109 protein-coding genes and 1 riboswitch (2 of these 110 only partly in view) are annotated in these 115,343 nt (G+C 28.0%); of the genes, 89 read left to right on the forward strand and 20 right to left on the reverse strand.

Going from position 1 to position 115,343, the window contains the following annotated elements; all coding sequences use genetic code 11:
• Nucleotides 1-1,141, forward strand: partial view of a glycosyltransferase family 39 protein gene (locus tag ACQPUW_RS03375; protein ID WP_430836092.1) — the 3' portion only. It extends 311 nt beyond the left edge of the window; 1,141 of the gene's 1,452 nt are visible here — the last part of the coding sequence; its start codon lies beyond the left edge, outside the window; the stop codon is at nt 1,139-1,141.
• Nucleotides 1,142-1,320: 179 nt separating this feature from the next.
• Complete coding sequence (gene tlp / locus ACQPUW_RS03380) at nt 1,321-1,548, forward strand: small acid-soluble spore protein Tlp (RefSeq protein WP_430836093.1); 228 nt, start codon at nt 1,321-1,323, stop codon at nt 1,546-1,548.
• Between the two features lie 96 nt (nt 1,549-1,644).
• Here tlp and ACQPUW_RS03385 read toward each other — a convergent pair whose 3' ends face one another.
• Nucleotides 1,645-2,784: an NAD/NADP octopine/nopaline dehydrogenase family protein gene (locus ACQPUW_RS03385; RefSeq protein ID WP_430836094.1), complete on the reverse strand. Its 1,140-nt coding sequence runs from the start codon at nt 2,782-2,784 to the stop codon at nt 1,645-1,647.
• A 468-nt stretch (nt 2,785-3,252) separates the two neighbouring features.
• Here ACQPUW_RS03385 and ACQPUW_RS03390 point away from each other — a divergent pair, with 468 nt between their 5' ends.
• The 4 genes from ACQPUW_RS03390 (at nt 3,253) to ACQPUW_RS03405 (ending at nt 6,807) form a co-directional block, all read left to right on the forward strand.
• Complete coding sequence (locus ACQPUW_RS03390) at nt 3,253-3,882, forward strand: hypothetical protein (protein WP_430836095.1); 630 nt, start codon at nt 3,253-3,255, stop codon at nt 3,880-3,882.
• A 447-nt stretch (nt 3,883-4,329) separates the two neighbouring features.
• Nucleotides 4,330-4,755, forward strand: a complete 426-nt coding sequence (locus ACQPUW_RS03395) for a hypothetical protein (protein ID WP_430836096.1) — start codon at nt 4,330-4,332, stop codon at nt 4,753-4,755.
• 198 nt (nt 4,756-4,953) lie between these two features.
• Nucleotides 4,954-6,117, forward strand: a complete 1,164-nt coding sequence (locus ACQPUW_RS03400; protein WP_430836097.1) for a class I SAM-dependent methyltransferase — start codon at nt 4,954-4,956, stop codon at nt 6,115-6,117.
• Nucleotides 6,118-6,234: 117 nt separating this feature from the next.
• Nucleotides 6,235-6,807, forward strand: a complete 573-nt coding sequence (locus ACQPUW_RS03405; RefSeq protein ID WP_430836098.1) for a hypothetical protein — start codon at nt 6,235-6,237, stop codon at nt 6,805-6,807.
• Between the two features lie 215 nt (nt 6,808-7,022).
• Here the strand turns inward: ACQPUW_RS03405 and ACQPUW_RS03410 are convergent, their stop codons facing one another.
• Nucleotides 7,023-7,487 (reverse strand): hypothetical protein, encoded by a 465-nt coding sequence (locus ACQPUW_RS03410; protein WP_430836099.1) that lies wholly within the window; start codon nt 7,485-7,487, stop codon nt 7,023-7,025.
• A gap of 361 nt (nt 7,488-7,848) precedes the next feature.
• Here ACQPUW_RS03410 and ACQPUW_RS03415 point away from each other — a divergent pair, with 361 nt between their 5' ends.
• The 34 genes from ACQPUW_RS03415 to ACQPUW_RS03580 all read left to right on the forward strand — a co-directional run bounded on the left by ACQPUW_RS03415 (nt 7,849) and on the right by ACQPUW_RS03580 (nt 45,895).
• The gene (locus ACQPUW_RS03415; protein ID WP_430836100.1) at nt 7,849-9,939 is read left to right on the forward strand and encodes an HPr family phosphocarrier protein; all 2,091 of its coding nucleotides are present in this window, start codon (nt 7,849-7,851) and stop codon (nt 9,937-9,939) included.
• Between the two features lie 220 nt (nt 9,940-10,159).
• Nucleotides 10,160-11,158 carry a dihydroxyacetone kinase subunit DhaK gene (gene dhaK, locus ACQPUW_RS03420; RefSeq protein ID WP_430836101.1) on the forward strand — a complete coding sequence of 333 codons (999 nt, stop codon included), beginning with the start codon at nt 10,160-10,162 and terminating at the stop codon, nt 11,156-11,158.
• Nucleotides 11,159-11,191: 33 nt separating this feature from the next.
• The gene (gene dhaL, locus ACQPUW_RS03425) at nt 11,192-11,818 is read left to right on the forward strand and encodes a dihydroxyacetone kinase subunit DhaL (protein WP_430837269.1); all 627 of its coding nucleotides are present in this window, start codon (nt 11,192-11,194) and stop codon (nt 11,816-11,818) included.
• Nucleotides 11,819-11,847: 29 nt separating this feature from the next.
• Nucleotides 11,848-12,240, forward strand: coding sequence for a dihydroxyacetone kinase phosphoryl donor subunit DhaM (gene dhaM / locus ACQPUW_RS03430; protein WP_430836102.1), 393 nt, complete (start codon nt 11,848-11,850; stop codon nt 12,238-12,240).
• 235 nt (nt 12,241-12,475) lie between these two features.
• On the forward strand, nt 12,476-14,644 hold the full coding sequence (locus ACQPUW_RS03435) for a HelD family protein (RefSeq protein WP_430836103.1): 2,169 nt from the start codon (nt 12,476-12,478) through the stop codon (nt 14,642-14,644).
• A gap of 143 nt (nt 14,645-14,787) precedes the next feature.
• Nucleotides 14,788-16,008, forward strand: a complete 1,221-nt coding sequence (locus tag ACQPUW_RS03440) for a S41 family peptidase (RefSeq protein ID WP_430836104.1) — start codon at nt 14,788-14,790, stop codon at nt 16,006-16,008.
• Between the two features lie 166 nt (nt 16,009-16,174).
• Entirely contained in the window at nt 16,175-17,011 is an 837-nt protein-coding gene (locus ACQPUW_RS03445; protein ID WP_430836105.1) for a deoxyribonuclease IV, read from the forward strand.
• A 412-nt stretch (nt 17,012-17,423) separates the two neighbouring features.
• Nucleotides 17,424-18,569, forward strand: coding sequence for a 1-propanol dehydrogenase PduQ (locus tag ACQPUW_RS03450; protein ID WP_430836106.1), 1,146 nt, complete (start codon nt 17,424-17,426; stop codon nt 18,567-18,569).
• Between the two features lie 186 nt (nt 18,570-18,755).
• Nucleotides 18,756-19,580, forward strand: a complete 825-nt coding sequence (locus tag ACQPUW_RS03455; RefSeq protein ID WP_430836107.1) for a MerR family transcriptional regulator — start codon at nt 18,756-18,758, stop codon at nt 19,578-19,580.
• A 448-nt stretch (nt 19,581-20,028) separates the two neighbouring features.
• Entirely contained in the window at nt 20,029-21,081 is a 1,053-nt protein-coding gene (locus ACQPUW_RS03460; protein WP_430837270.1) for a hypothetical protein, read from the forward strand.
• Nucleotides 21,082-21,086: 5 nt separating this feature from the next.
• A complete protein-coding gene (locus tag ACQPUW_RS03465; RefSeq protein WP_430836108.1) occupies nt 21,087-21,353 on the forward strand; it encodes a hypothetical protein in 267 nt (88 codons plus the stop codon).
• A gap of 21 nt (nt 21,354-21,374) precedes the next feature.
• Nucleotides 21,375-21,671, forward strand: coding sequence for a BMC domain-containing protein (locus ACQPUW_RS03470; protein ID WP_204594494.1), 297 nt, complete (start codon nt 21,375-21,377; stop codon nt 21,669-21,671).
• Nucleotides 21,672-21,687: 16 nt separating this feature from the next.
• Nucleotides 21,688-21,987: a BMC domain-containing protein gene (locus ACQPUW_RS03475; RefSeq protein ID WP_204594495.1), complete on the forward strand. Its 300-nt coding sequence runs from the start codon at nt 21,688-21,690 to the stop codon at nt 21,985-21,987.
• 27 nt (nt 21,988-22,014) lie between these two features.
• Nucleotides 22,015-23,502, forward strand: a complete 1,488-nt coding sequence (locus tag ACQPUW_RS03480) for an aldehyde dehydrogenase family protein (protein WP_430836109.1) — start codon at nt 22,015-22,017, stop codon at nt 23,500-23,502.
• 20 nt (nt 23,503-23,522) lie between these two features.
• The gene (gene cutC, locus ACQPUW_RS03485) at nt 23,523-26,069 is read left to right on the forward strand and encodes a choline trimethylamine-lyase (protein ID WP_430836110.1); all 2,547 of its coding nucleotides are present in this window, start codon (nt 23,523-23,525) and stop codon (nt 26,067-26,069) included.
• A gap of 66 nt (nt 26,070-26,135) precedes the next feature.
• Nucleotides 26,136-27,089: a choline TMA-lyase-activating enzyme gene (cutD, locus tag ACQPUW_RS03490; RefSeq protein WP_430836111.1), complete on the forward strand. Its 954-nt coding sequence runs from the start codon at nt 26,136-26,138 to the stop codon at nt 27,087-27,089.
• Between the two features lie 17 nt (nt 27,090-27,106).
• Complete coding sequence (locus ACQPUW_RS03495) at nt 27,107-27,460, forward strand: BMC domain-containing protein (protein ID WP_221859120.1); 354 nt, start codon at nt 27,107-27,109, stop codon at nt 27,458-27,460.
• Complete coding sequence (locus ACQPUW_RS03500; RefSeq protein WP_430836112.1) at nt 27,457-27,891, forward strand: EutP/PduV family microcompartment system protein; 435 nt, start codon at nt 27,457-27,459, stop codon at nt 27,889-27,891. Before ACQPUW_RS03495 ends, ACQPUW_RS03500 begins: the two co-directional genes overlap by 4 nt.
• Nucleotides 27,892-27,907: 16 nt before the next feature.
• Nucleotides 27,908-28,537, forward strand: a complete 630-nt coding sequence (locus ACQPUW_RS03505; RefSeq protein WP_430836113.1) for a cobalamin adenosyltransferase — start codon at nt 27,908-27,910, stop codon at nt 28,535-28,537.
• On the forward strand, nt 28,530-29,375 hold the full coding sequence (gene eutJ, locus ACQPUW_RS03510) for an ethanolamine utilization protein EutJ (protein ID WP_430836114.1): 846 nt from the start codon (nt 28,530-28,532) through the stop codon (nt 29,373-29,375). Before ACQPUW_RS03505 ends, eutJ begins: the two co-directional genes overlap by 8 nt.
• Before the next feature lie 16 nt (nt 29,376-29,391).
• Nucleotides 29,392-29,685 (forward strand): BMC domain-containing protein, encoded by a 294-nt coding sequence (locus ACQPUW_RS03515; protein ID WP_430833780.1) that lies wholly within the window; start codon nt 29,392-29,394, stop codon nt 29,683-29,685.
• A 5-nt stretch (nt 29,686-29,690) separates the two neighbouring features.
• Nucleotides 29,691-29,957 carry a EutN/CcmL family microcompartment protein gene (locus ACQPUW_RS03520; protein WP_430836115.1) on the forward strand — a complete coding sequence of 89 codons (267 nt, stop codon included), beginning with the start codon at nt 29,691-29,693 and terminating at the stop codon, nt 29,955-29,957.
• 100 nt (nt 29,958-30,057) lie between these two features.
• Nucleotides 30,058-30,717 (forward strand): cupin domain-containing protein, encoded by a 660-nt coding sequence (locus ACQPUW_RS03525; RefSeq protein ID WP_430836116.1) that lies wholly within the window; start codon nt 30,058-30,060, stop codon nt 30,715-30,717.
• Nucleotides 30,718-30,740: 23 nt separating this feature from the next.
• Nucleotides 30,741-31,427 carry a BMC domain-containing protein gene (locus tag ACQPUW_RS03530; protein ID WP_430836117.1) on the forward strand — a complete coding sequence of 229 codons (687 nt, stop codon included), beginning with the start codon at nt 30,741-30,743 and terminating at the stop codon, nt 31,425-31,427.
• Nucleotides 31,428-31,453: 26 nt separating this feature from the next.
• On the forward strand, nt 31,454-33,049 hold the full coding sequence (locus ACQPUW_RS03535; protein ID WP_430836118.1) for an acetaldehyde dehydrogenase (acetylating): 1,596 nt from the start codon (nt 31,454-31,456) through the stop codon (nt 33,047-33,049).
• A gap of 8 nt (nt 33,050-33,057) precedes the next feature.
• Nucleotides 33,058-33,717, forward strand: coding sequence for a phosphate propanoyltransferase (locus tag ACQPUW_RS03540; protein ID WP_430836119.1), 660 nt, complete (start codon nt 33,058-33,060; stop codon nt 33,715-33,717).
• A gap of 76 nt (nt 33,718-33,793) precedes the next feature.
• Complete coding sequence (eutM, locus tag ACQPUW_RS03545) at nt 33,794-34,081, forward strand: ethanolamine utilization microcompartment protein EutM (RefSeq protein WP_430836120.1); 288 nt, start codon at nt 33,794-33,796, stop codon at nt 34,079-34,081.
• 232 nt (nt 34,082-34,313) lie between these two features.
• A complete protein-coding gene (locus ACQPUW_RS03550) occupies nt 34,314-35,072 on the forward strand; it encodes a helix-turn-helix domain-containing protein (protein WP_430836121.1) in 759 nt (252 codons plus the stop codon).
• Nucleotides 35,073-35,153: 81 nt separating this feature from the next.
• Entirely contained in the window at nt 35,154-35,537 is a 384-nt protein-coding gene (locus ACQPUW_RS03555; protein WP_430836122.1) for a VOC family protein, read from the forward strand.
• Between the two features lie 284 nt (nt 35,538-35,821).
• Nucleotides 35,822-41,158: a glycoside hydrolase domain-containing protein gene (locus ACQPUW_RS03560; RefSeq protein WP_430836123.1), complete on the forward strand. Its 5,337-nt coding sequence runs from the start codon at nt 35,822-35,824 to the stop codon at nt 41,156-41,158.
• A 198-nt stretch (nt 41,159-41,356) separates the two neighbouring features.
• On the forward strand, nt 41,357-42,028 hold the full coding sequence (locus tag ACQPUW_RS03565) for a response regulator transcription factor (RefSeq protein WP_430836124.1): 672 nt from the start codon (nt 41,357-41,359) through the stop codon (nt 42,026-42,028).
• Nucleotides 42,025-43,038: an ATP-binding protein gene (locus tag ACQPUW_RS03570; protein ID WP_430836125.1), complete on the forward strand. Its 1,014-nt coding sequence runs from the start codon at nt 42,025-42,027 to the stop codon at nt 43,036-43,038. Before ACQPUW_RS03565 ends, ACQPUW_RS03570 begins: the two co-directional genes overlap by 4 nt.
• Nucleotides 43,039-43,149: 111 nt before the next feature.
• Nucleotides 43,150-43,920: an ABC transporter ATP-binding protein gene (locus tag ACQPUW_RS03575; protein ID WP_430835118.1), complete on the forward strand. Its 771-nt coding sequence runs from the start codon at nt 43,150-43,152 to the stop codon at nt 43,918-43,920.
• Nucleotides 43,910-45,895, forward strand: coding sequence for an ABC transporter permease (locus ACQPUW_RS03580; protein ID WP_430836126.1), 1,986 nt, complete (start codon nt 43,910-43,912; stop codon nt 45,893-45,895). Before ACQPUW_RS03575 ends, ACQPUW_RS03580 begins: the two co-directional genes overlap by 11 nt.
• A gap of 33 nt (nt 45,896-45,928) precedes the next feature.
• Here ACQPUW_RS03580 and ACQPUW_RS03585 read toward each other — a convergent pair whose 3' ends face one another.
• Both ACQPUW_RS03585 and ACQPUW_RS03590 read right to left on the reverse strand, forming a co-directional pair.
• Entirely contained in the window at nt 45,929-47,032 is a 1,104-nt protein-coding gene (locus tag ACQPUW_RS03585) for an amidase domain-containing protein (protein WP_430836127.1), read from the reverse strand.
• Nucleotides 47,033-47,063: 31 nt separating this feature from the next.
• The gene (locus tag ACQPUW_RS03590) at nt 47,064-47,975 is read right to left on the reverse strand and encodes a M15 family metallopeptidase (protein WP_430836128.1); all 912 of its coding nucleotides are present in this window, start codon (nt 47,973-47,975) and stop codon (nt 47,064-47,066) included.
• A 209-nt stretch (nt 47,976-48,184) separates the two neighbouring features.
• Here ACQPUW_RS03590 and ACQPUW_RS03595 point away from each other — a divergent pair, with 209 nt between their 5' ends.
• A complete protein-coding gene (locus ACQPUW_RS03595; protein WP_430836129.1) occupies nt 48,185-48,529 on the forward strand; it encodes a hypothetical protein in 345 nt (114 codons plus the stop codon).
• Between the two features lie 56 nt (nt 48,530-48,585).
• On the opposite strand, the gene ACQPUW_RS03600 is transcribed toward ACQPUW_RS03595, so the two are convergent.
• Nucleotides 48,586-50,037: a cation:proton antiporter gene (locus ACQPUW_RS03600; RefSeq protein WP_430836130.1), complete on the reverse strand. Its 1,452-nt coding sequence runs from the start codon at nt 50,035-50,037 to the stop codon at nt 48,586-48,588.
• A gap of 277 nt (nt 50,038-50,314) precedes the next feature.
• Between ACQPUW_RS03600 and ACQPUW_RS03605 the strand changes: the two genes are divergently transcribed.
• From ACQPUW_RS03605 to ACQPUW_RS03620, 4 genes are all read left to right on the forward strand, one after another.
• Nucleotides 50,315-50,884 carry an isochorismatase family protein gene (locus tag ACQPUW_RS03605; RefSeq protein WP_430836131.1) on the forward strand — a complete coding sequence of 190 codons (570 nt, stop codon included), beginning with the start codon at nt 50,315-50,317 and terminating at the stop codon, nt 50,882-50,884.
• A gap of 101 nt (nt 50,885-50,985) precedes the next feature.
• On the forward strand, nt 50,986-51,603 hold the full coding sequence (locus ACQPUW_RS03610; RefSeq protein ID WP_430836132.1) for an NUDIX hydrolase: 618 nt from the start codon (nt 50,986-50,988) through the stop codon (nt 51,601-51,603).
• Nucleotides 51,604-51,867: 264 nt separating this feature from the next.
• On the forward strand, nt 51,868-52,221 hold the full coding sequence (locus ACQPUW_RS03615) for a YxeA family protein (RefSeq protein WP_430836133.1): 354 nt from the start codon (nt 51,868-51,870) through the stop codon (nt 52,219-52,221).
• A gap of 314 nt (nt 52,222-52,535) precedes the next feature.
• The gene (locus tag ACQPUW_RS03620; RefSeq protein ID WP_430837271.1) at nt 52,536-54,266 is read left to right on the forward strand and encodes an oleate hydratase; all 1,731 of its coding nucleotides are present in this window, start codon (nt 52,536-52,538) and stop codon (nt 54,264-54,266) included.
• An 81-nt stretch (nt 54,267-54,347) separates the two neighbouring features.
• On the opposite strand, the gene ACQPUW_RS03625 is transcribed toward ACQPUW_RS03620, so the two are convergent.
• A complete protein-coding gene (locus ACQPUW_RS03625; protein ID WP_430836134.1) occupies nt 54,348-55,385 on the reverse strand; it encodes a DUF4179 domain-containing protein in 1,038 nt (345 codons plus the stop codon).
• A 2-nt stretch (nt 55,386-55,387) separates the two neighbouring features.
• Nucleotides 55,388-55,945 (reverse strand): sigma-70 family RNA polymerase sigma factor, encoded by a 558-nt coding sequence (locus tag ACQPUW_RS03630; protein WP_430836135.1) that lies wholly within the window; start codon nt 55,943-55,945, stop codon nt 55,388-55,390.
• Between the two features lie 204 nt (nt 55,946-56,149).
• Between ACQPUW_RS03630 and ACQPUW_RS03635 the strand changes: the two genes are divergently transcribed.
• The 3 genes from ACQPUW_RS03635 (at nt 56,150) to ACQPUW_RS03645 (ending at nt 57,297) form a co-directional block, all read left to right on the forward strand.
• Nucleotides 56,150-56,473, forward strand: coding sequence for a DUF1904 family protein (locus ACQPUW_RS03635; protein WP_430836136.1), 324 nt, complete (start codon nt 56,150-56,152; stop codon nt 56,471-56,473).
• A gap of 133 nt (nt 56,474-56,606) precedes the next feature.
• Nucleotides 56,607-57,035, forward strand: a complete 429-nt coding sequence (locus ACQPUW_RS03640; protein ID WP_430837272.1) for a peroxiredoxin — start codon at nt 56,607-56,609, stop codon at nt 57,033-57,035.
• Between the two features lie 79 nt (nt 57,036-57,114).
• Nucleotides 57,115-57,297 (forward strand): hypothetical protein, encoded by a 183-nt coding sequence (locus ACQPUW_RS03645; protein ID WP_430836137.1) that lies wholly within the window; start codon nt 57,115-57,117, stop codon nt 57,295-57,297.
• A 130-nt stretch (nt 57,298-57,427) separates the two neighbouring features.
• Here the strand turns inward: ACQPUW_RS03645 and ACQPUW_RS03650 are convergent, their stop codons facing one another.
• Both ACQPUW_RS03650 and ACQPUW_RS03655 read right to left on the reverse strand, forming a co-directional pair.
• On the reverse strand, nt 57,428-60,280 hold the full coding sequence (locus ACQPUW_RS03650; RefSeq protein WP_430836138.1) for an endo-beta-N-acetylglucosaminidase: 2,853 nt from the start codon (nt 60,278-60,280) through the stop codon (nt 57,428-57,430).
• A gap of 212 nt (nt 60,281-60,492) precedes the next feature.
• On the reverse strand, nt 60,493-60,915 hold the full coding sequence (locus ACQPUW_RS03655) for a hypothetical protein (protein WP_430836139.1): 423 nt from the start codon (nt 60,913-60,915) through the stop codon (nt 60,493-60,495).
• A gap of 370 nt (nt 60,916-61,285) precedes the next feature.
• Here ACQPUW_RS03655 and ACQPUW_RS03660 point away from each other — a divergent pair, with 370 nt between their 5' ends.
• From ACQPUW_RS03660 to ACQPUW_RS03670, 3 genes are all read left to right on the forward strand, one after another.
• Nucleotides 61,286-63,913 (forward strand): SH3 domain-containing protein, encoded by a 2,628-nt coding sequence (locus ACQPUW_RS03660; protein ID WP_430836140.1) that lies wholly within the window; start codon nt 61,286-61,288, stop codon nt 63,911-63,913.
• A 26-nt stretch (nt 63,914-63,939) separates the two neighbouring features.
• Nucleotides 63,940-64,497, forward strand: a complete 558-nt coding sequence (locus ACQPUW_RS03665) for a hypothetical protein (protein WP_430836141.1) — start codon at nt 63,940-63,942, stop codon at nt 64,495-64,497.
• A 328-nt stretch (nt 64,498-64,825) separates the two neighbouring features.
• Nucleotides 64,826-65,350 (forward strand): 2'-5' RNA ligase family protein, encoded by a 525-nt coding sequence (locus ACQPUW_RS03670; RefSeq protein ID WP_430836142.1) that lies wholly within the window; start codon nt 64,826-64,828, stop codon nt 65,348-65,350.
• A 69-nt stretch (nt 65,351-65,419) separates the two neighbouring features.
• Here the strand turns inward: ACQPUW_RS03670 and ACQPUW_RS03675 are convergent, their stop codons facing one another.
• A complete protein-coding gene (locus tag ACQPUW_RS03675) occupies nt 65,420-65,623 on the reverse strand; it encodes a heavy-metal-associated domain-containing protein (RefSeq protein ID WP_430836143.1) in 204 nt (67 codons plus the stop codon).
• A gap of 191 nt (nt 65,624-65,814) precedes the next feature.
• Here ACQPUW_RS03675 and ACQPUW_RS03680 point away from each other — a divergent pair, with 191 nt between their 5' ends.
• From ACQPUW_RS03680 to ACQPUW_RS03735, 12 genes are all read left to right on the forward strand, one after another.
• A complete protein-coding gene (locus tag ACQPUW_RS03680) occupies nt 65,815-66,378 on the forward strand; it encodes a sugar O-acetyltransferase (RefSeq protein WP_430836144.1) in 564 nt (187 codons plus the stop codon).
• Between the two features lie 169 nt (nt 66,379-66,547).
• Entirely contained in the window at nt 66,548-67,594 is a 1,047-nt protein-coding gene (locus ACQPUW_RS03685) for an ArsR/SmtB family transcription factor (RefSeq protein ID WP_430836145.1), read from the forward strand.
• Between the two features lie 20 nt (nt 67,595-67,614).
• Nucleotides 67,615-69,297, forward strand: coding sequence for an ABC transporter ATP-binding protein (locus ACQPUW_RS03690; protein ID WP_430836146.1), 1,683 nt, complete (start codon nt 67,615-67,617; stop codon nt 69,295-69,297).
• A gap of 133 nt (nt 69,298-69,430) precedes the next feature.
• Nucleotides 69,431-69,943 (forward strand): hypothetical protein, encoded by a 513-nt coding sequence (locus tag ACQPUW_RS03695; protein ID WP_430836147.1) that lies wholly within the window; start codon nt 69,431-69,433, stop codon nt 69,941-69,943.
• Between the two features lie 12 nt (nt 69,944-69,955).
• A complete protein-coding gene (locus ACQPUW_RS03700; protein ID WP_430836148.1) occupies nt 69,956-70,630 on the forward strand; it encodes a cytochrome c biogenesis CcdA family protein in 675 nt (224 codons plus the stop codon).
• A gap of 15 nt (nt 70,631-70,645) precedes the next feature.
• On the forward strand, nt 70,646-71,245 hold the full coding sequence (locus tag ACQPUW_RS03705) for a TlpA family protein disulfide reductase (RefSeq protein ID WP_430836149.1): 600 nt from the start codon (nt 70,646-70,648) through the stop codon (nt 71,243-71,245).
• An 87-nt stretch (nt 71,246-71,332) separates the two neighbouring features.
• Complete coding sequence (locus tag ACQPUW_RS03710) at nt 71,333-72,016, forward strand: response regulator (RefSeq protein WP_430836150.1); 684 nt, start codon at nt 71,333-71,335, stop codon at nt 72,014-72,016.
• Between the two features lie 5 nt (nt 72,017-72,021).
• Nucleotides 72,022-73,407, forward strand: a complete 1,386-nt coding sequence (locus ACQPUW_RS03715) for a sensor histidine kinase (protein ID WP_430836151.1) — start codon at nt 72,022-72,024, stop codon at nt 73,405-73,407.
• A gap of 272 nt (nt 73,408-73,679) precedes the next feature.
• Nucleotides 73,680-75,476 (forward strand): ABC transporter ATP-binding protein, encoded by a 1,797-nt coding sequence (locus ACQPUW_RS03720; RefSeq protein ID WP_430836152.1) that lies wholly within the window; start codon nt 73,680-73,682, stop codon nt 75,474-75,476.
• Nucleotides 75,473-77,296 (forward strand): ABC transporter ATP-binding protein, encoded by a 1,824-nt coding sequence (locus ACQPUW_RS03725; protein WP_430836153.1) that lies wholly within the window; start codon nt 75,473-75,475, stop codon nt 77,294-77,296. Before ACQPUW_RS03720 ends, ACQPUW_RS03725 begins: the two co-directional genes overlap by 4 nt.
• 847 nt (nt 77,297-78,143) lie before the next feature.
• Nucleotides 78,144-78,923, forward strand: coding sequence for a histidinol-phosphatase (locus ACQPUW_RS03730; protein ID WP_430836154.1), 780 nt, complete (start codon nt 78,144-78,146; stop codon nt 78,921-78,923).
• Between the two features lie 306 nt (nt 78,924-79,229).
• A complete protein-coding gene (locus ACQPUW_RS03735; protein WP_430836155.1) occupies nt 79,230-80,855 on the forward strand; it encodes a Mur ligase family protein in 1,626 nt (541 codons plus the stop codon).
• Nucleotides 80,856-80,914: 59 nt separating this feature from the next.
• Here the strand turns inward: ACQPUW_RS03735 and ACQPUW_RS03740 are convergent, their stop codons facing one another.
• Entirely contained in the window at nt 80,915-81,805 is an 891-nt protein-coding gene (locus ACQPUW_RS03740) for an SDR family oxidoreductase (RefSeq protein ID WP_430836156.1), read from the reverse strand.
• 126 nt (nt 81,806-81,931) lie between these two features.
• On the opposite strand from ACQPUW_RS03740, the gene ACQPUW_RS03745 reads away from it, so the two are divergent.
• From ACQPUW_RS03745 to ACQPUW_RS03770, 6 genes are all read left to right on the forward strand, one after another.
• Nucleotides 81,932-83,371, forward strand: a complete 1,440-nt coding sequence (locus ACQPUW_RS03745; protein ID WP_430836157.1) for an FAD-dependent oxidoreductase — start codon at nt 81,932-81,934, stop codon at nt 83,369-83,371.
• On the forward strand, nt 83,364-84,251 hold the full coding sequence (locus ACQPUW_RS03750) for a tocopherol cyclase family protein (protein ID WP_430836158.1): 888 nt from the start codon (nt 83,364-83,366) through the stop codon (nt 84,249-84,251). The genes ACQPUW_RS03745 and ACQPUW_RS03750 overlap by 8 nt, the downstream gene beginning before the upstream one ends.
• A 202-nt stretch (nt 84,252-84,453) precedes the next feature.
• A complete protein-coding gene (locus ACQPUW_RS03755; RefSeq protein ID WP_430836159.1) occupies nt 84,454-85,143 on the forward strand; it encodes a DUF975 family protein in 690 nt (229 codons plus the stop codon).
• Between the two features lie 58 nt (nt 85,144-85,201).
• Nucleotides 85,202-85,699: a hypothetical protein gene (locus ACQPUW_RS03760; RefSeq protein WP_430836160.1), complete on the forward strand. Its 498-nt coding sequence runs from the start codon at nt 85,202-85,204 to the stop codon at nt 85,697-85,699.
• Nucleotides 85,700-85,836: 137 nt separating this feature from the next.
• Nucleotides 85,837-86,223 carry a hypothetical protein gene (locus ACQPUW_RS03765; RefSeq protein ID WP_430836161.1) on the forward strand — a complete coding sequence of 129 codons (387 nt, stop codon included), beginning with the start codon at nt 85,837-85,839 and terminating at the stop codon, nt 86,221-86,223.
• Nucleotides 86,224-86,423: 200 nt separating this feature from the next.
• A complete protein-coding gene (locus ACQPUW_RS03770) occupies nt 86,424-87,314 on the forward strand; it encodes a radical SAM/SPASM domain-containing protein (RefSeq protein WP_430836162.1) in 891 nt (296 codons plus the stop codon).
• Between the two features lie 82 nt (nt 87,315-87,396).
• Here ACQPUW_RS03770 and ACQPUW_RS03775 read toward each other — a convergent pair whose 3' ends face one another.
• A complete protein-coding gene (locus ACQPUW_RS03775; protein ID WP_430836163.1) occupies nt 87,397-87,606 on the reverse strand; it encodes a hypothetical protein in 210 nt (69 codons plus the stop codon).
• Nucleotides 87,607-87,993: 387 nt separating this feature from the next.
• On the opposite strand from ACQPUW_RS03775, the gene ACQPUW_RS03780 reads away from it, so the two are divergent.
• Entirely contained in the window at nt 87,994-88,470 is a 477-nt protein-coding gene (locus ACQPUW_RS03780; RefSeq protein WP_430836164.1) for a GNAT family N-acetyltransferase, read from the forward strand.
• 59 nt (nt 88,471-88,529) lie between these two features.
• Here the strand turns inward: ACQPUW_RS03780 and ACQPUW_RS03785 are convergent, their stop codons facing one another.
• On the reverse strand, nt 88,530-88,685 hold the full coding sequence (locus tag ACQPUW_RS03785) for a hypothetical protein (RefSeq protein WP_430836165.1): 156 nt from the start codon (nt 88,683-88,685) through the stop codon (nt 88,530-88,532).
• A 184-nt stretch (nt 88,686-88,869) separates the two neighbouring features.
• Here ACQPUW_RS03785 and ACQPUW_RS03790 point away from each other — a divergent pair, with 184 nt between their 5' ends.
• Both ACQPUW_RS03790 and ACQPUW_RS03795 read left to right on the forward strand, forming a co-directional pair.
• On the forward strand, nt 88,870-89,664 hold the full coding sequence (locus ACQPUW_RS03790) for a GNAT family N-acetyltransferase (RefSeq protein WP_430836166.1): 795 nt from the start codon (nt 88,870-88,872) through the stop codon (nt 89,662-89,664).
• 105 nt (nt 89,665-89,769) lie between these two features.
• Nucleotides 89,770-89,928, forward strand: coding sequence for a hypothetical protein (locus ACQPUW_RS03795; protein ID WP_430836167.1), 159 nt, complete (start codon nt 89,770-89,772; stop codon nt 89,926-89,928).
• A 39-nt stretch (nt 89,929-89,967) separates the two neighbouring features.
• On the opposite strand, the gene ACQPUW_RS03800 is transcribed toward ACQPUW_RS03795, so the two are convergent.
• The 5 genes from ACQPUW_RS03800 to ACQPUW_RS03820 all read right to left on the reverse strand — a co-directional run bounded on the left by ACQPUW_RS03800 (nt 89,968) and on the right by ACQPUW_RS03820 (nt 94,754).
• On the reverse strand, nt 89,968-91,338 hold the full coding sequence (locus ACQPUW_RS03800; protein WP_430836168.1) for a HAMP domain-containing sensor histidine kinase: 1,371 nt from the start codon (nt 91,336-91,338) through the stop codon (nt 89,968-89,970).
• A 3-nt stretch (nt 91,339-91,341) separates the two neighbouring features.
• Nucleotides 91,342-92,013 carry a response regulator transcription factor gene (locus tag ACQPUW_RS03805; protein ID WP_430836169.1) on the reverse strand — a complete coding sequence of 224 codons (672 nt, stop codon included), beginning with the start codon at nt 92,011-92,013 and terminating at the stop codon, nt 91,342-91,344.
• Between the two features lie 154 nt (nt 92,014-92,167).
• Entirely contained in the window at nt 92,168-93,355 is a 1,188-nt protein-coding gene (locus tag ACQPUW_RS03810; protein WP_430836170.1) for an ABC transporter permease, read from the reverse strand.
• A 4-nt stretch (nt 93,356-93,359) separates the two neighbouring features.
• Nucleotides 93,360-94,043, reverse strand: coding sequence for an ABC transporter ATP-binding protein (locus tag ACQPUW_RS03815; protein ID WP_430836171.1), 684 nt, complete (start codon nt 94,041-94,043; stop codon nt 93,360-93,362).
• A gap of 21 nt (nt 94,044-94,064) precedes the next feature.
• Nucleotides 94,065-94,754: an efflux RND transporter periplasmic adaptor subunit gene (locus ACQPUW_RS03820; protein ID WP_430836172.1), complete on the reverse strand. Its 690-nt coding sequence runs from the start codon at nt 94,752-94,754 to the stop codon at nt 94,065-94,067.
• Between the two features lie 261 nt (nt 94,755-95,015).
• Here ACQPUW_RS03820 and ACQPUW_RS03825 point away from each other — a divergent pair, with 261 nt between their 5' ends.
• The 11 genes from ACQPUW_RS03825 (at nt 95,016) to ACQPUW_RS03875 (ending at nt 105,343) form a co-directional block, all read left to right on the forward strand.
• Complete coding sequence (locus ACQPUW_RS03825) at nt 95,016-95,162, forward strand: hypothetical protein (RefSeq protein WP_430836173.1); 147 nt, start codon at nt 95,016-95,018, stop codon at nt 95,160-95,162.
• Nucleotides 95,163-95,484: 322 nt separating this feature from the next.
• Complete coding sequence (locus ACQPUW_RS03830) at nt 95,485-96,354, forward strand: methionyl aminopeptidase (protein ID WP_430836174.1); 870 nt, start codon at nt 95,485-95,487, stop codon at nt 96,352-96,354.
• 537 nt (nt 96,355-96,891) lie between these two features.
• Nucleotides 96,892-97,737: a DegV family protein gene (locus ACQPUW_RS03835; RefSeq protein WP_430836175.1), complete on the forward strand. Its 846-nt coding sequence runs from the start codon at nt 96,892-96,894 to the stop codon at nt 97,735-97,737.
• A gap of 188 nt (nt 97,738-97,925) precedes the next feature.
• Complete coding sequence (locus ACQPUW_RS03840) at nt 97,926-98,729, forward strand: putative ABC transporter permease (RefSeq protein ID WP_430836176.1); 804 nt, start codon at nt 97,926-97,928, stop codon at nt 98,727-98,729.
• A 65-nt stretch (nt 98,730-98,794) separates the two neighbouring features.
• On the forward strand, nt 98,795-99,580 hold the full coding sequence (locus ACQPUW_RS03845; RefSeq protein WP_430836177.1) for a putative ABC transporter permease: 786 nt from the start codon (nt 98,795-98,797) through the stop codon (nt 99,578-99,580).
• Nucleotides 99,581-99,657: 77 nt separating this feature from the next.
• Nucleotides 99,658-100,311, forward strand: a complete 654-nt coding sequence (gene trmB, locus ACQPUW_RS03850; RefSeq protein ID WP_430836178.1) for a tRNA (guanosine(46)-N7)-methyltransferase TrmB — start codon at nt 99,658-99,660, stop codon at nt 100,309-100,311.
• A gap of 323 nt (nt 100,312-100,634) precedes the next feature.
• Nucleotides 100,635-100,808: riboswitch (Lysine riboswitch) on the forward strand.
• A 107-nt stretch (nt 100,809-100,915) separates the two neighbouring features.
• Entirely contained in the window at nt 100,916-102,406 is a 1,491-nt protein-coding gene (locus ACQPUW_RS03855) for an amino acid permease (protein ID WP_430836179.1), read from the forward strand.
• 133 nt (nt 102,407-102,539) lie between these two features.
• Nucleotides 102,540-103,256 (forward strand): purine-nucleoside phosphorylase, encoded by a 717-nt coding sequence (gene deoD, locus ACQPUW_RS03860; protein ID WP_430836181.1) that lies wholly within the window; start codon nt 102,540-102,542, stop codon nt 103,254-103,256.
• 123 nt (nt 103,257-103,379) lie between these two features.
• Nucleotides 103,380-103,859, forward strand: coding sequence for a thioredoxin family protein (locus tag ACQPUW_RS03865; protein WP_430836182.1), 480 nt, complete (start codon nt 103,380-103,382; stop codon nt 103,857-103,859).
• 74 nt (nt 103,860-103,933) lie between these two features.
• Entirely contained in the window at nt 103,934-104,548 is a 615-nt protein-coding gene (locus tag ACQPUW_RS03870; RefSeq protein WP_430836183.1) for a hypothetical protein, read from the forward strand.
• Nucleotides 104,549-104,875: 327 nt separating this feature from the next.
• Nucleotides 104,876-105,343, forward strand: coding sequence for a hypothetical protein (locus tag ACQPUW_RS03875; protein WP_430836184.1), 468 nt, complete (start codon nt 104,876-104,878; stop codon nt 105,341-105,343).
• Between the two features lie 39 nt (nt 105,344-105,382).
• Here the strand turns inward: ACQPUW_RS03875 and ACQPUW_RS03880 are convergent, their stop codons facing one another.
• The gene (locus ACQPUW_RS03880; RefSeq protein ID WP_430836185.1) at nt 105,383-107,116 is read right to left on the reverse strand and encodes an FUSC family protein; all 1,734 of its coding nucleotides are present in this window, start codon (nt 107,114-107,116) and stop codon (nt 105,383-105,385) included.
• Between the two features lie 324 nt (nt 107,117-107,440).
• On the opposite strand from ACQPUW_RS03880, the gene ACQPUW_RS03885 reads away from it, so the two are divergent.
• The 4 genes from ACQPUW_RS03885 to ACQPUW_RS03900 all read left to right on the forward strand — a co-directional run bounded on the left by ACQPUW_RS03885 (nt 107,441) and on the right by ACQPUW_RS03900 (nt 112,182).
• On the forward strand, nt 107,441-108,544 hold the full coding sequence (locus ACQPUW_RS03885) for a BMP family ABC transporter substrate-binding protein (protein ID WP_430836186.1): 1,104 nt from the start codon (nt 107,441-107,443) through the stop codon (nt 108,542-108,544).
• 75 nt (nt 108,545-108,619) lie between these two features.
• Nucleotides 108,620-110,149 carry an ABC transporter ATP-binding protein gene (locus tag ACQPUW_RS03890; protein ID WP_430836187.1) on the forward strand — a complete coding sequence of 510 codons (1,530 nt, stop codon included), beginning with the start codon at nt 108,620-108,622 and terminating at the stop codon, nt 110,147-110,149.
• Complete coding sequence (locus ACQPUW_RS03895) at nt 110,139-111,230, forward strand: ABC transporter permease (protein WP_430836188.1); 1,092 nt, start codon at nt 110,139-110,141, stop codon at nt 111,228-111,230. The genes ACQPUW_RS03890 and ACQPUW_RS03895 overlap by 11 nt, the downstream gene beginning before the upstream one ends.
• A gap of 1 nt (nt 111,231) precedes the next feature.
• Nucleotides 111,232-112,182, forward strand: a complete 951-nt coding sequence (locus ACQPUW_RS03900; protein ID WP_430836189.1) for an ABC transporter permease — start codon at nt 111,232-111,234, stop codon at nt 112,180-112,182.
• A 298-nt stretch (nt 112,183-112,480) separates the two neighbouring features.
• On the opposite strand, the gene ACQPUW_RS03905 is transcribed toward ACQPUW_RS03900, so the two are convergent.
• Nucleotides 112,481-113,071, reverse strand: a complete 591-nt coding sequence (locus tag ACQPUW_RS03905) for a hypothetical protein (RefSeq protein WP_430836190.1) — start codon at nt 113,069-113,071, stop codon at nt 112,481-112,483.
• 143 nt (nt 113,072-113,214) lie between these two features.
• On the opposite strand from ACQPUW_RS03905, the gene ACQPUW_RS03910 reads away from it, so the two are divergent.
• Nucleotides 113,215-115,164, forward strand: coding sequence for a GTP-binding protein (locus tag ACQPUW_RS03910; RefSeq protein ID WP_430836191.1), 1,950 nt, complete (start codon nt 113,215-113,217; stop codon nt 115,162-115,164).
• Nucleotides 115,165-115,202: 38 nt separating this feature from the next.
• Nucleotides 115,203-115,343, forward strand: the 5' end (the start) of a protein-coding gene (locus ACQPUW_RS03915) for a flavodoxin family protein (RefSeq protein ID WP_430836192.1). The gene runs 594 nt beyond the window's last position; 141 of the gene's 735 nt are visible here — the first part of the coding sequence; the start codon lies at nt 115,203-115,205; its stop codon lies beyond the right edge, outside the window.

The raw sequence follows: 115,343 nt of genomic DNA on the forward strand, positions 1-115,343 counted from the left end.
TGAAATGTATAAGGGTGCTCAGAATATGTTAAATGGGCAGACTGAAATTATAAAAAATAGTGAGTATTTTAACACTTGGGTATATCAGTTAGGATTTACATTTTTTCAATTTAACATAATTAAGTTGTTTGGTGATTCTATTATTGTTTTAAAAATTACAAGTGCCATAATATCAGCATGTATTCCACTTGTAATTTATTTAATTTGTAAATCACTAAGAAATTCTAAGACTGCTAGAATACCTGCTTTAATATATTGTTTTTATATTACAAGTATAACTATGACTTCAGTTTTAACTAATCAGCATCTATCAACACTATTAATTTATTTTGGTCTTTACATATTAATAAGTAAAGAAAAGAAGATTTTAAGTTTAATATTTTCAGGAGTAATAATATCAATAGGAAATATTATAAGGCCAGAAGGAATAATTGTTATAATTGCAATAGTATTATTTTTATTGTTTAAGGATTTTGAAAATATAAAAACACCTAAGGTATTTATGATTAATAATATAGGAAGACCATTAATAATAGTACTTGTTTATTTATTGACTAGTACTATTGTATCTATAGGATTTAAACAACTTGGATATACTGATTATTCATTATCTAATAGAGAGCCTTATTGGAAATTTGTAGTTGGATTAAATCCAAAACATGGTGGACTTTGGAATTCTGAAGATGGAGATTTAGTAAATAGATATCCATTGGGAGAAGAGAGAGATAATTATGAAAAGGAACTTGTATTAGATAGACTTAAGGATAAAGATAGTATGCTTAACTTATTTAAACAAAAGTTTAGTTATATGTGGGCAAAAAATGATTGGGGAAGTATTGCTTTTTCATTAAATTATGAAGGTGCATCAGAAGAGCTTGGAAAGTCACTTTTAAAAATAGAAAAGATACAGTTTGTTGGAATAATTGTTTTGGCATTTTTATCAGTACTATTAAGCATAATAAGGAAGGTTAAGTTTAGTTATTACCATCTTTTTATGATAATTTTAATTGGATATGTACTTGCACATTTAATAGTGGAAGTTCAGACAAGGTATAGGTATTTTATAATACCAACTATGGTTATATTATCTATAGAGATATTTTCATATATAGATATCAGATTAAAAAAGAAGCATTTTTAAGATGCTTCTTTTTTAAATTTTTCATATTTTAATATTCTTAAATATACAAATTTTAATAAAAGATGGAATGCATAAGAACTTTATTTATACAGAAAATATAAAAGAAGTTTTGGTTGTCTACAAAGGCTAAAAACTTTAATCTTATGATAATTAAATTTAATCAAAGGAGGAATTAAGATATGAAAAACAAGCCAGATGATAGAAGAGACAATGTAGATAGAATACAATGTAACATAAGTGACACTATAAGAAATATTCATCGTGCTGAAGAAATGATTGAAAAAACAGATGATGAAAATACAAAAAGAGAATTAAGTGAAAAAAATGAGAGAAGAGAACAGTCACTTGATGCCTTAAGAAGAGAAATTAAGGACGAAGCAATTGATAAAGAAAATGGATATAAGTAATTTAATAATTAAAATTATTAGTATATAAATAATATGGTTTAAAATACTACCTATTATAGAAACATATATAGGTAGTATATATAATTATAAGATAAATTATTTAAAGTTTTTATAGTATTTAATTAAATCAGATTTTGTTTTAATTCCTTTGTTTTGAGGAATAATAAGCTCATTCATATCTTTGCCAATAAGCTTAGAGTCTATTAAATATTCTTTAGATAGTAAATTTTGAGCCCAATAGATTACCTTATCTATAGTAGGCGTATCTATTACACAAATCTCTGCAAAAGCTTTTATTATACATAATCCAAATTGAATATCTTCTATAAAGTATCTGGAGTTTAGATCAGGTATATAATTTCCAGAAGCATCATTTGCCATTGGAGTTCTGATTCCTTTAAATCCAGTTGTAGTTCTAATTTTATTAGTTAATTCTTCTGTACTAGATGTTTTAAATATTAACTTTATTTTCTCAAAGTCATCTCTATTAAAATCATTAAATTCATTTAATGAATCTAATATTTCTTCTAATTCATTATCAAGTTTTAATAGAGTATCAGAAGCTAAATTACCCCATTCTTCATAAAAGTAAGGGTTCCTATCATAAACTACTCCATCTTTATAATCTTTAAAAAGCTCATAAAGCCTTGAAGGATGCATAGTAGGATTTGATGGAGATAATGTTATTGCTAAATAATTATCTAATGGGGAGCAATCAATATCTATTAAATTATCAATTGTCTTACAAACATTATCTGAATACTTATATGGTATTACACTAAGCTTCATAAGTTCATTTTTTTGTTTTAAATGAACGCATTCACCGTAAGATTCTAACCTTGTTACAGAAGGAACTGTTTGACTTCCAAAGAATACACACTCCTTTTTTAATAGATTATCTATAAAAAATTCCTTACCACCCAAGCCTGGTATAGCCCCTATTACAGTTCCTTTCTTAGCGTATCTACTTATTTCTTTTAGTGTTTTTTCAATCATGAAAGATGGGTGTGTTATTAAAATATAGTCACAATTACAAACAACTTCCTCTAAATTAGATGTGATACAGTGTAATTTTACATTGTAATATGAATTTTTTTCTTCATCAACTAAAACTAAAGATTCTTTAAATGACTGAGGCTTGGATGTATGTATCCAAACTTTACAGTTTTCCTTTGTTGACACATATGCAGCAAGATAAGTACCAATATTACCTGCACCTATTATTCCAATATTCATATTTTACCTCCTAGTCTTAAATTATAAATTCTATTAAGTGTATGAAATTTCAATTAACACTTTTTGTTAACATAATACAAATTAAATATTTAAAATAAATTAACAACGTAATTAGGTATTATATTATATTCATTCATAAATAATAAATTTTTATATTTTTTATAAAATATTTTTTATTTATGGAAATACTATTATAGGAAAAAGAGTAGCTATATATAAAAGATTATTAAATAGTTAATATGAAACAAAAAATTTAGAAATTTTGGTTATTTTTATCTAAGTTAAAGGTATTAGGAATTTATTTTAGCAATTTATAATAGCTTTGAAATTTATTTTAGCAATTTAATTATTTAAATAAGTTAATTAAAGAAAGTAATAAAAGATTAAAAGTTTAAAAATCAAATTTAAGAGTATACTAATTTTAAATATTATAATAAAATTTAATGTTTAAAATGGGAGGAATATATTATGAAAAAATCTATGTTAGTATTAGCGATAGGATTAATTGGGTCAGCATTATTAGTTGGTTGCGGTGGAGATAAAAAAGATACATCAAGCAATAAAAACAATAGCCAAACAGAACAAGCCAAAGAAAATAATACCCCAAAGGAAGTATATAAGAGCGGATTTTATGAAGTAGGTAAAGATCTACCAGCTGGTGAGTATTTAATAATGAGAGATAAATTAGATAAGCAAGCAGAAACTTCAGTTGCAGTAACAAAAGATAGCAAAAAAGAAGATGAGATATTTGATGAAAGCATGATGGGAAATATTTATGTAATTTTACAAGATGGACAATATATTGAAGTACAAAATGGAGATATTTATCCAGTAGATAAAGCACCATCTAATACTCCAGAGGATAAAGTATATAAAGATGGTATGTACAAGGTAGGAAAAGATATAAAAGCTGGAACATATGATGTTAAAGCTATAAAGAATAACGGATCTGATGATGGATCTATAGAAATTACTAAAGATAGCAGCCATAGTGATAAGAGCGTAATATCAAAGAAAGAATTTAAAGACACTGAAAAGGTAACATTAAAAGATGGTGAATATATAACATTAGATGATGCAGAAATTACTGTTAAATAATGTATTATGGATTTAAAAGCAGTTACCTATTATACTACTTATAGTATAATAGGTAACTGCTTTATTGTATTAGAAAAAGTAATATCATATTTTACATAATAATTTTAGTAATTTTATAAATAAAAGAGATTTAAAATTTATTTTATGTTATAAATTAGTTCATAAAAATATAGTAAGATTTACAGATAATAATACATGAGGGCCTGTAAAATATAGTATATATAAATAAGTTTATATTAAAGAGAAGATTAGATAAAATGTTATTTTACTTATATTATAAAAAGTTTTAAAACATTTGTTATTATGATTTAATAAAAGTCTTTTATATGATAAAAATTTGTTGTAAAATTAAATAAGATAAGTTATAAGTATTTACATAGAAATTTTAATTTGGACTTATTTAATAAATAATATCAACGTCATGATAAATGAAAAGAGGGAACAAATATGAATAATGAAATAAATACTGATTTATTTGCTAAAGACCTTACTGCATTAATGGAAGAACTTAATGTTGTAAAGAAGATAAGTAAATTTGGAGAAGATTATGATGATGTAAGAAAATCAATCGATAATCCAAGAGATAAGGAAATGTTTAGATTATCTGAGTATGTTACTATATCTGAATTAGTAAGTAAGAAGCTTGAAATACCTGCAGTTAAGGTATTTGAATGCATGAATAAATTATTCCGTACTTTCACTGCAAACCAAGAAAGAATATTCAAAACATTAACAGCAGATAGTGAAACAAGAACATTATTGATAGAAGATTTAATAGGCGACAAAAATATAGAAGAAGTTTATGTATCTATACAAGATGAACCAAGCTTTATCGAATTATGCGACGCTTTAAGAAACGTTTATAAAGCTTAATACATATACAAGATATTAAATATAATATCTGTAGAGAAAGACCTTAACAGAGATGTTAAGGCTTTTTTAGTATATAAAAATAAATATAATTTTATCTTTGTGATAAAATAGAAATATGTTAATTTGCTATATGTAATATTAGTATTGTATTATTGTGTAGAATATTAATTTTTTAAATAAATAATAAGGTGTGGAGATATGGAAGATTTAAAGAGAGCAATTAGTGAAATTACAAAAGAAGATATAATAAAAGTAGTTATTAGCAATAAAATGAACAAGGACGTTCAATATAATAAAATATCATTTGTATTAAAAGAAAATAATGAAAAACAATATTATCAAGTAGAGAAATATACTGATAAGCAAGTATTTCATGAAAATATTAATATAGATGAATTAGAAGAAAAATTCTTAGAATTTGTAGGCGGAAACTATAAGCAGTTAGCTGCTTGGGCAAATGAGTGTACATTTGATTTAAAGATTTCTAAAAAAGGTAAAGTATTTTTAAGTAAGAAGAAAAGTGATAATGCAAAGCTAGCTAAAAAAGGACATAATAAAGAGAAAAATTACATACTTAAAGAGGGTATGATTATAGAACCTCTTATAGATTTAGGAGTTTTTACAAAGGAAGGTAAAGTAGTTAATTCAAAGTATGATAAGTATAAGCAAATAAATAGATTTGTAGAAATAATTGATGATGAAATTAAGAAAAATGATTATAAAGAACTTACAATCCTAGATTTTGGATGTGGTAAGTCTTATTTAACATTTGTTTTATACTATTACTTTGTAAAGATTAAGAACATAAATGTAAAAATGATAGGATTAGATCTTAAAGAAGATGTAATAAAGAAGTGTAATGAGATAGCTAAAAGATACAATTATGAAAACTTACATTTCGAGCTTGGAGATATTAATGGATTTAAATATAATAATAAAGTTGATATGGTAATTACATTACATGCTTGTGATACAGCTACTGATTATGCTTTATATAATGCAATAAAGTGGAATAGTAAAATGATATTCTCTGTTCCTTGTTGCCAACATGAATTTAATCATCAAATGGAAGCAGAATCATTATCAATACTTACTAAGTATGGAATAGTGCAAGAGAGAGTCGCAGCTCTTATGACAGATTCAGTTAGAGCTAATCTTTTAGAATGTGTAGGATATAAAACACAACTTTTAGAATTTATAGATATAGCACATTCCCCTAAGAATATATTAATTAGAGCATCAAAATCTAATATATCTAAAGGCAAGAAAGAGAAAGCTTTAAATGAAGTTAAGGACTTAATGAATCAATTTAACTTTAATCCAACATTATATAATTTATTAAAGGAAGATAAGTTTATTTAATGATTAATTTAAGAAAAAAATGTAATAAATTTATATGGATATTTTAAAGGTATTGAATAAGTAATAATAATTATGATATAATAATTATTATTAAGAAACAAAGCGAGGGAGAATTTAATGAAGGATAAAATAACTTTAGTATATGAAAATGGTGAATACACTGTATCTATAAATGATAAATTAATAAGTATAAATAAGCATATGGATAATGCAATTGAAAGATTTACTCAGGTAATAACTGATAATGAAATAATAAAAGCAACACCTTGGGAAGATATGATGAAAGACTTAGAAGGTATAAAAGACTCAAGATTAGAAATAAATAGTGAATATCAAACTTTAACTTTTGAAAATATGAAGTACTTCTATAGAACAGGTAAAGTGTTCAATATGAAGAATGGACAAATGCAACAATTACTTGGAGGATATCACTTATTCTCATTTGTTGTTAGAATGGTTGAAGGTGGATACATTAAAGACTATTTAGAAATATTAGATTTCTGTAAGGACGTATTAGAATATAAGGTTACTTACAGAACTTCAGAAACAAGTATTACAGTTGCAAGCCCTGCATTTAATTACGGATCAGCAGAGTATAACTTTGTTAGCGGAAAGATTAATAAGGGTGCTACTATAGAAAAGGCAAGCTTTAACACTTACAAAGAATATGTATTAAATACTTTAGGATAATAGAAAAATATTATATCTAAAAAACTGCTCAATTAAAATTTGAGCAGTTTTTTTCATACTTAGAAGTTATTTTATATTATTAAGTTCTAATATCACTATATTGTTTACATTAATATTTCTGTTATTGTTGCTTTTATGAATATAACAGAACTTGCACTAATTACTATGTTTATGGCAACCACACCACGGATTTAACATTGTCATATGCTTTGTTTCTAAAATCTTGATTTATCATAGTTGTAAGGGATACTTGTACCCACAACTACATCTTCAATCTTTTCAATAATTAGCCAGTCATCCATGTTCCCTTGATGGTCGAAGTCTAGTGGTTCGATTTCTTTTACATCAGAAAACTCGATTAGACAAAGACATTTTTTATGCCAACGTGTTTTTTGTTTTTCAGAAAGATTTAATTTAGGCTGATTTTCCTCTAATATTTTTGTTATTTCATCCTCTGAAAGTTTCACATAATTTTGAACATTACTGACAGTAGCAGAAGCAGTAATCTTAGCACTTCCTTTTTCCATAAAGTAAAGAGTTTCTCCATTAAAAACACGGCTATGAGGTATTTTTCTTCCTGCTGCACCTCTTACAATCATTGGTTTTGTACCTGATAATATTCTATCTAGAACCTTCTCGCCTTTTTTACCAGTATTATCGCAATAGATCAAATGTACCACTACGCATTACCCCTCTCATTAAAATCTTGTTTATCTACAAGTTAAATAAAAATTTAATTCATAAAAAATATAATTATTTATTAGTCTATATATTGTATTATATATAATTTATGGATAATAAATCCAGAAGGTATTTCATAATAAGTATATTTATACAAATATACTTTCTCTTTTTTATGAATATTTACAGTTATTTATCTTGAAATTACTAAGATTTATATTATAGCCCCTTTTTCAAAAACTAATCAATTAGCAATATTCATTTAAAATAAAGGTTAATATTTAAATAAAATATAAAAAATTGATATAATATTTATATAGAATTAAACAAATATATAAGTTTTAAAAAGTAGGGGATAAAATGAAAGAGAGAGTTGTAAAGATAAAACCGCAAAAAGGTCTTCATGCAAGAATTATAGCTATGCTTGTCCATAAAGCAAATGAATTAAATAAGAAGTATGATACAAAATTATTTATAAAGTATAAAGATAGAAAAAGTATATCAGCAACAAGTCTTATGCCATTAATATTATTAAAAGTAAAAAAGGGAGAAAATATAATAATAGAAGCTGATGGTGGAAATGAGGAAAAAGCTTTATATGAGCTGGAAGAGTTTTTAAATAGTGACTTTCATATAGATGATGAAGAGCAAAAACAAATAGATAATATAATAGAAGATAACAATATAACATGGGAGCAAGTTATTAAAAGTACAGCAAATGGAGTAGTTGTTGTAGATGAAAGCGGAAATATAATTATGACTAATTCTTCAGCTGATAAGATACTAGGTATTAATTATAGCGATGTAGTTGGAAAGGAGATTTCAGAGGTACTGCCAAAATCTTTTATACCGATTGTATTAAAAGAAAAGAAAGCAAAGCTTGGTATAAAGCAATTACATAATGATAAAATAATATTTAACAATATAACTCCAATAATTATAGAAGGAAAATTAAAAGGTGTAGTATCAGTATTTGAGGATATTTCAAACTTAGAAAAGATAAAATCGGAGCTTTATGAAGTGGAAGAACTTAAAGAAAGACTTCAACTTATTTTAGAAAATGTAAATGATGGAATTTGCTTTGTAAATAAAGAAGGAATAATAACTTATGTAAATAAGAACTATTCTAATTTGTTTAATGAAGGTGAAGAAAATATATTAGGAAAGAACATAAAAGATTTACCAGGAAATGAAGCTAAAGTAGATGCTTTAAAGAGTGGAAAAGGTATAGCTAATCATATCGATAGAAGAAAAGAAGAGTCTACATTAATTGAAAACGTAAACCCAATAATAATAGATAATAAAGTAAGGGGCGCTGTTTCGGTAGTGAAAGAGCTTTCTGAGGTTCAAGTTTTGTGGCAGATGTTAAATGAATTATCTGATAAAGAAAATTATTTAGAAGAGGAGCTATTAAGAACTAAGGATAATGAGGATTTTCATAAATTTATAGGTAAAAGTGGAAAGACTATAGATGTTTTAGCTATAGCTAAGAAGGCTGCTAGAGGAAATGCCACAGTTTTAATTAGAGGAGAAAGTGGTACAGGGAAAGAGATTATAGCAGAAGGAATTCATTTTTCATCTAATAATGCTAAAGGACCATTCGTAAGAGTAAATTGTGCAGCTATACCATCAAATCTTCTAGAGAGTGAATTATTTGGACATGAAAAAGGATCATTTACAGGTGCTATAAAAAGAAAGCTTGGAAAATTTGAACTTGCAAATAACGGAACAATTTTCTTAGATGAAATTGGTGAGATGGAAAAGAATATGCAAGCAAAGATTTTAAGAGTGCTTCAAGAAAAAGAATTTACTAGAGTTGGTGGAGATGAAGTAATTAAAATAAATGTTAGAATTATAACTGCAACTCATAGAAATTTAGAGGAAATGGTTAGTGATGGAGAATTTAGAGAAGATTTATATTACAGATTAAATGTTATACCAATACATATTCCTCCCTTAAGAAAGAGAAAACAAGATTTAGCATTTTTAATAGGGCATTTTATAGAAAAAATAAGTAAGGAGATAAATAAAAGAATAACTGGAGTTAATAATGAAGCTATGGAAGCCTTTTTAAATTATTCATGGCCTGGAAATGTTAGAGAACTTGAGAATATTTTAGAAAGAGTAATAACACTTACTGATAAAAATTATATAGATTATGAAGATTTACCTCTGTACCTAAAAAGCACAAAAGAATCTGAGAGAAAAGATGACAAATTTAAAGAAGTAAGTAGAATAAGTAATGATTATATAGAAGAGCTAATATTAGAAAGTGATGATGTTTTGCCTATGAAAGAGTATGAGAAGTTAATAATAGAAAAAGCATTAAAAAAATATGGGAGTTTTAATGCTGCTGGAAAAGTATTAGGTTTAACTCATAAAACAGTAGCAGCAAAAGCAAGACAGTATGGAATAGAAAAAAGAATTGGTTGGGAAAAAGTATCAAGGTAAAAAATATCATATTGATACTTTTTACCAACGAAAATGAATTTTAAGAAAGAGATGTATATAAAGGCATCTCTTTTTTATTTCTTTAAAAGCCTTAAGGAACAAGGCGGTTAAGAGATATTAACTGAACATATTTTAAATAATTGTAGTTTTGGCATAATAAATGCTATTACTATAGGCATAAAGATAAAAGAGAATAACTATAAAGGAGAGTTTTATAATTATGAAGAAGTTAATAAATAATCCAGATAATGTTTTAGAAGATATGTTACAAGGAATGCTTTATGCACATGCTGATTACTTAAAGAGAGTTGAGGGATTTGATGTATTAGTAAGAAAGAATTCTAAAAGTGAAGGGAAAGTTGCTTTAGTAAGTGGTGGTGGAAGTGGACATGAACCAGCACATGCAGGGTATGTAGGAGAAGGAATGTTAGATGCAGCTGTATGTGGAGCTGTATTTACATCACCAACTCCAGATCAGGTATATGAATCTATAAAAGCAGTAGATAATGGATCAGGAGTACTTCTTATAATAAAAAATTATACTGGAGATATAATGAATTTTGAGATGGCACAAGATATGGCTGATATGGAAGGAATAAATGTTAAAGCTGTTGTTGTAAATGATGATGTGGCAGTAGAAGATAGCCTTTATACAGCTGGAAGAAGAGGGATTGCAGGTACAGTTTTTGTTCATAAGATTGCAGGGGCTAAGGCAGAAGAGGGAGCATCATTAGAAGAAGTTAAGAATGTAGCAGATAAAGTAATTAAAAATGTTAGAAGTATGGGAATGGCATTAACATCATGTATAGTTCCAGCAGCAGGAAAAGCTAACTTTACATTAGCAGAAGATGAAATTGAAATAGGAATGGGGATACATGGAGAGCCAGGAACTCATAGAGAAAAGATTTCTACAGCAGATAATATAGCAGAACAGTTAGTAAATAAAATATTAAATGATATTACTATAGAAAATGGTGATGAAGTTGCAGTTATGGTAAATGGACTTTCAGGAACACCACTTATGGAACTTTATATAGTAAATAAAAAGGTTCAAGAAATGTTAGAAGAAAAAGGTATAAAGGTTCATAAAACTTTTGTTGGAGAATATATGACTTCACTAGAAATGGCAGGTTGTTCAGTATCAATATTAAAACTTGATGATGAACTTAAAGGGTTATTAGATGCAAAGGCTGATACACCAGCATTTAAAGTATTTTAATGTAATTAAATTTAATTAGTTATTTATGGAGGAATAAAAATGGATGGAAAAAGAGTTATAGAAGTAATAAATAAAATAAATGTAAAAATAGATGATAATAAAGAGTACCTTACAGAACTTGATGCAGCTATAGGTGATGGTGATCATGGATTAAATATGAGCAAAGGTTTCAATGCAGTTGTTTGCAAATTAAAGGATGATAATGAAGAGAATATAGGAAATATATTAAAAAAAGCAGGAATGGCTTTAGTATCAAATGTAGGTGGAGCATCAGGACCACTTTATGGAACAGCTTTCATGAAGGGGGCTATGGAGGTCAGTGGTAAGAGTGATATTAATATAAATGACTTCTTAAATATATTAAAAGCAGGACTTGAAGGAATAAAGCAAAGAGGTAAAGCTGTTTATGGAGAAAAGACAATGATAGATGCATTAGAACCTGCCATAAAAGCTATGGAAGAATCAATAAATAATGGAGATGACCCAAAAACAGTCCTTAAAAAGGGGAAAGATGCCGCAGAAGAAGGAGTTAACTATACAAAAACAATAAAAGCAACAAAAGGTAGAGCTAGTTATTTAGGAGACAGAAGTATAGGGCATCAAGATGCCGGAGCTACATCTTGTCTTTATATATTAGAAACTATATATGAAGAAGTCTAAAGAAAAGATGATAAAGGAGACGTATAGATATGGTAGGAATAGTTGTAATATCACATAGTGAAAAAATAGCAGAAGGATTAGTAGAAATGGCTCTTCAAATGGCACCAAATGCTCCAATTATAGCAGCTGGTGGAACAAATGATGGCAGAATTGGTACAGATATAGAAAAAATATCTGAAGCTATAAAAAGTGTTTACTCAAAGGATGGAGTAGCAATTCTTTTTGATCTTGGAAGTGCATATATGAATGCAGAGATGGCAATAGATTTCTTAGAAGATGATATAGATAAAGAAAAAATAGAAATTATAGATTCTGCTCTTGTAGAAGGCGTAATTACAGCTTCAGTTGAAAGTAGTATTGGATCAAGTATAGAGAGTATAAAGGAAGCATTAAATCCATTATGTTTAAATAAGATGCCTTGATATAAAAAATAAGATTTAGAAGTGTTGAAGTAAATAAGTTTTATGTAAATACATTTATGATAATAGAATAATTAAGTATATAATAATACCTTATTTTAATAAAAACTGTTTAATTAAATTAAACAGTTTTTATTATTTATTCAGAAAGTTGCAGGATTAAATTCATTATAAGGCTTGACATATTTCATTATACAATTTAAAATTTAATGACGTTTATATAAGGGAGAATTTAAATATGCTAATAGGTAAAGAACATTTAGATGAAGAAAATTACTTAAGATTAACACAAAAAACAATAGAAGAATTACTAAGTAAATACACTGATTTAAGTGAAATACAAGACAAAGAAATAGTAAAGCACAGAAAATTTCTTTGGGATAATAGAAGTGAATTAGACGAGATTGAGATAAATGATAATTGTAGCCAAGTAGCACTACAAGAGAAGATGCATTCAAGAAAAGTAAATAGAATAAGAACTTTAGAAAGACAGCTTAATTCACCTTATTTTGCTAGATTAGATTTTAGGGAAGATGGAGAAGCTGCAGAAAGCTTTTATATAGGATTATCTAGTGTTGAAGATGAAGAGAATTTTGAGTTTCTAGTTTTTGATTGGCGTTCACCAGTTTCAGCAATGTTTTATGACTTTGAAATTGGACCAGCTTTTTATGAAGCACCAGCTAGAAAGGTAACTGGAACAATTGAATTTAATAGACAGTTTAATATAAAAAATGGTGAAATAGTATTTATGCATAACTCAAATGAATCATTATGTGATGAAGCATTAGGTTCAATGCTTGGAGGAAATGCTACTGATAAGATGAAAAATATAGTAGCGACTATCCAAAAAGAGCAGAATGATATTATTAGAAATGATGATAGTAAAGTTCTATTTATACAAGGGGCAGCTGGTTCTGGTAAGACTTCAATAGCACTGCATAGAGCTGCGTATATTCTATATAAGCACAGAAAAGAGCTTAAAGCAGATAATATTTTAATATTCAGTCCAAATGAAGTATTCGCAGACTATATATCTGATGTTTTACCTGAACTTGGTGAGACTAATATACTTCAAACTACTTTTGAAATATATTCAAAGACATTCCTACCATCTAATTATATATATGAAAGCAAGAATGAACACTTAGACTATATCTACTCACAAAGTGATGAGGATGAAGAATTTAAATTAAGAACTATTGGAATGGAATATAAAAATACTACAGAATTTATGGAAGTATTAAATAAATTCATTAGAGATATTCCAAGATTATTAATTAAAGTTAAACCTATAGTTATTGATGGAAAACAAATTTTAAACAGAAAAGCTGTAGAGAATACATTCTTAAGAAGATTTGAAAATATCCCATTTTTAAATAGAATAAAGGTTATAAAAGAAAGTATATTCTCTCAAGTTGAAACTAAATATTTAGCAAATAATGATGATTTTGAGTATGTAGACGATAAAAAACAATTTTATGATTATTGCAAAGAACAAGTTGAACTTCAAATAGATGAAATGATAAGCACATTAAACAATGTAGCTATATATAAGATGCTTTGGGAAAATATATCTAGATATACAAGTAAAGATGTAGGTGATATTAAAGAGCTTACATTAAAATATATAAGTTATGGAGAAGTAAAATATGAAGATATAACTCCAATTATATATATAAGAGCAGCTATGGAAGGCTTTAGAAGTTACAGCCAAGTAAAACATATACTTATTGATGAAGCACAAGATTATAGTCCATTATTCTATGAGGTAATAAAACAATCATTTAAAGATGCTTCAATTACAATTATGGGAGACCTTAATCAAAGAATAGATAAGCATTCTAATGTTAAAGATAAAGACGGGATAATAAATATATTCAATAATGTAAAGAAGGCAATTTTAACTAAGAGTTATCGTTCAACATTTAATATAACAAGCTTTACTAAGGAACTATTAGATACTCATGAGCCTATTGAAGCTATTGAAAGAAAGGGTGAAAATCCTAAAATTCATGTAGTAAAGAGTGAACTAGAGAGTAAGATATCAGGTATTATAAATGAAATGACAGACAAGGGATATAAGTCAATAGCTGTTATTTGCAAGAATAAATCCAAATCAGAAGAAATTTATAATAGACTTAAAGAAGTAAATGCTTCTATAAATTTAATCGATGATGATAAGGCTGAATTTAAGATAGGAGTTAATGTTATACCATCTTATTTAGCTAAGGGGTTAGAATTCGATGGAGTTATTGTTGCTGATGGTGAAAATTATTTTGGAGAAAATGATAATAATTTATTCTATACAGTTTGTACAAGAGCATTACATGAATTACATGTATTAGCAAATAAAGATATAGCTGATATTTTACCTAAGGACAAGAGTTTATATACATTAGTTAAGTAACAAAAGCTATAAATTAATAAGATTAAATATGTAAAGCAACTAGCAGATTAATATGCTAGTTGCTTTTGTATTTGAAAAAGAATATATTAAATATCAACTTGAAATATATGGTAAAATATAATTTGGGGAGAAGGGAGAGATTTATGAAAAAGAAATTAATTGGAAGTATCTTAGTTATACTAATTATTTGTATAACTATATTTGTAGTTATTGGAGGTAGAAAGGATTTATCAAAAAGCCAAATGATGGAGGATTTTAATTATTTATTTGATTCCATAATAGATAATTATCCATATTTAGATGTTAATAAAAGAGTCAATGGAGTAGATTTTGAAAAAAATAAAGATGAGTATAAAGATATGATAAAAGAATGTGAAAGTGACGAAGACTTTGAAACAGCTATAAAAACTATTGTAAAAGATTTAAATAATTCACATTCGTATATATTGAATAAGGAAATACTAGAGCAATTTAGAAATATATATAATAAAGTACCAACAGGATCGTGGTATGAGTTAAATAGAAAAGTTTTAAATAATAAAAAGGCTTTAAGAAGATATGGATTAAGTAGAGAAGTAAAAGAATTAGAAAAAGAAGATAGTGTGTTTTATGAAAAACTAAGCTTTAAAGATATAATTAATGGAGAAATAGGGTATATAGAAATACCATTAATGAATAATAGCTCATATATTGAAAATGATAAAGTAGCTATATTAGAGTATTTAGAAGAGGTTAAAGATTATGGTGCATTAGTAGTAGATATTAGAGGTAATAGAGGTGGAGATTCAAGATATTGGAATTACATTTTTAGCAATATAGTTAGTAGAGATTATCATACTGATTATTATTCCTTTTATAAAGATGGTGAATTAATAAGTGAATTTCTAAATTATAATAAAAATGTTAGCATTCCAATAGAAAAGCTAGACACAAGCAACCTTAAAAAATTACCACCAGAAGTTACTAGAGATTTTAAAAGTTACCTTAAGCATCAAGATTCTGTTGAAAAGGTGAATTCATCAATAAATTTTAAAGGAAAAATATATTTACTTGTTGATGATAAAGTATTTTCATCAGCAGAAGCTTTAGCTGTATTTACTAAAAGTACAGGTATGGCAACATTAATTGGAGAAAAAACTAAAGGTGACGGTATTGGAAGTGATCCTATGTTAATGATGTTACCTAATAGTGGTTTAGTATTTAATTTCACTAAAGAGATGGGAACTACAAGTGATGGAACATGTAATGAAGAGCATAAGACAGATCCAGATATAATAGTAAATAAGCCTAAGAAAACTGGAGATTTTAAAACAGATGAATGCATTAAAAAAGTCCTTGAGTTAGAAGGTAGAAATAATATATAAGATAAAATTTTTTATTAAAAGATTATTTAAATCAAAAAAGTAATTTAAATTATTAAATAATATAAATTATTCGTTGCAAAAGGATATTAGTTTATAGTATTATTTTATATATGGAATAAAGCAGAGATTAAAACTTATGGTTTTGATATAAATGGAGGATAAACGAATGTTAAATATAGGATGTCACTTATCAACAACTAAAGGATTTGAAAATATGGGAAAAGAAGCACTTGGAATTGGTGCTAATACATTTCAATTTTTCACACGTAATCCTAGAGGTGGAAAAGCTAAGAAAATAGATGAAAAAGATGTTGCAGGACTTTTGGAGATAGCAAAGAATAATGAATTTGCTACAATATTAGCACATGCACCATATACATTAAATGCTTGTTCAGGAGATGAAAGAACTAGAGAGTTTGCATTAGAGATGATGGCTGATGATTTAGTTAGAATGGAGTATTTACCAAATAGCTTATATAATTTCCATCCAGGAAGCCATGTTAAGCAAGGGGTAGAAGTTGGAATAGATTATATTGTAAATATGCTAAATAAAGTTATTAAGCCAGAACAAACAACAACTGTATTATTAGAAACTATGGCTGGAAAAGGTACAGAAGTTGGTAGATCCTTTGAAGAAATTGCAGAAATAATTAATAGAGTTGAATTAAAAGATCACATGGGTGTATGTCTTGATACATGTCACGTTTATGATGCTGGATACGATATTGTTAATGATTTAGATGGAGTTTTAGAGGAATTCGATAGAATAATTGGATTAGATAGGCTACGTGCAATCCATTTAAATGATAGTAAGAATCCTTTTGGAAGTCATAAAGATAGACATGAAAAGATTGGTGAAGGTAATATTGGACTTGAAGCTATTAAGAGAATAATAAATCATCCTAAGTTACGTCATTTACCATTTTTCCTTGAAACACCTAATGAACTTGAAGGCTATAAAAATGAGATAGAATTACTAAGAAGTGTTTATAGTGAAGTATAATTTTACTTTTAAATGTAGAGTTATATAAATTTGAAAAGTTATTAAGTAGATTCAATTAATAAAAGATAGAAAATAAATTTATTATATACAAAGCAGCTGATTGATTAATCTGTACCATCTGTTAAGGATGGTTAAAAAAGTCTAGGCAACGGTAAGAAGATGATTTCTGTATTGAACAGGAGTCATCTTTTTTTAATTCCAACAGTTAAAAATTGATTTACTTTAAAATAATCACAATATATGGGGAATAAAACTCGATTCTATCGGTTATATTTTATTTTTTTAGGTGAATTTTTATTATTTTATTTTATATTGATAAAAAAAGTGATACAATGTAAATATGAACACGTTGGAAACGTATACTTTAAAATCTTATTTTTATCTTTTAATTAATAAGAAGGAGAAGATAAAAATGAAAGAATTTAGTTTAAAAACTAAAATATATTTTGGAGAAGGAGCTTTAAATAAATTAAGTGAAATCTCAAATAAAAATGTACTGATTATATGCGATAAGTTTATGGAAGAGAGTAAAACAGCAGAAAAGATCTCAAATAAATTAAATAATTGTAGAATTTCTATTTTCAGCGATATAGTTCCAGATCCTAGCGTTCAAATAGTTGCGCTAGGAGTTCAAAAACTTAAAGATTTAAATGCGGATATAATCATTGCTCTAGGCGGAGGCTCATCAATAGACGGAGCTAAAGCTATTCGTGAATACTACAATAATCTATTTAAAGAGGATTCAAAAACGATAGAATTTTACGCCATACCAACTACAAGTGGTACAGGCTCAGAAGTTACAGAATATGCAGTAATAACTAACAAAGAAGAAAATTTAAAATATGCATTAACTGATAAATCACTTCTACCTGATGTTGCTATTTTAGATGCAGAGCTTACTAAAACAGTTCCTAAATCTATAACGGCAGATACTGGTATGGATGTAATAACTCACGCTATTGAAGCCTATGTTTCAAAAAATTCTAATGATTTCTCAGACGCTTTAGCAGAAAAAGCATTATGTTTAGCCTTTAATAATTTAACATTAGCTTATAATGAACCAGGAAATATAGTTTCTAGAGAAAAACTTCATAATGCATCTTGCCTTGCAGGTATGGCATTTAATGCTTCAGGACTTGGAATAACTCATAGCTTAGCACATGCTATAGGAGGTAAGCTTCATATACCTCATGGAAAAGCCAACGCTATAATACTTCCTTATGTTATGGAGTTTAATGCTAATATTGATAATAATTCATATATACAAGAATATGATTTAGTTGCATTAAAATATCAAAGACTTGCAAAAATTTTAGATATAAACTCATGCAGCACTATTATAGGAGTTAATAACTTAATAAGAAATATAATTAAGTTAAAAAGGGATTTATCTATTCCTAAGAATTTAATAGATCTTGGAGTAGATATCAAGTTAGTTAATGATTTTAGAGAAGAAATAATAGATGCAGCGTTAAAAGATGTATGTACTAGTTCAAACCCTAGGGAAGTTTCTAGAAAAGATTTAGAAATATTATTAGATAAAGTAATTGGAATTTAAAATAAAGAGGTTAAGCAACTATATGCTTAACCTCTATTTTTACATATTTTTTTATATTTAAAAATTATTAACATAATTATTTTAAATAAGTATTGTATATATATTGAATTACCAATATGATAAGGATATATTAACAATAGTTAACAATCTTAACTATAGGTTAACAAAAGGTAAGGGGGATAAGATATGAAGAATGAAATGTATTATATTGGGAAAGTGGAGAAGATTTGCAAGATAAGTAAAAAAACATTAAGGTATTACGATAAACTCGGCGTTTTATCACCTGATGCTGTACAGAATGAAAACGGATACAGATATTATAGTAAAGGCAATATGCTGTCTATTCCAGTAATAAAGTACTATAAGCAAAGTGGTTTTAAACTTGAAGAAATTAAAAATCTAATTTGTGAATCTAAATGTACTGAAATTGAGGAGAATTTCCGAGAGAAAATTAAAGAACTTGAAGAAGCTGAGAGAAATATAAATTTAAAAAAGCAATCTATAAGGGATTGGCATTCTTTAGTTAAAGAAGCAAAGATGGTTATCGATAATAATTTAAATGAAGTATCAGCTAAATATCTAAATAAGATTGATATGTTATATCTAGATCAAGAGTTTAATTACGATTATATGGATTCAATAATAAATATTGATTTTACTAACTATATCGAAAGTATTGAAAATGCAATTACAGGACCGGTTATAATACAATTTCCATCTTACGAAGAAAAGATTAAAGGAACTTGCAAAACTATGAGAATAATTCAGCAAGGTCTTATAAAATGTGAAAAAGAAAAAACCATAGAGTTTGGAGGAAACTTAGTAGCATCATGTTATCATATAGGTTCTCATGATAATATTAATGAGACTTATAAAAAAATAAAAGATTGGATAAAACTACATAATTATAAATGTGAAGGTGAATGTTACGAAAGATACGTAGTAGATTATTGGACAAGCAAAGATAGTAGAAATTTTGTCACAGAAGTTATGATAAAAATAAAAAATTAGATTAAATTTAAAGGTTATATAAAAAAGGTTACCCTTAGGTACAAGGTTTTTTATATAACCTTTTTTTATATTTTAGTTCATAATTCTCAGAAATTTGAAAAAATATGATTAAAAACTATAAAAAAGAGCAGTTTTTTATAAAAAATAACATTTATAAAAAGACAAAACTTAGTATTGACCTTTAAGTTAGGGGGAGGGCTTATAATTAAATCGAAGAGAACAAAGATAAAAATAAGAAGTATACAAAATATTCCAATGAAAAATAATTTTATAAGCACAATTACACTTTAAAAGTAAACGTTTAAAAGTAAAATGATTGCTAAAATTTTAACGAAGCAATCAGCTTATTTATAAATCAATTAAACGGGAGGAGTCCTTATTTATGACGGAGATATCAGTAGGAGTTAATTCTAAAAGTAATGCTAGCGATAAAAGAGCTAGCAAAGCTATGGAATTGAAAGAAAAAATGAAAAGCAATTTCTTTAAAAAGGGAGTTGCAATAGCACTATTTTCAGGTGTTGCGTACGGACTTTATACAGCATTCTTAACAATGGGAATGAGCAAAGGAGTTTGGGCAGATTGGTATGGAGCAAACACAGCTGGACTTTCAGCATTTGTTGTAGTTTATTTACTTGCTGCACTTGGAAATGCAATTAATGATACGTGTAGTGCTTTTTGGGCAATTGGGAATTCATTAGTACAAGGTAAATTCAAAGATTTTATAAGATGTTTAAATTCTAAACCAGGAAGAATAATCATAGGAGCAGCACTTTTAGGGGGACCAGTTGCAGGAACAGCTTACGTTATAGCTCTTCAAATGGCGGGTCCAATCATAGTTCCAATATCAGCTCTTTGTCCTGCAATAGCAGCGATACTTGGAAAAATACTTTATAAGCAAGAAATTACAAAACGTATGGCAGTAGGAATTGTAATATGCGTATTTGCTAGTTTCTTAATAGGAAGTACAGGTTTTTCAGGAGGAGTTTCAGGAACTGTATTTTTAGGAATTTTTATAGCAGTTATAGCAGCTTTAGGCTGGGGATTTGAAGGATGTGTTGCTGGATATGCTTCAACAATGGTTGATCCACAAATCGGAATTTGTATCCGTCAATTAACATCAGGAATAGCGAACCTTTTCATAGTAGTGCCTATAATGGGACTTTTAGCTGGAGGGTTAGAGATTTCTAAAAACTTAGTTATTCAAGCATTCACTAGCGGACCTGCAATGATATGGTTTGTATTAAGTGGATTATTAACATTCTTAACTTTCATGTCTTGGTATAAAGGAAACAGTATGTGTGGTGCTGGACTTGGAACTGCTTGTAATGGTACATACTCATTCTTCGGACCATTTTTCTGTTACTTAATTCTTGGTGTTATCTCAGGAATTGAAGGATGGTCATTACCAGCAGTAGCTTGGATAGGAGCAATAATAATGATGCTTGGAATATTAACTATAGCTACAAATCCTTTAGATTTTTTCAGAAAGAAGGAGGCGTAAAATTTATGAAACCTTTAAATTACGCTATATTAAAGCATTTCACAAAAGTAGGAGAAGCTTCAGCATCAGATGTAATGGAAGCTTTAAAAAAAGATTATTCAAGCTTTAAAACATTTACTAAAGCGGCTATAATAGATGCCTTATTAACAGCAGAAGCTAACGGATTAATCGAAGAAACTAGAGTTGATTTAGATCACAATGAAGAGCTTATTATCTTTTATTATGCAAATGAAGAGAGCAAAGCTACAATCAATAATTATATAAGAGATTAATTTAAAATGGAGGTATTTCAGATGAAATATTATGGTGATGAAGCTTTAGGGCTTGTAGAAACAATAGGTTTAGTTCCTGCACTTGAAGCAGCAGATAAAATGCTTAAAGCTGCAAATGTTGAATTAGTTTCATACGAAAATATAGGTTCAACTCTTGTTACTATAATGGTTAAAGGTGATGTCGCTGCTGTAAAGTCTGCTGTAGAAGTTGGAGCAGAAGCTGCAGGGGCTATAGGAAAACTTACAGCAAAAAATGTTATGCCAAGACCAATTAGAGAAGTTGGAAAAATAGTATCAGTTCATGATATCGATGAATAGAAAGGAAATGGTTAATATGATTAGACGTGAAGCAATAGGATTAATTGAAACGTTTGGACTAGTTTTCGCTCTAGAAGCAGCAGATGCTATGTGCAAAGCAGCAGACGTTGAATTAGTCGGTTATGAAAACGTGGCATCTGGTTATATTTCAGTTATAGTAACAGGAGATGTTGGAGCTTGCACAGCTGCTGTAGATGCAGGTGTTAGAGCTGTAGAAGAGATGGAAGATGGAAATCTTTATAGTTCAGTAGTTATAGCAAGACCTCATAATGATCTTCAAAAAATAATAGATAAGTATGCTATAGAAGCACTTTAATAGAGTTTTAGAAAAGGGGAGAAGAGAATGAATATTATAGATAATGATTTGCTCTCCATGCAAGAAGCTAGAATACTTGTTGAAAATGCAAGAGAGGCTCAAAGAAGTTTAGCTACATTTCCACAAGAAAAGTTAGATGAGATAGTAAACCGCATGCTTGAAGTGATTAAAGAGTATGATAGTGAATTAGCGAGATTAGCTTTTGAAGAGACAGATTCGGGAAAAGTAGAAGATAAATTAATAAAAGATAAGTTTGTAGTTTTTTATCTTAAGAAAAAACTAGATGGGATGAAATGTGTAGGCGTAATAGGAAAAGATGAAAAAAATAAAACTACTGACATCGGAGTACCTATTGGTGTAATTACAGCCTTCTGCCCTATGACTAGCCCAGTTTCAACTATAATTTATAATGCTGTAATAGCAGTTAAATCAGGAAATGCAATAGTATTTGCACTTCATCCTAAAGCGAAAAATGTCATGAAGAGAACTTTAGACATTTTAATAAGAGCAGCTGAAGGGTATGGGCTTCCAGAAGGAGCTATCTCTTATCTTAGTACAGTATCAGATAGTGGATCTTTAGAACTTATGAAGCATAGAGATACTTCATTAGTTATGAACACAGGTGTACAGGAATTATTGAAAGTTTCAGATAAATGTGGAAAACCAGTTATTTACGGTGGGACAGGCAATGGACCTGCATTCATAGAGAGAACTGCTGATATTAAAAAGGCAGTTAAAGATATTATAGATAGTAAAAGTTTTGACTTTGGAGTGGTCTCAGGTGCAGAACAATCGATAGTTGTAGATAGTCCTATTGCAAATGAAGTAAAAAATGAGCTTATTAAAAATGGAGCTTACTTTATGAGCGAAGACGAATCTAAGGCTCTTGGAAAAATTCTTTTTGATAAGTATGGAAATTTTGAAAAAGAGTTTATTGGAAAATCACCAGAATTTTTAGGGAAAAGAGCTGGGTTTAATGTTGCACCTAATGTAAAGGTTTTAATATCAAGTCAAAAGTTTGTATCTTTAGATAATCCTCATTCGAGAGAAAAGCTTTGCCCAATACTTTCATTCTATGTGGAAGATGATTGGATGCATGCTTGTGAGAAATGTATAGAGTTACTATTAAGTGAAAGGCAAGGGCACACTCTTATAATTCACTCAAATGATGATGATGTAATTAAACAGTTTGCACTAAAAAAACCAGTTGGAAGAATCTTAGTAAATACTTCAGGAGTATTTGGAAGTATGGGTGCTACAACAAATCTTTTCCCATCAATGACACTTGGTAGCGGATCTATTGGAAAAGGAATGACTTCTGATAACGTATCACCAATGAACTTAGTATATATAAGAAAAGTTGGATATGAAGTAAGAGATAAAGATGAGTTTTTAAATTCTATAGGCATGGATAGAGAGGTTAATAAGGTTATAGATGAAGGTTTAGATAGTTCTTCAGATAATATGAAGCTTCTTAAAAATGTTTTAACTCAAATATTAAAAGAAACTAATTAAAAAGAGAAGGAGTAGATAAAATGGATATTCGTGAATTTTCAAATAAATTTATAGAAGCCACTAAAAATATGTCAGAAGATGAGCGTCAAGCATTATTAAAAATGTTTGAAAGCGTTTCAGGTGAAATAAAAAAAGATGATGAACCTGTAAAAGTTGAATGTGTAGTTTCTTCAAATGATGGCAAAGTTCCAGAAGGAATCACAGAACGTTTAGCAAAACTTAAAGAAAATTATTTAAAACAAGTTCCATCAATAACAACACATAGAGCAAGAGCTATAACTGAAATAGCTAAGCAAAATCCAGGAACACCAAAATCAATATTAAGAGGTAAATGTTTCAAACATTGTTGTGAAACTGCACCACTTGTAATTCAAGATCATGAGCTTATAGTTGGAGCTCCAAATGGTGCACCAAGAGCTGGAGCTTTTTCTCCAGATATAGCTTGGAGATGGATGGTAGATGAGATTGATACTATAGGTGAAAGAGCACAAGACCCATTCTATATTTCAGAAGAAGATAAGAAATTCATGAGAGAAGAACTATTCCCATTCTGGCAAGGTAAATCAGTAGATGAATACTGTGAAGACCAATATAGAGAAGCAGGAGTTTGGGAACTTTCAGGAGAATCATTCGTTTCTGATTGCTCATACCATGCAATAAATGGTGGAGGAGATTCAAACCCAGGATATGATGTTATCTTAATGAAAAAAGGTATGGTTGACGTAGTTAAAGAAGCAGAAGAAAAGCTAAAAGAACTTAACTATGCAAATCCAGAAGATATAGAAAAAATCTACTTCTACAAATCACTAATTGATACTGCAGAAGGTGTAATGATTTATGCAAAACGTATGTCAGATTACGCAAGAGAATTAGCTGAAAAAGAGACAGATCCTAAGAGAAAAGCTGAATTATTTAAAATTTCAGAAGTAAATGCTAAGGTTCCAGCTCATAAACCAGAAACTTTCTGGGAAGCAATTCAAGCTGTTTGGACAATAGAATCACTTCTAGTTGTAGAAGAAAATCAAACAGGTATGTCAATCGGACGTGTTGACCAATATATGTATCAATTCTTTAAAGATGATATTGAATCAGGAAGAATGACTGAATTTGAAGCATTCGAACTTGCAGGATGTATGCTTATAAAAATGTCAGAAATGATGTGGATAACAAGTGAAGGAGGATCTAAATTCTTCGCAGGATACCAACCATTCGTAAATATGTGTGTTGGAGGAGTTACAAGAGCAGGTAGAGATGCAACAAACGAATTAACTTATCTATTAATGGATGCAGTTAGACATGTTAAGATTTATCAACCATCTTTAGCTTGCCGTATCCACAAATCATCACCACAAAAATATCTTAAAAAGATAGTTGAGGTAATAAGAGCAGGAATGGGATTCCCAGCATGTCACTTTGATGATGTTCATATAAAAATGATGCTTGCTAAAGGAGTTTCAATTGAAGATGCTAGAGATTATTGCTTAATGGGATGTGTTGAACCACAAAAATCAGGAAGATTATATCAATGGACTTCAACAGGATACACTCAATGGCCAATATGTATAGAGTTAGTACTTAATAATGGAGTACCTCTATGGTATGGAAAGCAAGTTTGCCCAGACTTAGGAGATGTTGATAAGTTCAAAACTTACGAAGAGTTTGAAGCTGCTGTTAAAGAGCAAATTAAGTTTATAACTAAATGGACAAGTGTAGCTACAGTAATTTCTCAAAGAGTTCACAAAGAACTTGCACCAAAACCACTTATGTCAATGATGTATGAAGGATGTATGGAAAAAGGTAGAGGTGTTGAAGCGGGTGGAGCAATGTACAACTTCGGTCCAGGAGTAGTATGGAGCGGACTTGCTACTTATATTGATTCTATGGCTGCAATTAAAAAATTAGTTTTCGAGGAGAAAAAATATACATTAAGAGAAATGAAGGAAGCATTAAAAGTTGATTTCGTTGGATATGAAAAATTAAGAAAAGATTGCTTAGAAGCACCAAAATACGGTAATGATGATGATTATGCTGACTATATTGGAGCAGATCTTATAAACTTTACTGAAATGGAACATAGAAAATATAAAACATTATATTCAGTTTTAAGTCACGGAACATTATCAATTTCAAATAATACTCCATTTGGACAATTAACAGGAGCTACTGCAAATGGACGTAAAGCTTGGACACCTTTATCAGATGGAATAAGTCCAACTCAAGGAGCAGACTTTAAAGGACCTACTTCAATAATTAAGTCAGTTTCAAAATTGGCTTGTGACAATATGAATATAGGAATGGTTCACAACTTTAAATTAATGTCAGGTCTTCTTGATACTTCAGAGGGAGAACAAGGAATAATAACATTATTAAGAAGTGCTTGTGCTCTTCAACTTGGAGAAGTTCAATTTAACTACTTAGATAATAATACATTAATTGAAGCTCAAAAGAATCCAGAAGCTTATAGAGATTTAATAGTAAGAGTTGCTGGATATAGCGCATACTTCGTAGAGTTATGCAAAGATGTTCAAGATGAGATTATAAGTAGAACTATGCTAACACATTTTTAATAAAACTATAGAACATGTAGTAGATTTTTCTACTACATGAACTTAAGAAAGCTGGAGAGTTTAGGTATGAATAATAACACAAATGGAATTATACAAAGAAAGGCAAGGATTTTCAATATACAAAAATACAATATGTATGATGGACCAGGAGTTAGGACTATAGTATTCTTTCAAGGATGTCCTCTGCGCTGCAAATGGTGTGCTAATCCGGAGGGGATGATTAAAAAAAATAGAGTCATGTTTAAAAGTAATCTTTGTGAAAATTGCTTAGAATGTGTAGATGTTTGCCCCGTTGGGATTCATACAGTAAATAGCAGTACAAATAAACATGAAATAAATAGAAATATAGATTGTGTTGGATGTAAAAAATGTGAAGAAGCTTGCGTAAAATCAGCAATAAATATAATTGGAGAAACTAAAACAATATCAGAGCTATTAGAAGTTATAGAAGAGGATAGAACTTTTTATGAAATGTCTGGTGGCGGAGTTACATTAGGTGGCGGAGAAGTTCTAATGCAACCTGAAGCAGCTTTAAGTCTTCTTATGGCATGTAAGAATGTAGGAATAAATACAGCCATAGAAACTTCTGGATATACAAAAACAGAAACTATTTTAAAGATTGCAGAATTTACTGATTTATTCCTATTTGATATTAAGCATATAAACTCAGATGAGCATTTTAAATGGACTGGAGTTAGAAATGAGCAGATTTTGGAAAACGTAAAAAATCTACTTCAAAATAAATTCAATGTCCAAATTCGTATGCCTCTTTTAAAGAATGTAAATGATAGCGAAGAAGCTATAACTAAAGCTATGGAGTTCTTACTTCCTTATAAAGACTATAAGAATTTTAAAGGTATAGATCTTTTACCATATCATAAGATGGGAGTAAATAAATATAACCAACTTGGCATAGATTACCCTGTATATGGAGATCCTAGTTTAAACGATGAAGATTTAAATAGAATTGAATCTTATATAAAAAGATATGATATGAACGCAAAAGTAGTTCGTCATTAGAAATGAGTAGAAAAATTATGGTTAATTTTGAAGAAAAGAATATACAAAGGGTAATTCAAGAATCAGTACCAGGAAAGCAGATAACTTTATCACACATTATTGCATCCCCTATGAAAGATATTTATGAAAGATTAGGAGTAGATGAAAAAGGAGCTATAGGGATCTTAACAGTAACACCATACGAAACTGCAATCATAGCTGCTGATATCGCAACTAAAGTAGCTGATGTAGAGATAGGTTTCTTAGATAGATTTACAGGATCAGTTCTTATAAATGGTGATGTTGATAGTGTTTATGAGGCACTTAATTCAGTAAATGAAACTTTAAGAGATATGTTAGGTTTTACAATATGCCCTATAACTAGAACATGAGAAAGAAACGAATAATGGTTGTTGGTCCAAGCCGTTCTGGTAAAACAACTATAGTAAATTACTTAAATGATTATAATGGTCCTCTAAAGCGGACAGCAGATGTTATTTATGGTGAAAATACTATGGATATTCCTAGTTCTTATATAGAAAATGCTTGGATGTATAAACATATTATTGCCTTAGCGCAGGATGCTAAAAAAATAGTATTTGTGCTAGATTCTAAAAATCCTAAAGAAGTTATTGGAGACGGCTTTTCAAAACTTTTTAATATAGAAGTTATTGGAGTCATAAATAAGGCTGATAGTAATTATGAAAATATAGATAAATGCAAGCAGAGCTTAAAAAGAATAGGAATTCTAGAACCATATTTTTTAATTAGAGAAAATAGTGAAGTAGATATAAAAAAACTTAAGGAATATCTACTTAAATAGGTAGGTGAATAGATAAATGCTTAAATTTATTACTGAAGATTATTTAAAGGACTTGTATAGAAAAGAGCCTTTTAAAGAATTTAAGCTTAATGAAGGTCAAAGGCTTACTCCAGGAGGTAGGCAGTACTTGTTAGATAAAGGGATAAAGATAAATAGTAATTTACCTACAGATAGCAAAAAAGAAGAAAAAAGTGATGATATTTTAATAGATGAAAATAAAGACGTAAAGTATAAAATACTTACATATAAATGTAGATCTATTGAAGCATCATTCTTAAAAGCAGCAAGCAAAATAATTAATGAGGACTTAAACTTAGCTCAGAAGCTTATCGATTTAGAAAGAGAAATTAAAAACATAAGAGAGTTTACAGAAGGCAAAATAAAATTAGAAGTCATTAATCCTAAAGTTTGTGATTTCAGCAATGAAGAAATAGAAATTACAGATGTTTATATATACCTAAAAAATAGCGAAAAAATATTAAATCTTTACATCCTTTTATGTAAGCTAAATGAATTTAAATATGACACTCTAGAAAGATATGAAAATGATGAGCTAATAAATAGAATTTTAATTAATTTAGAAAATATTATAAATATATTATCTACGACTATATCTAAGGAAATAGGAGGCAGAAGAGTTGAGTGATAAGAGTAAAACTTTTGAGTACTGTGATAAATTAGTAAGCCAATTTGAAAAAGTTATAGAAAAGCCTATCTTAGAAAAATCATCAGTTTATTATACTGGGGTAGACCTTGGAACTGCATGTGTAGTTTTAGCAGTATTAGATGAAAATTATAGACCAGTTGCAGGAGCTTACAGATATGCTGATGTAGTAAGAGATGGTATGGTAGTTGACTATATCGGAGCTGTAAAGATAGTTAGAGAATTAAAAGAGGAAATAGAAGAAAAGCTTGGTACTGAACTATTTTATGCAGCAGCAGCTATTCCACCAGGGACAGATTCTTTAGATGGTGGTGCTATAAAAAATGTTGTACAAGCTGCAGGCTTTGAACTAACGAATCTATTAGATGAACCTACAGCTGCAAATGAAGTTTTAAAAATTCAAAACGGTGCAGTAGTAGATATCGGTGGAGGAACTACAGGAACTTCTATTATAAAAGATGGAAAAGTAGTTTGCGTAGCAGATGAGCCTACTGGAGGAACACATTTCTCTTTAGTTATCTCAGGTGCATATAGAATGCCTTTTTATGAAGCAGATGAATTTAAAAGAGATAATAGTAACCATGAAGAACTATTACCAGTTTTAAAACCTGTAATTGAAAAGGTTGGATCAATAATTAATGATCATATAAAAGATCATGATGTGAGAGAAATTTCATTAGTTGGTGGTACAGCTTGCCTTACAGGAATAGAAGGTGTAATAGAAAACAAGATTAAGGTATATACACATAAACCTAAAAATCCAATGTTTGTTACACCACTTGGAATAGCCCTTAGCTGCACAAGTGAAATTATAGAGTAAATGGAGTTGTAGCTTTATGGATTTTAGACTTATAAAATCACCAACAGAGGGAACAAAACGTGCTCTTATAAAGAGGATGGGAATAGAAGGCAAGGAAGCAATAGAAAATGTAGATGCTATTGGACTTGCTCAAGGCAAGCTAATTGATATGATTTATGCAATAGATATTGCTGAAAAGGCAGCAGGAGTAGTCGTTGAAGATATTAAGGGAGTATGCCCTCAACATATGACTTCAATTGCTATATTAGGTGACACTTCATCAGTTCAATCTGCAATAGAAGAAATCAAATTAAATATGAAAGAAGGATGAGCCTTATGATAACAGCAAAGTTAATAGATAATATCTGGGCAACTAGAAAAGCTGATAACCTTTATGGATTAAAGTTTATGCTAGCAGAAGAGATTGGCGGAAGCTTTAGTGGTAGAAGATTTATAGTTGTAGATAATATTGGGGCAGGAATTGGGGATAGAGTTATCGTAAGCACAGGATCATCTGCAAGAAGAATGGTTGGAGATGATGATATTCCAGTTGATGCAGCAGTAATTGGAATAATTGATCAGGACTGTGATTTTAGTGAGTAAATTATAATTTTTAGCGAAGGATAAGCATTGTAATTATAAATAGTTATAAAAATCATACCTTAAATATAAACTGAAAAATTTAGTGAAAGGATGTGAGAGTGTGAAAAGATTAATTTGTGCAAAAGATATGGAAGAATTTCTAGCTACAGGGGAAAAGGTTTTCTATATAGACAAAGATGTAATCCTAACTCCATCAGCTAAAGATATAGCTAAAAACAATAACATCTCAATTACTACAGAAAAAATTAGTGAGAAAGAAATTTGTAATACTAACTGTAAAGGCATAGAAGGTTTAGATTCCAATAAGTTATTAGAGATGTTTAAAGAGTTAGTAAACGAAGGATTGCTTCAAGAGATGTTAAAAGTTTTAGCTAGCGGGGAAGCTTCAAAGTTTGTATCTTCATGCGATGAAAGTGGACTTAAAGTAGTAAGAGGAAGTTCAGTAAAGATGGATGTATTCGATACTGGAAATCCTAATAATAAAGTTTATTTCCAAGAATTAATAAGCAAAGATGAATCTAAGATGAGTGCTGGTTTTTTAATCATTGAAGATTCAAAATTCGAATGGGAATTAACTTATGAAGAAATAGACTATGTTATTGAAGGAACAGTAACTGTAGAAATTAACGGTAAGACTTATGAAGCAAATGCCGGTGATGTACTATTTGTTCCTAAGGGATCTAAAGTAGTTTGGGGATCACCTAATAAAGCTAAATTGTTCTATACAACATATCCAGCGAATTGGGCAGATTTACTTTAATTACTTAAGGAGGATAGATAATTATGCAAGCAATAGGAATGATAGAAACTAAAGGATTATTAGCTACTATTGAAGCAGCTGATGCTATGGTCAAATCAGCAAATGTTAATATCCTTGAAAAAGTATATATAGGCGGAGGCTATGTTTCAGTTACAGTAACTGGAGATGTTGGAGCCGTAAAATCAGCAGTTGATGCTGGTGTTTCAGCTGTAAACAGACTTGGCGATAATATTTTAGTTTCACAACATGTGATTGCGAGACCACATTATGATTTAGAAAGTATAATGGAAACTAAACCTGCTATAGAAAGATTAGAGGAAGCTATAGAGGAAGCTATAGAGGAAAAGGTTTTATGTGAAATAGTAGAAGAATCTATAGAAGAGGCGATTTCTGAAACTGTAGATGAAGCAGTAGAAGAAACTCTAGAAGAATCTATAGATGAGGAAATAATAAATGAAGGCTCAGAGGAAGTTCAAGTTTTAGAAATTCTAGATAAAGTTATAGATTTAGATATGACTAAAGAAGAATTAGACAAGCTTGTAGAAGAAAAAGGATTAGATGAAGCTTTTAAAATTTTAGAAGATTTAAAAGTATCTAAAATAAGAAAGTTAGCAAAAGAATTTAAAGATCTTGATATTACAAGTAAGACTATCTCTAAAGAAGATAAAGGAGCACTTCTAAATAGACTTAGAAACCACTATAAAAAATAGTGTTTTAAAGAAGGAGGAAAATTGATTTGGAAAATTTCGATAAAGATTTGCAATCAATACAACAAGCAAGAAATTTAGCTAGAAGAGGTAAAATAGCAGCAAATAAAATAGCTGATTTTAATGAAGAACAAATAGATAGAATAGTTAAAAATATGGTTAAAGCTGCAAAGGAACATGAAGTTTGCTTAGCAGAGATGGCTGTAGAAGAAACAGGTTTTGGTAAAGTTTTAGATAAAGCTACTAAAAATAATTTAGCATCAACAGTTTTATATGACTCAATAAAAGATATGAAAACTATAGGTGTTATAAAAGAAGACAAAGAAAATAAATTAATTGATATAGCAGAGCCAGTAGGTTTAGTAATGGGAATAGTTCCTTCAACTAATCCAACATCAACTGCAATATTTAAATCAATTATTGCTATAAAATCAAGAAATGCTATAGTATTTTCACCACATCCATCAGCTGTAAAATGTACATCTACTGCAGCAAAACTTATGCATGATGCAGCAGTAGCTGCTGGAGCACCAGAAGACATAATAACTTGTGTAGAGTTAACTTCAATTGGAGCTACAAATGAGCTTATGAAGTCAAAAGAAGTAAGTATAATAATAGCTACTGGAGGACCAGGAATGGTTAAAGCTGCTTACTCTTCTGGAAAACCAGCACTTGGAGTTGGCGCTGGAAACTCACCAGCATATATCGAAAGAACTGCTGACATTGAAAAAGCTATAAGAAATATAATAGCTAGTAAAACATTTGATAATGGTACTATCTGTGCATCAGAGCAATCAATCATCTGTGAACATTGTAATGAAGCTAAAGTAGTAGAAGAACTTAAAAAACAAGGCGGATATTTCATGACAGAAGAAGAAACTAATAAAGTTTGTAATCTTCTATTTAAGAAAGGAAATGCAATGAATGCAGCATTTGTTGGAAGAGCCGCTGATGTAATTGCAAAAGCTGCAGGATTCTATGTTCCAGAAGGAACTAAAGTACTTATAGGAAGACAAGGTGGAGTTGGACCTAAATATCCACTTTCATATGAAAAACTTACTACAGTACTTGGATTCTATGTAGTTAATGACTGGATGGAAGCTTGCGAATTAAGTATAGAACTTCTTCAAAATGGAATAGGTCATACAATGAGTATTCATACTGAAGATGTTGAAATAGTTAAAAAGTTTGCTAAAAAACCAGCATCAAGAATTTTAGTTAATACAGGTGGATCATTTGGAGGAACAGGAGCTTCAACAGGACTTATGCCATCATTCACTTTAGGATGTGGAACATGGGGAGGAAGTTCAGTATCTGAAAATGTTACTCCAATGCACCTTATAAATATAAAGAGAGTTGCTTATGGATTAATTGACTGTGACAAAATAGGAAAAGATAGAGGAGGCTGTGAGGAAACTTGCAATACCCAATCTTTTGAAAAGAATAATTTTAATACAGGATTAAGTTTTGGAAGTTCAGAAATGAACTTAAGTCCAGCAGAAATACAAAGAAAATCTACTGAAGTAGAAGTAACTGCTGAAAATATAGTAGAAAAAGTTAATAACTTAGATAATGAAGAAGTAATGGATTTAGTAAATAAAATCATAGCCACTATGAAGAGGTAGATTAGAACATGGAAAATTTAGAAGAAGTATTAAAGCTTTTACTTAATGCAGTTAAGGAAAGCGAAGATAAGAAAAAAGAAGTTAAAGAATCATTTGAGATACCTGTTGGAATTTCAAATAGACATATACATCTTTCAAAAAGATATGTAGATATACTTTTTGGAGAAGGATATGAATTAACAAAATTAAAAGATTTATCTCAAAAGGGACAATATGCTTGTAAAGAGACTATAACAATATGTGGACCTAGAGGATCTATAGAAAAGATAAGAGTACTTGGACCTATAAGAAGTAAGACTCAAGTTGAGTTATCTATAGGTGACTGCAGAAAAACTGGAGTATCACCAAGTGTTAGATTATCAGGAAATCTAAAAGAAACTTCAGGAATAACTCTAATAGGACCTAAAGGAAGTGTTCAATTAGAGGAAGGCGTTATAGTAGCACAAAGACATATCCACATGAACAATAAACATGCAGAGCATTTTGGAGTTAGTGATGGAGATATTGTAAAAATTGAGGTAGATGGATTAAGAGGCGGAATCTTAAATAATGTAAGCATTAGAACTAATGATTCATTTAGCCTAGAATGCCACTTAGATGTTGAAGAGGCAAATTCATTTGGTATTACACCAAAATCAAAAATTAAGATAGTCAAATGTAGTGCTTAAAATAAATGCACTTAAATAAAAAGTTTATAAAAATAATTAATATAAAAAATAAAAGGATTTTTAGGAGGATTTTAATATGAAATACGATGCTTTAGGAATGATTGAAACAAAAGGATTAATAGGATCAATAGAGGCTGCTGACGCAATGGTTAAGGCTGCTAATGTTTACTTAATAGGAAAAGAATATGTTGGAGGCGGACTTGTAACTGTAATGGTTAGAGGAGATGTTGGAGCAGTTAAAGCTGCTACAGATGCTGGAGCTGCTGCTGCACAAAGAGTTGGGGAATTAATATCAGTACATGTTATCCCAAGACCACACTCAGAAGTTGAAGTTATCTTACCATCTTCAAAAGAAGTAAAATAATAAATGAATTTTAAAAAGCTCAAGGATTATTATAATCTGTACCCTTTGTCAAGGGCAGTTTAAAAAGTCTAAGTAGCGGTAAGAAGATGATTTCTGTATTGAACAGGAGTCATCTTTTTTTATTTTAATTGAACTCTATAATTATACATAGAAGCACTCCATAGGATAGACTTTTTTATTATGATAAAATGTAATTAGAACAATAATAATAGACAGTGAAGGAATAAAAAGTATGTTTTATAAAGAATATAAACCATGTAATGAACTTAAAAAGTTTATAAGATGTTTTTGGATAATGGATAGGGAATATAATGAAAATAGTTTTCTAGGAAATAAAGAATATTTATGGCCAACAGGTCTTACGGAAATATTGCATATTATAGGACCAAATTTTTTTGAAATCCGAGATGAAAAAGAATATAAACTTGAAAATGAAATTATTATTGGGGCATATAATAAACGATTTATTCTTAAAAATAATGGAAAGGTAAGAATAATTGGTATAAGGTGCTATAATCATGGGGCTACTGTATTATTTAATGTAAATTTAAACAATATAAAAAATAAGATAGATAGCTATAACTTAGAAAATATAGATAGAAGTATATTAAATTCAAATGACAATGAAAATATTATAGAGTACTTAAATAGTTACTGCAAAGAATATATAAAAGAAAATAGATTTATAGATATAATGTATAAATTTTATAATGAAAATTTATCATTAGAAGATATATGCACAGAATCAAATTTATCAAGAAGACAATTAGAAAGAAAAGTAAAGGAATTTACGACATTTACACCTAAGGAGTTAATGAAGATTATTAGATTTGATAAAGCTAGAATAGAAATGCTATGGGGTAAGGATTATATGCAAGTTATGAGTGATTTAGGATATTATGATTACTCACATTTTAGTAAAGAGTTTAAGAAATATTATGATATTACACCTAAACAATTTATAGATATGTATAATAAATTGTTTAATTAAAATTATGTCGTATTTTTACAATACATAAAAATGTATATAATTTATAATATAATAAATTCATAAGATATAGGAGGGATACAGATGATTAATAAAATAGGAAAGATAACATTATATGTACACAATCAAGAGAAAGCAAAGGAATTTTGGGTTGATAAATTAAACTTTGTAGTTAAATTTGAACAGCAAATGGGGCCAGGAATGAAATGGTTAGAGGTTGCTCCTAAGGATGAAGATTTTACTACATTTGTATTATATGATAAAAAATTAATGAAAGAACAAAATCCAGAAGCTAATGTAGAGCATCCATCAATTATATTAAGTAGTTCAGATATTCAAAAGACATACGATGAGATGAAGGATAATGGAGTAGAAGTAGGAACTCTTCTAAATATGCCTTATGGAAAGATGTTCTCATTTAAAGATCAAGATGGAAATGAATATTTAGTTCGTGAAGACGTATATTAAGAAAAAGCTACTCAGTATTTGAGTAGCTTTTTTATTATAAAGAAATTATATATGATATTGAATTTTATAAGTGGAGATTAAATAAAGTAAAAAACTTATTCTTAGATAAATTTAATCCAAAGTATTAAATATGAATTGAAATATAGGTGTATAAAAGGATGACTTAGGAAATATAAATGCTATAGTATAAATTTTAATTAAATTAAATAATAAAAAGTAGGGAGGTTTATATAAAATAATAATAAAATTGAAAATAATATGTTTTAAGGTTATGGGAGGGGAATATGACAAAGAAAAGAGGGATTAGCTGGTTACTACTATTTGTACTGTCGTTCGTAATGATATTAGAGAATTTGGGGATTTCAGTATATGCAACTATGAATAATGAATTAGATGAAATGTTACTTATAAATAATATGATCACTGAAGGTGATAGTAATAAATTCTCTTATTACGGAGAAGGTTGGAGTTATGGTGATACAAATGATAGCGTTAATGGTGAGGGGGATGAGCATTTTAATGATATAAATACTAATGATAAGGATGCATCTACAAAATACTATAAAATTGAGTTTGTTGGAAATAAGATAGAAGTGTATGGACATAAAAGTTGGAACCATGGAATTATAAGCTATTCTATAGATGGAGGAGAAGCAAAAGAAGTAAGTAGTTATTCTGAAAATAGAGTAGGAAATCAACTATTATTTAGTGCAGATGGATTAAGTGAGGGTAAGCATACTCTTACAGCTATTGCAACAGGTAAAAGTGATTCACCAAGGGGAAAAGCAGTAATTCAAGTTGATTATGCAAAAGTATATCATGAGAGATATCAAGTAGAAGATATAATTATAGAAAATCCTAATATTGAGTTAATGGAGGGATCAGAAATAAAAGTTATATACAAAGTTATTCCTAGTTATGCAGATTTATCAGATATTAAGTTTATTTCTGATAATGAAAATATTGCAACTATAGATAAAGATGGAAAAATAAAAGCAGTTTCTGAAGGTGAGGCAAATATATCTGTTGTTTCAGAAGAGTTTGGAATAGGGAAAAATATTAGAGTCAAAGTAAAGGCGGCAACTCCATCAATACATGGAAGTATAGTTGATACTAATACACATTATACACAAGATAAATATGAGCTAATTAAATCAATGGGATTAGTAAATAAGAATTTATACTCATGGAAATCTGATAAAACTATATCAGAAATAGCATTAATATCTAAAGAATCTAAATTAAAAAATGTAAACGTTAAAGTAAGCGACTTTGTTTCAGGTGAAAATATATTATCAAAAACAAATGTTACTACTACCTTTTTAAAGGAAACAAAAGCTTATATAGGAGATGCAGGATATCATAATCAAAATGATATATCAATGCCTAATGGAGAAAAAGCAGATGTTCCAGATATTTTATATACTACAGATCCTGTAGATATAGAATTTAATAAAGTACAACCAGTATGGGTAGAATTTAATATACCAAAAGATACCCAATCAGGAGTTTATACTGGTACTATTGAAGTAACTGCTGATGGTATTAATGATCCACTTATATTCACATATAATATTGAAGTATTAGATGCAGTTATGCCAAATAGTGAAGAGTATGAATTTGATATAGAAATGTGGCAATATCCATATAGCTCAGCCGAATACTACAATGTTACTCCATTTTCGGAAAAACATCTTAAAATCCTAAAACCTCATATGCTTAAATATAAAGAAATTGGTGGACATGCCATTACAACATCAATTGTAGAGGAAGCATGGGGCGGACAAACTTATAGTAAAAATGATATTCGATATCCATCTATGATTAAATGGACTAAAAAATCAGATGGGAAATTTATTTTTGATTTCACTAATTTTGATAAATGGGTACAATTTAATAAAGATTTAGGTATTGGAGATAAAATCATTTGCTATAGTATGATCCCTTGGGGAAATAAGATTTACTATTATAATGAGGCTACAGGAAATCAAGAAAATATTATATTAAATCCTGGAACAAGTGATTATGAAGTTATTTGGACTCAATTCCTTAATGCTTTAATATATCATCTTGATGAAAATGGATGGTTTAAAGACACTTATATTGGAATTGATGAAAGAGCAAATATGGATAAAGCTTTTGATGTTATAGATAAAGTTAAAAATAAAGATGGCTTAGTATTAAAAAAAGCTGCGGCTATGGATCACTTTAATGCTAGTTATTTAAATATAACAAAACGTGTTGATGATTTAAGCGTAGGATCTACAGCAGCAAAAACTGATTTAGAAGGTTATAGAAAATTTGTTCAAGAGAGAAGAAATTCTGAAAAGGAATATAAGACTACAGTCTACACATGTACAGAGCACTTCCCTAATTCTCTTGCACTTAGTATGCCAGGAGAAAGTTATTGGACAATGCTATTTACAGCAGCACAAGGTGGAAGTGGATATATGCGTTGGGCATATGATGCATGGGTTGAAGATCCATTAAGAGATACTACTCATTGGGCATTTGAAGCTGGAGATACGTCTCTTATATATCCTGATGAAAAGGAGAGCGAAAATCCAATATCTAAGTCAAGCGTTAGATTAGAGAAAATGGCTGAGGGTGTAAGAGATGTTAATAAACTTTATCATATGGTAAAAGAAATCCCAGAATTACAAAGTGATGTAGAAAAATTATTAAAAACTGTAAGAGTAGATTATGCTGGAGTAAAAAATGGAGTAGGAGAACATGGTGGCGCAAAGTTTGCAACAAGTCAGACAAGAGAAGAAATTCCGAGAGATATGGAAAATTTAAGAGAAGGAATTAAAAATATTTCAAAAAAATATATTGATCTAAAGAAAAATGGAGTTGATAGAGTTGATTCAATTGAAGTTAATAAGACATCATTAACATTAATTGAAGGAACTGAAGAAGCTTTAACAGCCAATGTATTACCAGAGAATTCATTAAAAAAGGAAGTTTCATGGAGTACATCAAATGGAGAAGTAGCAACGGTAGATAGATTAGGTAAGGTTATTGCAAAAGCTGAAGGCAAAACAATAATATCTGTTATGTCAAAATATGATAACTCAATCAAAAAGGAGATATTAGTAAGCGTAGTAAAACCAGATTATAGCGAAAACAATATATCTTACTATGACTTTAATAATATAGTTGATAACAAAGTTATAGACAATTGGGGTAAACATGATGGAGTTTTAGATGGAGCAGAAATAATTGATGGAAAAGTAGGAAAAGCACTACAATTTAATAATGATAGTGATAATGTAACTATTACCTCTCCTGCAACATTATCAGAAGATTGGACACTTGCAATGTGGGTAAAAAAAGGCGATATTAAAAATTTACCTGCATCTATAATGTGGGATGGTAATGAATTTAAAAATGGAGATAAAGAAACAGAGTCAATAGATATTGAAAGAGATAGTAGTGGAAATATGGGGGTTCACGTAAAACAAGGATTTTTAACCTTTAAAAAAACTGTCCCTGAAAATGAATGGGTACACTTAGCTTGGGTAAATAATAAATCTGAAGGATTAAGAATTTATATCGATGGAGTATCAACAGAAGTTAACTCATGGACAAAAAATAATTCATTTAATGCACCATTAAAGATAATTGGAGGAAGAAATTATATTGGTGCTATTGATGAAGTTAAGGTATATAATCGTGCTCTTTCTAAAAAAGATGTTGATGAAATTAGAAAGGTGCCTGGATTAAATGTGGTTGATAAATCTGTTGAGATTATGGTAAATGAGACAAGTCAAATAGTTGCAGAATTGGTAAGTGATAATAGTGATAAAACAATAAAATATATAAGTGATAACCAAAAGGTTGCAACTGTAAATCAAAATGGCTTAATTACAGGTATGGCATATGGAGATACATTTATAACAGTAATTAATGAAGCGACAGGATTTAGTAAGAGAGTAGATGTGCGTGTTAATAAAAAAATGAATATAGGTTTTACAATACCTCAATATGACTATGATTCTAACAAACAAATAGTAATAGATCGTGAATCAGGACAATATTTAGGACAACCAGACATGATTTTATTAGATGATAATCAAACATTATTTACAGTATATCCTAAGGGACATGGGATTGGAGAAGTATTATTAAAAAAATCTAATGATGGAGGTATAACTTGGTCTGAAAGATTAGAAACAAATTCTACTTGGAAAGAATCAATGGAAACACCGACAATATATAAACTGAATTTAACAGATGGAAGCACAAAATTAATTCAAATTTCAGGTGGACCAGGATGGGGAAATGGATTCAAAGGTTGGACAACATCAATATCTGATGATAAAGGAGAATCTTGGAGTGATTATAAAAAGTGGCATGAAGGATCAACAACAATTGTTGCTATGGCAAGTTTAATTCAATTAAAAGACGAGAATGGAAACTTAATTGATAAATGGATGGGTGTATATCATGATTACGATTATGTTAACTATAAAACTTATTTAACATTTGATGAAAATGGAAACGAAGTATGGAGTAATCCAGAACCATATTTATCAAAATGGAGAGAGATAGAAAAAGAGACACAGTTATGTGAAGTTGGAATGTTTAGATCACCTGATGGAAATCAATTGGTAATGTTAGCTAGAAGTCAATCACATAAACATAAATCAACAATTGCATTTTCAAATGATGAGGGTGAGACATGGAGTAAGCCAAGAGAAGTTCAAGGAGCTTTAAATGGGGAAAGGCATAAGATATCCTATGATCCTATAAGTGGTAGATTATTAATTACATTTAGAGAAATTATTTTAGATTACAATAATAATGGTATAATCGAGAATAATGATTGGATGGCCGGTGATTGGATTGCATGGGTAGGAACCTATGATGATTTAATAAATGGTAATGAAGGCGAGTATCGTATAAGATTAGCAGAAGATTTTACACCTACAGCAAAATCAGGGGATTGTGGATATGCTGGAAATGTTGTATTACAAGATGGGACATTTGTTTTAAACTCTTATGGAAATTGGGATGAAAATGATCAAAGTAATAAGCCGTATATAATTGGTGTTAGGCTAAAGCTTGGAGAAATAGATAATGCTTTAGGGCTTGTAGATAAGGAAGAATTGTTAAAAGAAATAAATGTATTTAAAGGCTTAGATAAAAAGTTATATACAAAAGATTCATGGTCAGATTATAAGAAAAAAATTAATAAAGCAAAAGAAGAGGTCAATAGAAATGACATACAACAAATAGAAGTTGATAATTTAGTAATCAATTTAAAAAATGCAGCAGAGAAATTAGTACCAAAAACAGATAATATACTAGTTCCTAATGTCACAAATATTAAAAAAGTAGAAAACTATAATTCTATAAAACTAAGTTGGGATGAACCGAAGAGTATTAGTGAAGTTAAAGAATATATAGTATATAAAGATGGTAAGGAATTTAAAAGAGTACCAGTAGGAACAAATGAATTAAGTATTCATGACTTAAAATTAAATAATATTTATAAGTTTAAGATATCAACTAAATATATAAATGGACAGATATCAGAACCAATATCAATAAATGTAAAAACAAAGATTGCTGAAAGGAATCTTTGGGAAGCACCATCATTTGTAGTTAAAGAATAAAATATGAGAATTTAAATATAAAGCTTAGATATAACTGTTTATAGTTATATCTAGGCTTTTATTTAATTTAGCAATTAAGCTTCATTAAATGCTAAAGGCAAGAGTGATTTCTATTTCTATAATAAAGATTAATTTGAATATTTTGTTATAATATAAAAGTAAATATATTTATATATAGTAGATAAGAGGTGTAATTGTATGAATAATAAAATATTTATTATAGAAGATGAAGAGAAAATAAAAGTAGAGTTAAGTACATTCTTAGAAAGGTATGGATATAAAACTAAAGCTGTAGATAATTTTGAAAATGTAATTGAAGAAGCATTGGATTATAATCCAACAGTAATATTATTAGATGTAAATCTTCCATATTATGATGGCTATTATATATGTAGAGAGATGAGAAAAAAGAGTAACGTTCCTATAATAATAGTTACAAGCAGAGATAGTGATGTTGATGAACTTATGAGTATGAATTTAGGAGCAGATGATTTTGTAACTAAGCCATATAATCCTCAAATTTTATTAGCTAGAATAACATCAGTTATAAAGAGAACTTATAATAATGAAAATATTGAAGTATTCCAATATAGAGATTTAAAATATAATTTATCTCAAAGTGAAGCTGAATTTAATGGAAATAAAATAGAATTAACTAAGAATGAAAGTAAAATTTTATATGTGTTTATGAAGAATAAAGAGAAGATAATATCAAGAGATAAAATAATGAAAGAATTATGGCAATCAGATGAATTTGTAGATGATAATACACTAACTGTAAATATAAATAGATTAAGAAAAAAATTAGAAGAGATAGGTGCTAATAACTATCTACAAACTAAAAGAGGACAAGGATATATATTAATATGAGTATAATAGAGTTCTTTAAGGAAAGAGTAATATTTTTAATAATAAATATTTTAATACTAGTATTTACAGGAGTACTATTAAAGGCTTTAAAAGTAAATTTATATGCAATAATCTTTATAGTAGTTATAAATTTTATCGGAATAATAGTATTTCATATTTATGAGTATATAAAAAAGAAAAAATACTATAATGAAGTTTTAAGTAATTTAAAATCACTAGATAAAAAATATTTAATTTCTGAGGTTATGGATGAAGCAGATTTTTTAGATGGGAAAATATTATATAGCATAATACAAGAAACTAATAAATCTATGAATGATGAGATTTTAAAGTTGAAGCTTAATATTGGTGAATATAAGGAATATATAGAACTTTGGGTTCATGAAATAAAAACTCCAATATCAACATGCAGGTTATTAATAGAGAATAATGATTTACCAGTAACAGAAAGTATAGGAGAAGAGATTGAAAAAGTTGAAAATTACATAGAACAAGCTTTATTTTATGCAAGAAGTAATGCACTTGAGAAGGATTATATTATAAAAGAAATAAAGCTAATAGATTGTATAAACAACTCTATAAAGAAAAACTTAAATCAACTAATAGAAAATAAAATAAAAATTGATATAACCAATATAGAAGATATTATTTATTCAGATTCTAAGTGGGTGGAATTTATATTAAATCAGATAATATCTAATTCAATTAAGTATAGAAGAGAAGATAACAGTATACTTAAGTTTTATTCTGAAAAAAGTGATGAAAATATAATTTTAAATATCGAAGATAATGGTATAGGAATGGATGAAAAAGATGTTTTAAAAGCATTTGATAAAGGATATACAGGTTCAAACGGACGTAGGTTTACTAAATCAACAGGTATAGGTTTATATCTTTGTAATAAGTTATGCTTAAAGCTTGGGCTCAAAATAAAGCTAGAATCTTCATTAAATGAAGGAACTAAAGTATCTATATTATTTCCAATTAATAAAATGATGCTCTTTGATTAGTTTTATAATTCTATGTGACAAGTTTGTAAGTTTTCTGTTAGGTTCTATTATGGATGTAACTTTATATGAAGACTAAAATAAAATCATAGAAAGAATTTTGGAGGGAAAGTTATGAGCAAAGAAGTATTAAGGGTTAGTAATATAGAGAAATACTATGGAAGAAAGGGCAATATTACAAAGGCTATAAATAATATAAGCTTTTCAGTAAATGAAGGTGAATTTATTGGAGTTATGGGGGCGTCAGGTTCAGGTAAAACAACTCTTTTAAATTGCATATCTACTATAGATAAAGTAACAAGTGGGAAGATATTTATATCAGGTAATGATATAACAAAATTAAATGCTAAGAAAATAGCTAAGTTTAGACGTGAAGAGCTTGGCTTTATATTTCAGGATTTTAGTCTTCTTGATACATTAACTGTATATGAAAACATAGCATTAGCTTTAAGTATTTTAAGGCTAGATCATAAAGAAATAGATAGGAAAGTTAAAGGGATTTCAAAAAGATTAAATATAGAAGAAATTTTAAAAAAGTTTCCATATGAGATATCAGGAGGACAAAAACAGAGAGTTGCAGCTGCAAGAGCAATAGTTACAAGTCCTAAAATGATATTAGCAGATGAACCAACAGGTGCATTAGATTCAAAGTCCGCTAAGGTGCTTTTAGAAAGCTTAGATGATTTAAATAAAAATCTAAGTGCAACAATACTTATGGTTACTCATGATGCTTTTACAGCAAGTTATGCAGATAGGATATTATTTATAAAAGATGGAAAGATTTTTAATGAACTTATTCGTGGAAATGATACAAGAAAAGAATTCTTTAGCAAAATTATTGAGGTTATAGCAGTTCTTGGAGGTGACTCTAGAGATGTATTTTAAGCTAGCTTTAAGAAATTTAAGAAGAAGTCTAAAGGATTATACAATATATTTTTTTACACTTATATTTGCTGTATGTGTATTCTACACATTTAATTCAATAAAATCTCAAAGTATTATGATGGATTTAAATTCCTCACAATCAGAATCATTTGATTCAATGCAAAATGTTATAGGAGTAGCTTCAATATTCATATCATTTATTTTAGGATTTTTGATTGTATATGCTAATAATTACTTAATAAAAAGAAGAAAAAAGGAATTTGGTATATATATGACACTTGGAATGGAGAAGAGTGAATTATCTAAGATAATATTTATAGAAACATTATTAATAGGGATTACATCATTAGTAATTGGACTTTTTATAGGTATCTTAGCATCACAAGGACTATCTATATTAACAGCTAATATGTTTAAAGTGAATCTTACAAAGTTTCAATTTATATTTTCGTATAATGCATTTTTAAAAACAATAATTTGTTTTGGAATAATTTATATTATAGTATTATTATTTAATTCAATAATAATAAATAAGGTTAATTTAATTGACTTATTAATAGCATCTAAGAAAAATGAAAAATTAAGAGTAAAAAATATTTGGATATCTGTAATAATATTTATAATAAGTATTATTATGATAGGATATGCTTATTATAATATATTAGATAATGGAATAGCTAAACTTGACTTGATAAGTGTATTTTGGGGAAGTGTTGGAACATTTTTATTTTTCTTTTCAATATCAGGATTTTTCTTAAAGGTAGTGCAAAGTAATAAGCGAATATATTTAAGAGATTTAAATATGTTTGTGTTTAGACAAATTAACAGTAAAATAAATACAACATTTGTATCTATGACATTTATATGTTTAATGTTATTTATAGCGATATGTACATTTTCAGGAGGGCTTGGAATAAATAAAGCTTTAAATTCAGAGATTAAAGACCTTACACAGTTTGATGCAACATTTTGGAGTAATAAAGGAGTAGATATAGATAAGGTATTAAAAAATAAAGGGGTAGATATTAAAAAATATTCAAATGAATATGTAAGCTATATTAATTTTAATAGTGGAGTTAAATATAGAGATTTTCTAGATGAAGAAGGAATTAATGATGGAAAATCTTATTACCCTATATCTGAAAATATGGATATTCAAGTAATAAAACTTTCAAAGTTTAATGATATTATGAAGATGTTAGGTAAGAATACAGTCAAATTAGAGAAAAATAATTATATGGTTTTTGGAGATATACAAGATATGATAGGTAGTCTTCAAAGATCAGTAGATAATAATAAAGTAATAAATATTAATGGATATAAACTTACGCCTTCTAAGAGAAGTGTATTAGATATAACTACTTATAATCAAATGCTGAAAAATAATATATGTACATTTGTAGTAAATGATTCTATAGTAGATGGATTAAAGCCTATTAGCTCCTTTTTAAATACTGATTTAAAGGGAGATAAAGATGAAATAGAAAAAGAATTGAAAGAAAAAATGAAAGCTATAGATAATAAAGAAAAGAATATTTTCTTAATAACAAAAGATGATCTAATATCATCACAAGTAAGTACTGGAGTTATGATAGCTTATTTAGGAATATATATTGGTATTATATTCTTAGTAACATCAGCTGCCGTACTAGCGCTTCAACAATTATGTGACTCAACAGATAATTTAGAAAGATATAAGTTACTTAGAAAGATAGGCGTTGATGATAGTATTATAAATAAATCCTTATTAATTCAAATAGGAATATATTTTATGGTGCCTTTATCATTAGCATTAGTTCATTCAATAGTAGGACTTAAAGTTTCTTCAGATATAGTATCTATATTTGGAAATGAAAGTATATTTAAAAATATAATTATAACTGTTGTTGTACTTTTAATCGTATATGGTGGATATTTTATAGTTACTTATACATCAGTAAAAAAGACTATAAGAGAAAAATTAAATAAAAGATAAAAAATAAACCACTCATAGTATGAGTGGTTTATTTTAATAGTTCATTCTTACTAACCAGAATTTCATATTTTTATTGCTCCATCCTAAATCCCAAGGAACGTTATTTCTATCTGTATTATGGCAAGTTACTAAAGAATATCCTTTAGAGTCAGCACCAGTAACCATAGATATATGAGTTATATCCCCCTTTTTCTCATAAGCTATAAAGTCTCCAGGTAAAAGTTTGTAAGAAGCTTTATACACTTGTTCATAACTACCTCTAGCAAGAACATAGCCTCGGCCACTTCCTATCATATAATGAGTAAATTTATCAGCATTTATCCAAGGTGCAGTAGCACTACCTTTTGCATAATTCCAAATAGCATTTTTCTTAAACTTTCCACCTTCATGTAAAATTTGAGATGCAAAGTTTGCACAATCGCCACCTTCAGGATTAAAGTCTCGATATTTTTTATTGTACTTATATCCATATTCTTTTGCTGTTGCAGAACCACAATATTGATCAGCATAAGAAATTGCCTCTTTTCGTCTATCGTTAATAGCTGATAGATCTCTTGGTGGTTGAGCATTTATATACTCTTTAATTTTATCCATTTTAATATCTTCAAGCTTTAATGAATCAGCAAATGGATCAGTGTACCATTCTTTTGTTATTATCCACTCATCATCCTTTTTAGTAAGATTAATTGAGTGATAAGTTCCTATTCTTGAAGAGTTCTCTATATGAGGTTGATCTTCATAAACATATTTATATTCTGTATTACATAGTACGTAAAAAGAGCAGACCTTATCAGAAACTTTAACTTTTCTAAACACTACATCTGGAGTTATATCAGTAAATTTAACGCCTTGCTTTTTAGCCCAGTTATTAATATACTTTACTTTTCGCTCTTCATATTCATAAGCCCATTGACCATATTTTGTATCTGTATCATATAAAGATTCAATTGAATCTAAATCTTGAGTTAACACTGATTTACTCTTTGATAAGAATATATTTTTAACAAAATTTTTCATTTCATCATCTGAATTACCTTCTGCAAAAGCTTTTAAAGGAATCATAAAAATTGTACATAAACAAATAAAAGCAATTATAAATATTTTAAAATATCTAAAATAAGATTTTGATTTTAACATTAGATTTATCACCCCTTTCATAGAGAATAAATTATTTTAAATTTTCATCAATTAAATTTATATAGTTCTTAGTGTTTTCTTCATCTATGGGAGCACCATCAAACCAGTTTTCGCTATTTTTATTATCAGAAAAATATCTGGCTTTTAGAATGATTTCAGGTCTATATTCAAAATGCAATATATCAAAGTGATTCCATTTCCCCCCCCAAACAAAATTATTTTTTTCAAATGCTTCTACTAATTCAGTAGGATATTCTGAAACTCTTTTACTTCCTTTTTCTTTAGAGCTCCATTTCCAATAATCTCTTGGATCACTTTTTAAATCAATGGCAATTCCAAAGGCATGAGGACTAAGCCTTCCTGTACCAGATATAACTCTATAATTATAAGTACCACTAGCAGGATATAATATAGCACCTATATCATTTCGTCCTTTTGATAATGGAATAATCTCTCTTAGGGCATTTTCTAATGAGGCATTAGCGGAATTTTGACTATTAAATTGATAATTAGTATAACCGTATTTAAGTCTAGATAAATTTTTTTCTATAGCGTTTTTAGAACTTCCATATACTTCATTTAATAAATCATAATTTCTAGCTCTACCTGGATCAAGGCCTTTATCCACAACAGAGTTATTTTTAGTAAGTGGATAGTATTGTTCCATCATATCTTGTATATCAGGATTAGCTAATTTTTCATCATGGCTTTTTTCTCTCTTATCATCATATAGAATTTTTTTGCCAGATTTCATAACTATATATACTTTATCATTAGATGTCTTTTCTACACCCTTTATATAATCGGGATAAGCAAGCATTAATGACAAGATATCTCTTTTCATTTCTATTATGTAATTTTGGTTATTAGAGGCTTTTGCTGTTATAGGAATGCTTAAAACAATTAAAAATGATACTATAAATATCTTAAAAAATTTCTTCATAATTAATACCTGCCTTTTAAAATCATATTGAATATAGTTTATCCTAAGAATTATTCTAATATGTAATCTATATAAGCAGCGAATTTTGGAAAGTAACTTATATATTTCATCATTTATATAAGTAAAGAGAGTTAAAAATAATATTTACTTTTTTATATAAAATTAAAATGTTAATATATAAATATATATTTTAGAAAGAGGTTTTAATAATGAGTTTAGTAATGACATATGAAGAATATAATATTATAAATAAAGAATTTTTAGATTTTGTAAATAATATAGTTGAAGAAAATTTAGAGAATTATAGTGAAGAAAAATTAGAAAAGCTTAAAAATTATAAAGCTAAATTTGAAGAGATAATGGAAAAGAGTGATGTAGAGGTAGTTTCAGAGGATAATGAAAATAATCTAAAAGATTTAAGATATTTAGTTTTAGATAGTCTATTTCTTGCAGCAGATCTTACAAACTTTTATAGCTATAAAGAGACAGAAAGATTTAAGATGAGAGTAGCAAACTATGTAAATAAAAGAAGAAGAGCTGAATTTGGATTTTAGTGAATATATATAAATAAAAATACTCAGTAACTAATTGCTACTGAGTATTTTTTATTTTAGTCTGGCAATGATAAATTGCAGACTGTTAGCATATTTATTGTATCTTCAACTGCATGACGTACACCAGCTAGTATTATTAAATCATTTGCTTCAAGTACAGTATCAGCAGTAGGCATTATTTCTTCATCATCTCTAATAATTGAGAAAATTCTACATCCAACTGGTAATTTACACTCTTTTAATGATTTACCAAGATACCATTCATTACTAATTAAGAATTCACGTATTATTATTTTTTCTTCCTCTTTAACTTTTTGGACTGTATTTTCATCTTCAACTATTAATTTTTCAAAAAGTATAGGGAATAAAATACATGATATAACAGTAGTAACAACGAAAGCAGAGTAATCGGAATTATTTATATATCCTAAGTTTAAAGCCATTTGAGCTCCAACTATTACTAAGCTAAGCTGTGCTGTTAATATCATTGAAGATGCTAAAGAATTTCTTATACCATATTTCTTTTTTAGTAATAAGCAAGGTATAAATTTAACTAAGAAGAAAATAATTAAAAATACAGGTATCTTTGCAATAGAACCAGGGTTTTCAATTATAGCATTTAAGTCTATATTTACACCTACCATAATAAAGAATATTGGTATTAAAAATCCATAGCCAATTACATCTAATTGGTGAGATATTTCTTCTTTTGCTTTTCCAACAAGTAGTGAAAATATTATTCCAGCTAAGAAAGATCCAAGTATAATCTCAGAACCAACTTTTTCAGCAACTGCTACTAGAACTAATACAAGAGCAAAGGCCCCTCTAACACTTAAATGTAAATTTTTAAAAGCCACTGCTGAAAAGTCATTTATCTTAAATAAAATTTTAGCTAAAAAATACATAAGAAAAGCAGCACCAAATATTATTAAAAATGTGAAACTTTTAAGTGATAATCCATAAGTAGTTACTGATGATATAAAGGTTATCCCAATTAAACTTACTAGTTCACCAATTAATCCAAAAATTAATAAAGATTGCCCAAAATCACTATTTAAAATATGCTTTGCTTTTAATATAGGAACAAGTAATGCTGGGGCTGCAGCAGTAAATAGTAATGCAAAGAATAGTGTTCCATTGTCTATTCCAACAAATTTTAATGAGAAAGATAGTATTATTGATACTATAAGAGATATAATAAACATCTTTACACTTAAAAATATTTTTGAATCAATAATCGATTCATTATCTTGTAATTTTAAATCATCAAAATTTATTTCAAGGCCGCTTAGAAACATTAGATAAGCAAGACCTAGGTTTGATAAAAATAAAATCCAAACATCAGGTTTTATAACATTTAAAAAGCTTTTTCCAAGAATAATTCCTATAAAGATTTCTCCAACCTGATAAGGGATTTTTACTTTCTTTAACTTTGCTACTAAAAATGGCGTGAAGAAAGCTACTACAGTCAAAATTAGTAGAGAGTCGTAATTTAAAGTCTCTTCCATATCGATCCCCTTCTTTTTCTTAAGTTTATAAAATACATTGTAAATAACATAATTTAATTTCGCAAGTTTGATAAATGCTATTAGATAGCATTAAGTTAATAATAATAGAAATAATTATTCATACTTAATTTATAGTATGTTAATTGTATTGATTAAATATTTGATTATATAATTCAATTAAATTATTTTATAAAATAATCTAATAAAAAGTTGCTAAGATTAAGATATAGGTTAAAGAGATGCGAAGATTAGTAATGCATGAGGAGGAAACTTTAATATGAAAAGTTTAAATTTAGACTTTAAAAAGACAGCATTAGTACTTATTGACTTACAAGAAGGAATAGTAAAAATGCATAATGGTGGAGAAGTAGTAAAGAAAGCAAAATTACTTGTAGATTTATTTAGAGAAAATAATGGATTTATAAGTTTTGTAAATGTTGATTTCTTAGATGGAAAAGACAAGCTAATGCCAGTAACGGATGAGGAGCAGGGAAGTGTTAATATACCTCCAAAGGGATGGGCTAATTTAGTGAAAGAATTAGATGTAAGAGAAGATGATTATAAAGTTACAAAGCGTCAATGGGGTGCATTCTTTGGAACAGATTTAGATATTGAGTTACGTAGAAGAGGAATCGATACTATAGTCTTATGTGGAATTGCAACTAATATAGGTGTGGAGAGTACAGCACGTGAAGCTTTTAGTTATGGATACAATCAAATATTTATAACAGATGCAATGGCTACAGGAAGCAAAGAGGCGCATGATTGTACTGTAAAATATATTTTCTCTAGAATAGGAAGAGTAAGAACTACAGATGAATTTATATCAGAAGTAAAGGGTAAATAATTAAACTTTAGTATAGGTTTTATAAAATTAAAAACCTGCTTATAATATTAATATATAAGGGACTTTATTTATAATGAATTTAATGGAGTATGGAGGGCAATATGAGAGATTTTTTAAAGAAGGTTTTTAAAGATTATAAGGCTGGAATAAATGATGGGGATGGAAGAAAATATTATTCTGTAATAGTCCCTATAATAGAAATAGATGGTGAATATAATGTTGTATTTGAAGTAAGAAATGACAGTTTAAAAGATAATCCAGGAGAGATATGCTTTCCAGGAGGTTCAATAGAAGACGGGGAGTCTCCAAAGGAAGCAGCTATGCGTGAATGTTATGAAGAGATAGGTATAAAGCCTTCTGATATAGAAATAATATCAGAACTTGATTTATTTGTACCCAATAATAATATGGTACTATATCCCTTCTTAGGATATATAAAATATGGTACTAGTTTTGTTATAAATAAGGATGAAGTAAAAGAACTTCTAATTGTTCCATTAGATTACTTATTAAATACTGAAGCAAAATCAGTAGAAAATAAAATTATTACTATTCCAAGTGATGATTTTCCATATGAATATATAAAGGGTGGTAAGAATTATAAATTTAGAGAAGGCTCTTATAGAGTTGTATTCTACAAATATAATGATTATGTTATATGGGGAATGACAGCTAAGATATTAGAAAATTTTTTAGAAATAGTAAAATGTAATATTTAATTATATATAAAAGTAAAAGTAGATCTACTTAATGGATATAACCTTAGGTAGATCTATTTTATTTTGAAGAAATAAAAATAAACTCCTTTAAAGGATAGCTAAAAAGAGATTTATAGTCTCAGAAGAAGTTCTATATTTTACAGATGATTATGATACATATTAGGAGACTTACATAAATGAAAGAAAAATGTAAGGAATTTAAATATGAGATTATCTAGCTTAAATTTATAATCAAGTTATAGTAATTGTAAAGGAGATAGATATATGAAAAAGGTAATTGGAATAATAGTAGTTATATTATTAATTGGAGGTGGACTTACAATAACTAATAGAACTACACTACTTAAGTTAGGAACAACAAGATATTATGTTAAAACCACAAAGGATTACAAAGATATCAGTAATCAAAATCAAGGACATTATACTCAATATGAATACAATATCAAAGGTTATGATAGAGAAGGTAATGAAAAAATAGTAAATTTTACAACTAATAAGGTATTAAAAGTGGATAGATATTTAGAAGTAGCTGAAAAAAATGATGAAGTTAAAGCATACGAAGAAGTAACAGCAAATGATTTACCTGAAAAAGTCAAAGAAATATATAATGTTAAATAGGTGTTTATATTATAATAATTAAACTGATTAGAAATAAAGAGGATAATATTTTAGAGAGTTGGTATTAATAAAAAAGTTTATAATGCAATCTTATAAGAAACTATATAAAAATATATTTTTATATAGTTTCTTATTTTAATATTATTAAGTTTAATAATATTTCTAATTATAATTATATGTATTAAATATAAAGAATAATATTTTTAGACAAACGCATAATATTGTCTAAATACAATTATTTTGCTTTGAACTATAATGTAAATAAGAAACGTAATAAATTGCAATAAAGAAGTGGAGTGAGTTTTATGAGAAAAATGAGAAATAAATCAAACAAAGATAATACTAGAAATGCACTACTTGCTTTAGGAGCAATAGCAGGAGCTGCAACTGTAGCAACTATTGCTGCAAAAAAAATGAAAAATAAATCTCAAATACCTGAAAAATCTGTATTAGATATAAATAATGAAGATAGACAAGTATATTTCGTTGGTGGTGGATTAGCTTCATTAGCAGGAGCTGCCTATCTTGTGAGAGATTGTAATTTTAAAGGGGAAAATATTCATATCTTTGAGGGAATGAAGATATTAGGTGGTAGTAATGATGGTATAGGAGATCCTGTAAATGGATTTGTATGCCGTGGTGGTAGAATGTTAAATGAAGAAACTTATGAAAATTTATGGGAGTTATTCTCAAGTGTACCTTCATTAGATATGCCAAATATGAGTGTAACTGAAGAAATACTTAACTTTGACCACTTACACCCAACACATTCACAAGCACGTTTAGTTGATAAGTATGGAGTTATCTTAGATGCTCACAGTATGGGATTTAACAATGCTGATCGTATGGCTCTTGGAAAATTACTTATAACTCCTGAAGAAAAGTTAGATGATATGACTATACAAGAATGGTTTAGCCATACACCACATTTCTTCCAAACTAATTTCTGGCATATGTGGCAAACAACATTTGCATTCCAAAAATGGTCTAGTCTTTTTGAATTTAGACGTTATATGAATCGTATGATTCTAGAATTTTCTCGTATAGATACTTTAGAAGGGGTTACACGTACTCCATATAATCAATATGATTCATTAATTTTACCATTAAAAGCTTATTTAGATAGCTTTGGAGTTGATTTTAATACAAATTCAACAGTAACAGATTTAGATTTTAAACCAGGAGATGAAATTACAGTAACAGCTATACACTTAGAACAAGATGGAGAAGAGAAAGTCATTGAATTAAATTCTGGTGATGTATGTATTATGACAAATGGTTGCATGACTGATAGTGCGACTTTAGGAGATATGAATACACCAGCAGAATATAATCCAAGTAATCCAATTTCAGCTGAACTTTGGAGGAAAGTAGCTAATAAGAAAGAAGGCCTTGGTAATCCAGAGCCATTCTTTGGTCATCCAGATGAAACTAACTGGGAAAGCTTCACTGTTACTTGTAAAGGTAATAAGATATTAAAAATTATAGAAGAAATTACAGGAAATATACCAGGTAGTGGTGCATTAATGACATTTAAAGATTCAAGTTGGTTAATGAGTATTGTTGTTGCAGCACAACCTCACTTTAAGAATCAACCACTTGATACAACTATTTTCTGGGGTTATGGTTTATACACAGAAAAGATTGGTGATTATGTAAAGAAACCAATGCGTGATTGTACAGGTAAAGAGATGTTAGAAGAACTTCTATATCACTTACATTTAGAAAATGAAATGGATGAGCTTATGGATACTGTGGTAAATGTAATACCATGCATGATGCCTTATATAGATTCACAATTCCAACCTCGTAAGATGAGTGATCGTCCAAAGGTTGTTCCAGATGGATCAACAAACTTTGCAATGATTAGCCAATTTGTTGAAATTCCAGAAGACATGGTATTTACTGAAGAATATTCAATACGTGCAGCAAGAACAGCTATATATAAATTATTTGGAGTAAAAGATAAGAAGATTTGTCCAGTAACTCAATATAAGAAGAATCCAAAAGTATTAAAGATGGCTCTAAAAACTTCATATAGATAGAAAAGTTTTATTAATGTAAAAAAACTCAGCCCTTTAAATTAAAAATCGCAATAGAATTTAATTATTCTATTGCGATTTTTGTTATTTAGATAAATCTATAGTAAATTCATTACCGATTTTTTTGAAGTCATCACTAAGTTTTCCTGACTTTTCAGGGAGCTTAGATCCATATGGAGTAAGGGATATACTTGTGGCCTTATCTGATAATTTACTTACAAGTGGATCAATTTGTAATATTCCGCCATTATCATCACCAGAAGATAAATAAAATTCAATTGGATTATTTAAGTTATCTTTGCCAATTAGTTTTATGCTATATACACTTTTATCATCAGTATTATTATTTTTCATAGTATACAATATTTCCTGTCCAATAGCATTTGAAGTAAATTTCGTTAAAGTTAGTTCATTACCATTATCTAGTGTAAATTTATTATCTAAACTTATCATTTTAGTATCTTTAGATAACTCTGATCCATTAGTTTTAAATTCAAAGATCCATGGTCCATATATAAATTTATCTCCAACTAAGACATCAGAATAGATTATTTTTATATTTAGATCTTTACTTAAATCAACATCTGGCAATGTATAATTTATTACTGATTCCATCGTTGATTTATCTATTGCTTTTGAACTACCAGTAGAACCAGAATCAACCCTTTTTCCATTTATAAATATCTTGGCAAATTCATGAAATCCTTCTTTAGTTGCATCGCCTTTAGATGATTGAATAGTTGATGACACTATAAGTTCATTATTGTTTAGTATAACATCATTTAGACTAATCGTTACTCCATTTTTTGATATAGATTTATTAATTATAGTAGAGTAGTTATCTAAATTTTTATTAAGACCAAGATAGCTTGATATGTTAGAAGTAGCAATAGATGCAGATACAAAAATCTCAGAACCTAAATTAGTAGTTACAAGTCCAGTTGTTAATACAAGTGATATAGCAATAGCTATTGGTAATTTCTTTATAGATTTTTTATTTTTAATTGAATTTTTAAAGTTCTTTTTCATTTTTTCTTTTTCTATATCATTTAAATCATATCTGTTATATTTATCTATATCCATATTAGAATCATTTAAAATTTCATAAATATCTTTTTTCATTTTTAAAGCCCCCTTGCATGAGAAAAATTTAATATATCTCTTAGTTTTTTCTTGCCACGAGACACTCTGTTATATATTATTTCTTTTTTAACACCAGTTTTTCTAGATATAGTTTCTATATCATCTTCTTCTACATATAGCTTTAAAAATAAACTTTTATCATCTTCTTTTAAACAGTTTAAAAGAGACTCTAAGTCATCATTCAACTCATTTTTATCTATATTATAAGAAGCTTCATCTTTTATACTTATAGTTAGATCGTCTATATTATCATGTTCTAATTCTTTTAAATATTTTCTAACATAATCGATAGACTTAAATTTTGATATACCAGCAAGCCAATTCTTAAAAGTATTTCTGCTAGGATCAAATTTATCTATATTACTCCAAACTGCCATTAAAATATCATTTATGCAATCATCCTGATAATTTTGAAGCTTATATAGATGCTTTTTAACTATAGTTTTTATTATCCATCCATAATTATCAATTACGTAGTATAGTGCATTATCATTTTTTTTCTTTAATTGTTCAATAAAATTTTCTTCCACAATTTTCATTGTTACCTTCCCCTCAAGCACTTGATTATTAGTATATTTTTACTTTACACTTAATACTTCGTAACATAAATAGTAAAATCTATCAATAAATAAAAAATATATATTTAATGCTAAATAAACTTGAATTTATTATAATAGTAAATAGAGAATAATTATAAATAGGCTTATAAAAAGCTAGAATAGTAAAGAGAGGAAGTATTAGTTATGCCAATGCTAAAAATTAAAGGAATATCAAAAGAAGAGGTTAAAAATGAAAGTACTAAGCTTATAGATTCATTAGTAGAAATAATAGAATGCCCAAGAGATTATTTTACTATAGAAATAATAGGGAATACATTTATCATGGATGGTATGGAAGTGGAACCTTCACCAATGATTGATATATTATGGTTTGATAGAGGACAAGATGTTCAAGATAAGGTAGCAAAAGTTGTAACAGACTATTTTAAAAAGGATCGTGAGTGCTTAGAAGTTGTATTTTATAATTTAGATAAATCTTCTTATTATGAAAATGGAGAGCATTATTAGTTATAAAAATATAAAATTTATATTGGTAGATTAAAGAAATTTGATTTAATCGACTTTTTATTATATAATAATAATTATTAGTTAAATAATTATAGAAGGTGATATTGTGGAAAACAAAGTTTTAGAAAAAGGAATGATGGCTCCAGATTTTACTTTAATGGGGTCAGATAATAAAGAACATAAATTAAGCGATTATAGAGGAAAAAGAGTAATTCTATATTTTTATCCAAAGGATAATACTCCAGGATGTTCATTAGAAGCTCAAGACTTTAAGGCTTATCATGAAAAGTTTTTAAATAATAATACTGTAATTTTAGGAGTAAGTAGAGACTCACTAAAATCACATGATAAATTTATTACAAAGTATGATTTACCATTCGTTTTATTATCAGATGAAAATGAAGAAGTTTGCAAATTATATGATGTATTAAAAGAAAAGAATATGTTCGGAAAAAAAGTTTTCGGTATTGAAAGAAGTACATTTGTTATAGATGCAGATGGTAAAATAGAAGATATTTATAGAAAAGTAAAAGTAAAAGGCCATGTAGAAAGTTTAGTATAAGAGTTTAGAATTATATTAAAAGTAGCCTTATCTTATGTTATAATAGTAGCGATTATTAAGCAGATGGAGGATACATATAATGTTTACTGATGAGGAACTTTTAGTAATTCAAGATGCACTTAAAATTGCAGATGAAGAATATATAAAATTAATTGATTTAAATAAAAAAAATAAATCTAAACTAGTTGCATATAATAGAAAGCAAAAGAAGCTTTGGCTAGTTCAGAATAAATTAAAAAAGATTATGGAAGAACAAAAATAAATAAATTGTTCTTATTAAGCCAGAGAGACATTAGAGTATCTCTGGCTTATTTTATTTAGCATGACATAAAGAAATAAATTGTATAAAAGTAAAGTAGAAGCATATTAAAATGCTTCTACTTTTAATTAATTTAGATGGTTCCATCTAATCCACGAACTTCTATACCATATATTCTTGTAGCTGAGTCTGAACCTTGAGTAGGTTTGTTCACAACAATTTTTACATATCTAGCTTTAGTAGCTTTAAATGTAGTTAATGTAGTTGCAGCCTTGTTTTTATCTATAGCAGCTATCTCTGTGAAAGTTTTACCGTCTTCACTTACTTCTATTGAATACTTTTCTGTATTCATATCAGGGCCTTCACCACCGGCTTCAGCATGTTCTACATATACTTCACTTACGGTTTTAACTGCACCAAGATCTATAGTTATATCATGTGGAGCAGGTCCAGTTGCACACCATTTAGTATCACTCTTACCATCTAAAGCAAATTCAGGAGCTTCATTGGCATTTACAAAGCTTGAAGCTGTAGCTTTTTTCTTGCTTGAAAGATCTTTAAATTTACTATCAGCTTCTTTAGTTACAGTTATAAAGTCTTCTAGCAATTTAACATCTTCACCTTTTTCGTTCTTAGCTTTTAGAGTAACAGAGTATACGCCTTCTTTAGCGTAGCTTACAGATGGAGTGTTTTCAGTGCTTGTTTCTACATCAGCACCAGGGAAGCTCCATTCTATACTTTCAGTTATTTTAGAGCTAAGGTTTTCAAATTTTATTTTTTCACCAGGTGCAACTAGTGTCTTAGATGCTGTAAAGTTTGCTTTAGGAATATCATTTGCTGGCCATTCCATCTCAGCAGATGATTCTTTCCCTCTAACAGAATCTTTATTAACAGCTACTACTTCAAATTTAGTTTTATTTTCTTTTTCTTCTCTTTCAAGTGCATTTAAGAAGAATGTAGTATTTGGAGTAGCACCTAAGAATGCTTTTGATTTATCTTCATTAACTTTGTATACTTCATAGTGACTAACAGCATCTTTATTTTCATTTTCCCATGAAAGTCTTACACCAGCATACATATTATCTTCTTCAAAGCTAGTATCATCAATATTTAACTTAGTAACATTAACTTTATCAGAATCCTTAGAGTCTTTTATTGTTATATTACCTAAGTTTAATGATAGATTACTTATAGCTTCGTCTGATGATACACTATAAGAGATTGACTTAATTGATTTTCCAGCAAGTTTAGAAACATCATAAGTAACTGTTGTCCATTCTGATTCAATAGGCTTATCAGCTTTTATAGTTTCAGTGCTTCCATCATGGAATTCTAAAACTAAGTCAAGATTTACTTTTTTACTTGCTTTAGCACTAGTTGAGAATTTAACATTTTTATTAAGTTCAAGGTCAGCACTATAAAGTTTTATAGTAGAAGGTTTTGAGGCTTCTAAATTACCAGATAAATTTATTGAATTTCCACCATAGAATGCATTAGCAAAGTCTAATGAAGCCTTTAATGTATTGTTACCTTCATTATTAATAATCCATCTATAAGTAGGCATTACATCTGCAAGACTTCTATTATTCCAGTCAAGAGAAGATACCTTTTCTCCATTAATAAAGAAGTTATAACCATTACCTATATTAAAGTTAGTTGAAAACGGTAGTGAGCTTACAGCTGTTCTTTCAACAGCATATTTTGAAACACCATTCCATGTAGTTCCTTTAGCTTCTGTATCTTTAGATGGATCACCAAATTCATTAACCCATAGTCTATTTTCTTTAGCTTGGAAATCTTCTATAGAATTTGATGAGAAGAATGTCCAGCTTGGACAATATAAACCAAGGGAAGTGAATGGAGTATTATCCTTTCCTTCAAATAGATCCCAACGGATAGGTGTGTTTGTACCATTAGCTTGTACGTCTATACCAGCATATAGATCATATGGATCTACTCCAACTTTTTTAGCTCTTTCATTTGAGGCTTTAAGAAGTTCTTTATCGGCTAGCTTTTTATTAGTCCACCAGAAGTTTAAGAACATACTATCAGCTACATCCTTTTTATCGCCATCTATTAAGAAGTAATCATTTTTCTCAGTAAGAGCATTTTGCCAATCCATTTCACCATCTTTAGTGATTGAATCATACCACATTATTTCTAAATCATTTGCTTTTTCTTTGAATTGTTTTATAAATTCTTGCATAAGCTCTGAATGTTTTTTAGTAATCTTTGCGGCTTCCTTAACTGTATCTTTTTGATCTATAAAGTCATTTTCTCCTTTTGTTAGGCCAGTCTCCTGATTTATAAACCAACCATCAAAGCCTAAAGTTTTAGAAACTTCTATAAGCTTGTCTACCATAGGGAAGTTACCGTCTTTGTCCTTTGCTAAGAATTCATCAACCCACTCAGCTTTTCCACCGTGCTCAGTTGTTGGGAAGAAAACAGTTCCAAGGACTGGTACACCATTTTTATGTGCAGAATCAGTAACATCAGCACTTGGAGGAACTATAATACCTTCTCCGCTTGATCCACCCCAATAAACAAGTTTATCGATATATTGCCAGTATGAGAATGTATTAGATGAAAATTTGTTTGAGCCTTGTGATGGATTTCCACTAGTACTAGCATTCATTATTGATATTGCTACAACATTCATATCTTTCTTTTGAGTTTTATTTACAGGAGACAGTTTTTCTTTATCAACTCTTTTAGCTAATGGAACTACACTTTTATTGAATTCTAAGTTTTTATCTTCTGATGGGTTCCAAGCTAAAAGTTCATTTGGGAACCAATGAGGTGCAGTTGGTTGATTTAGCATAACAAGATCAGTTTCTTGTTCAGCTGTAATTTTATAATTAATGTTACTGTTGTCTCCTACATTAGAACCCGTGGAACAGGAAACAAGATTAAATCCAAGGGTAAAGGTTAATACTGCTGGAACTAGCATTTTTGCACCTTTACTCTTTTTCTTTCTTAAATACATATAGATACCCCTTTCTAGATTAGAATGAAATTATTAATTTTTAAATTAAGTAAATAAAATATCATAATATTTTGAAAACAATTTCATACAAAGTTTACCATATGTAAAAGAATAATATATAGTGGATAAATTTTAAAAAAGTGAAGAAAGTATACATTTATTTAAAGAAAGAATAAGACTCATGACTAATTTAGCCATGAGTCTTATTGGTTTTATGTTTTTATACGAAATTCATGAGAACATCTTCTACAAGTTACTATTATATATTTTTTCCCTCTAGGTAATCTTAACTTTTGTCCACATTTAGGGCAAGATACTATCTTAAATTTAACCTTTTGATTTAATTTATACTTAAGGTTATTAAATAATGAGCCTATATGCTCTAGACTAACTCTAGATAAGTTATCAGGAAGCCTTTTTCCAAATTTACTTAAAAGCTTGTTTACAAAAGTAGTAAATTTATTTAATTCAATTGTACGCTTATAGATGTTCTTAGAGAAAGTTCTATAAACAACTAGAATTAATAGAAGTAATCCTAGCATGTTAGTGTAACGATTCATATTTAAAAGACTACTTATAATAAGTAGAAATATCGATAATATATCAATTCCATATGCACCATAAAATATATTCATATATTCACCTCTCAAGTTTATATGAGTATTTTAACATAATATATTATAATTAGTAAGCTTTAATATATTATATTGAAAATACAATAGAAGCGATAAAATAATTTATTAGATGTACTGATATTCCACGCTTTGAAAGTATTTAGAATACATTTCTATAATTTACCTGATATTTTAAGTTTAAAGAACTATAGAGTTTATAAATTAAAGAGTAAAAGAGCAACGACATAAAAGTTCATGATATATTAAAAAAATATTACTTTAATGAAATTAATATAATTGAAATAAAAAAAGTTAATAAAATATGTTATAATTTACAATAGCTTAATTTAACGTAAATAACAAAATTGATAAAAAGGGGAAATAAAAGCAAATGAAGAGAGAAAGTATAATAAAAATGTTAATATTGTCTGCTGTTGTAGCAGGTTTTACACCGAACTTAGAAGCAAATGCAGCAACACTTATTAATGATAATACTAAAAATATTAGTAGTGATGTAAAAACTGGTTGGATAAATAAAGATGGAAAAAGATATTATGTACAAGCTAATGGGGAATTAGCAAAATATTTAAAAATTATAGATGGAAAGACTTATTATTTTAATGGCGAAGGACAAATGGTAACCGGATGGCTTAAATTTGTAAGTAGTAATGAATGGCATTACTTTAACGAAAATGGAGTTATGCAAAAGGGATGGCTTACTCTTGGAGATAAAAAATATTATTTAGATGATTCTGGAGCTAGAGTTACTGGAAAAGTCAAAATAGACAATAAAGAATATAATTTTGACGAAAATGGAGTATTAAAAGAATCAAAGACAGGTTGGATAACTAGAGATGGAAAAAGATATTATGTACAAGCTAATGGGGAATTAGCAAAGTATTTAAATACTATAAATGGAGAAACTTATTATTTTAATGGTCAGGGAGAACTTGTAACAGGGTGGCTTAAATTTATAAGTAGTAATGAATGGCATTACTTTAACGAAAATGGAGTTATGCAAAAGGGATGGCTTACTCTTGGAGATAAAAAATATTATTTAGATGATTCTGGAGCTAGAGTTACGGGAAAAGTCAAAATAGACAATAAAGAATATAATTTTGACGAAAATGGTGTATTAAAAGAATCAGAGACAGGTTGGATAACTAGAGATGGAAAAAGATATTATGTAAAAGATAATGGAGAATTAGCAAAGTACTTAAATACTATAAATGGAGAAACTTATTATTTTAATGGTCAGGGAGAACTTGTAACAGGATGGCTTAAATTTATAAGTAGTAATGAATGGCATTATTTTAATGAAGATGGAGCTATGCAAAAGGGATGGCTTACTCTTGGAGATAAAAAATATTATTTAGATGACTCTGGAGCTAGAGTTACTGGGAAGGTCAAAATAGACAATAAAGAATACAATTTTGATGAAAATGGAGTATTAAAAGAATTAAAGACAGGTTGGATAGCTAGAGATGGAAAAAGGTATTATATAAAAGATAATGGGGAATTAGCAAAGTACTTAAATACTATAGACGGAGAAATTTATTATTTTAATGGCAAAGGAGAAATGGTAACAGGATGGCTTAAATTTATAAGTAGTAATGAATGGCGCTATTTTAACGAAGATGGAGCTATGCAAAAGGGATTTTTAAACCTTGATGGTAAAACATATTACATACAAGATGATGGCTCAATGGCAAAGTATTTAAAGAATATAGATGGAAAAACTTATTATTTTAATAGCGAAGGACAAATGGTAACAGGATGGCTTAAATTTGCAAATAATAATGAATGGCACTATTTTAATAAAGATGGAGCTATGCAAAAGGGATTTTTAAACCTTGATGGTAAAACATACTATATGCAAGATGATGGTTCAATGGCAAGGTATTCCAAGACTATAAATGGAAAAATTTATTATTTTAATAGTGAAGGAGAAATGGTAACAGGGTGGCTTAGATTTATAAGTAACAATGAATGGCACTATTATAACAACGATGGATCTATGCAAAAGGGATGGCTTACTCTTGGGGATAAGAAATATTATTTAGATAATTCAGGGGCTAGAGTTACAGGGCAAATGGAAATAGACGGTGAAATGTATGAATTTAATAACGATGGAGTATTAAAGGATAACCCATTTGGAGCAGGAAAGCTTACTGATTTTACAATGAATCTTAGATCAGAGCCAAGTCTTAATTCTGAAGTTCTAACAACAATGTCACCAAATTCAAAGGTAGAGATACTTGGAAGAGTAAAGGGAGATCTTACTTATTATCATGTTAAATATGTTAATAACGGACATACATATTATGGATATGTAAGTATTTACTTAAATGGAAGTACAGCTGTACAAGTCTATGATGATAATAGAGATGATGATTATCTAGGAATTTTATCAGAAAAATATGAATCAAATGGAGATCCAGGTTCTGTATCTTCAGGAGAAGGAGATTACGGTGGTAAGTCTTATGGGGCATGGCAATTGTCATCAAATATGGGTTCTCTAGGTGATTTCATAAACTGGCTTTCAGGTAAAAATGATAGTTTTTATAAAGAATTAACTGATGCAAGAAAGCTTGATAATGGATCATATGGTAAACACTTTGATGACGCTTGGAGAGATATTGCGAAAAATCATTATAATGAGTTTTATAATTTACAACATGAATATACAAAAATAACTTTCTATGATGATTTAATAAAGAGATTAAAAAATAGTGGAGATTATACTAGTGTACTTAATAATTTTGCTGCTAAAAATGTACTTTGGTCAACAGCAGTACAACATGGTGGTTATGGGGCTTATAAAATAATAGCACCTCTTACACATACTACAAATGTAGAAGACTTTATAACATCTGTATATAAAGAAAGAGGACGTAGAGATTCAGATGGAAATTTAGTTTATTTCAGAAGTTCTTCAAAAGCAGTTCAAGAAGGAGTTGCAAGTAGATATATAAGAGAAAAAGACGATGCTATAAGAATGTATAGAGATAGCTTATAATTTTTTATTAAGAGAGGAGTTATAAAATGAAACATAAGAAAAGTTTTTTATTAAGTGCATTAATTGCTGGAATTTTAATTTTAGCTCCAATGTATCTCTTTGTAGGTTGTGGTAATAAAGAGGCTAGTACTCAAGCTGCAAATACACAAACTACAAATACTGAAGATACAACTAAACAAGATGCAACTAAGGAAAATCAAGATGCTAATAAAAGTGAAGAAAAAGCTTCAGCTAATAATCAAGAAAATAAAAGTGAAGTCAAAAGCGATGAAAATAATAAAAAGATAGTAACTTCAGAAGAAAAAAATAAAAATGTTAAGTCAGAAAGTCAAGTAGCTGGCAAAAAGGAAGAAACAAAACCTTCAACTAGTAAATTTACACCACAGAATGCTATAAATATATGTGAAAAAAAATATGGTAAAGATTCAGATACGATTTATGCAAGTAGTGAAAATATGAAAGACGTTAATGGCGAAAAAGGTTATTTAGTTCAAGTTAAATCTAAAGAACTTATGAAACAAGGTGGAAATGGAGTTGCATTTACTGTACTTGTTACTCCAAAAGGACAAATTATAGAATTATAATTAAGTAATAGAACTATAAATAAATATGATTATATAAGATTAGTTTATTATTGTAACATACTACAATAAATAGTCTATTAATAAATAAAATTTAAAAAAGGACAGGGTTATTATTAAAATTAACCTGTCCTTTTTGATTATATGAATAGCTTTAATAATTGGAAAATAGATATAAATTAATTAGTATTCTAACATAATAGATTGTATTTAGTAAGGTTAGTAGTTATTTAAATAAGTAGTATTTAGAATATGTATAATATATATAGGGAAAATTTAAGGTATAAGGTATTATTAGAAAAATTAAATTTATATGCTAAGGAGAAAACTTATGAGATATGTAATAGTATGTGTTGTAAATGGAGATGTAGGAGAATTCAACAATAATTTAAGAAAAGAAGTATTTGAAAAATTTAATGTAAAATCATCTAAATTACCAGCTCACTTTACTATAAAAGCACCTTTTGAATATGATAATAATATAGAAGAATTAGAAAACTTAATTGAAGACTTTTGTAGTAGATATGATTCTAAGCAATATATTATAGATGGATACGATCATTTTGATGATAGAGTAATTTACATGAAAGTTAATATGTCTAATGAAGGTAAAATGATGCATGATGATTTAATAGATAGAATGGAAAAAATAGATTATATAGAATTCGATAAAAATGATGGCAGAGACAAAACTTTTCATATAACAATTGCATCAAAGAAATTAAGACCTATCTATGATGATGTTTGGAATTATGTCAAAAGATATCCTTGTGAATTTGAATGTTTATTTGATAATATAAGTATCTACAGGTGGCAAAATAACACTTGGGAATTATATAGAAAATTTAATATTTAATAAAAAATAGAGCTTTTATAACTATTGTAAATACATAAATTATAAAAGTTCTATTTATTTAAGTAGGACTTATTCTATAAAATGTCCTGTACTTTCTATACAATTTTCAATTTCACTCTTAGTAGCAGGTGGATTATATATAACTTCCACAGTTCCACGACCAAGATCTATACAAACATTATCAACTCCATCAATTTTATCTAATGCATTTTTCATTTGTGTTTTAATAGTTTCATTTACTAATCCATCAACTTTATAATGTTGTCTTTCCATATTTTCAACTCCTTTAAAAATTATAATTATAGTATGTTCAAAATTTAAAGATAGTATTAGCCACTTTTTGTAATTAATAATCAAATTAGTGTAAGTATATCTATAAAATATTAAGTATAATATTATATATGTATTATGCATAAAAATAATATATTTTTAAATTTTAATATTATAAGGGTAGGGGAACTAAAATGACAGAAAAAGAGAAGATGTTAAAGGGAGAACTATATTTTTCTTTTGGAGAAGAATTATTTAATGAGAGACAACATGCAAAGGATGTTATTTTTGAATATAATTCATTGCCACCGAGAGAAGTTGAGAGAAGGAATGAGTTATTAAAAGGGTTACTTGGAAAAACAGGTGAAAAATTTTTTGTTGAGCCACCATTTAGATGTGATTATGGATACAATATAGAACTTGGTGAAAATTGTTATATTAATTATAACTGTACAGTGCTAGATTGTGCTAAAGTTACAATTGGAAGAGATGTACTAATAGGACCAAATGTAAATATATTTGCAGCAGGGCATCCAATATCACCAAGGGAAAGACTTGCAGAACTTGAATACGCATATCCAATAGAAATTGGAGATTGTGTTTGGATAGGTGGAGGAACTACTATAAATGCTGGAGTTAAAATTGGAAAGAATTCAGTAATTGGATCAGGTAGTGTTGTAACTAAAGATATTCCAGAAAATGTTGTAGCAGTTGGAAATCCATGTAGAGTTATAAAACATATTGAAGAAGTAGAATAATTATAAATCATAAGGAGATCTATTTTACGAATAGATGTCCTTATTTTTTATTTTATGGAAAATAGTTGAAAATAAATATTATTATGATATACTAATATTAGATGAACATCTAATATCTATATAACATATATATATTATATAAGTGATATAGAAAAAAGGAGGTAAGTATATGAAAACTTTTAATTTTAAAAATAAACCGGTTATAGATTATGGAGCATTTATTATTAGTTATGTAGCTAGAGATGAATTAAATGAAATATTATCGGCAGTTGATATGAAATGCAGTCTTGATAAATATTTAGATATATTTGATTCAAAACTTAGTAATTTTATAAAAAATGAAATAGAATTTTTTAGGCCTTTTGAAGGGATAACAGTTGTAACTTTAGGATTTATAGACGATTTTGAAGAATTATATTCATTACAGGATTATTTAGATGAATTTAACAAATCTACAAATGAAGAATTATTTAATTATTTAGGTGGCGCATTTATTGGGGAGTTTTCTAAGGATGATAATGAAGGTTGGGGAAAAGTTAAGCATAGTATGGCACTTATGAAGAATTATATATCTAGTCTAGAAGGTGTAGACGAAAATCATAAAAAAAATATATTAGATTTATATGATTCACCTGATGAGACAAGGATGCGATTAAAATATATAATTGAAAAATTTATAGATATATATAGTGAATTTGAAGATGAATTACTAGAGAAATCGAATAAAGAAAAAATTAGATATGAAAAGCTGTTGAATAATAATTTAGAAAAATTTATGAGAGTAAATCATTTAGACAAGATTAAGTCTATTATTGGAGAAGATGACGATATAGATATTTATGTCTCATATTGTAATAAAGTTGGAGTTAGATTTAATAAGGTAGAAAATAAATTAAAAGCAATTATTGGGTATAAAAATATTGAATTTGATGAACTTAAAAGTTTGGAGAAAAATCTAGAAAAATTCTTAAAGCTTATAAGTGATAAGACTAGGCAAAAGATTATATCATTAATAGCAGATAAGCCTTGGTATAACCAGGCTATGGCAAAAGAGCTAGATATAACTCCAGCTACAGTTAATTATCATATTCAAAGTTTTTTAGTTATAGATTTAGTTAGTGTTAATGAAAAAGATAATAAGGTGTATTATTCTCTAAACAAAGATATGGCAAATAAATATATAGATATTTTAAAAGGAAAACTTAAACTGATATAAGGAATAAAGGGGTATTTAGTATGAGAGATTATATGTTTAAACACAAGTTTTGTCTTTTTACAACTGTTGGGGTAAGGCTTACTGGAGCAGTTATGCAAGTTTTTATAGCGATTATAATACAGCAGATAGTTGATAGTGCTACAGGTGGAGATTTAAATAGATTTACTAAGGTTGCTATATTTTCAGTAGTATATTTTTTATTAATGGGAATTGTTGAGTACTTTACTGGAGCAACTCAAGCTATGTATCTAAAGAAAACTATAAATACATTAAGAGAAGATATATTTAGAGGAATATTAAAAAAGGATTATAAAGATTTTAATTCTAACAATACTGCTGAGTACATCTCTAATTTAACTAATGATATAAATTTAGTAGAAAATGAGTATATAGTACCATTTCTAATGATGATGGGAGATATAATTATTTTTATTGGTACTGTAATACTACTATTATATATTAATGTATGGGTAACTATAATTTTATTTTTAACAGGTGCTTTAATGCTTATAGTACCATCAACATTAAGTAAGCCTATGGAAAAGAGACAAAATAATGTATCAAATAGTTTATCAAGCTTTACTAAAAGTATTAAGGATATCTTTTCAGGATATGAGGTAATTAAATCCTATAATATAGAAAAAGATATCACTAATGAGTTTAGTGATAAAAATATAGATATATCAACAAAGAAGTTTAAAAGTGCTCATATAAGAGCTGTAGCAGATGCATTATCACATTTCTTAGCTATAGGATGTCAATTATCAGGAATTATATTAAGTGGATATTTTGTTATAAAGGGTAATTTAACAGTAGGAAGCTTAGTTGCCATTATGCAGCTTGGAAATGGGATAAATGGACCGATAATGTGGATTGTGCAAAAGGTAACACAAATAAAAGGTATGAAGGGTGTAAATGAAAAGTTAGGAAAGATTATAGAAAGTGGAAAAAAAGAATCAAAAGGGGACACTATAAAAAACTTTAATGACTCTATAATTTTAAAAGATGTTAAGTTTTCTTATAATGAAGGAGATACCATATTAAATGGAGTAAATTATAAATTTGAAAAAAATAAGAAATATGCAATAATCGGAGAAAGTGGTTGTGGAAAGAGTACATTAATTAAATTACTTCTTGGATATTATGATGATTATGAAGGTAAGATAAGCTTAGATAATAAAGAAATAAAAGATGTTAGGCATGAATCTTTAGGTAATCTAATATCTATGATACATCAAAATGTATATATGTTTCATAGAAGTATAAAAGATAATATAGTATTATGGAAAACATTTAGTGAAGAAAAAATAGAAAAAGCTTTAAAGGTAAGTGGAGTATATAAGTTTATTGATGATATGAGTGAAGGTTTAGAATCATCTGTTGGGGAAAATGGCTCTAATATATCAGGTGGACAAAAGCAAAGAGTTGCAATTGCAAGGGCAATAATTCAAGATACTCCTATTCTTATATTAGATGAAGGAACTTCGGCTTTAGATGTTAAAACAGCTTATGATATAGAGAGTACATTATTAGATATTGAAGATTTAACTATAATAACTGTTACTCATAAGTTGAATGAGGAAATTTTAAGTAAATACGATGAAGTAATAGTAATGGATTCAGGTACAATTGTTGAATCAGGAAACTATAAAAATTTAGTAAGTCAAAAAGGAAAGTTTTATAATCTTTTAAGTGCTATATAAAAGTAATATTTAATTATAAAATAATTATAAAAAACAAGTATAGAATTCACTCTATACTTGTTTTTATTTAAATCTTCATAAAATGCACAAAAATTTAATTTAATATTATATCTATAGTAAACTGAGGAGAGGGATGGTTTTTCTGAAAAAACATAAAAAGATAATAGGAGGAATCTTAGTACTAGCAGTACTTATAGGTTCTGTATCATTTATTAAAGTTTTAAATAATAAAACACAAAAATCTAAAGAAGAGAATAAAAGCAAAGTAGCAGAAGAAGATATAAATGATGAATATAGACATGTTAAAGCAAAAGGAAACTTAATTAAGAAAAGTTTTGACGGTAGTTTTTTAAATCCAATAGTTACATTAGCTGAAGAAAGTCCAAGTTTCAAAATTGAAATAGATGGATTAAAAGAAGATGATAAACCAATGATTATAAATACATTTACAGGTGATACTGTAGAAATGAAAAATGAAGGAGGGGGCAAATTTTCTTTAGATATGAAAATGGAAGTATCTAAAGATTATGCAGTTCTTTTAAATAACAGGCTAATCGGATCTACTAGGGTAGTTGAAGGTTATGATAAAATAAATGTAGAAGAGGTATATAATGACGCTATAAAAAGATTAACTTGCGCATTTTAATTGGAGGGGTATATGAATTATATAATACTATTTTTAGAAGGGATAATAACCTTTATTTCACCGTGTATATTACCAATGGTTCCTATATACATTTCTTATTTTATGGGAAGTGATGAGGAGAAGAATAAAAGTGTTGCACTTAGAAATTCTATTGCATTTGTTCTAGGATTTTCTATATTATTTACTATATTTGGAGCATTAGCTGGAACTTTTGGAAGTGTTATTAATGAATATATGAAATTATTTAATGTTATTTCAGGTATTTTATTAATCATATTTGGACTTAATTATATAGGGATATTAAAAATTCAATTATTACAAAGAACTTTTAAATTGAAAAGTAATGTAGGAAAGAAAAAAGGATTAGTTTCATCTATATTATTTGGAATGATATTTGCAGTAGGATGGACACCTTGTGTAGGACCTTTCTTAGGGTCAGCACTTATGATAGCAGCAAACTCACAATATCATATTGAAGGAATATTCATGCTTTTAACATATAGTTTAGGACTTGGACTTCCATTTATACTATCAGCATTATTAATTGATTCTTTAAAAAATACATTTAGTTTTATAAAGAGAAATTATAAGATAATAAATATAATATCAGGAATTTTATTAATTATCATAGGAATAATGATGATGACAGGCTATCTAAATTTACTATTATCACTACTAACATTTTAGGGGGAGATTTTAAAAATGAATGAAAAAAAGAGGTTAATATATATAATTATAGTTTTTGTTGCATTAATAGCCATCGGAGGAGTTTCTTATAAATATTTATCTAATAAATATTCTAAAAATGAAATAGAAAATCAGATGCCAAAGCAAGGGTCTGTAGGTAACGAAGCAAATAATAATATTGATAATGTTACTAAAGCGCCTGATTTTACTGTTTACAATGAAGAAGGAAAGGCTGTTAAATTATCCGATTATAAAGGTAAAAAAGCAGTAGTTGTAAACTTCTGGGCAAGTTGGTGCCCACCATGCAAGTATGAAATGCCATATTTCCAAAAAGCAGAAGATAAGTATAAAGGTAAAGACGTTGAAATACTTATGGTAAACCTTACTGACGGAAGTAGAGAAACAAAAAAGACTGCCCTTGAGTTTATAAAAGAAAGTAAATATAATATGAATGTACTATTTGACACAGAGTTAAATGCAGCAGACGTATATGGAATACAAGCATTACCAAGAACTTTATTTATAGATAAAGATGGTAATTTAGTAAATGATCATACAGGACTTATTACTCAAGATATGCTTGATGATAATATAGATGATCTTATAAGAAAATAAAAGATTTATATAATAAAAAATCAGTTATATATGAGACTGATTTTTTGTTATATAATTAGATAATTTAAGGCGCTGGAGGATAATTAAATGAGAGAAAATATACTCATAGTTGATGATGAATTTAAGATATTAGAGGTTGTTAAAATTTATTTAGAAAAAGAAGGATATATAGTATATACAGCAAGCAATGGCATAGATGCTCTTAAAATATTTGAAAAAAATAATATAGATTTACTAGTTTTAGATCTTATGTTGCCAAATATATCAGGGGAAGAGGTATGCCAAAAGATAAGAGAGACGTCAGATGTTTCAATTATTATGTTAACTGCAAAATGTGATGAGGATAATGTATTAAATGGATTTAATATAGGTACGGATGATTATGTAACAAAACCATTTAGTCCGAAGCAGTTAGTGGCAAGAGTTAATGCTGTATTAAAGAGATGTGGGAATTTAAATGAAAATAAGTTAATGTTTAGAAATGGTGATCTTATTATAGATGCAGATAAATTTGAGGTTATTAAAGATAATAAAATAGTTAATCTTACTGCCTCAGAATTTAAAATTTTATTAGAACTTGCAAGAAATCCTAAAAAAGTTTTTACAAGATCAGAACTTATAGATAAGGTTATAGGGGAAGAGAACTATGTATATGATAGAATAATTGATTCTCATATAAAAAATATAAGAGCGAAAATAGAAGATGGTAGTAAAGGAAATAAATATATAATAACAGTGCATGGTATAGGATATAAGTTTGGTGGTGAATAAATATTTTGGATAAGTTAAAGCATAGACTTACTTTAATTTTTATACTATTTTCTTTGGTAATAATATTTTTAATTGGAATACTCGCAAATATCTCCATAAAATCTAATTTTAATAAGTACATAGAAGATAGTATAGATAAAAGAAAAGATGAAATAGTTAAATCTATAGAAAATAATTATAAATCAGAAGAATGGAATAAAGATAATATAAACACCATAGGTTTAGATGCAATTGAAAATGGATTAATTATTAAAATTAAAGATAATAATGGGAATGTTGTTTGGAATGCTAGAGAAATTAATAATTTATTATGTGAGTCAGTATTAAAAAAGATTAGAACTAATACAAATAAGATTAATCCAAGACTAAAGGAAGGAAATACAATAGACAATATAAATCTTACAAAAGATAATAGAGATATAGGAACTTTAAGTATAGAATATATAGGGCCATTTTATTACAATGAATCAGATTTAATTTTCTTTGAAACATTAAATAGAGTATTAATTATTGTTGGAGGATTAGCGATAATTATTTCAGTAATAATTGGATTTAGTATATCTCACACTATAAGCAAGACAGTATTAAAAGTAATAAAAGCAACAAATCTTATAGCGGAAGGAAATTACTCTCATAAAATTAATGTTAAAAATAATATAAGAGAGATGAATCAAATGATTAACTCTGTGAATAAGCTAGCAGATAATCTAGAGGAACAAGATAAATTAAGAAAAATTTTAACTAGGGATATATCTCATGAATTAAGAACGCCTCTTACTACAATACAAATACAGGTGGAAGCTTTAATTGACGGGGTGCTTGAGCCATCGGAGGAAAGATTAAAGAGTATATTTGATGAGATTCAAAGGCTTAATAGGTTAGTTGAATCTTTAGAAAAGTTAGCTAGATATGAGAGTGATTCATTAGTATTAAATAAAGAAAAAACTAATATTAAAGACTTAATAGAGACTCTTCTAGTTAATTTTGAAAAACAGTTCTTAGATAAAAATATAAAGATAGAATTAAACTTAGAAGATATTATATGCGATATTGATAAAGATAAAATAAGTCAAGCTATAATAAATATAATATCTAATAGTATTAAGTATACAGTAGAACAAGGATATATAGAAATATCAGATTATAGAGATAAAAGTAAAACTTATATATCTATAAAAGATAATGGTATGGGCATTGATGAAAAAAATATAAAGTATATTTTTGAGAGGTTTTATAGAGCAGATGAATCTAGAACTAGATCATCAGGTGGTGTTGGAGTTGGACTTACAATATCAAAAGCAATAGTTGAAGCTCATGGTGGAGATATAAAAGTAAAGAGCAAAATTAATAAAGGAAGTGAATTTGTAATAGAGATACCAAATTCCATATAAAATTATAAGCACAATGTTATGTATTATTTGCATAATATTGTGCTTATTTGTTTTGTTAGTGATTTTTATTAAGATTAGAGTTATTAAATTAATTATAAATAGATATTTAAATAAGTCAGTAACTTAAAAGTAAGGTTTGAAAAAATTATAGAAAAGCTGAAAAAATTATAGAATAAGTCTTTAAAAAGGTAAAAAATTATAGAAAAATATGTAAAAAGAAATGTTGTATAGTAAAATTAAATTGTCATTAGAAAAAGAGAGGGGAATATTTTATGGGGGATATAAAAATAAGTGGAAAAACAATTGAAATGATAACGGTACCATTTAAATTTGCACCAATGTATTCTATTATAATTGCTTTGCAAAAAATATTGCAGGGGTTAATTCCTACATTTCAATTAGTAGCTATAGCAAAGTTTTTAGATACAGCTATAGGTGTAGTTAATGGAACTTATAATAAAAACGAAATTATAATACCACTTATAACAATTGTAATGCTAATTGCTTTTGATTGGATTTCTCAGCAGTTAGTAGGCTTTGTTGAAGTGAGGCTTGAATTAAGGCTTAGAGAAAAGCTTAGGGGATTAATAACAGAAAAAAAAGCTAAGCTTAAGTATAAATATATAGAAGATAAAGAAACTTGGGATTTAATATCAAGGATATCTGAAGATCCTGAATTAAAATGTAATAGCGCTTATATAGATTTATTAGACTCAATATCATTAATAGTAAGAGTAACAGGTTTAATTTTCATACTTATTACAAAAGTATGGTGGGCGGCCTTATTAATCTTGGCAATATCTATTCCGCTATTTTATTTATCTATAAAGTCAGGTAAAGCAAATTATGATGCTTTTAGAGAGATGGCTGAATATAGAAGGGAATCAGATTATATAGGTGATGTTATTACAGGAAGAGAATCGGCAGATGAAAGAGCTTTATTTAGATATACAAGTGAGCTTAATAAAAAATGGCTTAAACTATATGAGAAAGTAAGAAAGCATCAGTTAAAAATAGAACTTAAATGGTTTGCTAAAATGAAGCTTGGAGGTATAATAACTGCTTTAATTTCAATAATCATAGTGGTTATACTTTTAGTGCCAGTAAAAGATGGATTATTAACAGTTGGTATGTTTATATCTATAAGTAACTCAGTTTTTGATATTATTCAAATAATGTCATGGCAATTAACTGCTTATACTGAAAATCTTGTAAAGAATAGAGAGCACTTAAAAGATTTAGCTAAGTTTATGAGCTTAGAAGAAAGTATAGGTGCAATAGATAAGCCAACTATAGGTAATGTTAAATTAGAAAGATTAGAATTTAAGAATGTATCATTTAAATATCCTGGTACAGAAAGATATATACTTAAGGATTTATCTTTTGTAATAGAAGAAGGTAAACATTATTCATTTGTAGGAATAAATGGAGCAGGAAAAACTACTATAACTAAAATAATAACTGGATTATATGATGAATTTGAAGGTGAAATTCTAATAAATGAAATTGATATAAAAAAGTATAGTCAGTGTGAGCTTAAAGAATTAACATCTGTAGTTTATCAAGATTTTGCAAAGTATTCTATTTCAATTAAAGATAATATAGCTTTAGGAAATTTAGAGTGTATGCATGATAAGTTAAAAGAAAATCAACTTAAAGAGGCAATAAATATTGTAGAGTTAGATGATGTAGTAGATAAATTAGATAAGGGATTAGAAACAAATCTTGGTAAGATTAAAAGTGATGGACTTGATATATCAGGTGGTCAGTGGCAGCGTATAGCAATGGCAAGAGCTATTGTAAGTAATGCTTCATTAAGAATACTAGATGAACCAACAGCTGCCCTAGATCCTATAAGTGAAAGTAATGTTTATGAAAGATTTGAGAAAATAAGTAAAGGACAAACTACTATCTTTATAAGCCATAGATTAGGTTCAACTAAATTAGCAGATGAGATATTTGTTATAGAAAATGGTTCAATAATAGAGACGGGAAACCATGAGGATTTAATAAGCATAGGTGGAAAGTATGCTAATATGTATGAAAGTCAAAGGAGTTGGTATTTATGATAAGTAATAAAAAAGATAGGGGTATATCTATTTTTAAAATTCTAAAGAAGATAACGCCTATGGTATTAAAAGCAACTCCAATGTATTTTATATTTATAATATTAGTAAATATTATTCATGCAGCTTTCTGGGTTCTAAACACAGTAGCAAGTCAAAAATTCTTTGACTCTGTAGCAGCGTTAACAGTTGGTGAAAATACAATGGCAAAAACTATATTAATGGCATTAATGTTAGGTGGAGTTTTAATAGGAGCTCAAATGCTAAATGGAATATCTAATTTTACGGGGAGTAGCTGGTGGACTAAAGTAGCTGGATATATAACTAGTATAGTAAATAATAAAGTTGGAAATACGGATTCAATTTCTTTTGAAGATACTAATGTTCTAGATGATATAAATAAAGTACATGAAGGTGTTAGAAATAGTATAGGACTTATAGGAGTAATTACAATGATTGCTTGCATGTATATTCCATACTTTTTATTCATGGGAATGTATTTATATAATTTAAAACCAATACTTGCAATATCACTAGTTTTTATATTTATTCCAGTTGCATTAACTCAGTTTATAAGAATTAATATATTTACTAAATTAGAGGATGAGGTAGCACCTATTAGAAGAGAGTATAAGTACTATGAAGAATGCATAGGTAGTAGAGAATATTTTAAAGAAACAAGAATTTTAGGTGCATTTGGATACTTTAAAAACTTATATTTAGACTCCCTAAAGCTATTAAATAAAAAGGTTTGGTGTGCAGAAAAGAAGACAAGATCTATGGAACTTGGCATGAAGATTCTTACTTTACTTGGATATATGGGAGTACTATATTTACTATTTATTAGTTTAATTAATGGAGATATATCTGTTGGAGCATTTGGAGCTGTATTTTCATCAATAGGGATGATGTTCTCAATAATGGAAGAAGTAATATGTAGACATATAGGAGAAGTAACTCAGAATTTAGGGACAGTAAGGAATTTTATAAGATTTTTAGAACTGCCAGAGCGAAAAGGAGAAGATGTTGAAATAAAAGACGTACCAGATATAAAGCTTGATAACGTATCATTCTCATATCCATCTTCAAATAAATTATCTGTAGAAAATATAAGTTTACACATAAAATCAGGGGAGACAATTGCCATAGTTGGAGAAAATGGGGCAGGAAAAACTACATTAGTTAAGCTTATGATAGGTTTATATCTTCCAAGTGAAGGTAATATATTAGTAGATGGATTTAATACTAAAGAAATTTCACAAAAGTCTTTATATAAAGAAGTATCAGCAGTATTTCAAAGGTATCAAAGATACAAAATGACTCTTGGAGAAAACATATCAATAAGTAATATTGAGTATGTTGATGATTATAATGTAGATAAAGATATTGCGCTTAAAAAAGCAGATTTAACTATGAACAAAGAAATATTTAAAGATGGATATGATACAATGCTATCAAGAGAATTTAAGGGTGTTGATTTATCAGGAGGCCAGTGGCAGAGGGTAGCAATTGCAAGAGGATTCTATTCAAATCATAATATGATAGTTCTAGATGAGCCTACAGCTGCAATTGATCCAGTTGAAGAAAGTAAGATATATAATAAATTTAAAGAAATGTCATATGGAAATACATCTATAATTGTTACTCATAGGTTAGGATCAGCTAAGATAGCAGATAGAATTGTTGTTATGGACAATGGTAAGATTGTTGAGTGCGGAACTCATGAGGAGCTTATAAGTAATGATGGTAAATATAAAGAAATGTACAATGCTCAGAGTAAATGGTATGTAAAATCAGAGGGTGAAGAGATTATGGTGGGATAGCATAGGAAAAGGTAATTTTAATCATAAGGAATAATTTAAGATGAATGATTTCTTATGAAGAGTATAATTATAAAAAGTTTTTAAAATACTACTTGCAACATGATATATGTATAGTATGTTATATTAAAAAGTCCAGCAAGTTTATTTGCTGGACTTTAGTTTGTAATAGTTTAGGATGATTTGTCTAATAATTAATTTAATTGGTAGTATTACTTTTCTTTATACTTGTTATAGTTTGATATAAATTAAATAAAACTAACACAATTAAGCAAAACAATATTATATAAATATAAGGCAATGAATTCATATAATAATCTGTATTTATATTTTGTGGCAATCTAGAATCATTATCTACTTTTATAGTCATCCAAAAGCTTATAAGCGTAATTGTTGATATAATAATATTAAATAAATAAGCTTTACTGATTTTTTTAATATTACACACCTCCTTTTAAAAAATTATTGTTGTCAGATATAATTAAAAATAATAGACGTTCTTTGCAGCATTATATAATACAATTGTCACATAATTTATACATTTAATTATATTGCAATTTCCATAAAATTATAATATTTTGCAAATATCTGCTTAATTAACTTTAAGTTCTTTGTTTTCTTCTTCAAGTCTTTTAAATTTTCTTTTCAAACTTGATATAAAAGCGTCTTTATTGCTCTCTTATACTAACTAGCCTATATTATTCCATTTAAGATTTTAGTCCTCTTCTAAATATATATGTTTAATAATTTATATGGTAAATATTTATATTTAATAAGTAGCAATTTGATAGAAATATAAAAAAGTATGTATAATAGAGAGATGAAGACACTTTACTTAGGAGGAAATAAAATGAAAAGTAACTATCATACGCATAATTATAGATGTAATCATGCTAAGGGAACTGTAGAAGAATACATAAAAGAAGCTATTGCTGAAGGATTTGATGAAGTTGGTATTTCAGATCATCTGCCTCATCCAGGAAAAAATATTGATAATAAAAGCAGAATGAAGTATGAAGAGTTAGAAGAATATTTCAATGAAATAAATGAAGCAATTAAAAAATATTCTGATAAAATATCTATTAAAAAAGCTATTGAGTGCGAATACTTTGAAGATTTCGGATGGCTTTATGAAGAACTTATGGAGAAGTATAAAGTTGATTATCTTTTGCTTGGAGTACACTTTTTCCCATATAAAGGAGAATGGTTTTATGTAGGGGGAATAGAGTTAACACCAGAGATATTAGAATGTTATGTAGACTATGTAGTAAAATCTATGGAAAGTGGATTGTTTAAATGTGTTGCACATCCAGATCTTTTTGGACTTAGCTATAGGGATTGGGATGAGAATACAATTAAGCAATCAAGAAGGATATTACAAGCTGCTGAGGATTTAAATATACCTCTTGAAATAAATGTTAATGGATTTAGAAAAACTAAGGTCAAGTATAATAACGGTGAAAGATATAGTTATCCTATAAAAGAATTTTGGATGTTATCAAAGGAATACAATATAAAGAGAATAATAGGGATTGATGCTCATGATCCTTGCCATATGAGAGATTTGGATATGGGATTAAATTTTGCAAAAGAACTTGGATTAGATGTTATAGATAGATTAGAATTATAATATTATAATGATTTAAAATAGTAAAAGTGCAAATTATATCTATTATTAATAATATAAAGTAAAAAAATAAATACTTAATAAAATTATAAAAGCTAAAGATAGTAGAGAAATATCTATTATCTTTAGCTTTTTTAGAATATACATTAAAGTTAGCTATAGTTATTAAGCTTTCTCTTTAAATATATTTATAAGGTAAGTTATTTAATGATTATGATAAACTATAAAATTACTTTGAATAACTTTAATATAAATTGAAAACTATAAGGTTAGCAAGGCAGAAGCTTTAAGTAAATAGGAAGAAGTGTGATGCATATGACAGTAGAGAAAGTTAGATTTCTAGCTGAAAAAAATATAAAAGGTATACCAAAGATTATCTATATAAAGGGAGACAATATAAAAGGTATAATAAAAAAATATGTAGATATATGCTCTTTACTAAATATTGAAGGGAAGATATTAGAACTTAAAGATAATGAAGCATATTTAAGCTATGATAGAGAAATGGTTAGTTCATTTATTATTTATGGAATAATAGATGATGAGGAAGATGTTTATGAAAGAGCTAAGAGATTATTAGAAGATGACTGGAGTTATGAAATAATAAAAGAATTAGATAATAGTAATATTCCATCAATAAATATTGATAGTAATAATCTTAAAATTGGGTATGGTAAAAATTCAATTATTTTATCAAAATCAGAAACTTCTAGTATAGAAATATCAGAGATTATTTCTAATTTAAAGGACAATGGTATGATTCCTATAATTGCAGTAACAGGAACCAATGGAAAGACAACAACAACAAGACTTATACATAACACTTTATTATCCTTAGGGTATAGGAGTGGAGCATCTACTACTGGAGGAATATATATAGGAGATAGAGTAGTTAGGACAGGAGATACAACAGGATATTATAGTGCTTTAGAAGTTCTTAAAAATAAGAATATAGATATTGCCGTACTTGAAACGGCAAGAGGGGGAATAATTAAAAAAGGGTTAGGCTTTAAAAATGCTAAAGTTGGAATAATTACATCTTTATCAGAAGATCATATGGGAATGGAAGGGATTAATACAATAGAGGATTTAGGAAAAATAAAATCATTAATTAAAGAAGGTCTAGATGATGATGGTATTATGATAGTTAGAGCAACTAAAGATATAGTAAGACTTTTTAGTAAGAAAGATAGATTAATATTATTTGATAATGATTTAAATGAATTAATAAAGGAACATATAGAAAATGGAGGGGAGGCATTTTATACAATTGGGGGATTTATATTACATAATAAATCAGGTAAAGAAATTGAATTAGTAAATTTAAAAGAATTAGAGTTTACACATAACGGATTATCTAAAAGCAATACAAGAAATGTAATGACAGCAATAGCTGCAATAAATAAAATTCATAATAATATTTATGAAGTAATTGATGCTATAAAAGGATTAAAATGTGATTTAAGTACTAATAGAGGTAGACAAAATGTTATAAATATAAAAGATTTTAAATTAATAATAGATTATGGACATAATAGCGAATCTTTTCATGAGGTATTCAATATGGCAAAATCTTTAAATCCAACATTAATAACTGGAATTATAACAGCTGCTGGAGATAGGAGCGATGAGCATATAGTTGAACTCGGAGAAATAACTGCATCTTATTGCCAAAAGGTAATAATTAAAGAACAGGAAGACCGACGGGGAAGAGAAGAGAAAGAAACAGCAAACTTATTATATAAGGGACTTAAAAATAAAGGATTTAATGATGATAAAATAACAATATTACTTAAAGAAGAAGAGGCTATATTAAAAGCTTTAAATGAAGCAAAATCAGGAGAAGTAATAGTATCATTTAGTCAATTTTTAAACGTAACAATTCCAGCTATAAATAAATATTTAAGAGAGAATGGATTAGAGGTTATTAATTAATAAAAATGTGTGTTTATAAATTTAAGCACACATTTTTATTCTTAATTATTTAACATATGTTAGCTTTCGACCATTGCACCACCATTTACATGGATAACTTGTCCTGTTACATAGGATGAATCATCAGATGCTAAGTATACATAAGCAGGAGCAAGTTCAAAGGGCTGTCCAGCACGTTTCATAGGTACATCAGATCCAAACTTAGTAACTTCTTCAGCAGAAAAGCTTGAAACTATAAGTGGCGTCCAAATAGGACCAGGTGCAACTGCATTAACCCTAATTCCATCTTTAATTAGTGATTGCGAAAGAGATCTCGTAAATGTTACAACTGCTCCTTTAGTTGATGAGTAATCTATAAGATTCTTTTTACCTTGATAGGCTGTAATAGATGCAGTATTTACTATTGTGCTTCCTCTTTTCATATGTTTTACGGATTCTTGTGTAAGATAGAACATGGGATATATATTTACTTTAAATGTTAATTCTAGTTGAGATTCTGAAATACATTCTATGCTTTTTTGTGGAAACTGAACACCTGCATTATTTATTAATATATCTATGCCTCCAAGAGTATCAACTGTAAATTGAACTAATTCTTTGCAAAACTTTTTATGCATTATATCACCAGGCATTAGATAACACTTACCACCATATTTTTCAACATATCTTTTAGTAGTCTCTGCATCTTCATCTTCATAAAGATAAGAAATTACAATATCCGCACCTTCTTTTGCAAAGGCGACTGAGACTGCCCTACCAATTCCACTATCTCCACCTGTAATTAAAACACGTTTATTTTTTAACTTGCCACTACCTTTATACTTAGGGTTATCAAATATAGGGCGAGGTTTCATTATTGATTCGATTCCAGGTTGAAGCATTTGATGTTGAGGCGGAAAGTTTTTAGGCAAATCTTCGATATTTATATCATCGTCATAATATGAATTCATTTAAGCCTCCTAAAGAATTTATACCGTTAGTTATTTTATGAAAGACTAGATATATTTGTGAAAAGGTGCAATATATGTCCTGTGTATATCATTATAAAAATGGAATAATAAAAATGAGGTGATTTTATGGAATCTGTATGGAGTGAAAGTTGTAAGTTCAGAGGAAGGGAAGTTCTAAGTAAAGATATAAAAACAGATATTTTAATTATTGGAGCTGGAATAGCAGGAATATTAACTGCATATATGTTAAAGCAAAATGGTAGAGATGTAGTTTTAATTGATGGAGCTGAAACAGTAGGTGGAAATACGAAAAATACTACTGCAAAGATAACATCTCAACATGATTTAATTTATAATAAATTAATATCAGAATTTGGAGAAGAAAAGGCTAGGCAATATGCAAAAGCAAATGAACTTGCTATAAAAAAATACAAAGAAATTATTGAAGAAAGACAAATAGACTGCGACTTTGAAGAGAAGGCATCATATGTATATTCTCTAGATGAAACAGACATTCTTAAAGAAGAGGTAGAAGCAGCTAATAGAGTTGGAATTAATGCTGAATTTGTGGAAGAGACTAATCTGCCTTTTAAAGTTAATGGAGCTGTTAAGTTTAATAATCAGGCACAGTTTAATCCACTTAAATTTTTAGAGAATATTTCAAAGGATTTAATTATCTATGAAAACACGAGGGCAGTAGAAATTAGAGAAAACTCAGTATTTACTGATAGGGGAGAGATAAATGCAAATAGTATAATTATAGCAACACATTATCCAATAATGAATGAACCTGGATATTACTTTTTGAAAATGCATCAAGAAAGATCCTATGTCATAGCTTTAGAAAATGTAAAAGATATTGATGGTATGTATATAGATGTTGACGAGAGCGGATACTCCTTTAGAATGTATAAAGATTTACTATTGTTAGGTGGTATAAAGCAGAGAACAGGAGATAATGAAACTGGCGGAAGCTATGATGAGTTAAGAAGAGTTTCAAAAGAATTATTTCCAAAGTCAAAAGAAAAGTATCATTGGTCAGCTCAAGATTGTATGACTATAGATGGAATACCTTATATAGGTAGATATTCTGATGATACACCTAATATATATGTTGCTACAGGATTTAATAAATGGGGAATGACAAGTTCTATGGTATCAGCCATGATAATATCAGATATGATCTTAGAAAAAGAAAATGATTTTTCGGAAATATTTTCTCCAAAAAGATTTGATTTGTCAGCGTCAATAAATAATGTTGCTAAAGATATAAGTGAAACAGCTAAAAACTTTATTGCACAAAAAATATATATTCCAAGTAGTCAAATAGAACATATTCAAAATGGTCATGCTGGAATTGTTGAATATAATGGAGATAAGGTTGGTGTTTACAAAAATAAAGAGGGAAAAGAATTTATTGTATCAACAAAATGTTCTCACTTAGGATGCCAGCTTCATTGGAATGCAGATGAATTAACATGGGATTGTCCATGTCATGGATCAAGATTTGATTATAAAGGACGATTAATAGGAGGTCCTGCAATTAAAGGACTTGTAGATGATTAATTTTCATGGTGAACATAAGAGAAAGAACTTTTTTGAAGGATGGTATTTTAAGCATCAAAAAAATGAGAACACTATAGCCTTTATACCTGGAATAAATATTGATAAAGATGGAAATAAATCAGCATTTATTCAAGTGATAACAAATACAAATTCTTATAATATTAAATACTCATTTTTAGATTTTAAATGTAGTAAAGATGAGCTAGAAATACAAATTGGGAAAAGTATTTTTTCAAAAGAAGGTATTGAGATAAATATAGAGGATAGAGACATATCTATTAGAGGGAAAATTAATTATAAGGAACTTACCCCTATAGAATATGACATTATGGGACCATTTCGTGAAATCCCATTTATGGAGTGTAATCATGGAGTTATAAGTCTATATCATAAGTTAACTGGGAGTATAAAGCTAAATGATAAGGAAATGGATTTTAAAGATGGAGTAGGATATATAGAGAAGGATTGGGGAAGTTCATTTCCTAAAGAATATTTATGGATACAGTGTAATTGCTTTGAAAATCATGAATGTTCAATAATGGTGTCTATTGCGGATATTCCATTTATGGGAATGAATTTTAGAGGTTGCATATGTAGTGTATATTATGAGGGCGAGGAATATAGATTAGCTACATATAATGGAGTAAAAATAGTTAATTGTAGTGATAAATCTGTTTGCTTAAAAAGAGGGAAGTATAAATTGAAAGTTCACTTTACAAACAATAGTGCACAAAATCTATTAGCTCCAGAGAAGGGGAATATGTCGAGGATAATACAGGAGAATTTAGCATGTAGAGGAAGATTTGAATTTTATATTGATGATGAATTAATATTTAATTTATACAGCAATAATTGCAGTTTTGAATATTTAGAGAAATAGCTACTCTATCTATTTCTCTAAATATCATATAAATAAATTACAAAGTAATATATAAACCTATTTTAATCGCTTCATTTTAAGGAGCGACTTTTGTTATATTATTGAATAAATATATTCATTATGGAATAATTTGCTTATTTTTATAGAAAAATGTATAATATAAAAGGATTTTTTTAAGAAATATAAAATAGGGGGATAACTAATGATAAGTAAAGAAATAAGAGAGCAATCTAGATCAGATTTAAGGGGGAAGTGGCTTAAGTTAGCATTAATTACTTTAGTAATTTTTATAATAGTATTTGTTGTTAAGCATTTTACTAAGGAAGTTTATTTAGGATCTTTAATTAGTTTAGCGATAAGTTCAATGCTAGGAACTTTTAGTAAAGCATTTTATATAAATTTTTATAAGACTAAGGAAATTAATATAGAAAGAGGGTTTCCAAATATAAAAGTCTTTTTAAGATATTTTGGAATGGAATTTATGCTTTTTGTAATTGTTTTTATAATTTATCTACTAATGTTTTGTTTGTTAATTATAGGAACTTTAGGATTTATAGCACTTGATTTCAATAAGTTATTTAGTATAAATGCTATTATACCTTATTTAGGAATTATATTTATAGTAAGCATGATTATAATTACAATTATAGTATTATTTTATTTTGCTGTACCATTTTTAATTATTGAAGGTAATGGTATATTTAAGAGTTTAGGAGACTCTATAATACTGATGAGAGGTAAAAAGTGGAGATTATTTAAGCTACAACTTTCATTTATAGGATGGGCTATTCTATCGATTTTATCATTCGGAGTAGGGTTTTTATGGCTAACACCATATTATTGTGAGAGTATAACCATGTTTTATTTTAAGGTAGTACTGGAAGAAGAATAATATAAATGTAGTTAAATAAGATAAATTTACATAATAGGGAGACATAATAGAAGAAAAAATGATAGAAAATAGTAATAAAAGAAAACCTACAAAGAATAAAAAGTTAATTTTAATAGCAATAATTATAGTAATAATAGGTACGTTATTGAGTATATTAGGATATAAAATGTATGATAGATATATTAATAGACCTAAATATATAACTTTAATGGCACAGACTGAAGCGCAGTTAAGTCTTCAGTTTAATAATATAAGTAGTGAATTAGGGTATTCAATGGATCAAAGTGATGAAAAATTAGCGGCTAGAACAAAGTGTAAAAATGCTATAGTTTCATTATGTGATGAAATGAAAGCTAATACACCAGAAGATTTACAATATTATCTTAGTAAAGTTAGAGAAGATGGAAGTAAAGAAGGGTTAGAAAATTTACAGGCAGTTGCAACTTCATTACAAACATTTATAGAAAAGTCATCAGATAGGTTTAAAAAGTATGATATAGAACAGGATGAACTTAAGGGAAAAGTAAAAAATATTCTTTTAGAAAAGGGTTTTTAAGTTATTAAATATATAATATATGGTACTTAATAAATATAAATGAATATACTTATTATTAAGGAGGGCATCTTAAAAGTTTAGATTTCTTTTAAGGTTTCCTCCTTTAAGCATATGAGGAAGAAGGTGTATTCATAAATATGGAGAGATTAGAAAGAATTTTTAAAGAAGCATCCCTTAGAGCAGTAATTTTTTCAAAAGATAACTTAGGAGTAAAACTTGACTTTTCAGAAGATAGTTTAGTATGGCTAGATGATATATTAGAAGTATTTCATAAAGCAAATGAAAATACTCAATTTGATAATGATAAAATATTAGATTTATCTATGGCATTTGGTGGATATCTTGGAGAAGTTATTAGTAAAAATATTGGTGGCGTATGGGAAGAAAATGATGGGAAGACAATATTCTTAGAAGTAAATGATAACAAGGTATTACCTTTAAATATAGTTTATAAAAGAATAAATATTGGAGAAAGGGCATCGGTAAAACGGTGGTATAGTAAGTTTAAAGAAAAATTATGTTAGAAGAAGAAGAAGAAGAGCGGAAGATTTAAAAGCAATCTAGAATAAAATAGCTAGGTTGCTTTTAATTTATTATAAATTATAATATTTTTTATAAGAATTTAAATGATTTTATTATATAAAAATTTTAATCTGTTAAATAACCTTAAAATAAAATATAATGAGTAATAGAAGTTTAAATTATTAAAACTAGGAGAATACGTATGAAAAGATTTAAAAAAGTATACATAGAGATAACTAATGTATGTAATTTGAGCTGTAATTTTTGTCCAAAGACAAGTAGAAAGTTGCAGTTTATGGATGAAGAGGCATTTGTTAAAGTAATAAAACAGGTAAAGCCATACACTGATTATATATATTTTCATTTAATGGGTGAACCATTCTTAAATCCTAATTTAAAAAGATTCTTAGAAATAAGTTATGAAAATGGATTAAAAGTAAATATAACTACAAATGGGACATTAATAAATAATGTTAAAGATATATTACTAGAGTCAAAGGCTCTTAGACAGGTTAATATATCTCTTCATAGTTTTGAAGCAAATGATAATAATATATCTGATAATAATATATCTCTAGAAGAATATATAGATAATGTAATGAGTTTTATATTAGAGGCAAGGGACAAGAGTAAGGTTATTACATCAACAAGGCTTTGGAATATGGATAGTGATGAGCTAAGAGGAAGTAATAAGTACAATAAAGATATAATAAATATGATAGAGTCAAAATTAGGACTTGAAATAGACTTAAAAGAATCTCTTAAGAATGTTAGAGGAATAAAGCTTTGGGATAGAGTTTATTTAAATATGGCTGAAAAGTTTGAATGGCCAGATATAGATAAACTTAGTACGGATTGCGAAATGTTTTGCTATGGATTAAGAGATCAAATGGGAGTCTTAGTAGATGGTACAGTGGTTCCTTGCTGCTTAGATAGTGAAGGTAATATAGAACTTGGAAATATATTTAAAGAAGATTTAGAAGATATATTAAATAGTGATAGAGCAATAAATCTATATGATGGCTTTTCAAGAAGATGTGCAGTAGAAGATTTATGTAAAAGATGTGGATATGCAAAAAGATATAGAAAATAATTAATAAGTATAAAGAGATAGTCGAAAGTTTGACTATCTCTTTATAAATATGCTACTAGTTTTTATGTTAGATTTAATTGTTTTAATTATTATGTTTTTTACTAGCTTCGATTAATGTTAACACTACTTTTGAAGAAAAGAATAGTACAAATAAAATAGAAGTATAATATATAATTGGACCATCCATTAATGAGTTATTAAAACCTTTTAAATGATATAAAGTAGGAATTAAAAATAAAGCAATAGTAAATAAAATTAATATTACAAAAATATTATTAAGAAGTTTCTTCATAGCAAATCACTCCTTTTATTCCAGTATATACTATATGTTGTATATATTATAGTGTTATAATATATGGAATAGTATGGTATAATTGTAATGTTGGTGTAAAATAACGCTAATTTTAAAGAAATAAATAAAAAAATGTTGCAAAAATAATATATTAATGTTATATTAAATGAGCAGTTGGTACGTAAAGTGCTAATTACGGAGCCTAGTGTGACTTTCGCCGGTCGCTAGGCTCCATTTATTTTATATAAATTAATATTAGCTTTTACTTTAGATTCATATTTCTAAAGTTTTTAGTTTATATAAAAATATTTTCTATAAACTTATTTATATTTTCTATTATTAAAACATAGTATTTATAGACTTAATTCTATGGGAGGAATAGATTATATGATAGGAATTAGAAAAGCTAAGGAAGAGAATTTTGAAGAGATTAAAAGTCTTGTAGTAGAAATAAATGATATACATGCTAAAGCAAGACCAGATTTATATGATTTTACAGAAGATCCTATTACAAGAAATGAATTTTACGAATTATTAAGGTGTAGAACTACTGATGTATTTATAGCAATAGATTTATGTACTAATGAGATAGTTGCATACAGCATTTTAAATGTTATAAACAATAAATGTTTGTTATTTACAAAAAATAAATATTATGGATACATTGAGGAGTTTTGTGTGAAATCAAATTATAAAAGAAGAGGAATAGGAAAAATTTTATTTAGTTATATAAAGGAATACGCTAAAGAATTAGGTTTATCTTCATTACAGTTAACTGTATGGGAATTTAATGAAAGTGCAAGATATTTCTATGAATCATTAGGTATGATTACAAGAAATAGAAGAATGGAAATGGAAATTTAAGATATATAGTTTTAAATAATAAAACACCACTATTTAAAATAGTGGTGTTTTATTATTTTTTAAAAACCTCTGTTTTTAGCATCAATTCCACTTTCGTTTATTCCAGGTTGTTTTGTAGTGGTCGTAAATGTATTCTTTGACCAACGTTGAGGGTGTTTTGATCCATTGGCATTATAATTTGTTTTTGAGTAGATTCTTTCATTCTGATACTTCATAAAATCATCTCCTTAAAATTCATTACAGTAGTAGTATTCTACCTATGGACAAATTTTATATTATAATAATGCTTCATTTTTTAATAAAAAAAGGGATATATAACATGGGAAATTGTGTTAATTAATAAGTGGTAATGATAAAATAAAAATAATAAGAAAATTGAATATATTAGGGGGCATAGATATGATAAGAAAATTGAATGAAGATGATAGAAATAGCGCTTTAAAATTTTTATATAGAGAAGCTTCTATAAATTTATTTATTATAGGAGATATTGAGAATCATGGATTTGAAAAAAAATTTATGACTGTATGGGGAAGTTTTGATGAAGAAAATAAATTAAAGGGAGTTTTCTTAAAGTACTATGAAAATTATATTGCATATTACGATAAGTTTGATAGCGATGTTGAATGCTTCAAAAATATCATAAGATGTAATGATTGTAGAAATAAGGTTATATCAGGTAAATCTAGTATTATAGAAGATTTCAAAGATATTTTCAAAGAATTTGAAATTAAAGAAACAAGCTTTTGTGAGCTTAAGGATGAACACGGATTAAAAGGATATGATGATAGTATAAAGGTAGCAACAGAAAATGATTCAAAAAGAATATGCGATTTTGTCAATGGAATAAAAGAGTTCCGCGATATATCAGGAACTTCAGAAGAACAATTTTTAGAGAATATGAGAAGCAAATCAGGTAGGACATATTATATTGAGAATGAAAAAAAGGCTATTATTGCAAATGTTCAAACTACTGCAGAAAATTCAAGGTCTGGAATGATTGTAGCTGTTGCAACAAAAGAAGAATGTAGAAATAGAGGGTTAGTAACTAAATGTTTAAGTAAACTGTGTAAAGATATGCTAAAAGAAGGAAAAACTCTATGTTTATTTTATGATAACCCTATAGCGGGAAAACTTTATAAAAAACTAGGTTTTAAGGACATAGACAAATGGACTATGATGATAGAAAAATAAAATTTGTTATGGATTATTTTAACAATATATATTATAATATGCATGGCACTTATGACGAAAGTTTGTAAAGATAGTAGCTAATAAATATTTTGGGGTGTTAAGTATATGAGAGAAATAAAATTAAGTAATGGATGGAAATTAAAATCATTTTTAGGAGATTTAAAAGAAGAAAATGGGAAAAATGAAATAGTTATAGTAAATGAAAATGATGATACTATCGTAAATGTTGAAGTATTAGAGGATGGAAATTTAAATATAAATTAAATATTTAATATAGTAGTTTATAAGCACTAATTTTTATAGTTAGTGCTTATTTTTATAGGTGATTGGAAGCTTTATTATAAAGGTAGTTCCTTTATTTAATTCACTCTTAACATTAATCTCTCCACCGTGAATAGATATGATTTTTGAAGCTATAGAAAGTCCAAGTCCAGTTCCATTTGTATTTCTTGAAGAATCACTTTTATAAAATCTTTCAAAGATTCTATTAATATGCTCCTTAGAAATTCCGATTCCATAATCTTCAAAAATAATATTAATATAGTCAGTAGTCTCTTCTAAAGAAATATTTATTATAGAACCTTCATTTGAAAATTTAATAGCATTTTCAATAAGGTTAGTCCATACATGAAAGAGTAGATCTTTATCGCCAGTAATATTAGACTTTGGAAGGTTAAGTTCAAAGGTGATATTTTTGCTAGACCATTTACTTTCTAAAGATAGAATGCTTTTTCGTATCTCTTCATCAATAAAGAAATCATCTTTTTTTATATTGTCATGCATGTTATCTAATGATGATAACCTTAAAAGATTTTCACTAAGTAAGCTTAATCTACTTGTCTCTTCATTAATAATATTAGAATAATATTTTCTATCGCCTACGCTTAAGGTATCATAAGATAGAAGTGTTGAAAATCCCTTTATAGTAGTAAGGGGAGTTCTAATTTCATGAGAAACAGAAGATACGAATTCTTGTCTCATAGTTTCAGTTTTATTAAGCTCAGAAGTCATATAATTAAATGTATTTATAAGTTCACCAAGCTCATCTTTTCTATAATTTTCAACTTGAACATCATAGCTACCATTACTTACGTACTTTGATGCCAAGGTTATGGCCTTTATAGGCTTAACAATATTTTTAGCAACTATCATATAAGAAATTGTGCCAAGAATTAAAACTATAGATAGATTTAAAAAGACCCATTTATGAATTCCAAGAGCATTAAACATGTTAATAGGTTTAATAAACAATGCATAATCCTTATCATCAATTTTGAAAGATGATGCAAAATATTTATTTGAAGAGTCTAGGTAAGTACTATAATTTATATTTAAATTATTCTTTTTACCATTTAAAACTTCTAAAACCTCATCTTTAGGAATGGTAACATGAGAATTATTTTTTGAAAATTCATCAACTAAACCATCTTTATCATAAATAGATATATTAGATATATGAAATATATCCATATTAATTATTGAATTTATAGATGTTTTATCATTATTTTTATATAGTGATTCTATATTTTCAACGGTATTATCTAAAGTTTTTTGTAAGGTATTTTTTATTTTAAATGAGTAAATAAACGATGTTATAAAAAAAGAAACTATTATACTAGATATAATTACGCAAAAGAAAATACTTACTAACTTAAAATATATAGATTTTTTCATATATTAATCTCCTTCAATTTTATATCCAAGACCTCGTATAGTTGTGATTTTAGCTGAGCTATCATTAGAAACTAACTTTTCTCTGATTCTTTTTATATGAACATCAACTGTTCTATCATCACCTTCATAATCAATACCCCAAATATCTTCTATAAGTTCATTTCTTGTAAAAACTTTGTTTGGAAAACTACTTAATTTAAATAATAATTGAAATTCCTTAAGAGGAAAGTCTATTAGAGTATTATTTATTTTTACAGAGCATTCTTTAAAATTAATAAGAAGATCACAATAAGATATTATATCTTTAGATATTTTTTTATACCTTCTAAGAAGTGCCTTAATCCTTAGTAAAAGCTCAGGAACTTCAAATGGTTTAACTAGATAATCATCAGCACCTTTATTAAATCCATCTATTTTATCATTAAGTTCACCCTTAGCAGTTAAAAGTAAAACAGGTATATCAAGTATTTCTTTTATATGTTTAGTGACTTCTAAGCCATCTACTAAAGGCATCATTATATCTACTATTGCTATACTTATCTGATTGTTTTCTATAGCATCTAAGGCTTCCTGCCCATTAGAACATAATATTACAGTATAATTTTCTCTTTTAAGTACTTCGTTTAAAAGTGTACGTATATTTTTATCGTCATCTACAACTAAAATATTAATCATTAAATCTTCTCCTAATATGCAGTAATAATTTTTAGTATATATGATTAAGAGCTTAAATAAAAGGACTATATCATATCAAATTTTCTAATATAAGTGTATAAATATATATTAGTTTGATATAATAAAGTCCTTTTAAGATTTTAAATATAATATTTTATTCTGAACGTAGAGCATCAATTGGAAGAAGCTTTGAGGCTTTATTTGCAGGCATAAGTCCAAATACTACACCTATGAAAATTGAGAAGCCAAGACCAAAGAATACAACTCCCCATGAAATACCAGATGTTACACCAAGTATTGAGTTAAATGCCATCGATCCTAATATTCCAAGAATTGCACCAATTATTCCGCCTATTAAACTTATTACTATAGATTCAATTAAGAATTGAATTAAAATATCTTTTCTCTTTGCACCAAGCGCTTTTCTTATACCAATTTCCCTTGTTCTTTCAGTAACTGATACAAGCATTATATTCATTATTCCGATACCACCAACTAATAATGAGATACCTGCAATAACACCAACAGTTGTTGTCATTGTACCTTGCATTGTTTTTATTGTATCTAATATTTGTTGTTGATTTATTATAGTATAAGGTTTAGTCTTATCTTTATCAGAATTTTTAATATCAAAAGTTCTATCAAGCTTTCTTTCGATAGCAGTCATAGTATTATCTATATTTTCAGTATCTTTAACCTTTAAATACATAGTTGAGACTGAGGTATTCTTTATAAGTCTTTGAACTGAAGTTATAGGTGCATAAATTTTGTTGTCTGTTGAATTTAAAGCAGAGCCATCTTTAGCTAATATACCAACTACCTTATATTTAATACCATTTAATCTTACATATTTGCCTATAGGATTCTCAAATCCAAAAATATCAGTAGCAATAGTATTACCAAGCACAACAATTTTATCACTATATTCAACATCTATTGGAAGAATAAATCTACCATCTTCTAATTTTTTGTTTTCCAAAGAAATAAAATTATTATCTGTTCCAGTGATTGGAACCATTTTGTTATTATCACCATATCTTAAATCTACATTTCCGTTTACGTCTGCAGACATTTTATCTATATTTGGTATTTCTTTAAACTTTTTTGAATCATCATAAGATAATTTATCTGTTGGATCCTTTGAAGTAACCATAACACTTATTAGGTTAGATCCTAAATCTGTCATTTGAGAGTTTACGCTTTCAGTCATTGAATTTGCAACAGATACTAGAAGAGTTACTGAAAGTACTCCAATAATTATTCCAAGCATTGTAAGTATTGAACGCATCTTATTTGATAGAAGTTGTTTAAAAGCTAATTTAAAGCTTTGTATTATACCCATATAATCACGCCCTTTCCTCGTATAATGTTCCATCTTTAATTCTGATTATTCTTTTTGATTGATCTGCAACACCAAGGTCGTGAGTTATCATTACAATGGTTCTTCCTTCAGCATTTAAATCCTTTATAAGGGACATAATCTCTTTACTTGTTTTTGTATCTAAAGCTCCTGTAGGTTCGTCACAAAGAAGTATTTCTGGATCAGTTACAATGGCTCTTGCTATTGCAACTCTTTGCTGCTGCCCTCCTGATAATTGTGTAGGAAGATGATTTTTTCTATCAGCCAATCCAACTTTTTCTAAAGCTTCTATTGAACGTTTCTTTCTTTCAGATGAAGACATACCTCTATAAATAAGTGGTAGTTCAACATTCTCAAGAGCAGATAACTTACTTAAGAGATTAAATTGTTGAAATATAAATCCGATTTTTTTATTTCTTATTTCAGATAATTTATTATCATTTAGTGTTCTTACATCTTCTCCATCTAGAAGATATACTCCTGTATCTACTTTATCTAAACATCCTATAAAGTTCATAAAGGTAGACTTACCAGAACCAGAGGGCCCTACAATTGCAACAAATTCTCCTTTTTTTACTTTAAGAGAAATATTATTTAACACTTGAAGATGTTCATCCCCCATAGTATAGCTTTTACAAGCATTCTCTACATCAATAACATATTGCTTCATAATTAACATCCTCCTAAAGATTTATTTTGAACTATTCATCATTGGAGGGAAGCCTGTGTTTTGCTTCTTTACTAATGTAGGAAGTTGCACCTCATCTCCTGAAGAAAGACCTTCTGTGATTTGGATAGAGTCATCATTGTGAATTCCTGTTTTAACTATCTTTTCTTCTTTAGTTGAAGGAATTATAACGTAATTTTCTCCAGAATCATTTTGATTTATTGCTTCAATTGGAATATATAAAACATTATCTTTCTTTTCAGTTGTTATTGTTCCAGTACCAGTCATACCAGCTTTAAGTCCATTTATAGTTTTATCAAATGATACAGTAACACCATATGTAGTAACTCCATTTACAGTGTTACCAGCATCAGCTATACTTTCTATTTTCCCTTTGAATTTTTTATCAGGAAATGCGTTTATATCAATATTTACAGTTTGACCTTTTTTTAGATTAACTACATCAATTTCATCAACAGTAAGTTCAAACTCTAAATTATCATAATCAGGTTTAATTTTATTTTCAGGAACTACTATACCAGATGATGATACAGAAACCTTTAATTCACCTTTACTTACAGTTGCTGTTTGGTAAACATCAACATTTTGCTCGATTTTTTCTTTTGCTTTTGAAATTGTAAAAGCAGCACCAGCTCCTAATATTGCAATAGTACATATTACAGTTATTATAATTGTTTTTGCTTTTTTACTCATTTATTGATCCTCCTAAATTAGTTTGATGACTAAATAATAATTAATAAATATTAACTTAACATGAACTAACTTCAATTATTTATTATTTCTCAAAAGTAATATTTTAAACATATAATGATAAAAATATAATTTTTTATAAAATATAGTGAATATTCAAAATATTTACTGTATAATGTAATTAAATGTTTACATTAAGAATATAAATCTTTTATCAGGGAACAATAATGTTCAGTATTTAAATAAAAGGAGGAACAAAGAATTATGCATACTAACTTAATACCAAATATCGATAGTTATGTAGCAAAGTACATGGACGAGAATGGATGTAGCTTTGAACAAGCATGTACTGAACTAGAATTAGATAAAGAGAGTGTATTCAATCAACAATATAATAACGAATTAGAATAATTAAAAAGGATGCTATTAAAGCATCCTTTCTTTGTATTTAAAAATATAGAGGCAGTAATTACTACTTTTATATTTTTATATTAAATGGTCATCTTTAATTAAATGATATAATGAATTTAGTATACTTTAATTAAATTAGATCCATTTTGAATTGTATTTTTGAAACGATAGTTAATTTTCTGAAAATGATCCTATAAATGTAATCATATAACTATAAGTTCCTTTTTTCAATTTAAATTATATTATTTTTGAAAAAATTATTCGAAATGGATATAATATAGAATAAGAGATTATTTTGAAAGATAAGGAAAGAGGTAAAAAGATGAAAATAAATAGAAATGATGATTGCTGGTGTGGCAGTGGAAAGAAATATAAGAAATGTCATGCTGACTTTGATGAAAAGTATGATTCTTTAAAAAGACAAGGATTTTTAATGCCTCCTAAAAATATTATAAAGAATGAAGAACAAATAGAAGGAATAAGAAGAAGTGCAAAAATTAATAATGCAGTATTAGACCTTGTTTCAGAAAAAATAAAAGAAGGTATGAGTACTGAAGAGATAGATAAGATTGTATATGATTATACAGTAAGTCAAGGAGCTATACCTGCCCCTCTAAACTATGGTGGATTTCCAAAGAGTGTTTGTACTTCAATAAATGAAGAAGTATGCCATGGAATACCTGATGAAAGCATAATTTTAAGAGATGGTGATATTATAAATGTTGATGTATCAACAATAAAAGATGGATATTATTCAGACGCATCAAGAATGTTTATTATAGGAAATGCTTCAGAGGAAGCTAAAAGATTAGTTGAAGTATCAAGAGAATGTCTTCAAAAAGGAATTGAAGCTGTTAAGCCTTGGGGATTCTTAGGTGATATTGGAGCAGCAGTTCAAGAACACGCTGAAAAAAATGGATATTCTGTTGTTAGAGACTTTGGTGGACACGGAGTTGGAGTAGAGTTCCATGAGGATCCATTTGTTGCCCATGTAGGTGATAGAGGAGAAGGAATGGTACTAGTACCAGGTATGACATTTACTATAGAGCCAATGATAAATCAAGGTGAGTATGGTGTATTTGTTGATGAAGATAATGATTGGACTGCAATAACAGAAGATGGATCTCTTTCATCACAATGGGAACATACAATTTTAGTTACAGAAGATGGTATAGAAATAATTGCTTATTAATTATTATAAAAAGTGTAGAAATTTAATTTTCTACACTTTTTTATTATATTAGGAAAAATATTATTTAATTATATGAATAGTAAAAAAGTGATTATGAAATTTGTTAGCTGAACTTGAATATATAACTGAAAATTAAATGCAAGATGCAATAAAGATTCATAGAACTACAGAAGAATTTTATATTAAGTAAACGTTTGTTAATGCCCTCATTAACACTTTGTTCAAATATAATTTTTATTGAAGATATATATGTGTGATAACATTGGATTAGTGGAAGTAATGACAATATTTTATTCGCAATGTAGTTATTTTAAAAGATTAATATATAGTTAATAGGCAAGATAATATAAGCGATAAGAGGTTTTTAGATTATAATGGGTTAGAGAGTGTTTATTTAAAATAAGTTCTTATTTTTGAACTGGAAAATATCCGATATGTATCAATATAAGACAAAAAACAACAAAAACATACTGGAAATGTTGTTAAAGTGTGAATATTGTGATATTATTTTAAATAACAAAAGAGGAGGAATGATTTTTGAAGAAAATTGCGTTAATAGCTGATAGTAGCTGTGATTTAAGTTTAGCTACATTAAAAGAATATAATATTGAATTATTACCAATGAGAATAATATACAAGGATAAAGAATTTCTAGATAAAATTACAATCACTCCCAAGGAAATGTATGCAAATTTAGAGGAAGAAGTACCAACTACATCACTTCCAGATTTAAAGTATACTGAAGATTTAATAGAGAGACTTAAAAATGAGGGTTATACTGATGCCATAGTAATAACTGTTTCAAGTAAGTTATCAGGCACATATAATAGTATAAGATTAATATGTGAAGCTCATCATGAATTGAACTTTCACTTTTTTGATACAAGAACATTAGGATATCCTCAAGGTGTAATTGCTATAGAAACTGCAAAACTCATAAAAGAGGACAAGCCTTTAGAGGAAATATTAAGTTCGCTTGAAGATATAAGAAAGCGTACTCATGGATATATAACTTTTGCAACTTTAGAGTATTTAAAAAAAGGTGGCAGAATAGGAAAAGTAGCTGGGACTATTGGTGAAATGTTACATCTAAAGCCGATAGTGTCATCAAATGATGAAGGCGAGCTATATAATTATATGAAAGCAAGAGGAAGAAAAAAAGCTATTTCAAAGATGAAAGAAATATTAGATGAATATCTAGCTAAAGGTAAATGTAGAGTTTGGGTATTATCAGGTGATGCTGATGAGGAAGCAAAGAACTTTTATGATTCAGTAAAAGATATCCCTAATATAACGGAAATATCATTAGAGGAAATTGGTGCTGCAATGGGAATTCATACAGGCCCAGGAGCCCTTGGTATAGCTATATTTGAAGAAAGATAGAAGAAAGGAGTATATGAATACTCCTTTTAATTTTTTATACTTTCTTTAGATTTCTTAAATTTTCCTTTATTTTTGCTTCATTGTTTGAATTTGAGTATTAAAAAGTGTATTATAAAGGGAGTTCAAATTAAAGAAAAATTAACATAATTAACAATAAAACAAAAAAAAGGAGATTAGGAGATAGAGGTATGGCGTATTTAATTTTATATTTCACAGTTTATAGTATCTTAGGGTGGATATGTGAATGTATATATTGCGCAGCTATAGATAAGGTATGGGTAAATAGAGGATTTTTAAATGGTCCTGTATGTCCAGTATATGGATTTGGTGCAATGTTAGTAATATGGTTATTAGATAGATTTAAAGGAAATATGTTATTGCTTTTTGTAATGGCAGTAATTATAACTACAGCAATAGAATATATCACTGCTGTTATATTAGAAAACGCATTTGACCTTAAATGGTGGGATTATTCAAATTATAAATTAAACTATAAGGGTCGTATTTGTGTATTAAATTCAGTTATATTTGGATTTTTATCATTATTTTTAATTAAGATTCTTAATCCATTTGTTATAGAGAAAATTTCATTAATACCAGATAAATACGTATTTATATCTGCTGCAATTATAATTATTATATTTATTGTAGATATAATTGCTACAGTTACTTCATTAGTTGATATGAATGAGATGCTTAGAAAAATTACACAAATTAATGTAGAATTAAAAAGTTTAGGGATTTCAATGGATAAATTTAATGATATTGAATTTAATAAAGTTTTTAATAAGCTTAAGATGACAGAAGATATTAAGAATTTTAAATTTAAATTTGAAGATACTTATAATAATTTTAAGAAAATGCAACTTAAATCAAGTATACAAAATAGATTAATGAGAGCATTCCCAGATATGAGATCCAACATATATGGGGAGCAGTTTAAAAAGTTAAAAGATAGTATAGCTGACTATTGGAATAGAAAACAAAATTAACAGAATCCTTAAACATAAATCACCTTCATAGGTATATAATTATATATAATGGAGGTGATTTTATTTTGAGGGAAATAATAATATATTTTACGATTTTTAGTTTCTTAGGATGGCTTGCTGAAACAATTTATTGTTTTATAATAGATAAAAAATTTACATATAGAGGGTTTTTATATGGTCCAGTTTGTCCTATATATGGATTTGGAGGAGTTATAGTAGTTAAATTTCTTCATGGAATAGGTAATAATCCAATTAAAGTGTTTTTTGGAGGGATGATATTAGCATCTATATTAGAATATATAACATCTTATGTTCTTGAAAAATTATTTCATATGAAGTGGTGGGACTATTCTACTTATAAATTTAATATAAATGGTAGAGTTTGTCTTAAAAATTCCATATTCTTTGGAATATTAGCTCTTTTTATAGTAGAGGTATTAGAACCTATGCTTAGAGATTCTATAAGTAGTATACCATCAAGTATAATATACCCATTGTCAGCTGTTATAACTATAATATTTATTACAGATTTAATATTTACAGTAGCACATTTAATTCATTTAAAGGAGCATTTAGCTAGACTTAAAAATATTAAGGGTGACTTAAAGGATCTAAATATAGAATTTAAGCAATTTACAGAAGCTGAATTTGAAAAGATTAAGATTGAAATTGCTACTAGAAAAAATAATGGACAAAATATAGATATGCTAAATAAGCTTATGATAAAATTAGATTCACTTAAAAATGAAGCAAAACAAAATAGAAGAGTTTTAAAAGCTTTCCCACATGCAAAGTACAATAAAGAGCATACTCACTTTAAAGAACTTAAAAATCTTATAAATAATAAGTAATTTTAATTTCTATTGTTAATAATATTTAAAATATGTATAATAGGAATGATAATTATAAAAATGGAGTGAACACAAAGATGAGAATGAGAAGAAAGCCTTGGGCAAGACCAGAGTTAGAAGCATGTGACTTTTTCATAGTAGATCCAAAAGAATTAAAAGGAAAATGGAGTAATTCTTATAAAAAAGAACAACCTATTTATTTAGAACTTGGATGCGGAAAAGGTACATTTATGGCAGTACATGCATCACACAATAAGAATATTAATTATATAGCTATAGATATAAAAGATGAAGTTTTAGTATTAGCAAAAAGAAATATAGAAAAAGCTTTTGAAGAGCTAGGAGAAAGTTTAGATAATGTTAAACTTATGGCACAAGAAATTTTATTAATTGATGAAATACTTGGAGAAGAGGATAGTATAGAAAGAATATATATTAATTTCTGCAATCCATGGCCAAAAGAAAGACATAAGAAGAGAAGGCTTACTCATACTAGACAATTAGAAAAGTATAAAAAATTCCTTACAAGTAACGGTGAGATATGGTTTAAAACAGATGATGATGAGTTATTTGAAGAATCTTTAGAGTATTTTAAAGAGAGTGGATTAAATATAAAATACATAACATATGATCTTCACAATAGTGGTTTTGAAGGAAATGTTAAAACAGAGCATGAAGAAATGTTTACAGCACAAGGAATAAAAACTAAATTTTTAATAGCAACAAGATAAGAAAAGAACCTCCTTATTAATTAAGGAGGTTTTATTGTATAGGAGTTAATTTCAAGCAACAGGAAAATAATTTTCATTGTAGATAAAAATGGTATTTGTGTGACTATATAATGAACAAAAAGAAATAGAGGAATTTCATATGAAAGAATAATGCATAAATATACTTAAAAGTTAGAGAATGAAAAGATAAAAACATTTTCAAAATGATAATTTATTAATATATTATAGAGTTTAAATGTAAATAAAATAATAATAAAGTAATGACTATATTGAGTTTTTAAATAATTTGTATCATAATTAACACAGAAACAAAAATGTATAATATTTGAGGTAGAGGTGCAAATTTAAATAGTACTATTAATGAGGTAAGCACAATGAAGTAATAGGAAAGGTAAATTTGCCGAAGTATGCAACTGATGCTTTAAGGTTGTATTGCTGGTCTAATGCATAATATGTATTAGATTGTCACAAAAATTTTGTGGAGAGCTATCATTCAAAGGTCCTAATTAGTTTATATACGTATTATTAATACAGTTAGACTTATTACCCTGAGTGATATTTTCCTCAGGGTTTTGTTTTTGTTATAAACTAAGGAGGAGTTTAAATGAGTGATTCAGAAAATAATGAGTTAAAAAGAGGTCTTAAGGCAAGGCATTTAAATATGATTGCACTTGGTGGATCTATAGGTACAGGAATATTTCTTGCTATGGGAGATAGTATTCATATAGCAGGAATAGGTGGATCTATAGCTGCATACGGGATAATTGGAATAATGGTTTATTTCTTAATAACTAGCCTTGGAGAAATGGCAACATATATGCCAGTATCAGGTTCTTTTGGTGTATATGCAACTAAGTTTATTGATCCAGCATTAGGGTTTGCACTAGGTTGGAATTATTGGTATAACTGGGCAATAACAATTGCTACAGAGATGGTTGCAGGATCTCTTGTTATGAAATATTGGTTTCCAAATGTTCCAGGTATAATTTGGAGTAGTATTTTCTTAGTATTAATAGTTGGATTAAATCTTTTATCTGCAAAAGCATATGGAGAATCAGAATTTTGGTTTGCAGGAATTAAGGTTGTTACAGTTATTGTATTTATAGTTGTCGGAGTACTTATGATATTTGGTATTATGAATGGGGACGCAGTTGGATTTAAGAATATATATGCAAATGGAGGACCGTTTGTTGGAGGTTTTAAATCAATCTTTTCAATATTCTTAATTGCAGGATTTTCATTTCAAGGTACAGAACTTATTGGTATTGCAGCTGGAGAATCAGAAAATCCAGAGAAGACAATTCCAAAAGCAGTACATACAATTTTTTGGAGAATACTTATATTTTATATAGGAACAATAATTGTTATTGGACTGATAATACCATCATCACAAGCTGGCGTTAGCACAAGTCCATTTACTATGGTGTTTGAAAAAGCAGGTATTGCAGGTGCAGCATCCCTTATGAATGCAGTTATTTTAACATCAGTTTTATCAGCTGGTAATTCAGGAATGTATGCATCAAGTAGAATGTTATATGCTATGGCAAAGGATGGAATGGCACCAAAGGTATTTGCAAAATTAAATAAAAGAGGAGTTCCTATAAATGCTATAATACTAACTACAATTATTGCATCAGCTTGTTTCCTTACAGGGATTTATGCAGAAAGTACAGTTTATGTTTGGCTTGTTGCAGCATCAGGACTTGCAGGGTTTATAGCTTGGCTTGGGATCGCAGCTTGTCACTATAGATTTAGAAGAGCTTATATACATCAAGGAAGAGACCTAAAAGATTTACCATATAAGGCTAAAATGTTCCCAGTAGGTCCAATAATAGCATTATTACTTTGTGCTGTAGTTATTGTAGGTCAAGGGTTTGCTTATATTAAACCAGAAGGAATAGAATGGATGGGTATAATTTCATCTTATATAGGTATACCATTATTTATTATTTTATGGTCTTATTATAAGATAAAATACAAATCAAAAGTAGTTAAATTAGATGATGTAAATTTAGATGAATATACAGTAAAAAGAAATTTAGATAAAGAAGTTTGCGAAGAAGATATAACTGAAAAGATATTAGAAGAAAATTAATATAGCCTATATAAACAAAAGAATCTCTCGCTAGGTTTTAGTGAGAGATTTATTATGAAGAAATCGGAAAAGGTTTTCAAATTATTATAAATGTGCTATAATAACAACAGAAAATCAAAGGAGGAATTGTTTTATGACACAATTAGTACCAACACCACATAATAATGCCAAATTAGGAGACATAGCAGAAACAGTGCTTCTACCAGGGGATCCACTAAGAGCTAAGTATATAGCAGAAACTTTCTTAGAGAACCCTGTTCAATATAATACTGTAAGAGGAATGTATGGATATACAGGAACTTACAAAGGAAAGAGAATATCAGTACAAGGAACTGGAATGGGAATTCCATCAATAGGAATATATACTTATGAATTAATACATTTTTATGGAGTTAAGAATCTTATAAGAATAGGTTCAGCAGGAGCTATTCAAGAAGATCTAAAATTACATGACGTTGTAATAGGAATGGGATCATGTACAGATTCAAACTTTGCAAGTCAATTTAATTTACCAGGAACATTTGCACCAACTGCAAGTTATGAATTATTAGAAAAGGCAGTTAATTCAGCTAGAAACTTAAATGTAAATGTTAAAGTAGGAAATATATTATCAAGTGATGTATTCTACGGAGAAGAAGGATTAGATGGATTAAAGAAGTGGCAAAAGATGGGAGTGCTTGCTGTAGAAATGGAGTCAGCAGGACTTTATATGAATGCTGCTAGAGCTGGTGTAAACGCTTTATGTATATTAACAATATCAGATTGTCCATTTACTGGTGAATTAACAACAGCAGAAGAAAGACAAAATGCATTTACTAATATGATGAAAGTTGCATTAGAATTAGCATAGTATTTTATAAGCTTGTATCAATTTTGATGCAAGCTTTTTTTAGTATATAAAAACAAAATTTGTTGAAACCTAATACTGTGAGTGATATTCTTATTAATAATAAATTACAGAAAGGGTGTTTATATGAATTTTAACGACGGAGTAGATTATAATAAATTTTTAGAAGAAGCAACTTCAGAGCAAATGGAGATGATTAAAAAACAAGCAGGTGTTTCTAAGATTTGTGATTATGGCTTAGATAAACTAAAGAAAATAGATAAAGAAGTTAAAATTGCAGTATTTTCAGAAACTAGATGTGGTGATGCTGCAACTGCAATACCTATATTATTAGGACTTAAAGAATTGAATAAAAATATAAATATTAAGTTCTTTAAAACCGAAAATTACAAAGAATTTTTAGAAAGTAATTTTGGAGAGAGTAGAATACCAACTATATTAAGAGTTGATAATGAATTTAATATAATAGATAAGTATATAGAGTTTCCGGAATGTGTGAAAGATAGATTGAAAAATGAAGAAAAAGAAGATGTAGTTAAGGAATTTAGAAGCGGAAAATATTCAGAAGAAATTCAAAAATCACTTATTCAATTAATATTAAAGTAAATAAAAGAAATGTAGCAAAAACAATTAAAACCAAATATATTATAGAGAGAATTAATATATAAAGGATAATAAATATGAATGGTATGAATCCATTACTAAATATGCTATTTGGAGGCATGGGAAATCCTATGGGTGGTATGGGAAATCCTATGGGAGGTATGGGAGGAAATCCACTCATGAATATGCTGCTTGGAGGTATGAATCCTATGGGTGGTATGGGAAATCCTATGGGAGGCATGGGAAATTCTATGGGAGGCATGGGAAATTCTATGCCGCCTCAGATGAATAATATGCAAGGATCAAACATGCAAGGGCAAAATCCATTAATGAATATGATGATGAATATGATGGGGAATATGAATGGGATGGGTAATCAGAATCCTATGAATAACATGAATAGAAATATGAATCCTAACAATGGAAATGGAACTGGAAATGGAAATGGAAGGTCAAATAACAGGAGTAGGAATTCAAATAATAGAAGTAGGAATTCAAATAGCACGAACCAAAATAACATCAATCCAAATAACATGAACCCAAATAATATGAATTTAAACAATATTAATCCTAACAATATAAACCAAGAAGATATGAAAAGGATTATGGATATGTTTATGCAAAATATGAACAATTCATCAAATGATAATGGGTACGGTAATGAAAAATCTCATAGGAAGCATAAAAGATAGTAGGAAAAAGAACCATTTTAACTATAGAGGGTTAAAATGGTTCTTTTTATATAAAATAGTAGAGAAATATTTATAAGTTTTTTAGATATAGTCTTTAAAATATACAGTACATTTAAATAGTTAATTATTTATAGTAAAAATACCTTGTATTGTTACACACTTAATACATCATTAATTTCAAATGTGATTAAAATCACATTTTTGTATTTCCAAAAGAGTAAAATTAAGAACATAGAAGGTAGATAGACACTAAAGGTTGAGGCTAGAGAGTAGAATCTAGATTGAATCATTAGTATTTATCTTAAGAGTTATTAGGAGGAATACAAAATGGTAGTAGAGGAAGTTAGTGAATTAGAAATTGAAAAGATTTTATCAGGAGAAGATGATGAAACCATCAAAGAATTTAAAGAATTTTTAAGAAGCTTTGGAATAGAGGATACATTTCAAGATATAACAGCAAAACATCTTAAAAAGAGATTAGAAGTATTACTTGCAATAGCAGAAGAAGGAAAAGATCCTAAGCTTACAAGTAAGAAGAAAGAATTAAAGAGAGTTTTAGAAAATCTAAAGGGTGTTAAAGACAAGAGAGCTGAAATGAAAGCTTTAAGAGAAATATATGCAGAGTTCCAAGATTGTGATTTAGAAACTAAGGAGCTTGATAAGAAGTTAAAACACTCATTAAAAGAAGTTAAAAAATATGAACACTTCAAGAAACACGAAGAAAGAATTGCACAAAAATGGATTAGAGAATTAGATAAAAAGGGTAATAAGATAGAAACAGAAGATGTCATCTAATCTTTTGACTTATATTATTATATACACCTGAAAGGAGCATCAACTTTGATGCTCCTTTTTTAAAATAAGTTCATTATATCCGATATTTATAAATGTTTTATTAGTTTCTTCAATTATTAAATTTACACGGTTATCTTTAAATTCTAAGTTTCTCATATATAATTTATCAGAGGAAAGAGTAGATAATATTATTAAATCTCTTATTCTTATTTGGTTATCCTTAATATAAGCATCTATTAAGAAATAATTATATTTAAACAACTTTGTAATTAAATGATATATTCCTGTTTTAAGTTTATAAGGAAATAAAAATTTATTAGCAATTATAACGATAATAACACCTAATAATATAAATATAATTCTATGTATAGCTATAACATTAAGTGAAGTACTTAAGGAGGCTACAGATATGGATGCCATAGCTGTAAAAGTTGAAAGCTTATAATATTCCTTAAATCCATATGTTAAATAAAGAGAAATAACTAATATTATCATAGTTAAATATTTATTATCTGAAATAGTTAATACAGTTATTAGAAAAAATATTCCTATAAAATTTCCCTTCAATCTTTCTTTTCCTTTACTTATTGTATCTTCATAATAGGGCTGCATTACAGACATTATTGTGATTGCCACCCAAATAAATTTATATATAGAGTAAATATTACCTAGAAAGATAGTTAAAGAAAGGGTTATAGAAATTCTAAGGGCAAAATTAAGTCTAATTGATCCAAAATAAAAATTATTTATAAAATAGTTTTTAATCCTATCAATATCAGACCTTTTCCAAGTAATATATTTCTTATTAATATCTTTTTTATTTAAGCTATATAGTTCTTTTATAGAATTTTGAAGTTCTTTTAAAATAGATATTAAATAATTATAGTATGATATATCAGAATATAGAGAGATAAATATATCTAAATCTTTTAGTATATTTTCAGAAGAGTCATCTGTTTCAATTTTTTTAAGTATAGAATCTATTAATATTTTAAGTTCTCCAAAAAATACCCTAAGTTCTAAAGAAAAATTATTATTATAGTTATTATTTAAAGAGAATTCTTTTAAATAAATATGTAGCTTTCCTAAGATAATATATATATCAAAATTTATTTTTCCTAAATTAGTAGTTAAATTATTTCTATATCGTGTTGTATATATTTTATAACAAAGTCCTCTTAGTTCCTTTGATATATTTGAATAAATTTTTTCATCAAAGAGTCCATTACTTAATGAGTTAAGTTGTTCACTAAATAGTGATAGTGGGTGGCATAGAGTATCTTTTATAAACTCTTTTTTATTGAAGAGAGAAGAGATAAGAATAAACATTACAACAATAAAAATACCAAGAAATATAACTAGTAATCTATTTATATATGAAGATAAAGCCGGAGTAGAGAATGATGTAAAAACATAGAGCATTATAAATGGCTTATATATTTTAGGGTTATATCTAACTGTTAAAAAATAAGATATAAAAAATATGGTTATGAAATTTATTATTATACCAGTATAAGGATATAAAGAAGATATGAATGATAATGTTACTAATAGGCAATCAATAAGTAGCAATCTTATAATTTTGTATATTGGTTTTATATTTAAATTTTCGAAAGATAATGCAATAGCTGTCAATGTTATTGGGAATGCTAACATGACATTATCTTCGCCTAATAGAACTATTATTAATAAAACTGTTAAATTAGCGATTGTTCCATATTTAAGCATTGATTTTGTATTTAAATTTATTTTAGCTAAAAAAGATTTTATCATAAAAATTTCTCACTCCCTACTGTTAATCTATATTATTTGTATTAATAAAATTATTATTAATTGCTTATAAAATTATATTTATAAAATTATATTTATGAAAGTACTATATGTAAGATGTAGAGGAAAATAATATAAGGTGCAGAGGAAAAAATACAGAAACACATATTATTAAAAAATATTTCAAGTGAATATACGTTTATAAAAAATTTATCTATTTTTAATAAACGTAACAAAAAGTATTGAGATGATATGACACCTGTTGTATAATTATGTGGTAACTTGTAATTTTTTGAATACAAGAGGGCGATTTAGGAGGGGTTAATAATGAAAAGAAAATTTATTGCATTAGCACTAACGTTAGTTATGGCAACAGGATTAGTAGCATGTGGAGGCGGTGAAGACAAGGGTGATTCATCAGCTGAAAAATCAGATTTAAAAGTAGGTATGGTAACAGACTCAGGTACAATTGATGATAAGTCATTTAACCAAGGAACTTGGGAAGGTATAATTGAAGCTGAAAAGGAGCTTGGAGTATCAAAGAAATACTTACAACCAGCAGGTGAAAAGCCAGCAGATTATTTAAAGTCAATAGGAGATCAATATGAAGCTGGAAATAAATTTATAGTTACACCAGGATATAAGTTTGAAACAGCTATATTTGAGGCTCAAGATAAATATGAAGATGCTAAATTTGTAATACTTGATGGAAATCCACATAACGGAGATTTTAAAGCAGTAGTTAAGCCAAACACTGTAGCAATATTCTTTGCTGAACAGGAATCAGGATTCTTAGCAGGAGTTGCATCAGCAGTTCAAATGAAAGAAGCTAAGTTTGGATTTATAGGTGGAATGGAAATACCAGCAGTTCAAAAGTTTAACTGGGGATTCCAACAAGGTGTTAAATATGCTAACGAAAATTTAGGAACTAAGATTACTATAAATAAAGAAGATGTTATATATGAAGGAACATTCACCAATACAGCAGGTGGACAACAAATCGCAGCTAAGATGTATGATAGAGGCGTCAATGTAATCTTCACAGCAGCAGGTGGTACTGGAGCTGGAGCTATTACAGAAGCAAAAGCTAGAGGTCAAAAAGGCGAAGAGGCTTGGGTTATAGGTGTTGACGTTGACCAATATGCAGAAGGATTATACAAAGATAAAGATGGTAAAGAGAAGTCAATTATCTTAACTTCAGCAACTAAGAACATAAAGAAATCTACATTTGACATGATTAAAGATGAAATAGATGGTAAATTCCAAGGCGGAAAAACTTTAATGTATGATGCTAAAAATGATGGTATAGGTCTTCCAGCAGAAAATCCTAATTTAAGTGATGAAGCAACTAAGGCAGCAAATGATGCTCTTGCAAAAATTAAATCAGGAGAAATCAAAGTTTCACAAGAACAAGGGGATTTACTAAAGTAAATTTTATAACATAAAAAAGTTTGGGGCGGGAAATCGCCCCTTTTAACTATACACGATTTGTGGGGGAGGATATAAATGGAATATGCAGTAGAAATGCTTAATATTCGAAAAGAATTTCCAGGTATTGTTGCAAACGACAATGTAACTCTTCAATTAAGAAAAGGTGAAGTACATGCACTACTAGGAGAAAATGGTGCTGGTAAGTCAACACTTATGGGAATGCTTTTTGGGATGTACCAGCCTGATAGAGGAACTATTAAGATAAATGGAAAAGAAGTTAAGATTACAAATCCAAATAAAGCAAATGATTTAGGAATAGGTATGGTTCATCAACATTTTAAATTAGTTGAGAATTTTACAGTAACAGAAAATATAATTTTAGGTTGTGAGCCTAAGAAAGGGCTAGTTGTAGATATAAAAACTGCAGCTAAGAAAATAGAAGAACTTTCAAAAAGTTATGGATTAAATGTTGATCCATATGCAAAAATAGAGGATATTTCTGTTGGTATGCAACAAAGAGTTGAGATATTAAAGATGCTTTATAAAAAAGCAGATATATTAATATTAGATGAACCAACAGCAGTTTTAACACCTCAAGAAATAGAAGAGTTAATTAAGATAATAAAAGGATTAACTAAAGAAGGAAAATCAATTATCTTAATAACTCATAAACTTAAAGAAATTAAAGAAGTGTCCGATAGATGTACAGTAATAAGAAAAGGTAAATATATAGGTACAGTTGAAACTAAAGATACAACAGAAGCCCAAATGGCTAAAATGATGGTTGGAAGAGATGTTTCTTTTAAAGTAGAAAAGAAAGCGTCAAAGTTAAAGGATGAAGTATTAAGAATAGAGAATATTTCAGTTAAAAATAATAAAAAAGTATTAGGTCTTAAAGATTTTTCATTATCTATAAGAGGAGGAGAAATCCTTGGAGTTGCTGGAGTTGAAGGAAATGGACAAACAGAGTTAGTAGAAGCAATTACAGGACTTAGAAAAGTAGAAAGTGGAAGTGTTATATATAAAGAAGAAAATATAACAAACGAAAAGACTAGAAAAAGAATTGAAAAAGGAATAGCACATATACCAGAAGATAGACATAAGAGAGGACTTATATTAGATTATACTCTAGAAGAAAATATGATAATAGAAGTCTATAATAAAGAACCTTTCTCAAAAAAAGGAATACTTAATAAATCGGCTATAAGAAAATATGCAGAAAAAATATTAGGAGAGTTTGATGTAAGGTCTGGAGAAGGTGCAATATCAAAAGCGAGAACATTATCAGGAGGTAATCAACAAAAAGCTATTATTGGCCGTGAAGTGGAATTAAATCCTGATTTATTAATAGCAGTTCAACCAACTAGAGGTCTTGATGTTGGTTCAATTGAATATATTCATAAAAGATTAGTAGAACAAAGAGACAATGGAAAAGCAGTACTTCTTGTTTCATTAGAACTTGATGAAGTCTTAAATTTATCTGATAGAATTGCAGTTGTAAATGGTGGAGAACTTATCGGAATTGTAGATGCTAAAAAAACAGATGAAAATGAAATTGGATTAATGATGGCTGGAGTTAAAGGAGGTAAGAAAAATGAAAACTAATAGGGGGATAGTATCTATATTAGCAATCATTTTAGGTCTTTTAACAGGTGCATTACTTATGCTTGCAATAAACAGTAATCCTGTAGAAGGATTTACATATTTATTCCAAGGTGGACTTAAAAGTGTAGAGAGAATTGGTAATACTATAGCAACAGCTACACCTTTAATACTTACTGGTTTATCTGTAGCATTTGCTTTTAGAACAGGGCTTTTTAATATTGGAGCAGCTGGACAAATGTTATTTGGTGGATTTTGTGCTACAGCTGTAGGCTTAACAGTTGATGTGCCAAGACCATTACTTTTAGCATTAATGGTAGTTGCCGGTATACTTGGAGGTGCAGCAGTTGCAACAATTCCAGGTATATTAAAAGCTAAATTTAATGTTCATGAAGTTGTATCAACAATTATGATGAACTGGACAGTATTTTGGTTTGTTTATTATGCTGTACCAAAATATTTTCAAGGACAGTATGCAACAGAATCAAGACCATTACCAGAGGCAGCTTTATTTAGATTAGAATGGCTTTCAAAGTTATTTAAGGGTTCATATATAAATTTAGGGATAATTTTAGCTATATTGGCGATTATTATAATTGGATTTATATTAAATAAAACAACTTTAGGATATGAGCTTAAAGCTGTTGGATTTAATAGACATGGTGCAGAATATGCAGGAATACCAGTAAATAAGAACATAGTTCTTTCAATGATGATATCAGGTGGACTAGCAGGTCTTGCAGGTGCTATTGAATATGCTGGAAATACAAGCATAATTCAAATAGGAGTACTTCCAACTCAAGGATTTGATGGAATAGCAGTTTCACTACTTGGTGCAAATTCTCCAATTGGAGTTTTATTTGCTGCACTTTTCTTTGGACTATTATATACAGGAAGTGGATTTATGAGTGCTATGACAGAAATTCCACCAGAGATAGCAAATACTATTATGGCAACAATAATTTACTTTGCAGCAACTAGTATTATAATAGAAAGATTAATTAACAAAATGAAACTTAAGAAAAAGCAAAAAGAACTCATACTTCCAGTAGATGATAGAGTTAATGAAAGGAAGGTGAAGTAATATGCTAGATACATTACAAGACGTATTTCCATACGCAATTGCATTTACAATACCACTTTTAATAACAGCACTTGGAGCGCTTTATAGTGAAAGAAGTGGTGTAACAAATATAGGACTTGATGGTCTTATGATAGTTGGATCATTTATCGGAGCTTTTACAATAGTAACACTTCAAGATAAACTATCAGGTAATCTACCTATATGGATTGGACTTTTAGTTGCAACAATAGCTGGTGTATTATTTTCACTATTACATGCCTTTGCAAGTATTCACTTAAATGCAGATCAGATAATAAGTGGTACTGCCATAAATATGATAGCAGGTGCTCTTACTGTATTCTTAGCTAGAAATATTACAGGTAGTGGAAATATAAGAATAAGGCAAGGTTTTATACCGCAAGATATACCAGTATTAAGTGAAATACCACTAATAGGACCTCTATTATTTACAAATACTTATGCATCAACATGGCTTGTAATAGGAATTCTTATAATAGCTACATTTATACTTTATAAAACTCCATTTGGAATGAGACTTAGAGCTTGTGGGGAGCATCCACAGGCAGCAGATGCAGCTGGAATAAATGTATATAAGATGAGATATATAGGGGTTATGGTATCTGGAGGATTCTCAGCACTTGGAGGTGCAATAATAATTGCAACTTATGCTGGAGAATTTAATGGAAATGTTGGAGGACTTGGGTTCTTAGCACTTGCAGCATTAATATTTGGACAGTGGAAACCTCTTGGAATACTAGGGGCTACATTCTTCTTTGGATTTGCAAGTACTATAGCTAATGTTTCACAAGTTATACCAGAACTTGCTACATTCCCACCATTTGTATTAAAGGCTTTCCCTTATGTAATGACATTAATTGCATTAATAATATTCTCAAAGAGTTCAAGAGCTCCTAAGGCTGTTGGTGAACCTTTTGATAAGGGAAAAAGATAATAAATTTATAAAAAGCGTCATAGAGAATTTCTCTATGACGCTTTTTCAATCATTATAAACACTACTTATTAATTAATATATTTTTATACTAATTCTTTTATTATTACTAATATTTGAATCTTTTATGATATTAATAATAAATATTTTAGGCTTTTTATAGATAATATTATATCAGAGAATTCTTTTTACTGCAAAGGTCACAGTAAAAGGAATTCCCTGATATATAATTTTAAATATGTACTTGTTATAGCATTATATATTAGAAATTTCATAATGTGGTTAATCTTAAATTCTATTTTTAAAACTCAAGTTTTACTATATGACCATTATCTTTTAAATAACAAATATATTCTCCATCCCAACTAAATTCTATGGTTCCATCACATTTTAAGGCTAAAAGATTATCCTTTAAACCTTCAAAAGGCTTAGAAAAAATTAAATATTTAGGTTCCATAATATAACCTATAGGTTCATCTGTAAAAAGATATTGTTTTTCTATAATAAATTTATTTGTTCCCATGGGAGAGGATATAAACTCTTTTTTTGAATCAGAGCTTAAAAACCCTATAAAAAGAGTTGCCATTATTAATGCACCAGAAATTATAGTAGAAAATATTCTAAGGTTTAAACTTTTAATGTTTTTAAATCTTAAAATAGAATAAAGTAATATCATAAAATTAATTAATGTAGATGGGTATAAAGAAGAAAGACTATATTCAGTAAAATATGCAATTAAGATAAGAATTAAATTAAATAAAAATAGTGTCAGAAATAATAAATCAAGCTTTATGAAATTTCCATTTTTATTTTGAATAATTTTAAGTATAAAATAAATAAATGGTATACTTAAGATTATTATAAAAATTCCAATAGATGATATATAAATCATTGTTGTCCCCCTTTTTATTGCAAAACAGTAAGTAATATTTTAATGTTATGCAATAAAATTATATCAATTAGGCATATTTGTGTAAATAAAATAATGAATTCTATAAAATACAATATGTATAAATAGATTTAAGGAGTAATAAAATGAAGAAAACAATAGGAATATTTGCTCATGTAGATGGAGGGAAAACTACATTCTCTGAGCAATTACTTTATCATACAAATAGTATTAGAAATAGAGGAAGAGTAGATCATAAAGATTCATATTTAGATAGTCATAAGATTGAAAAGGAACGTGGTATAACAGTATTTTCAGATATTGCAAAATTAAATTATAAGGATTCAACATATTATTTAGTAGATACTCCAGGACATATAGACTTCTCACCAGAGATGGAAAGAGCTATAGGGATATTAGATTATGCAATACTTATAATTAGTGCAGTAGAAGGTATACAAGGACATACGGAAACTATATGGAGTATGCTTAGAAAAAATAATGTTCCAACATTTATATTTATAAATAAAGTTGATAGAACTGGTGCAGATATTAATAAAGTTTTAAATGAAGCAAAAGTTAACCTAAGTAAAAACATATTTTATATAGATTTCAATATGAGGGAAGGGATAGATGAAAGAGATAAAGAATTTATAGCTGAGAGAGATGATGAATTACTTAATCTTTATTTAGAAGAAGACGTTAGTAATGATTTATGGAAGGATAAATTAAAGGAGCTAATAAAAGATAATAAGATTTTCCCATGTTTTAAAGGATCTGCTCTTTTAGATGAAGGGATTTTAGAATTTTTAGATGGATTTGATTTGCTTACGAGTACAGATTATAAAAGTGATGGCAACTTTAAAGGCAGAGTATTTAAAGTTAAATATGATGATAAAGGCAATAGAGTGACTTTTATAAAAGCATTAAGTGGAAGTCTTAAGGCTAAGGATGAGATAACTTTTAACTTAAATAATAAGGAAGTAAGTGAAAAGGTAAATGGAATAAGAATATATAATGGAAGTAAGTTTAGCGTAGTAGATGAAGTTTTAGCTGGAGATCTTTTTGGCGTAATTGGAGTAGAGAATCTTAAATCAGGAATGGCGATTGGATTAGATAATGATTTTACTTATGAAATGGTTCCTACATTAAAAGCAAGGGTTATATATGATGAAAAACTTAATCATAATGACATATTAAAAATATTTAAGATTCTTGAAAGCGAAGATGATAGTTTAAATGTAGTTTGGGATGAAGCTTTAAAAGAAATGCATGTAAGTATAATGGGTAAGATACAGCTTGAAGTCTTAAAAGAGGTTTTATTTGATAGATTTAATTTAAAAATAGATTTTGGAAGTCCAGAAATTTTATATAAAGAAACTATTATAGGAGACACTTTAGGATGTGGTCATTTTGAACCATTAGGACATTATTCAGAGGTTCATTTTAAGATAGAAGAAGGAGAAAGAGGTAGTGGAATAACTTTTGAGAATAAGTGCCATACTGATGATTTAACTATAGGTAATCAAAACCTTATAAAAAGTCATATATTTGAAAGAGAGAATAGAGGAATACTTACAGGTAGTCCAATTACTGATCTTAAGATAACATTGCTTACGGGAAGAGCGCACAATAAGCATACAAGTGGTGGCGACTTTAGAGAGTCAACTAAGAGAGCCTTAAGACAAGGACTAGAGCTTGCAAAATGCATACTACTTGAGCCATATTATAAATTTAAGATTGATGTAAGTATGGATCTCATAGGAAGAGTTTTATCAGATATACAAAAAATGAAGGGTGAATTTGAGGAGCCTATAAGCTATGAAAATAAGGTTATTATTAAAGGAAGAGGACCAGTCAAAACATTTATGAATTATCCTTTAGAATTTGTAAGTTTTACAAAAGGTAAGGGAACCCTTAGTTTATTATTTGATGGGTATGATGTTTGTCATAATGAAGAAGAAATAATAAAAGAAAAAAACTATGATAGAAATTCAGATATTGAGTATACTAGTACTTCAATTTTTTGTTCAAAAGGACAATCATATTTAGTAAAAGGTGAAGAGGCTAGGGAATATATGCATTGTTTAAAGTAATTGAAATTTAAAATAACGGGATAAGGAGATTTTAATATATGAGGTGTGTTATTATACATGGAAGTCCAAGAAGGGGGAATACTTGGAATGTATTAAATATGGTACTTGATGAGTTAAGGGATATTCCTAATATAGAATTTGATATTATTGAGCTTGGAAAAATTAAATTAGATACATGT

This window comes from Clostridium sardiniense (genome assembly GCF_050584765.1).
In the GTDB taxonomy this organism is placed as follows: domain Bacteria; phylum Bacillota; class Clostridia; order Clostridiales; family Clostridiaceae; genus Clostridium; species Clostridium sardiniense_A.

Bases quoted from the DNA above. Each gene is read 5' to 3' on its own strand.
- ACQPUW_RS03725 (WP_430836153.1), top strand. From the start codon at position 75,473: ATGATAAGTAATAAAAAAGATAGGGGTATATCTATTTTTAAAATTCTA.
- ACQPUW_RS03610 (WP_430836132.1), top strand. From the start codon at position 50,986: ATGAGAGATTTTTTAAAGAAGGTTTTTAAAGATTATAAGGCTGGAATA.
- ACQPUW_RS03780 (WP_430836164.1), top strand. From the start codon at position 87,994: ATGATAGGAATTAGAAAAGCTAAGGAAGAGAATTTTGAAGAGATTAAA.
- ACQPUW_RS03905 (WP_430836190.1), bottom strand. From the start codon at position 113,071: ATGATTTATATATCATCTATTGGAATTTTTATAATAATCTTAAGTATA.
- ACQPUW_RS03710 (WP_430836150.1), top strand. From the start codon at position 71,333: ATGAGAGAAAATATACTCATAGTTGATGATGAATTTAAGATATTAGAG.
- ACQPUW_RS03495 (WP_221859120.1), top strand. From the start codon at position 27,107: ATGGTTAATTTTGAAGAAAAGAATATACAAAGGGTAATTCAAGAATCA.
- cutC (WP_430836110.1), top strand. From the start codon at position 23,523: ATGGATATTCGTGAATTTTCAAATAAATTTATAGAAGCCACTAAAAAT.
- ACQPUW_RS03520 (WP_430836115.1), top strand. From the start codon at position 29,691: ATGATAACAGCAAAGTTAATAGATAATATCTGGGCAACTAGAAAAGCT.
- ACQPUW_RS03735 (WP_430836155.1), top strand. From the start codon at position 79,230: ATGCATATGACAGTAGAGAAAGTTAGATTTCTAGCTGAAAAAAATATA.
- ACQPUW_RS03900 (WP_430836189.1), top strand. From the start codon at position 111,232: ATGCTAGATACATTACAAGACGTATTTCCATACGCAATTGCATTTACA.
- ACQPUW_RS03800 (WP_430836168.1), bottom strand. From the start codon at position 91,338: ATGAAAAAATCTATATATTTTAAGTTAGTAAGTATTTTCTTTTGCGTA.
- ACQPUW_RS03395 (WP_430836096.1), top strand. From the start codon at position 4,330: ATGAATAATGAAATAAATACTGATTTATTTGCTAAAGACCTTACTGCA.
- ACQPUW_RS03890 (WP_430836187.1), top strand. From the start codon at position 108,620: ATGGAATATGCAGTAGAAATGCTTAATATTCGAAAAGAATTTCCAGGT.
- ACQPUW_RS03530 (WP_430836117.1), top strand. From the start codon at position 30,741: ATGCAAGCAATAGGAATGATAGAAACTAAAGGATTATTAGCTACTATT.
- ACQPUW_RS03540 (WP_430836119.1), top strand. From the start codon at position 33,058: ATGGAAAATTTAGAAGAAGTATTAAAGCTTTTACTTAATGCAGTTAAG.
- ACQPUW_RS03630 (WP_430836135.1), bottom strand. From the start codon at position 55,945: ATGAAAATTGTGGAAGAAAATTTTATTGAACAATTAAAGAAAAAAAAT.
- ACQPUW_RS03640 (WP_430837272.1), top strand. From the start codon at position 56,607: ATGATGGCTCCAGATTTTACTTTAATGGGGTCAGATAATAAAGAACAT.
- ACQPUW_RS03435 (WP_430836103.1), top strand. From the start codon at position 12,476: ATGCTAATAGGTAAAGAACATTTAGATGAAGAAAATTACTTAAGATTA.
- ACQPUW_RS03750 (WP_430836158.1), top strand. From the start codon at position 83,364: ATGATTAATTTTCATGGTGAACATAAGAGAAAGAACTTTTTTGAAGGA.
- ACQPUW_RS03745 (WP_430836157.1), top strand. From the start codon at position 81,932: ATGGAATCTGTATGGAGTGAAAGTTGTAAGTTCAGAGGAAGGGAAGTT.
- ACQPUW_RS03805 (WP_430836169.1), bottom strand. From the start codon at position 92,013: ATGATTAATATTTTAGTTGTAGATGACGATAAAAATATACGTACACTT.
- ACQPUW_RS03740 (WP_430836156.1), bottom strand. From the start codon at position 81,805: ATGAATTCATATTATGACGATGATATAAATATCGAAGATTTGCCTAAA.
- ACQPUW_RS03880 (WP_430836185.1), bottom strand. From the start codon at position 107,116: ATGATAAAATCTTTTTTAGCTAAAATAAATTTAAATACAAAATCAATG.
- ACQPUW_RS03695 (WP_430836147.1), top strand. From the start codon at position 69,431: ATGGTTTTTCTGAAAAAACATAAAAAGATAATAGGAGGAATCTTAGTA.
- ACQPUW_RS03910 (WP_430836191.1), top strand. From the start codon at position 113,215: ATGAAGAAAACAATAGGAATATTTGCTCATGTAGATGGAGGGAAAACT.
- ACQPUW_RS03400 (WP_430836097.1), top strand. From the start codon at position 4,954: ATGGAAGATTTAAAGAGAGCAATTAGTGAAATTACAAAAGAAGATATA.
- ACQPUW_RS03785 (WP_430836165.1), bottom strand. From the start codon at position 88,685: ATGAAGTATCAGAATGAAAGAATCTACTCAAAAACAAATTATAATGCC.
- ACQPUW_RS03820 (WP_430836172.1), bottom strand. From the start codon at position 94,754: ATGAGTAAAAAAGCAAAAACAATTATAATAACTGTAATATGTACTATT.
- ACQPUW_RS03660 (WP_430836140.1), top strand. From the start codon at position 61,286: ATGAAGAGAGAAAGTATAATAAAAATGTTAATATTGTCTGCTGTTGTA.
- ACQPUW_RS03555 (WP_430836122.1), top strand. From the start codon at position 35,154: ATGATTAATAAAATAGGAAAGATAACATTATATGTACACAATCAAGAG.
- ACQPUW_RS03810 (WP_430836170.1), bottom strand. From the start codon at position 93,355: ATGGGTATAATACAAAGCTTTAAATTAGCTTTTAAACAACTTCTATCA.
- ACQPUW_RS03585 (WP_430836127.1), bottom strand. From the start codon at position 47,032: ATGTTAAAATCAAAATCTTATTTTAGATATTTTAAAATATTTATAATT.
- ACQPUW_RS03390 (WP_430836095.1), top strand. From the start codon at position 3,253: ATGAAAAAATCTATGTTAGTATTAGCGATAGGATTAATTGGGTCAGCA.
- ACQPUW_RS03580 (WP_430836126.1), top strand. From the start codon at position 43,910: ATGTATTTTAAGCTAGCTTTAAGAAATTTAAGAAGAAGTCTAAAGGAT.
- ACQPUW_RS03505 (WP_430836113.1), top strand. From the start codon at position 27,908: ATGCTTAAATTTATTACTGAAGATTATTTAAAGGACTTGTATAGAAAA.
- ACQPUW_RS03795 (WP_430836167.1), top strand. From the start codon at position 89,770: ATGAGAGAAATAAAATTAAGTAATGGATGGAAATTAAAATCATTTTTA.
- ACQPUW_RS03500 (WP_430836112.1), top strand. From the start codon at position 27,457: ATGAGAAAGAAACGAATAATGGTTGTTGGTCCAAGCCGTTCTGGTAAA.
- ACQPUW_RS03655 (WP_430836139.1), bottom strand. From the start codon at position 60,915: ATGAATATATTTTATGGTGCATATGGAATTGATATATTATCGATATTT.
- ACQPUW_RS03385 (WP_430836094.1), bottom strand. From the start codon at position 2,784: ATGAATATTGGAATAATAGGTGCAGGTAATATTGGTACTTATCTTGCT.
- ACQPUW_RS03690 (WP_430836146.1), top strand. From the start codon at position 67,615: ATGAGAGATTATATGTTTAAACACAAGTTTTGTCTTTTTACAACTGTT.
- ACQPUW_RS03550 (WP_430836121.1), top strand. From the start codon at position 34,314: ATGTTTTATAAAGAATATAAACCATGTAATGAACTTAAAAAGTTTATA.
- ACQPUW_RS03855 (WP_430836179.1), top strand. From the start codon at position 100,916: ATGAGTGATTCAGAAAATAATGAGTTAAAAAGAGGTCTTAAGGCAAGG.
- ACQPUW_RS03470 (WP_204594494.1), top strand. From the start codon at position 21,375: ATGAAATATTATGGTGATGAAGCTTTAGGGCTTGTAGAAACAATAGGT.
- ACQPUW_RS03405 (WP_430836098.1), top strand. From the start codon at position 6,235: ATGAAGGATAAAATAACTTTAGTATATGAAAATGGTGAATACACTGTA.
- ACQPUW_RS03705 (WP_430836149.1), top strand. From the start codon at position 70,646: ATGAATGAAAAAAAGAGGTTAATATATATAATTATAGTTTTTGTTGCA.
- ACQPUW_RS03815 (WP_430836171.1), bottom strand. From the start codon at position 94,043: ATGAAGCAATATGTTATTGATGTAGAGAATGCTTGTAAAAGCTATACT.
- ACQPUW_RS03895 (WP_430836188.1), top strand. From the start codon at position 110,139: ATGAAAACTAATAGGGGGATAGTATCTATATTAGCAATCATTTTAGGT.
- ACQPUW_RS03605 (WP_430836131.1), top strand. From the start codon at position 50,315: ATGAAAAGTTTAAATTTAGACTTTAAAAAGACAGCATTAGTACTTATT.
- ACQPUW_RS03770 (WP_430836162.1), top strand. From the start codon at position 86,424: ATGAAAAGATTTAAAAAAGTATACATAGAGATAACTAATGTATGTAAT.
- ACQPUW_RS03675 (WP_430836143.1), bottom strand. From the start codon at position 65,623: ATGGAAAGACAACATTATAAAGTTGATGGATTAGTAAATGAAACTATT.
- ACQPUW_RS03590 (WP_430836128.1), bottom strand. From the start codon at position 47,975: ATGAAGAAATTTTTTAAGATATTTATAGTATCATTTTTAATTGTTTTA.
- ACQPUW_RS03700 (WP_430836148.1), top strand. From the start codon at position 69,956: ATGAATTATATAATACTATTTTTAGAAGGGATAATAACCTTTATTTCA.
- deoD (WP_430836181.1), top strand. From the start codon at position 102,540: ATGACACAATTAGTACCAACACCACATAATAATGCCAAATTAGGAGAC.
- ACQPUW_RS03570 (WP_430836125.1), top strand. From the start codon at position 42,025: ATGAGTATAATAGAGTTCTTTAAGGAAAGAGTAATATTTTTAATAATA.
- ACQPUW_RS03465 (WP_430836108.1), top strand. From the start codon at position 21,087: ATGAAACCTTTAAATTACGCTATATTAAAGCATTTCACAAAAGTAGGA.
- ACQPUW_RS03635 (WP_430836136.1), top strand. From the start codon at position 56,150: ATGCCAATGCTAAAAATTAAAGGAATATCAAAAGAAGAGGTTAAAAAT.
- ACQPUW_RS03885 (WP_430836186.1), top strand. From the start codon at position 107,441: ATGAAAAGAAAATTTATTGCATTAGCACTAACGTTAGTTATGGCAACA.
- ACQPUW_RS03840 (WP_430836176.1), top strand. From the start codon at position 97,926: ATGGCGTATTTAATTTTATATTTCACAGTTTATAGTATCTTAGGGTGG.
- ACQPUW_RS03445 (WP_430836105.1), top strand. From the start codon at position 16,175: ATGTTAAATATAGGATGTCACTTATCAACAACTAAAGGATTTGAAAAT.
- ACQPUW_RS03755 (WP_430836159.1), top strand. From the start codon at position 84,454: ATGATAAGTAAAGAAATAAGAGAGCAATCTAGATCAGATTTAAGGGGG.
- ACQPUW_RS03415 (WP_430836100.1), top strand. From the start codon at position 7,849: ATGAAAGAGAGAGTTGTAAAGATAAAACCGCAAAAAGGTCTTCATGCA.
- ACQPUW_RS03455 (WP_430836107.1), top strand. From the start codon at position 18,756: ATGAAGAATGAAATGTATTATATTGGGAAAGTGGAGAAGATTTGCAAG.
- ACQPUW_RS03875 (WP_430836184.1), top strand. From the start codon at position 104,876: ATGGTAGTAGAGGAAGTTAGTGAATTAGAAATTGAAAAGATTTTATCA.
- ACQPUW_RS03645 (WP_430836137.1), top strand. From the start codon at position 57,115: ATGTTTACTGATGAGGAACTTTTAGTAATTCAAGATGCACTTAAAATT.
- trmB (WP_430836178.1), top strand. From the start codon at position 99,658: ATGAGAATGAGAAGAAAGCCTTGGGCAAGACCAGAGTTAGAAGCATGT.
- ACQPUW_RS03625 (WP_430836134.1), bottom strand. From the start codon at position 55,385: ATGAAAAAAGATATTTATGAAATTTTAAATGATTCTAATATGGATATA.
- ACQPUW_RS03790 (WP_430836166.1), top strand. From the start codon at position 88,870: ATGATAAGAAAATTGAATGAAGATGATAGAAATAGCGCTTTAAAATTT.
- ACQPUW_RS03830 (WP_430836174.1), top strand. From the start codon at position 95,485: ATGAAAATAAATAGAAATGATGATTGCTGGTGTGGCAGTGGAAAGAAA.
- ACQPUW_RS03450 (WP_430836106.1), top strand. From the start codon at position 17,424: ATGAAAGAATTTAGTTTAAAAACTAAAATATATTTTGGAGAAGGAGCT.
- ACQPUW_RS03730 (WP_430836154.1), top strand. From the start codon at position 78,144: ATGAAAAGTAACTATCATACGCATAATTATAGATGTAATCATGCTAAG.
- ACQPUW_RS03765 (WP_430836161.1), top strand. From the start codon at position 85,837: ATGGAGAGATTAGAAAGAATTTTTAAAGAAGCATCCCTTAGAGCAGTA.
- dhaM (WP_430836102.1), top strand. From the start codon at position 11,848: ATGGTAGGAATAGTTGTAATATCACATAGTGAAAAAATAGCAGAAGGA.
- cutD (WP_430836111.1), top strand. From the start codon at position 26,136: ATGAATAATAACACAAATGGAATTATACAAAGAAAGGCAAGGATTTTC.
- ACQPUW_RS03460 (WP_430837270.1), top strand. From the start codon at position 20,029: ATGGAATTGAAAGAAAAAATGAAAAGCAATTTCTTTAAAAAGGGAGTT.
- ACQPUW_RS03440 (WP_430836104.1), top strand. From the start codon at position 14,788: ATGAAAAAGAAATTAATTGGAAGTATCTTAGTTATACTAATTATTTGT.
- ACQPUW_RS03775 (WP_430836163.1), bottom strand. From the start codon at position 87,606: ATGAAGAAACTTCTTAATAATATTTTTGTAATATTAATTTTATTTACT.
- ACQPUW_RS03680 (WP_430836144.1), top strand. From the start codon at position 65,815: ATGACAGAAAAAGAGAAGATGTTAAAGGGAGAACTATATTTTTCTTTT.
- ACQPUW_RS03480 (WP_430836109.1), top strand. From the start codon at position 22,015: ATGAATATTATAGATAATGATTTGCTCTCCATGCAAGAAGCTAGAATA.
- ACQPUW_RS03720 (WP_430836152.1), top strand. From the start codon at position 73,680: ATGGGGGATATAAAAATAAGTGGAAAAACAATTGAAATGATAACGGTA.
- ACQPUW_RS03870 (WP_430836183.1), top strand. From the start codon at position 103,934: ATGAATGGTATGAATCCATTACTAAATATGCTATTTGGAGGCATGGGA.
- ACQPUW_RS03575 (WP_430835118.1), top strand. From the start codon at position 43,150: ATGAGCAAAGAAGTATTAAGGGTTAGTAATATAGAGAAATACTATGGA.
- ACQPUW_RS03670 (WP_430836142.1), top strand. From the start codon at position 64,826: ATGAGATATGTAATAGTATGTGTTGTAAATGGAGATGTAGGAGAATTC.
- tlp (WP_430836093.1), top strand. From the start codon at position 1,321: ATGAAAAACAAGCCAGATGATAGAAGAGACAATGTAGATAGAATACAA.
- ACQPUW_RS03665 (WP_430836141.1), top strand. From the start codon at position 63,940: ATGAAACATAAGAAAAGTTTTTTATTAAGTGCATTAATTGCTGGAATT.
- ACQPUW_RS03760 (WP_430836160.1), top strand. From the start codon at position 85,202: ATGATAGAAAATAGTAATAAAAGAAAACCTACAAAGAATAAAAAGTTA.
- ACQPUW_RS03515 (WP_430833780.1), top strand. From the start codon at position 29,392: ATGGATTTTAGACTTATAAAATCACCAACAGAGGGAACAAAACGTGCT.
- ACQPUW_RS03825 (WP_430836173.1), top strand. From the start codon at position 95,016: ATGCATACTAACTTAATACCAAATATCGATAGTTATGTAGCAAAGTAC.
- ACQPUW_RS03615 (WP_430836133.1), top strand. From the start codon at position 51,868: ATGAAAAAGGTAATTGGAATAATAGTAGTTATATTATTAATTGGAGGT.
- ACQPUW_RS03565 (WP_430836124.1), top strand. From the start codon at position 41,357: ATGAATAATAAAATATTTATTATAGAAGATGAAGAGAAAATAAAAGTA.
- ACQPUW_RS03650 (WP_430836138.1), bottom strand. From the start codon at position 60,280: ATGTATTTAAGAAAGAAAAAGAGTAAAGGTGCAAAAATGCTAGTTCCA.
- dhaK (WP_430836101.1), top strand. From the start codon at position 10,160: ATGAAGAAGTTAATAAATAATCCAGATAATGTTTTAGAAGATATGTTA.
- ACQPUW_RS03600 (WP_430836130.1), bottom strand. From the start codon at position 50,037: ATGGAAGAGACTTTAAATTACGACTCTCTACTAATTTTGACTGTAGTA.
- ACQPUW_RS03560 (WP_430836123.1), top strand. From the start codon at position 35,822: ATGACAAAGAAAAGAGGGATTAGCTGGTTACTACTATTTGTACTGTCG.
- ACQPUW_RS03685 (WP_430836145.1), top strand. From the start codon at position 66,548: ATGAAAACTTTTAATTTTAAAAATAAACCGGTTATAGATTATGGAGCA.
- eutM (WP_430836120.1), top strand. From the start codon at position 33,794: ATGAAATACGATGCTTTAGGAATGATTGAAACAAAAGGATTAATAGGA.
- ACQPUW_RS03595 (WP_430836129.1), top strand. From the start codon at position 48,185: ATGAGTTTAGTAATGACATATGAAGAATATAATATTATAAATAAAGAA.
- ACQPUW_RS03620 (WP_430837271.1), top strand. From the start codon at position 52,536: ATGAGAAATAAATCAAACAAAGATAATACTAGAAATGCACTACTTGCT.
- ACQPUW_RS03475 (WP_204594495.1), top strand. From the start codon at position 21,688: ATGATTAGACGTGAAGCAATAGGATTAATTGAAACGTTTGGACTAGTT.
- ACQPUW_RS03865 (WP_430836182.1), top strand. From the start codon at position 103,380: ATGAATTTTAACGACGGAGTAGATTATAATAAATTTTTAGAAGAAGCA.